Annotated in this window: 97 protein-coding genes and 1 riboswitch (1 of these 98 only partly in view); of the genes, 58 read left to right on the top strand and 39 right to left on the bottom strand. The window is 61.7% G+C overall.

Translation table 11 applies throughout. The features are described from left to right. Positions 1-151 precede the first annotated feature (151 nt). The 7 genes from hisD (at position 152) to D460_RS0101880 (ending at position 7580) form a co-directional block, all read left to right on the top strand. A complete protein-coding gene (gene hisD / locus D460_RS0101910) occupies positions 152-1480 on the top strand; it encodes a histidinol dehydrogenase (RefSeq protein WP_026282698.1) in 1329 nt (442 codons plus the stop codon). Between the two features lie 4 nt (positions 1481-1484). Further along, positions 1485-2498: an alcohol dehydrogenase catalytic domain-containing protein gene (locus D460_RS0101905; protein WP_026282697.1), complete on the top strand. Its 1014-nt coding sequence runs from the start codon at positions 1485-1487 to the stop codon at positions 2496-2498. Between the two features lie 49 nt (positions 2499-2547). Continuing rightward, complete coding sequence (hutC, locus tag D460_RS0101900; protein ID WP_018896801.1) at positions 2548-3285, top strand: histidine utilization repressor; 738 nt, start codon at positions 2548-2550, stop codon at positions 3283-3285. 41 nt (positions 3286-3326) lie between these two features. After that, positions 3327-4619, top strand: a complete 1293-nt coding sequence (locus tag D460_RS0101895) for a hypothetical protein (RefSeq protein ID WP_018896800.1) — start codon at positions 3327-3329, stop codon at positions 4617-4619. Positions 4620-4897: 278 nt separating this feature from the next. After that, positions 4898-5914, top strand: coding sequence for an ABC transporter substrate-binding protein (locus D460_RS0101890; protein WP_026282696.1), 1017 nt, complete (start codon positions 4898-4900; stop codon positions 5912-5914). Positions 5915-5938: 24 nt separating this feature from the next. Further along, on the top strand, positions 5939-6796 hold the full coding sequence (locus tag D460_RS0101885; protein WP_018896798.1) for an ABC transporter permease: 858 nt from the start codon (positions 5939-5941) through the stop codon (positions 6794-6796). Between the two features lies 1 nt (position 6797). Then, complete coding sequence (locus D460_RS0101880) at positions 6798-7580, top strand: ABC transporter ATP-binding protein (RefSeq protein WP_018896797.1); 783 nt, start codon at positions 6798-6800, stop codon at positions 7578-7580. On the opposite strand, the gene D460_RS0101875 is transcribed toward D460_RS0101880, so the two are convergent. Further along, positions 7577-9592, bottom strand: coding sequence for a N,N-dimethylformamidase beta subunit family domain-containing protein (locus D460_RS0101875; RefSeq protein ID WP_026282695.1), 2016 nt, complete (start codon positions 9590-9592; stop codon positions 7577-7579). The two genes, D460_RS0101880 and D460_RS0101875, sit on opposite strands and share 4 nt — an antisense overlap. Positions 9593-9951: 359 nt before the next feature. On the opposite strand from D460_RS0101875, the gene D460_RS0101870 reads away from it, so the two are divergent. Continuing rightward, a complete protein-coding gene (locus D460_RS0101870) occupies positions 9952-10167 on the top strand; it encodes a hypothetical protein (RefSeq protein ID WP_018896795.1) in 216 nt (71 codons plus the stop codon). A 47-nt stretch (positions 10168-10214) separates the two neighbouring features. Here D460_RS0101870 and D460_RS0101865 read toward each other — a convergent pair whose 3' ends face one another. Beyond that, entirely contained in the window at positions 10215-10829 is a 615-nt protein-coding gene (locus tag D460_RS0101865; protein WP_018896794.1) for a biliverdin-producing heme oxygenase, read from the bottom strand. Positions 10830-11108: 279 nt separating this feature from the next. Here D460_RS0101865 and D460_RS0101860 point away from each other — a divergent pair, with 279 nt between their 5' ends. Then, positions 11109-11822: a GntR family transcriptional regulator gene (locus D460_RS0101860; RefSeq protein ID WP_018896793.1), complete on the top strand. Its 714-nt coding sequence runs from the start codon at positions 11109-11111 to the stop codon at positions 11820-11822. A 128-nt stretch (positions 11823-11950) separates the two neighbouring features. Next, positions 11951-12892, top strand: coding sequence for a dihydrodipicolinate synthase family protein (locus D460_RS0101855; RefSeq protein WP_018896792.1), 942 nt, complete (start codon positions 11951-11953; stop codon positions 12890-12892). A 65-nt stretch (positions 12893-12957) separates the two neighbouring features. On the opposite strand, the gene D460_RS0101850 is transcribed toward D460_RS0101855, so the two are convergent. Continuing rightward, positions 12958-15900 (bottom strand): PAS domain-containing protein, encoded by a 2943-nt coding sequence (locus D460_RS0101850; RefSeq protein ID WP_018896791.1) that lies wholly within the window; start codon positions 15898-15900, stop codon positions 12958-12960. A 283-nt stretch (positions 15901-16183) separates the two neighbouring features. Here D460_RS0101850 and D460_RS36310 point away from each other — a divergent pair, with 283 nt between their 5' ends. Then, on the top strand, positions 16184-16330 hold the full coding sequence (locus D460_RS36310; RefSeq protein WP_018896790.1) for a hypothetical protein: 147 nt from the start codon (positions 16184-16186) through the stop codon (positions 16328-16330). Between the two features lie 105 nt (positions 16331-16435). Here the strand turns inward: D460_RS36310 and D460_RS0101840 are convergent, their stop codons facing one another. The 3 genes from D460_RS0101840 to D460_RS0101830 all read right to left on the bottom strand — a co-directional run bounded on the left by D460_RS0101840 (position 16436) and on the right by D460_RS0101830 (position 20816). After that, a complete protein-coding gene (locus tag D460_RS0101840) occupies positions 16436-18628 on the bottom strand; it encodes a TonB-dependent siderophore receptor (protein WP_051110750.1) in 2193 nt (730 codons plus the stop codon). Positions 18629-18799: 171 nt separating this feature from the next. Continuing rightward, positions 18800-19684 carry an AraC family transcriptional regulator gene (locus D460_RS0101835; protein ID WP_026282693.1) on the bottom strand — a complete coding sequence of 295 codons (885 nt, stop codon included), beginning with the start codon at positions 19682-19684 and terminating at the stop codon, positions 18800-18802. A gap of 118 nt (positions 19685-19802) precedes the next feature. Then, positions 19803-20816: a substrate-binding domain-containing protein gene (locus D460_RS0101830; RefSeq protein WP_026282692.1), complete on the bottom strand. Its 1014-nt coding sequence runs from the start codon at positions 20814-20816 to the stop codon at positions 19803-19805. Positions 20817-21031: 215 nt separating this feature from the next. Here D460_RS0101830 and D460_RS0101825 point away from each other — a divergent pair, with 215 nt between their 5' ends. From D460_RS0101825 to D460_RS0101800, 5 genes are all read left to right on the top strand, one after another. Continuing rightward, positions 21032-21832: an inositol monophosphatase family protein gene (locus tag D460_RS0101825; protein WP_026282691.1), complete on the top strand. Its 801-nt coding sequence runs from the start codon at positions 21032-21034 to the stop codon at positions 21830-21832. A 126-nt stretch (positions 21833-21958) separates the two neighbouring features. Next, positions 21959-22876 (top strand): J domain-containing protein, encoded by a 918-nt coding sequence (locus D460_RS0101820; RefSeq protein ID WP_018896785.1) that lies wholly within the window; start codon positions 21959-21961, stop codon positions 22874-22876. Between the two features lie 2 nt (positions 22877-22878). Continuing rightward, the gene (locus D460_RS0101815) at positions 22879-23208 is read left to right on the top strand and encodes a chaperone modulator CbpM (protein WP_018896784.1); all 330 of its coding nucleotides are present in this window, start codon (positions 22879-22881) and stop codon (positions 23206-23208) included. Between the two features lie 53 nt (positions 23209-23261). Then, positions 23262-23756: a cupin domain-containing protein gene (locus tag D460_RS0101810; protein ID WP_018896783.1), complete on the top strand. Its 495-nt coding sequence runs from the start codon at positions 23262-23264 to the stop codon at positions 23754-23756. Between the two features lie 599 nt (positions 23757-24355). Then, entirely contained in the window at positions 24356-24754 is a 399-nt protein-coding gene (locus D460_RS0101800; protein ID WP_018896782.1) for a helix-turn-helix transcriptional regulator, read from the top strand. Between the two features lie 27 nt (positions 24755-24781). On the opposite strand, the gene D460_RS0101795 is transcribed toward D460_RS0101800, so the two are convergent. The 6 genes from D460_RS0101795 to D460_RS0101770 all read right to left on the bottom strand — a co-directional run bounded on the left by D460_RS0101795 (position 24782) and on the right by D460_RS0101770 (position 30635). Continuing rightward, positions 24782-25051 (bottom strand): hypothetical protein, encoded by a 270-nt coding sequence (locus tag D460_RS0101795; protein WP_018896781.1) that lies wholly within the window; start codon positions 25049-25051, stop codon positions 24782-24784. A 79-nt stretch (positions 25052-25130) separates the two neighbouring features. Continuing rightward, complete coding sequence (locus D460_RS0101790) at positions 25131-25874, bottom strand: TfuA-like protein (protein ID WP_018896780.1); 744 nt, start codon at positions 25872-25874, stop codon at positions 25131-25133. After that, positions 25871-27127 (bottom strand): YcaO-like family protein, encoded by a 1257-nt coding sequence (locus tag D460_RS0101785; RefSeq protein WP_018896779.1) that lies wholly within the window; start codon positions 27125-27127, stop codon positions 25871-25873. Before D460_RS0101785 ends, D460_RS0101790 begins: the two co-directional genes overlap by 4 nt. Before the next feature lie 11 nt (positions 27128-27138). Next, a complete protein-coding gene (locus D460_RS37050) occupies positions 27139-27264 on the bottom strand; it encodes a hypothetical protein (RefSeq protein WP_018896778.1) in 126 nt (41 codons plus the stop codon). A gap of 120 nt (positions 27265-27384) precedes the next feature. Further along, complete coding sequence (locus D460_RS0101775) at positions 27385-29334, bottom strand: BTAD domain-containing putative transcriptional regulator (protein WP_245267705.1); 1950 nt, start codon at positions 29332-29334, stop codon at positions 27385-27387. 260 nt (positions 29335-29594) lie between these two features. Then, positions 29595-30635, bottom strand: coding sequence for a glutamine synthetase beta-grasp domain-containing protein (locus D460_RS0101770; protein ID WP_018896776.1), 1041 nt, complete (start codon positions 30633-30635; stop codon positions 29595-29597). Positions 30636-31116: 481 nt separating this feature from the next. Between D460_RS0101770 and D460_RS0101765 the strand changes: the two genes are divergently transcribed. Further along, on the top strand, positions 31117-31320 hold the full coding sequence (locus D460_RS0101765; protein WP_018896775.1) for a DUF2735 domain-containing protein: 204 nt from the start codon (positions 31117-31119) through the stop codon (positions 31318-31320). A gap of 136 nt (positions 31321-31456) precedes the next feature. Next, entirely contained in the window at positions 31457-32665 is a 1209-nt protein-coding gene (locus D460_RS0101760; protein WP_018896774.1) for a TIGR03862 family flavoprotein, read from the top strand. Here the strand turns inward: D460_RS0101760 and D460_RS0101755 are convergent, their stop codons facing one another. From D460_RS0101755 to panC, 5 genes are all read right to left on the bottom strand, one after another. Further along, on the bottom strand, positions 32666-35752 hold the full coding sequence (locus D460_RS0101755; RefSeq protein ID WP_018896773.1) for an efflux RND transporter permease subunit: 3087 nt from the start codon (positions 35750-35752) through the stop codon (positions 32666-32668). Beyond that, the gene (locus tag D460_RS0101750; protein ID WP_018896772.1) at positions 35749-36825 is read right to left on the bottom strand and encodes an efflux RND transporter periplasmic adaptor subunit; all 1077 of its coding nucleotides are present in this window, start codon (positions 36823-36825) and stop codon (positions 35749-35751) included. Before D460_RS0101750 ends, D460_RS0101755 begins: the two co-directional genes overlap by 4 nt. Further along, a complete protein-coding gene (locus D460_RS0101745; RefSeq protein WP_018896771.1) occupies positions 36825-37898 on the bottom strand; it encodes an efflux RND transporter periplasmic adaptor subunit in 1074 nt (357 codons plus the stop codon). Before D460_RS0101745 ends, D460_RS0101750 begins: the two co-directional genes overlap by 1 nt. A 318-nt stretch (positions 37899-38216) precedes the next feature. After that, the gene (gene panB, locus D460_RS0101740) at positions 38217-39038 is read right to left on the bottom strand and encodes a 3-methyl-2-oxobutanoate hydroxymethyltransferase (RefSeq protein ID WP_018896770.1); all 822 of its coding nucleotides are present in this window, start codon (positions 39036-39038) and stop codon (positions 38217-38219) included. Then, positions 39038-39907 (bottom strand): pantoate--beta-alanine ligase, encoded by an 870-nt coding sequence (gene panC / locus D460_RS0101735; RefSeq protein WP_026282690.1) that lies wholly within the window; start codon positions 39905-39907, stop codon positions 39038-39040. Before panC ends, panB begins: the two co-directional genes overlap by 1 nt. A 350-nt stretch (positions 39908-40257) precedes the next feature. Here panC and D460_RS0101730 point away from each other — a divergent pair, with 350 nt between their 5' ends. Continuing rightward, complete coding sequence (locus D460_RS0101730; RefSeq protein ID WP_026282689.1) at positions 40258-40929, top strand: J domain-containing protein; 672 nt, start codon at positions 40258-40260, stop codon at positions 40927-40929. Between the two features lie 24 nt (positions 40930-40953). Here the strand turns inward: D460_RS0101730 and D460_RS0101725 are convergent, their stop codons facing one another. From D460_RS0101725 to D460_RS0101715, 3 genes are all read right to left on the bottom strand, one after another. Next, positions 40954-41988, bottom strand: coding sequence for a Tim44 domain-containing protein (locus D460_RS0101725; RefSeq protein WP_018896767.1), 1035 nt, complete (start codon positions 41986-41988; stop codon positions 40954-40956). Positions 41989-42095: 107 nt separating this feature from the next. Continuing rightward, a complete protein-coding gene (locus D460_RS0101720) occupies positions 42096-42554 on the bottom strand; it encodes a YbaK/EbsC family protein (protein ID WP_018896766.1) in 459 nt (152 codons plus the stop codon). 39 nt (positions 42555-42593) lie between these two features. Next, positions 42594-43385 (bottom strand): DeoR/GlpR family DNA-binding transcription regulator, encoded by a 792-nt coding sequence (locus D460_RS0101715; RefSeq protein WP_018896765.1) that lies wholly within the window; start codon positions 43383-43385, stop codon positions 42594-42596. A 516-nt stretch (positions 43386-43901) separates the two neighbouring features. Here D460_RS0101715 and D460_RS0101710 point away from each other — a divergent pair. Further along, positions 43902-45395 carry a Do family serine endopeptidase gene (locus D460_RS0101710; protein WP_018896764.1) on the top strand — a complete coding sequence of 498 codons (1494 nt, stop codon included), beginning with the start codon at positions 43902-43904 and terminating at the stop codon, positions 45393-45395. 84 nt (positions 45396-45479) lie between these two features. Here D460_RS0101710 and D460_RS0101705 read toward each other — a convergent pair whose 3' ends face one another. After that, entirely contained in the window at positions 45480-46646 is a 1167-nt protein-coding gene (locus tag D460_RS0101705; protein ID WP_018896763.1) for a dihydrodipicolinate synthase family protein, read from the bottom strand. A 271-nt stretch (positions 46647-46917) separates the two neighbouring features. Between D460_RS0101705 and D460_RS0101700 the strand changes: the two genes are divergently transcribed. The 12 genes from D460_RS0101700 (at position 46918) to D460_RS0101645 (ending at position 61293) form a co-directional block, all read left to right on the top strand. Then, the gene (locus D460_RS0101700; protein WP_018896762.1) at positions 46918-47964 is read left to right on the top strand and encodes a LacI family DNA-binding transcriptional regulator; all 1047 of its coding nucleotides are present in this window, start codon (positions 46918-46920) and stop codon (positions 47962-47964) included. Beyond that, positions 47961-48965, top strand: coding sequence for a Gfo/Idh/MocA family oxidoreductase (locus tag D460_RS0101695; protein ID WP_018896761.1), 1005 nt, complete (start codon positions 47961-47963; stop codon positions 48963-48965). Before D460_RS0101700 ends, D460_RS0101695 begins: the two co-directional genes overlap by 4 nt. Positions 48966-48970: 5 nt before the next feature. After that, the gene (locus D460_RS0101690; RefSeq protein ID WP_018896760.1) at positions 48971-50584 is read left to right on the top strand and encodes an acyl CoA:acetate/3-ketoacid CoA transferase; all 1614 of its coding nucleotides are present in this window, start codon (positions 48971-48973) and stop codon (positions 50582-50584) included. Beyond that, positions 50577-51356 (top strand): enoyl-CoA hydratase/isomerase family protein, encoded by a 780-nt coding sequence (locus D460_RS0101685; protein ID WP_018896759.1) that lies wholly within the window; start codon positions 50577-50579, stop codon positions 51354-51356. Before D460_RS0101690 ends, D460_RS0101685 begins: the two co-directional genes overlap by 8 nt. Beyond that, positions 51356-52864, top strand: a complete 1509-nt coding sequence (locus D460_RS0101680) for an aldehyde dehydrogenase family protein (protein ID WP_018896758.1) — start codon at positions 51356-51358, stop codon at positions 52862-52864. The genes D460_RS0101685 and D460_RS0101680 overlap by 1 nt, the downstream gene beginning before the upstream one ends. A gap of 104 nt (positions 52865-52968) precedes the next feature. Further along, complete coding sequence (locus D460_RS0101675; protein ID WP_018896757.1) at positions 52969-54231, top strand: ABC transporter substrate-binding protein; 1263 nt, start codon at positions 52969-52971, stop codon at positions 54229-54231. A gap of 85 nt (positions 54232-54316) precedes the next feature. Beyond that, positions 54317-55270 (top strand): sugar ABC transporter permease, encoded by a 954-nt coding sequence (locus D460_RS0101670; protein WP_026282688.1) that lies wholly within the window; start codon positions 54317-54319, stop codon positions 55268-55270. Next, positions 55267-56202: a carbohydrate ABC transporter permease gene (locus tag D460_RS0101665; protein WP_018896755.1), complete on the top strand. Its 936-nt coding sequence runs from the start codon at positions 55267-55269 to the stop codon at positions 56200-56202. Before D460_RS0101670 ends, D460_RS0101665 begins: the two co-directional genes overlap by 4 nt. 4 nt (positions 56203-56206) lie before the next feature. After that, entirely contained in the window at positions 56207-57322 is a 1116-nt protein-coding gene (locus tag D460_RS0101660; protein WP_018896754.1) for an ABC transporter ATP-binding protein, read from the top strand. Positions 57323-57342: 20 nt separating this feature from the next. Beyond that, on the top strand, positions 57343-58848 hold the full coding sequence (locus D460_RS0101655; RefSeq protein ID WP_018896753.1) for a GMC family oxidoreductase: 1506 nt from the start codon (positions 57343-57345) through the stop codon (positions 58846-58848). Beyond that, positions 58845-59624, top strand: coding sequence for a 3-ketoacyl-ACP reductase (locus D460_RS0101650; RefSeq protein WP_018896752.1), 780 nt, complete (start codon positions 58845-58847; stop codon positions 59622-59624). Before D460_RS0101655 ends, D460_RS0101650 begins: the two co-directional genes overlap by 4 nt. Before the next feature lie 13 nt (positions 59625-59637). Beyond that, complete coding sequence (locus D460_RS0101645; RefSeq protein WP_018896751.1) at positions 59638-61293, top strand: GMC family oxidoreductase N-terminal domain-containing protein; 1656 nt, start codon at positions 59638-59640, stop codon at positions 61291-61293. Between the two features lie 6 nt (positions 61294-61299). Here the strand turns inward: D460_RS0101645 and eutC are convergent, their stop codons facing one another. The 11 genes from eutC to D460_RS0101590 form a co-directional block, all read right to left on the bottom strand. Further along, positions 61300-62085 (bottom strand): ethanolamine ammonia-lyase subunit EutC, encoded by a 786-nt coding sequence (gene eutC / locus D460_RS0101640; protein WP_018896750.1) that lies wholly within the window; start codon positions 62083-62085, stop codon positions 61300-61302. Further along, complete coding sequence (locus D460_RS0101635; protein ID WP_018896749.1) at positions 62078-63463, bottom strand: ethanolamine ammonia-lyase subunit EutB; 1386 nt, start codon at positions 63461-63463, stop codon at positions 62078-62080. Before D460_RS0101635 ends, eutC begins: the two co-directional genes overlap by 8 nt. 235 nt (positions 63464-63698) lie before the next feature. After that, on the bottom strand, positions 63699-64493 hold the full coding sequence (locus D460_RS0101630) for a class I SAM-dependent methyltransferase (protein WP_018896748.1): 795 nt from the start codon (positions 64491-64493) through the stop codon (positions 63699-63701). Between the two features lie 6 nt (positions 64494-64499). Then, entirely contained in the window at positions 64500-65270 is a 771-nt protein-coding gene (locus D460_RS0101625; RefSeq protein ID WP_018896747.1) for an ABC transporter ATP-binding protein, read from the bottom strand. Beyond that, positions 65267-66307 carry an iron ABC transporter permease gene (locus D460_RS0101620; protein ID WP_026282687.1) on the bottom strand — a complete coding sequence of 347 codons (1041 nt, stop codon included), beginning with the start codon at positions 66305-66307 and terminating at the stop codon, positions 65267-65269. Before D460_RS0101620 ends, D460_RS0101625 begins: the two co-directional genes overlap by 4 nt. Further along, entirely contained in the window at positions 66304-67335 is a 1032-nt protein-coding gene (locus tag D460_RS0101615; RefSeq protein WP_018896745.1) for an ABC transporter substrate-binding protein, read from the bottom strand. The genes D460_RS0101620 and D460_RS0101615 overlap by 4 nt, the downstream gene beginning before the upstream one ends. 243 nt (positions 67336-67578) lie before the next feature. Next, a riboswitch (cobalamin riboswitch) is annotated at positions 67579-67818 on the bottom strand. 48 nt (positions 67819-67866) lie between these two features. Beyond that, positions 67867-68250 (bottom strand): cytochrome c family protein, encoded by a 384-nt coding sequence (locus D460_RS0101610; RefSeq protein WP_018896743.1) that lies wholly within the window; start codon positions 68248-68250, stop codon positions 67867-67869. Positions 68251-68402: 152 nt separating this feature from the next. Then, entirely contained in the window at positions 68403-69635 is a 1233-nt protein-coding gene (locus tag D460_RS0101605) for an ABC transporter substrate-binding protein (RefSeq protein WP_051110757.1), read from the bottom strand. A 23-nt stretch (positions 69636-69658) separates the two neighbouring features. Next, positions 69659-70711: an aldo/keto reductase gene (locus tag D460_RS0101600; protein ID WP_018896741.1), complete on the bottom strand. Its 1053-nt coding sequence runs from the start codon at positions 70709-70711 to the stop codon at positions 69659-69661. 10 nt (positions 70712-70721) lie between these two features. Continuing rightward, complete coding sequence (locus tag D460_RS0101595) at positions 70722-71072, bottom strand: TIGR04076 family protein (protein ID WP_018896740.1); 351 nt, start codon at positions 71070-71072, stop codon at positions 70722-70724. Next, complete coding sequence (locus D460_RS0101590) at positions 71065-71838, bottom strand: GntR family transcriptional regulator (protein WP_018896739.1); 774 nt, start codon at positions 71836-71838, stop codon at positions 71065-71067. The genes D460_RS0101595 and D460_RS0101590 overlap by 8 nt, the downstream gene beginning before the upstream one ends. A gap of 100 nt (positions 71839-71938) precedes the next feature. Between D460_RS0101590 and D460_RS0101585 the strand changes: the two genes are divergently transcribed. The 5 genes from D460_RS0101585 to D460_RS0101565 are packed head-to-tail and all read left to right on the top strand — an operon-like array spanning position 71939 to position 76826. Beyond that, positions 71939-72748 carry an ABC transporter ATP-binding protein gene (locus D460_RS0101585; RefSeq protein ID WP_018896738.1) on the top strand — a complete coding sequence of 270 codons (810 nt, stop codon included), beginning with the start codon at positions 71939-71941 and terminating at the stop codon, positions 72746-72748. Then, complete coding sequence (locus D460_RS0101580) at positions 72745-73485, top strand: ABC transporter ATP-binding protein (RefSeq protein WP_018896737.1); 741 nt, start codon at positions 72745-72747, stop codon at positions 73483-73485. Before D460_RS0101585 ends, D460_RS0101580 begins: the two co-directional genes overlap by 4 nt. Next, positions 73482-74393 carry a branched-chain amino acid ABC transporter permease gene (locus D460_RS0101575; RefSeq protein ID WP_018896736.1) on the top strand — a complete coding sequence of 304 codons (912 nt, stop codon included), beginning with the start codon at positions 73482-73484 and terminating at the stop codon, positions 74391-74393. Before D460_RS0101580 ends, D460_RS0101575 begins: the two co-directional genes overlap by 4 nt. Next, positions 74390-75361: a branched-chain amino acid ABC transporter permease gene (locus tag D460_RS0101570; RefSeq protein ID WP_018896735.1), complete on the top strand. Its 972-nt coding sequence runs from the start codon at positions 74390-74392 to the stop codon at positions 75359-75361. The genes D460_RS0101575 and D460_RS0101570 overlap by 4 nt, the downstream gene beginning before the upstream one ends. A 4-nt stretch (positions 75362-75365) precedes the next feature. Further along, a complete protein-coding gene (locus tag D460_RS0101565) occupies positions 75366-76826 on the top strand; it encodes an aldo/keto reductase (protein WP_018896734.1) in 1461 nt (486 codons plus the stop codon). A 61-nt stretch (positions 76827-76887) separates the two neighbouring features. Here D460_RS0101565 and D460_RS0101560 read toward each other — a convergent pair whose 3' ends face one another. Together D460_RS0101560 and D460_RS0101555 are read right to left on the bottom strand one after the other, a co-directional pair. Next, complete coding sequence (locus D460_RS0101560) at positions 76888-77415, bottom strand: hypothetical protein (protein ID WP_026282685.1); 528 nt, start codon at positions 77413-77415, stop codon at positions 76888-76890. 161 nt (positions 77416-77576) lie between these two features. Continuing rightward, positions 77577-77834, bottom strand: a complete 258-nt coding sequence (locus D460_RS0101555; RefSeq protein ID WP_018896732.1) for a YMGG-like glycine zipper-containing protein — start codon at positions 77832-77834, stop codon at positions 77577-77579. Between the two features lie 189 nt (positions 77835-78023). Here D460_RS0101555 and D460_RS0101550 point away from each other — a divergent pair, with 189 nt between their 5' ends. Continuing rightward, positions 78024-79559 (top strand): phospholipase D-like domain-containing protein, encoded by a 1536-nt coding sequence (locus D460_RS0101550; protein ID WP_018896731.1) that lies wholly within the window; start codon positions 78024-78026, stop codon positions 79557-79559. Here D460_RS0101550 and D460_RS0101545 read toward each other — a convergent pair. Then, the gene (locus D460_RS0101545) at positions 79509-80480 is read right to left on the bottom strand and encodes a lysylphosphatidylglycerol synthase domain-containing protein (RefSeq protein WP_018896730.1); all 972 of its coding nucleotides are present in this window, start codon (positions 80478-80480) and stop codon (positions 79509-79511) included. The genes D460_RS0101550 and D460_RS0101545 overlap by 51 nt on opposite strands. Before the next feature lie 65 nt (positions 80481-80545). On the opposite strand from D460_RS0101545, the gene D460_RS0101540 reads away from it, so the two are divergent. From D460_RS0101540 to treZ, 3 genes are all read left to right on the top strand, one after another. Beyond that, the gene (locus D460_RS0101540) at positions 80546-81301 is read left to right on the top strand and encodes an endonuclease/exonuclease/phosphatase family protein (protein ID WP_051110749.1); all 756 of its coding nucleotides are present in this window, start codon (positions 80546-80548) and stop codon (positions 81299-81301) included. An 84-nt stretch (positions 81302-81385) separates the two neighbouring features. Beyond that, positions 81386-83851, top strand: a complete 2466-nt coding sequence (gene treY, locus D460_RS0101535; RefSeq protein ID WP_037110669.1) for a malto-oligosyltrehalose synthase — start codon at positions 81386-81388, stop codon at positions 83849-83851. 113 nt (positions 83852-83964) lie between these two features. Beyond that, on the top strand, positions 83965-85743 hold the full coding sequence (gene treZ, locus D460_RS0101530) for a malto-oligosyltrehalose trehalohydrolase (protein ID WP_026282682.1): 1779 nt from the start codon (positions 83965-83967) through the stop codon (positions 85741-85743). 45 nt (positions 85744-85788) lie between these two features. On the opposite strand, the gene D460_RS0101525 is transcribed toward treZ, so the two are convergent. Further along, positions 85789-86847 carry a DNA topoisomerase IB gene (locus tag D460_RS0101525; RefSeq protein ID WP_018896725.1) on the bottom strand — a complete coding sequence of 353 codons (1059 nt, stop codon included), beginning with the start codon at positions 86845-86847 and terminating at the stop codon, positions 85789-85791. 309 nt (positions 86848-87156) lie between these two features. Here D460_RS0101525 and D460_RS0101520 point away from each other — a divergent pair, with 309 nt between their 5' ends. From D460_RS0101520 to D460_RS0101500, 5 genes are read left to right on the top strand one after another with little or no spacing between them, the layout of a single operon-like run. Continuing rightward, entirely contained in the window at positions 87157-92394 is a 5238-nt protein-coding gene (locus D460_RS0101520) for a DUF4082 domain-containing protein (protein WP_026282681.1), read from the top strand. Between the two features lie 8 nt (positions 92395-92402). Next, positions 92403-93623 (top strand): GTP-binding protein, encoded by a 1221-nt coding sequence (locus tag D460_RS0101515; protein WP_018896723.1) that lies wholly within the window; start codon positions 92403-92405, stop codon positions 93621-93623. A gap of 34 nt (positions 93624-93657) precedes the next feature. Continuing rightward, positions 93658-93951 carry a hypothetical protein gene (locus D460_RS0101510; protein WP_018896722.1) on the top strand — a complete coding sequence of 98 codons (294 nt, stop codon included), beginning with the start codon at positions 93658-93660 and terminating at the stop codon, positions 93949-93951. Between the two features lie 31 nt (positions 93952-93982). Further along, positions 93983-96118 carry a peptidase domain-containing ABC transporter gene (locus D460_RS0101505; protein ID WP_018896721.1) on the top strand — a complete coding sequence of 712 codons (2136 nt, stop codon included), beginning with the start codon at positions 93983-93985 and terminating at the stop codon, positions 96116-96118. After that, positions 96115-97518, top strand: a complete 1404-nt coding sequence (locus D460_RS0101500; protein ID WP_018896720.1) for an HlyD family type I secretion periplasmic adaptor subunit — start codon at positions 96115-96117, stop codon at positions 97516-97518. Before D460_RS0101505 ends, D460_RS0101500 begins: the two co-directional genes overlap by 4 nt. An 81-nt stretch (positions 97519-97599) precedes the next feature. Here D460_RS0101500 and D460_RS0101495 read toward each other — a convergent pair whose 3' ends face one another. Further along, positions 97600-98505: a hypothetical protein gene (locus D460_RS0101495; RefSeq protein WP_155947655.1), complete on the bottom strand. Its 906-nt coding sequence runs from the start codon at positions 98503-98505 to the stop codon at positions 97600-97602. A 302-nt stretch (positions 98506-98807) separates the two neighbouring features. Between D460_RS0101495 and D460_RS32410 the strand changes: the two genes are divergently transcribed. After that, positions 98808-100304, top strand: a complete 1497-nt coding sequence (locus tag D460_RS32410; protein WP_018896718.1) for an O-antigen ligase family protein — start codon at positions 98808-98810, stop codon at positions 100302-100304. A gap of 165 nt (positions 100305-100469) precedes the next feature. Next, positions 100470-101630, top strand: coding sequence for a glycosyltransferase family 2 protein (locus D460_RS32405; protein ID WP_018896717.1), 1161 nt, complete (start codon positions 100470-100472; stop codon positions 101628-101630). 56 nt (positions 101631-101686) lie between these two features. On the opposite strand, the gene D460_RS0101480 is transcribed toward D460_RS32405, so the two are convergent. After that, on the bottom strand, positions 101687-102784 hold the full coding sequence (locus D460_RS0101480; protein ID WP_018896716.1) for a glycosyltransferase: 1098 nt from the start codon (positions 102782-102784) through the stop codon (positions 101687-101689). Positions 102785-103080: 296 nt separating this feature from the next. Between D460_RS0101480 and D460_RS0101475 the strand changes: the two genes are divergently transcribed. From D460_RS0101475 to D460_RS0101440, 8 genes are all read left to right on the top strand, one after another. Beyond that, positions 103081-103587: an acyltransferase gene (locus D460_RS0101475; protein WP_026282679.1), complete on the top strand. Its 507-nt coding sequence runs from the start codon at positions 103081-103083 to the stop codon at positions 103585-103587. Continuing rightward, positions 103584-104621, top strand: coding sequence for a Gfo/Idh/MocA family oxidoreductase (locus D460_RS0101470; RefSeq protein WP_018896714.1), 1038 nt, complete (start codon positions 103584-103586; stop codon positions 104619-104621). The genes D460_RS0101475 and D460_RS0101470 overlap by 4 nt, the downstream gene beginning before the upstream one ends. Continuing rightward, positions 104618-105724, top strand: coding sequence for a DegT/DnrJ/EryC1/StrS family aminotransferase (locus D460_RS0101465; protein WP_018896713.1), 1107 nt, complete (start codon positions 104618-104620; stop codon positions 105722-105724). The genes D460_RS0101470 and D460_RS0101465 overlap by 4 nt, the downstream gene beginning before the upstream one ends. Next, entirely contained in the window at positions 105714-106412 is a 699-nt protein-coding gene (locus tag D460_RS0101460) for an acyltransferase (protein ID WP_018896712.1), read from the top strand. The genes D460_RS0101465 and D460_RS0101460 overlap by 11 nt, the downstream gene beginning before the upstream one ends. A gap of 15 nt (positions 106413-106427) precedes the next feature. Next, the gene (locus D460_RS0101455) at positions 106428-107426 is read left to right on the top strand and encodes an SDR family NAD(P)-dependent oxidoreductase (protein ID WP_018896711.1); all 999 of its coding nucleotides are present in this window, start codon (positions 106428-106430) and stop codon (positions 107424-107426) included. Next, the gene (locus D460_RS0101450) at positions 107423-108613 is read left to right on the top strand and encodes a DegT/DnrJ/EryC1/StrS family aminotransferase (RefSeq protein WP_018896710.1); all 1191 of its coding nucleotides are present in this window, start codon (positions 107423-107425) and stop codon (positions 108611-108613) included. The genes D460_RS0101455 and D460_RS0101450 overlap by 4 nt, the downstream gene beginning before the upstream one ends. A gap of 343 nt (positions 108614-108956) precedes the next feature. Beyond that, positions 108957-109874: a Hint domain-containing protein gene (locus D460_RS0101445; protein WP_026282678.1), complete on the top strand. Its 918-nt coding sequence runs from the start codon at positions 108957-108959 to the stop codon at positions 109872-109874. Positions 109875-110160: 286 nt separating this feature from the next. Continuing rightward, the gene (locus D460_RS0101440; RefSeq protein ID WP_018896708.1) at positions 110161-112458 is read left to right on the top strand and encodes an FdhF/YdeP family oxidoreductase; all 2298 of its coding nucleotides are present in this window, start codon (positions 110161-110163) and stop codon (positions 112456-112458) included. A gap of 50 nt (positions 112459-112508) precedes the next feature. On the opposite strand, the gene D460_RS0101435 is transcribed toward D460_RS0101440, so the two are convergent. Further along, positions 112509-113843 (bottom strand): aspartate aminotransferase family protein, encoded by a 1335-nt coding sequence (locus D460_RS0101435; RefSeq protein ID WP_018896707.1) that lies wholly within the window; start codon positions 113841-113843, stop codon positions 112509-112511. Positions 113844-113992: 149 nt separating this feature from the next. Between D460_RS0101435 and D460_RS0101430 the strand changes: the two genes are divergently transcribed. Both D460_RS0101430 and D460_RS0101425 read left to right on the top strand, forming a co-directional pair. After that, complete coding sequence (locus tag D460_RS0101430; protein ID WP_018896706.1) at positions 113993-114541, top strand: cupin domain-containing protein; 549 nt, start codon at positions 113993-113995, stop codon at positions 114539-114541. 198 nt (positions 114542-114739) lie between these two features. Continuing rightward, positions 114740-115343, top strand: the 5' portion of a protein-coding gene (locus D460_RS0101425) for a response regulator transcription factor (RefSeq protein ID WP_037110745.1). It continues 35 nt past the right edge of the window; only the first 604 of its 639 coding nucleotides appear in the window; the start codon lies at positions 114740-114742; the stop codon falls past the right edge of the window.

Raw genomic sequence — 115343 nt, 5'->3', positions numbered from 1 at the left:
CGGCCAAAATAAATAAAGCGGAACATCAATCCTCGACCTGAGCCACTGGTTTGAGTAGACAGCCGATCGAACGGACATCGGCGGCGAAGCCATGCTTATTGCTGGGTTTTCGCCGGCGCTTGCCCAAGACGCCAACAAGGTTACGTGCACAATGACTGAAGTCTCCTTTTACGAATATTCGAAGCTTTCTTCAGACGAGAAATCGGCTCTGCTTCGCCGGTCGGAGACGGACATCTCCGGCTTTATCGAGAAGGTGTGCCCGATCCTTGAGGCAGTTCGCACGGAAGGCGACCGGGCCGTTGCACGCTTCGGCCGCGAACTCGACAAGGCCGACGTGTCGGAAAGCTCGATCCAGGTGACCGAGGCCGAGTTCGACGCTGCCTTCAAGCTTGTCGAGGACGATGTCATCGAGGCGATCAAGTTCGGCATATCCAACATCCGCACCTTCCACGAGGAGCAGAAGCCCGAGGCCATGTGGCTGAAGGAAATTCGCCCAGGCGCCTTCGCCGGCGACCGCTTCACGCCGATCCAGTCCGTCGCGCTTTATGTGCCGCGCGGAAAGGGCTCCTTCCCCTCGGTCACGATGATGACCTCGGTTCCGGCCGTGGTCGCCGGCGTGCCCAACCTTGCGATCGTCACCCCGCCGGCGCCGGATGGAAGCGTGGACGCCGCGACGCTGGTCGCGGCCCGTCTCGCTGGCGTTAACACTGTCTACAAGGTCGGCGGCGCGCAGGCAGTCGCCGCTGTCGCCTATGGCACGGAAACGATCAAGCCGGCGCTGAAGATCGTCGGACCGGGCAGCCCGTGGGTCGTCGCCGCGAAGCGTCTTCTGTCAGGCGTGATCGACACAGGCCTTCCGGCCGGCCCTTCCGAGGCGATGATCTTCGCCGACGACACCGTGCATGGCGGCCTTGCAGCACTCGACCTCTTGATTGAAGCTGAACACGGCCCGGATTCGTCCGCCTATCTCGTCACCCACAGCCGCCGTGTTGCGGAAGAAGCCATCGCGGCGCTTCCAGAGCATTGGGGTCGGATGACGGAACAGCGCGTCGGCTTCTCCAAGACCGTACTGACCGGAAAGTGCGGCGGCGTCGTGCTGACTTCCTCGATCGAGGAGAGCTATGCCTTCGTCAACGCCTACGCGCCCGAGCACCTCGAAATTCTCTCCACCGACGCCTTCGCGCATCTCGGCCATATCACCGAGGCCGCCGAGATCCTGCTTGGACCGCACACGCCCGTCAGCATCGGCAATTTCTGCCTGGGCCCGAACGCCGTTCTGCCGACCAGCCGGTGGGCGCGCACCTACGGCCCGCTTTCGGTAACCGACTTCGTCAAGCGCAGCTCGATCGGCTACGTCACGGCACCTGCTTATCCCGAGTTCGCCGCTCATGCGCACAAGCTTGCGCTCTACGAAGGCTTCTCCTCGCACGCCAATGCCGTATCCGACGTCCGCGACGCCTACCTGAAGACGAAAGGCTGAGCCCTTGAAAGCGGTGCGCCTCCACGATGCTGGGGATTTGCGGGTCGAAGCGGTCGACCCGCCGTCGGCCCCACCCAGCGGCTTCGTCAATGTGGAGGTCCGCGCCGCCGGCATCTGCGGCTCCGATCTGCACAACTACCGCACCGGCCAGTGGATCAGCAGACGCCCGTCGACGGCAGGCCACGAGTTCTGCGGTCGGGTGACCGATGTCGGCGAAGGTATCGAGCATCTCAAGGTCGGCGACTATGTGGCGGCCGACTCGCGCGTCTATTGCGGCACCTGCCCGGCCTGCATGTCCGGCCGCAGCAATATATGCGAGGCACTGGGCTTCGTCGGAGAAGCATGCGACGGCGGTTTTGCCGAGCACGTTCAGCTGCCGGCAAAGCTGCTTTTCAAACACGAGCCATCGCTGGCATCAAAGGTCGCGGCGATGGCGGAGCCGCTGGCGGTAGCGCTACATGTCGTGAGACGCCTCAACGCGGCGCAGGGTGAAGCAGTTCTCGTTATCGGCTGCGGCACCATCGGCGGCTTGAGCGGTCTGCTGCTATCGAGGCTTCATGAGGGCAAGCTTCTGCTCGCCGACACCAATGCCGAGCGCGCGGCGCTGGTTGCGCGTATCTGTGCCGGGACGGCTATCGCTCTTGACAAGGCCGCGATCGATGCCGCGCTGAATGGCGAACGCCTGCGCTATGCCATCGATGCGACGGGCAATATTCATGCGATTGCGGCCGGCCTCGATCTGCTCGCCGGTGGCGGCGCCTTGGCGCTTGTCGGCATCAGCCATGGTAAACTGGATCTCGATCCGAATGTCCTGGTCGAAAGGGAAATATCGTTGGTCGGCTGCCATGCTTTCGCATCCGAACTGCCGGAGGCGATCGCCTTGCTGCCTGAGCTGGAGCCGGCGCTCATCGAATTCAGCGAGGTCCTGGCCTCGCTAGACGAGGTCCCTGATGCCTATCAGCGGCTGCTCAAAGGCCAGAGCCAGAAACTGAAGACCATCGTCGAGATCGCGGATTGAGGTTCGCCACGCGATAACCGTTCACGAGAACGAACTGGAGAGTTTGTCATTGAGTGCACTTTCGGATTCGGCATCGCCGCTCTACGAGAAGGTCAAGGACTTCGTGCTCGCAAACATCGGCAGCGGCAAGTGGGCGCAGAATGCCCGGCTGCCCTCCGAAAACGACCTCGTGAATTCGTTGGGCGTCTCCCGGATGACGGTCCATCGTGCGCTGCGCGAACTCACCTCGGAAGGCCATCTTCGCAGGGTCCAGGGCGTCGGCACCTTCGTCGCGCCGCCCAAGGCGCAGTCGACGCTGATCGAGGTCAGCAACATCATCAACGAGATCCGTGATCGCGGCGGCAAACATCGCGCCGGCGTCATCCTCCTCGAGCGCGTCGAACATCCCACGGCCGCGATTGTCAGTGCATTCGAGTTCGATCGGGCCAAACCCGTCGATCACTCGCTTGTCGTGCATTTCGAAAACGACATTCCGGTCCAACTGGAGGAGCGGTACGTCAACCCCGCCCTCGTTCCGCACTATCTCGATCAGGACTTCACCTCCATCGCGACGCTGGAATATCTGCAGCGCTGCACGCCGCTGACCGAGGTCGAACATTTGATCAGCGCGGTGCCGGCCGGCCCGGAGCAGGCGCGGCTGCTGCAGATGCCCGAGCGCGACAGCTGCCTCGTTCTGCACCGCAAGACCTGGACCGGCGCCACGGTGGCGACCGTCAACACCTTCACCCATGTCGGCAGCCGCTACTCCCTCGGCAGCCGATATCGCCCAACACACAAGCCCGCCTGACAACACGCATCAACACCCAGTTTATTCGAGAAGCGCATTCCATGAGCCAGACCAACAGCCGAACCGCCATCATCCGCGATCACGCCAAGAAGCGCGATGGCGTGGCCGAGACACTTCTCGCCGAGTTGCTTTTCGATCTGTTCGAGCTCGATGCACAGAATCTCGCGATCAATTTCGACCAGTACAGCCTGAACTCGCTGAACGGCTTCTTCAAAAGCGGCGAGGAGAAATACTTCTTCAAATTCCACCAGGAGGAAGGCGAGGAGAAGATGGGCGGTGAATATTACCGCGCGGATATCCTGACGCGCGCGGGCCTTCCCGTCGATCAGCCGGTGATGATGTCGACCCTGCCCGGCGAACAGATCCTCGTCTATAAGCGCCGCTTCGATCCCAGGTTCTCCGACGTCCTGCGCGCGATCGATCTCGAGCCGGATGCGGCCGCAGCCGCGGAGGCGGTGGACGCCGAGCGCGAACTCAGCGAGGCGGTACTGAAGGTCTACCTGGAGACGCTGCACCCGGTGACGCCGGAACAGGTGGCTGAGGAGCCCGTGCACCGGCTGTTTTCCGCCCGCCTCGTCAGCGAACCCGGCGCGACATTCCCGGGTGGGCGCTACGAGAGCTTTTACATCGGCAAGCACTTCGCCTTCCCCGGCGTTTCGCTCGATTGGAGCGAATTTGCAGCGGCGCGTTTCGTCATCAACGGCATCGCCTATGAAAAGACGGTCGGCGAGCTGTTTGACGATGCGCACAATCGCCTTGCGCCGCTTCGCCTCGCCGATGCCGGCGGCGTCACCGCCCATGGCGACGCCCACAACGCGAACGTCTGGTATCGCAAGAGCGCGGACGGCGCATCGCTCGCCTTCTTCGACCCGGCTTTTGCCGGCGAGCACATTCCGACGCTGCTTGCGGAAGTGAAAACCACCTTCCACAACATCTTCGCCCACCCGCTCTGGCTCTACGAGCCGGCGTTGGCCGAGCGGAAATTCGAAGCCCGGGCGCGCTACGAAAATGGCGCGCTGCATGCCGATTTCGACTGGCAGCCGAGCCCGGTCCGTCAGGCCCTTCTCGACGTCAAGGCAACGGCGCTATGGAAGCCGTTGCTTACGGAACTGAAGAGCCGCGCGCTGCTTCCACAGGATTGGCGGACGGTGATCCGGCTCGGCCTCTTCCTCTGCCCGACGCTGGTCATGAACCTTCGCGCCGGCGCGGCCACGCATAATCCGACGTCCTCGCTGATCGGCTTTTCAACGGCTGTCATGGTGGGCAGCGAGCCGACCGAGGGCGCGGATATCGTGACCCGTTTCCTCGACGCCATCGATCCGGAGCAAGCTTGAGATGAGCGCTCTAAGCCATCACGAATTCGCCAAAACGCGACATCGGCGATTGCCGAAATCGACAGGCACATTCATAGAGGGGTAGAGGTTTTCTGGTTTTGCGAGGCGCCAATCGGCGGTATCGCGCAGATTCAGATTTACAAGTTCGGGCAAAGAAATGACTATACATAATGCTGTTCAGCCGACCGCCCAAAATATAGGCTGAACATACAAAACACACGAATGACGTCTCGGCTTCGAGCCTAGCGACCACATCATCGTAGAAAAGAGGGGTTACCATGACATACGCATCGATCAAATCTCACATGTCGCGCCTGGCTATCGTCGCCGGCGTTATCGGCGCTCTCACGCAGGCCGTCCCGGCTGCAGCAGCCGACATTCCCGCCAAGCCGGAAGCCGGCACCTTCAAGCTCGGCATCGAACCATGGCTCGGCTACGGCCAGTGGCACGTCGCCGCCAGCAAGGACCTGTTCAAGAAGTCCGGTCTGGAAGAGGTTGAACTGGTCAACTTCACCGAAGACAAGGACCTGAACGCAGCGCTCGCCAGCGGCCAGCTGGACGCAGCCAATATCGCCACCCACACCGCGATGGGCATGGTCGCCGCCGGCCTGCCGGTAAAGATCGTCTCGCTCCTCGATTTCAGCCTCACGGCCGACGCCATTCTCGCGGGCAGCGACATCAACAGCGTCGCCGACCTTAAGGGCAAGAGCGTCGCCTATGAAGAAGGCACGACCAGCGACATCCTGCTGAACTACGCGCTCGCCGCCAACGGCATGACCATCGACGACATCACCCGCGTTCCGATGCCGGCCGCCGATGCGGGCTCCGCTCTGATCGCCGGCCAGGTCCCGGTCGCCGTGACCTACGAGCCCTATATCTCGACCGCACGTGCGCAGGACAAGGCCGTCAAGCTTCTCTTCGAAGCCGGCAAGGATCCGGGCCTCGTCTCGGACGTTCTGGTTGTTCGCGAAGACGTTCTGAAGTCCAAGCCGGGCCAGGTTCTTGCCATGCTGAAGGCTTGGGACGCAGCACTTGCCGACTACAAGGCCAACACCGCCGAGGATCGCGCGATCATCGCCAAGGCCGTTGGCGCGTCGCCTGAAGACCTCGCAACCGCATTCGATGGCGTGCAGTATTACACGACCGCCGAGGCGTCCAAGGCGTTCGCCGGCGAGTTCAAGACAAAGACCTTCGTCGATGTGCTCAAGGCCGCCAAGCTCGCCAAGATCCTGACCCAGGACGTGACCGCTGAACAGATGATCGACTCGTCCTTCGTCGACGCGGCCAACAAGTAACGCGCTACTCAAGACGGATCATCCATGTCGGCATCACATTCCTCGTCTGCCAGCACCGACACCCGCGCGTCCACGCGCGCGGGTGTCGGGCGACCGCCCAGTGCATTCCGCATCGGTGATCCGCTCGGCGCAAAAACGTTCCTCCTGATCGCGGTGTGCGTTTTCGCGCTGCTGTTTGCCTTTTGGTGGGCGGCGACCGCGACCGGCTGGGTCAAGCCCATCTTCCTTCCGAGCCCGAGCGCTGTCTGGACCAAGATGGTGGAGCTGGCACTCGACGGGACTTTGCTGAACGATGCCGGCATCAGCATCTACAGAATGCTCGTCGGCTTCGCTCTGGCGTCCTTGATGGCAATCCCGATCGGCATCATGATCGGCTGCTACCGCACCTGGGAAGCGGCGATCGAACCTTTCATCGACTTCGTTCGCTACATGCCTGTGGTTGCCTTCGTGCCGCTGACGATCCTGTGGGCCGGCACAAGCGATATCCAGAAATTCGTCATCATCTGGATCGGCACTTTCTTCCAGCAGGTGCTGATGGTGATGGACAGCGTCAAGCGCGTGCCGCCCGACTTCGTCGGACTTGGGCGAACGCTTGGTCTGTCTGAACCGAAGATCCTCTGGCGCATCGTGCTGCCGTCATCGCTGCCGGGTATCTGGGATACGCTCAGGATCAGCATGGGCTGGGCCTGGACGTGGCTTGTTCTGGCCGAGCTTGTCGCCGCCACCTCGGGGCTTGGCTACCGCATCGTGGTGTCCCAGCGCTATTTCCAGACACAGACGATCATCGGCTACATCCTGCTTCTTGGCATACTTGGCCTGATCACCGATCAGAGCATGAAAGCTCTCGAGCGTGTTTTCTTCCGTTATACGTCGAGACATTGATATGACTGAACCGAAACTCAAGATCCAATCGCTCAACAAGTGGTATGGGTCGGGCAAGCGAAGCGTTCACGCCCTCAGCGACATCGATCTGGAACTGGCCGACAACGAGTTCGTGTCGCTGGTCGGCGCTTCCGGCTGTGGCAAGAGCACGCTTTTGTCGATCGTTGCCGGCCTGCAGAAATTCAACGACGGGGTGCTCCTGACCGATGGTGCGCCGATCGTCGGCCCCGGCCTCGATCGTGGCGTCGTCTTCCAGTCCTACACGCTGCTGCCGTGGCTGACCGCACAGCAGAACGTCGAATTCGCGCTCCAGGCGGCGGGCCTGTCGGCTGCCGAACGCAGGGAAGTCGCGCGGCACCATATCAATCTGGTCAAGCTCGACCGTTTCGCCGATGCCTTTCCCTCGCAGCTATCGGGCGGCATGAAGCAGCGCGTCGCCATCGCACGCGCGTTGTCTTATCGACCGAAGATGCTCCTGATGGACGAGCCCTTCGGAGCGCTGGATGCGCTGACGCGGCATCAGATGCAGGAATTGCTGACGCAGATCTGGGAAGAGCACCGCCTGACGGTACTGTTCGTCACCCATGACGTCGAAGAGGCCGTCTACCTCTCCGACCGCATCATCTCGATGAGCATCAATCCCGGCCGGATCAACGCCACCTTCCACGTCGGCCTGGCGCGCCCGCGACATCAGGACATGATCTCGACCTCGGACTTCATCTCCATCCAGAAGGAAGTGCTGGCGGCGATCCGCGCGGGTTCGCAGCAGGATGATGCGCTTTAAGCTCTGAACCGGCCGACGAGATTGAGCATGATGCGGCCGACATCATTGTCTTCTCCCGGCGCCGGCAGGGCGCCGATCCACGCAACGGAGCTGGCGGAAAACACCAATCCGCCGGCGTCGTGCCGGTAGATCGTCATATCCGATCGCCGCATCGCGGCCCGCTCCGCTTCACCATCGGCAAACCAGAGATCAGGACGCACCTGAAAGCTGTCGTCGAAACCATCCGCGACCGCCAGCCGAACGAGGTTGGCTGGCGTTTCCTCCGAGCGCAGCGCCGCATCGACTTCGTATCCCGCCGCACCACCGAGCACCGTGCCGCTATTGCCGAAAACCTCGCCGACACCATCGAACAGCCATGCATACTCAGCGCCGTAGCTCCCTTCCAGCCGGCGGTAGGGGCGCGATGGGCCGAAGCTCATCATCACATAGGTGACACCAACAAGCGCCTGGGGGTGGCGATTGCCGCGATCTTCCCAGTTTCCGCCCGGCTCGCCAGTCATCGAGAGGTGCATTTCGCCCGGCCGGCCGCTCCAGATATCGTTCTTGCCGCGCCGCAGTTCCATCTTGTCGCCGTCAAAGGCGACGACCCAGTAAAAGCCGTTGCCGCCGAGATAGCCGAGGCTGCCGCCGGAGGCGAGATAGCGATCCAGCCCGTTCATCATCGCCGACGACCAATATTCCGGATGACTGCCCGTCAACGCCAGCCGATAGGGCGAAAGGCTCTCGACGCCATCATCATGAAGATCGCGATCGGTCAGCACATCGACCGCGATGCCGTGCCGTGCGTAAAACTTCAGCAGTTGCAAATCGACCGGGAGAAGATGCGGCGAGTTCGACAGGGGGTAGTGATAGTCATCTCTCAATGTCGCGCGCGGGCGCCGGGTCGAGGTGAGGCTGACGCCGCTGAGATCGCTGTGCGTGTCGTAGAGGCTGAGGAAATTGTTGTCGATCGCGAACAGATGCGCACGGTCGCTTCCATGCCAGGGGTAGCGATGCGGCGGTAGTTGTTCGTCGGCGTAGGCGAGATAGGTCGCGGTCGGCAGCAACACCGCCACGTTCGATTGAGGCTCGAGTGGGCGAACGAAGAAGGGCAGCCTCTCCATCCCGCGATCGGTCCTTATCTCGAGCGCATAGACGCCGGATCGGGCATCCTCGGGGATGTGGACAGTCAGATCCGCCGCCCAGTCGAAACCGCTGAAGTCATCGTCGTGCAGGTGGATGGCATCGAAATGATCTGGGGCTAGCCGGGGGTCATGGATCTCGCCGGTAAAGCGCGGCGAGGCGACCGCAAATGTCGGCGTATTGTGGAGGATGATTGCAGGGTCGCCCTGCTGCACGGGCGGAATATCGCTTACCGGACCGCGCGTGGGAAAGCGCCACTGCGTGGTATGGTCGGCGCTGGTTAGCCGGATGCGGCCGAGCCTGGCATTCAAGGTCTGGCGCGATCGATCCGAGACGCCGCCGATGCAGATCGGCCCGGTGATATCCGCCGCGACGCGCGGGATCGTGCATTCCGCTACGACCTGCCGGTCAGCACGCCTGACCCTGTAACCCACCGCGCCCGGCGAAACGGAGACGTCGAGCTGATACCATCGCTCGTTACGGACATCGGCGACGGCATGGCATTCGCATTCGCCCTCGACCACGGCAACCAAGCGGCCATCCGGCTCCAGGTTCAAGAGCAGCGGACCGATCGCGACAACCGGCTTCGTGGTCTCGTTCCTGGTGAAGAGGATTTCGAGGGACAGTTCATAGACGTCGGAATGAAGGGCTGTAGCCGGGATCTCCGCCCAGGAGCCGAGTTCGTACTGGCGGATCGAAAGCGCATCCGAATGCCGTTCGATCTCCCATTCGACTGCCACTGCTTCGTCGCGATCAAGCGTGACGATCCTGACGCTTGCGTTCGGATCAACGCAGGACAGAAAGGCGCCCGTGGCCGAGCTGGCCTTCACGCTCCACGGCTCGATGAAACCAACCGCAGCCATTGCGTCGTGGTTCAATCGCTTTCGCATGCCGGCACCCCGTATTCTCAAGTCGGGGCGGCAATCCGATGGCGACCCAGTTATCAGGCGGAATTTTGTCTATACATCTTGGTGCCGTCAAGCACAGAGCCAGCCGAGATATTCTTGCCATGCGTACCAAGCCGACAGATTCTGGCCTGTTAACGACGTAGGCAATAGGCTAAGAGCGCTTTGGTCGCATTCGTTTTCCCCGATGTGGCCGAAACTTCAGCCTCGCCCTTCGCGAGGCTTTTTCTTTGTCCGCTACCCCTTGTCCAAAAGGTGGACAACCCTTTCCAAGCGTTGAACTTTTTATCTCCCTAATGCACGATATGCACAATGCGAGGGAGGCTCATATAATGCGTTCAGGATTGGGGACGATCACCATTGCCGATGACGGTCATAACGGCCATGTCGCCTACGAAATGACCGAGAAAGACGGACTGTTGTTTGCCGGCGAAGAATTGCTGCGACGCGCGAAGGCGGCCAAGCGAGTTATTTTCCGGCCGCTGTCCGCCGCGACCGAACACCGAATCCGCATCGGAAGCGTCGATGCGAGTTGCGCCAATTTCCTGATCCTGACCTGAGCCGGCTGGAGCGCCGGCACAGGCTGTGTCAATGTAGCTCGGCGATGTCAGCGCCCGGCGAAGGCGAGTTCCGCGAAGTCATAGACGCGCGCGAAGGCGGCGTCCGCCCCTGTTATGACCGCCCGCTCTTCGTCCTCACTCAACTCGACGCTATCGAGCGCTGCCGTGAACGTGCGCCAATGCAGGCCACGCCCTTCCGGCGCGCCGGCGAGGTGGCGCGCGCCCATGTTCTCGTCGAGGCCGAGCTTGGCCGCGTATTTCAAAAGGAAGGCGGCGCCGAGATTGGAGCCTTCGATCACGTAGAGCCATCCGAGGGCTTCCCCAAGCGCGACCTTCTCTCCCCTGGCGAATGTCGGTGCGCTCTCCGCTTTCGGCATCTCGACGTCGAGATCGGCAAAATCCTGCTCGATCAGCGCCAGTCTCCGGCGACCGGCGAGATCGGGAAGCAAGGCGTCGAGCTCTTCATTGAAGAACAGGGCATCGAGATCCCGGTGAAAAAGGTACTGCATGGTGACGAGGCGAGCGTAGCTCTCCCGGTCCGCGAAGGGATTAAGCTGCATGATGCGCTTGTCCAGGCGCTCATGCGCTGCATGCGTCGCGGCCTTCAGTCGCTTGGTGCGCGTGTCCTCGGTTACCGGCGAGATCTCAGTCGCAATCGACATACATTCAACCCTTCAATCAGTTTGGCCCTCGGGCCCTAGCGGATAAATCTATAACGGCATTATCGTCCATCCACCCCACAGGACCAAAGATCTCATGGAGACGGAGCGAGCCATATCACGACGCCAACATGGCCGCTTGATTCATGACAATAGTCCTCACCTTTTTATGAGTGATGCATGGGCCATTGTCGACATAGAATATATTATTTGATGCTTCATCGCGTTCCCTGCTATGTAGCAAGTGACAAGAATTTGCGGCGGCCTATGGAGGACTTACATTTGGCGGAGCGGGACGACACGGAGAAGCAGCCGGTACACAAGCGAGGCTACGGGGTCTCGACGGTCTATGAAACCCTGCGCAACGAGATCATCGAGCTCAAGCTGGCGCCGGGCAGCCCCGTCGACGAGCAGCAGCTTTCGGACCGCTTCGCGCTGTCGCGCACCCCTATCCGCGAGGCTCTGGTACGGCTGGCGGCCGAGGGGTTGATCACCACGCTCACCAACCGCACGACGATCGTCTCCAACATCGACTTTCTCGGGCTGGGCGAGTTCTTCGATGCGCTGACGCTGATGTACCGCGTGACGACGCGGCTCGCGGCAGCCAATCATCAGGCATCCGACATCGACGGCATCCGGGCGCTGCAGCTGCAATTCCAGACCGCCGTCGAGGCGCGCGACGTGCTGGGGATGATCGCCACCAACCGCGATTTCCACGTCGCCATCGCCGAGGCCGGCCGCAATCGCTATTACACGGATCTCTTCACCCGCTTGCTTGACCAGGGCCGCAGGATCCTCAGGCTCTACTATTCGTCCTTCAACGACGTGCTGCCGCGCCAATATGTTGGCGAGCACGAGGATATGATCCAGGCTATCATCAATCGAGACATCGACGGCGCCGATAAGCTGGCCGCCGCCCATGCCGACCAGATCGTCAGCCAGATCCGCTCCTACATCACCGCCGACAACCGGCAGACGGCAAGGCTGCCGCTCTAGTTCTCGAAGCGATTTGCTTTTGTATTTTTATTGTCGACACGAAGTCGGCATGGTGATAGATACGGTCTCGGCAAATGGGCGGAGCTTCGCGCTAGCCCTCGTTCGGCGATCAAAGAGGAAAAATACAGATGGCAGATTCAGTTTTCAAAGGTTGCATCCCGGCGCTGATGACGCCGTGCAATCCCGACCGCAGCCCGAACTTCGACGCGCTGGTGGAAAAGGGCAAGGAACTTGTCGCGGCCGGCATGTCGGGCGTCGTCTACTGCGGCTCGATGGGTGATTGGCCGCTTCTGACCGACGAGCAGCGCCAGGAAGGCGTCAAGCGGCTCGCGGAAGCGGGCGTCCCTGTCGTCGTCGGCACCGGCGCGATCAATACGCAGTCGGCCGTCAGCCATGCCGCGCACGCCGCCAAGGTCGGCGCCAAGGGCCTGATGGTTATCCCGCGCGTCCTGTCACGCGGCTCTTCCGTCGCCGCACAGCGCGACCACTTCTCGGCCGTTCTTGCCGCCGGCAAGGACCTGCCCGCCGTCATCTACAACAGCCCCTACTACGGCTTCGCCACCCGCGCCGACTTGTTCTTCGACCTCCGCTCGCGCTTCTCCAACCTTGTCGGCTTCAAGGAATTCGGCGGCAAGGCTGATATGACTTACGCAGCCGAAAACATCACCGCCGGCGATGACGCGCTGACCCTGATGGTCGGCGTCGACACCGGCGTCTACCACGGCTTCGTCAATTGCGGCGCCGGCGGCGCGATCACCGGCATCGGCAACGCGCTTCCCAAGGAAGTCCTGCACCTCGTCTCGCTCTGCGAAAAGGCCGCCAAGGGCGACGCGCAAGCACGCCGCGATGCGCGCGAACTGGAAGAAGCGCTGATGGTGCTCTCGACCTATGACGAGGGTCCTGATCTCGTGCTGCACTACAAGTATCTCTTGGTGCTGAACGGCGACGATCGCTATTCGTTGCACTTCAACGAGAGCGACAAGCTCAGCGCCTCGCAGCGCCGTCACCTCGAAAAGCAGTACGAGCTCTTCCGCAGCTGGTACGCCTCGCGCTACCCGAAGGCTGCCTGAGTTTTACGACAACAGCATATGCGCCGGCCAATCGCTTGGCCGGCGTCGTCCTTCGCGGGGTCGAGCTACCCCTGACGCTTGGTCGCCCAAGCTCGCTCGACCGCCGATTTCAGCTCCATCTCGGAATAGGGCTTCCTCAGCAGGAAGGCCTTGGCGGGAGCGCCCGCCGGCAGACTGTGTTCGCCCGTCGCGAAGACGACGGCGACGTCTGGATGCAGACGAAGCACGGCAATGGCAAGGTCGATGCCGTTGATATCAGGCAAGCCGATATCCGCGACCAGCACGTCGATCTCGTTAGCCTGCAGGAACTCCAGCGCCTCCGCGCCATCCGCCGCTTCCGTCACCTGATGCCCCAGATCGAGCAGCATTTCCGCCGTGTTCGAGCGGATCAGGAAATCGTCCTCGACAAGCAGAATGCGCGGACCTACCGCGGCAACGGGCTGATCGATCGGCGCCGTGTTTCGCGGCGACGACGCCTGGCTGACCTGCTTCTGGTTGGCGATCACATGGCGAAGCCGGCGCGCCAGCGCCTCTCTCGTATAGGGCTTCGACAGCAGCTCGACGCCGGGGTCGAGCCTTCCGCCGTGCACGATCGAGTTTTCCGTGTAGCCTGAGGTGAAGAGCACTGCCACGCCGGGTAGCCGCTCCTTCGCACGCCGCGCCATCTCGCTGCTCTTCAGCGGCCCGGGCATGACGACGTCAGTGAAGATCACGTCGATCTGCATGCCGCTTTCGATGACATTCAGTCCGGCCTGCGCGTCCTTGGCGGTCAATACGCTGTAGCCGAGATCGGACAGCGTCTCGACGACGATCGAGCGGACTTCCTCGTCATCCTCGACCACAAGCACCGTCTCCGTGCCGCCGACCACAGGCCCGCCGTGGACGGTCACCTCGCGGTCCTCGTCGGCCACAGAACGCGGCAGATAGATGCGCACGGTTGTTCCCTGATCCACCTCGCTGTAGATCTTCACATGTCCGCCCGATTGCTTGACGAAGCCATAAACCATGGACAGCCCGAGCCCGGTTCCCTTGCCCTCCGGCTTGGTAGAGAAGAACGGCTCGAACACCTTGTTCAAGATATCCGGCGACATGCCCGTTCCGGTATCGGTGACCGCGAGCATCACGTACTGGCCGGGCATCACCTCCTGATGGCTGCGCGCATATTCCTGGTCGAGCGCCGCGTTGCCCATCTCGATCGTCAGCTTGCCGGAACCGCTCATCGCGTCGCGCGCGTTGATCGCCAGGTTGAGCAGTGCGTTTTCCACTTGGTTGGGGTCGGCATAGGTGTTCCACAGCCCGCCGCTGGTTATGACCTCGATCTCGACGGCTTCGCCCAGCGAACGCCGCAACAAATCGTCCATGCCGCCGATAAAGCGGGCGATATTGATAACCCGGGGCTCCAGCGCCTGCCGGCGGCCGAAGGCGAGGAGCTGACTTGCGAGCTTCGCGCCGCGATTGACGCCGGCGAGCGCATTGGCCAGGCGCCGCTCCGCCCGCTCATTGCCCATCAAATCCTTGGACAGGAGCTGCAGGTTGCCGGAGACCACCTGCAAGAGATTGTTGAAGTCATGCGCCACACCGCCCGTCAGCTGGCCGATCGCTTCCATCTTCTGCGCCTGCTGCAGCGCGCGCTCGGTCTGATGGCGCTCGGCGATTTCGGCCTCGACCCGTGCCTCAAGGCTTTCGTTCAGCTGCCGCAGCTGCTCCTCGGCCCGCACGCGATGGCGCACCTGCCGTTCGAGGCTGGTTGCGTGTTCCTGAAGGCTGGCCTCGGCCTCGCGCTGCTCGGTGATATCGGTGTGAACGCCGACCCATTCCTCGATCTCGCCCGACGCGTCGAAGATCGGAACGCCGCGAATGGCGAACGTCCTGTAGACGCCATCGGCGCGCCGAACCCTGTGCTCGTGGACATAGGTCGATTTCGCCGCGACTGCCGCTTTCCAGCTCTCGACCGAGCCATCCTGATCATCCGGGTGAACAGCGTCCGCCCAGCCGTAACCCTGGTAGCTCTCGAAAGGCTGCCCCGTCAGCGCCGACCATGCCGGCTGTTCGCCGAGCATGCGTCCGTCGGCGGCGTTCGTCCAGATCACGCCATGAACGGCGTTTACCGCCGCGCGGAAACGACCGTTGCTGCGCTGCAGGGCCACTTCGGAGCGCTTGCGATCCTCGATGTCGATCATCACCACATAGATGCCTTCAACATCGCCGCTCGACGTCCGCCGGGGCACATAGCGTATCTCGACGTTGCGATCCGTCCCATCAGGCCGGGCAATAGATGTGTCGGTGATGATGCGGTCGCCGGCCATCGCCTGCTCGACCAAAGGAAGACGTGTCTGGTAGCTCGCCTGGCCGATCACATCGGACACATGCTTGCCGACGACATCGGCCGCATCGAGCCCGAACCATTCCATGTAGCCCTGGTTGGCAAAGCGGTAGATATGGCCGCGATCGATGAAACCGACGAGGATGGGAAGCGCATCTGTCAGCCGTTTCAGCTCCTCGCGGCTTTCCGCGAGCTCGGCCACCGCCTTCACCTTGTCGGTGTTTTCAAGCACGGTGCAGAGAACGCCGTTCACCTTGCCGTCGTCATCATAGATCGGCGTGTAGAACAGGTCGAAGACGACTTCCTCAGGGACGCCGTGGCGATGCAGAACCATCTTCTGGTCGCGGTAGGACTGGACCTCACCGCGAAAGCCGGCTTCGAGAATCTTGCTGTTCCAATCCCAAATCTCAGGCCAGATGCCGGGAACCGTCGCGCCGAGCGCACGCGGGTGGTAGTTGCCGGCAATTTCCACGTAGCCGTCGTTGTAGATCATCACATGATCATCGCCCCACATCAGCACCTGCGGGATGGGCGAATTGACGATCGAATTGACCTTGATTCTCAGGTTCTGCGGCCACTCGCTGATCGGGCCAAGCGAGGTCGCCGCCCAATCGAAACGGCGAACAAGTTCTCCGGTCTCGCCGCCGCCGATGGGCCAATGGCCGGACGTGAACTGATAAGTCATAAAGCCACCAAATGAACCAGAAATTCTCTTGTTTCATAGGGGACGGGAATGGCGCTGTCCATGGCGCTGGGGCGAGAACAAGCGCGCCGGCAGGGATAATATTTTGGCGCAGACACGCGCCGGGAAACCCCTAAATGTAGAAGCTGATATGACGGCCGTTGGAGTTGCACTTCGGTTGCCATCAGCAGAAAAAAGACGGGCGGCACGATCACCGGCTTTTTCATTTAAGTTGACGCTGCTATGGGAGCATGATGTCGTCCGTTAGAACGAGGAAACAGGCGAGATGAGCGATAACGTCATCCAGTTCCGCAAGCCCGCGCCGCAGAAGACGCCGAAGCCGCCACGCCCATGGCTGCGCAAGCTGATCTCGATCGTCGTGGTGATCGCCGCCTTTGTCGCGGCCTGGATCTATTTCACGTTGGCTGGCTGATCCGGCCGCCCCGCAAGACGCACTTGGGATTCGACCGCATTAAAACGACAACGGCTGGAGAGCGAAGCAAATCGCCCTCCAGCCGTATTCGCAAGTAGCGTCAGCTTACCATTTCTTGGCAAGCTTGAAGGTGAAGGTCCGGGCATCGCCGTAGCCGCAGGCACCGTTGGTGCGGCAAGCCTCGACATATTCCTTGTCGAACAGGTTGGCGACGTTAAGCGATGCCGTCCAGTTTTCCTTTTCGTAGCGGATTGCCGCGTCGAAAACGGTCGATTCCGGAACCCGAAGCGTGTTGGCTTCATCCGCCCAGGAGCGGCCCTTGTGACGGACGCCGGCGCCGAGGCTGAGACCTTCGAGCGGGCCGTTCGTCACTGTGTAGTCGACCCACATGGAAGCCGTGTAGTCAGGCACAACGTAAGGCGTCTTGCCGATCAGGCTGGGGTTCGGGTCGTTCTGGGTAACGGTGACATCGGTCGCTGCGAAGGCTCCAAGCAGCTTCCAGTTATCGTCGATGTTGACCTTGGCTTCGAGCTCGAAGCCCTTTGATTCCACTTCGCCGAGCTGGTCCGTCCACGGCGCGACCGGGATCGAAACCGAGTTGTTGCGCTTATTGATGTGGAAGACGGAGGCGGTGAAGGACGCATCCATGAAGGTCGGCTCGTACTTGATACCGGCTTCATATTGTTCGCCCTCTTCCGGCTTCAGCGGTCCGTGTCCGCCACGGCCGACCAGCGGGTTGAAGAAGGTTGCCGCGCTGACATAAGGCGTCAGGCCATTGTCGAACTCGTAAGCGAGACCGGCGCGGCCGCTCCAGGCGCCGTCGGATTTGTCGAAGCTCTTGGTAGCATCCAGGCGGTCGGTGAAGTCGGTGTTGACGTAATCGTAGCGGCCGTTGAGCGTTGCCAGCCAGCCATCGCCAAAATGGATTTGATCCTGAGCATAGACGCCCAGCTGGTTCATGGTGACGTCTTCGCTGTAAAGCGCTCCGGGCGTCGGCTGGGGCTGGCCATAGATCGGGTTCAGTACGTCAAGATTGCCGTTATAGGGCTGTGCCGGGAAGCCGGCGCCGAAGACGGAATTCTGCACGTTGTCGATGCGGTACAACCGGTAATCGACACCAACCATCACCTTGTGCTCAGTGGCGCCGAGGTCGAACGTGTTTTCGATGCGATTATCCCAGGCCAATGTATTGACCCCGGTGTCGCCCTCGAAGTTCAGGCGCTGGAGTTCCGTCTGGCTGGCATAGAGCGAGGGATAGACAAGGTACTCATATTTATCGAGATGGCCGTAGCGGGCATTCGATGAGTATTTCCAGCCGCCTTCGAACTCGTGCTCGAATTCGTAGCCGATCATCTGCTGATCGTAACGTCCGGTATCCAAATCCGGCTCGCCGGGGAAGAAGCGGCGCGAAATCTTGCCGATACCCGGCCGGTCAACGACCGTGCCTTCGTAAGGCAGGAAGCCGTTGCCTGTGTGAACCTGATCGAGACCACCGGCATAGGCCCAGACGGTTAGGCTCGTGGTGTCATCCGGCGAGATGGTGAGCTGCGGCATGACGAATCCGCGCAGGTCATGCGTGTAGTCGGTATAGCCGTCACCGCCGGCGATCTTGCCGGTCAGGCGATAGGTCATCGTGTCGCTCGACCCGACCTTGTCGGAGACGTCGAAGCCGGTGAACGCGTTGCCGTTCGAGTTGATGCCGATCTCGGTGTAGTAAAGCGGATCGTCGGTCGGGCGCTTTCTGATCATATCGATGATGCCGCCGGCATTGGCGCCACCGTAAAGAACCGAAGCAGGCCCCTTCAGGACATCGACGCGCTCCAGCATGAAGGGATCGATCTGGAAATTGCCGAAACCATAGGAAAACAGGTTGAGGCCATCGAGATAGATACCGCTCTGCCCGGCATCGAAGCCACGGATGTAGAACCAGTCGGTATCCGGATCGGTCCCGAAGGTCTGCGTGGCGACGCCCGCCGTGTAACGCAGGGCCTCGTCGACCTTGTTGACAACAGCGCGATCATCAAGCTCCTGGCGGCCGACGACGGAGACGGACTGCGGTATTTCGTTGATTGGCGTATCCGTCTTCGAGCCCGCCGTGCTTTTCTTGGCCACATAGCCCTTCACAGGGCCGGTTGCCTCGCTGGCGCCGTCCGCCGCCGAATTGCCGGCGCCCTGGATGACAACCGGCTTCAGCTCGGTCACATCCTGCGCCACCGCGAAAGTGGCGCTCACGCCGAAGATGGCGACACCCGCCAAAAGCTTTGCCTTGAAGATCACTCGGTCTGCTCTCGCACCCATATGTACTGTCACCCTACTCACGCCACCGTCGTCCCAACGGCCCGGCCAACATCACGAATAAGATGAGTGATTAACTCAATTTTAACGGCCCAGCTTGTCGCGATCCCGGACGAATTGAATGTTTTTGGGCAATTTTTCAACGCGCGGCCAAAGGCTCACATGGTGTGTCGTTCAGGCAACGCGCGCTTTCTTCCAGGTGGCGGGCGTCGTGCCGATATTCTTGCGGAAGACGCGGGTGAAATGCGCCTGATCCGAGAAGCCGGTCTCGGCGGCTATGACCATGAGCGGCTGGTCGCCGTGCAGCAGGAGCTCTTTGGCGCGCTCAAGCCGGGCATTCATCTGCCATTGATGCGGCGCCATGCCGGTGGAGGCCTTGAAGGCGTGGCTGAAGTGGGATTGCGAGAGCCCGGCCAGCGTCGCAAGCTCTTCCAGCCTGATATTGCGCATGCAGTTCTCGGTGATGAAATCCTTTGCCTTGCGCAACTGCCATGAGGCAAGCTTGCTGCGCTTGCGCACTTCGCTCTTCCCAAGCTTCATGACGTCGATGATAAGCGCCAGTGCCAGACCGTCGCCATAAAGATCGTGCAGCGGTGCCGGGTTCATGCATTCGGCCGCGATCATGCGCGACAGCGTCAGCACGCGTTCATCGGAAAACAGCAAGCGCGGGCTCGTCAGCCGATCCGGATCGAGCTCCTCCATCAACCGGCGCGCCACGATCTCGGCGTCGAAATGCAGATCCAGATGACGAAGAAATTGCACGTTCTTCAGATTGGCCCAGAGCTCCATTCCCGCAGGCACATAGGAAATCGGCTGGTTCTCGTCCTCTTCCGCGGCGCCCGCGCCCTTCGAGCTCAGCTTCATCGTCGAACGGCCGGCGCCGTTCATATCCAGCAGAATGAAAAGCCTGGGATCATTGGACACATAGTAACCGCCGGCATAGGGCGCGCATTCCACATCCCAAACATCCGCAACGATGCCATTCCAGGATCGCCTGTGAAGGCCGCCGACGACGGAAAAACCTTCGATCTTGTTTTGCATGCGGGGTTGAAATGTCATGGATGGGGCGCGCACTATACCTTCTTGATAAACTCAAGTTTAAGGCAAGCGCTGATCTAACGCAATCCCGCGCTAAAAAAGCCCCCATATTTTAGGGCGGCTGGCCGTACGACCTCGATCAGCCCTTGCGGATGGACCCGCGCCAGATGAGCTCGGCTTTCAAGCGAACAGAATGAGCCTCCTCCGGCTCGTCCTCATGACCGCCCGAGGCGAGCCATTTCACCGCCTGCGTGGCAATCGCCATCACCGGCTGCGCGAAGGTCGTGAGATTGAAGGACGACCACGATGCCTGCTCGATATCGTCGAAGCCGGCAACGCACAGCTGATCCGGGATCGACAGACCGAACTGGTGGCGCGCGGCATCCATGAAACCGCAGGCGAGCAAATCGGTCGCGCAGAATACGCCGTCCGGACGCTCGGCGCGCGTCAGCATACGCTGCGCAAGCACCCGGCCCGCCTCGTATCCCGTCGATCCATAGCGCTCGACGACGACCTCGAGACCAAGCTTCGTGGCGGCAGCGATAAATCCGCGCTCGCGACCCATCAGACTTGGCGTCCCTGCTTCGGAGTTCGCGAAGGCGAGCGTTTTGCATCCCGCCCGCACGAATGCCGTCGCGATCCTGCCGCCGGACTCATAGTCGTCGAGGTTGATCTTCAACGGCCCGGGCTGATCGTCGTCGCGGTTGATCAGCACCAGCCGCTGGCCGCTGCGAAGGCAGAGTTGGGTGATGGATTTATCCGGCAGTCCGGAAAGAATGATCGACGCATCGGCCCGGTAGCGGATCGCCTGCTGCAGCGCGCGGTCGACGCTGCCATCCGAGCGATCGGTATTGACGAACATCGCGACCTTGCCTGCGTTCTGCAGCTGGATGGTCAGTTCCCGCAAAAGCGCCGAGCGATAGGGTGTCGCGACATCGGAAACGATCAGGCAAACGATGCCGCTCTCGTTGCGCATCAGGCCACGCGCCAGATGATTGACGTGATAGCCAAGCGCCTCGGCCGCTTCCAGCACCCGTTTGCGCGTATCGGCGGAAACGCTGGCTCCCGGCGTGAAGGTTCGCGATACGGCGGAACGGGACACCCCTGCCCTCTCGGCGACTTCCTGCGCGCTGACGAATAATTTAGACGGCATGGCAATCCTTTTGTTGCACGCACCTTTGCATCGAGTTGCACTTGCGTGCAATCCGTAACGACCTCAGCCAATATGAAGTTTTCATGACGAATATTGACATAGCGCGCGGCGGAGTGTTCGTTTTGCACGCGCTTGCAATAATGCCCACAGCTGCTTGCAAGCGCGACTTTCAGCGGCTGTATCCAGCCATCGTTTCCGATAAAGGACATGTTGCGATGACATTGCGCGTTATTCCAGGGCTCGAAGCTCGTCTAGCCCTTGCCGAGGCCGTTGCCCGCGAGGCAGGCGCCGTGGCGCTCGATTATTTCAAGCGCCGCGACACGCTCGTGATTGAGACGAAGCGCGACCCCCAGGACGTCGTGTCGATCGCCGACCGGGAGGTCGAGAACCTGATCCGCGCACGGTTCGCGGAAGCCTATCCCGGAGACGGCGTTCTCGGCGAGGAGTATGGTCTCACATCAGGCACGTCGGGCTTCACCTGGGTGATCGATCCGATTGACGGCACCAGCCCCTTCGTCAACGGCATGCCGAACTGGTGCGTCTCGATCGGCCTGCTGCACGACGATGTGCCTGTCGTCGGCGTCATCGCCTCGCCTTGCCATGATGAACTCTACGCCGCAGCCCTCGGCATGGGCGCCACATTGAACGGCAAGAGGCTCGAGCTCAGCCCCGAACGCAATATCCGCAACGCGGTGACCGGCATCGGCGCGAACAGCCATGTTTCGCCCGCCACGGTCGCCAAAATGGTCGAGGAACTGCTGGAGGCAGGCGGCAATTTCATCCGCAACGGCTCCGGCGCGCTCATGCTCGCCTATGTCGCCGCCGGCCGCCTCGTCGGATATTACGAGCCCTACATGCACGCCTGGGACTGCCTGGCTGGATATTGCCTCGTCAAGGAAGCCGGCGGCTGGTTCCATCCCTTCCCGACCAACGGCGAGGGACTGACCAAAGGCGCCAAGGTGCTCGCGGCGGGACCCGGCGCCATCGACGATCTCCGCAAGATCGCCGGCGTCTAAATACGCTCGCCTCGGCGGCGGCTTGAGCACAGGAGCGACATCGCGCCTCTCGTCCGACGCGATTTTGCAACCTATATATACATGCGAAGAATGCCGGCGATCCGCGCCGGCTGAACGGAGACATGTATGAGCCGAGATCCGTACGAGCTTCTGGGCGTCAAGAAGGACGCTACGCAAAAAGAGATCCAGAGCGCGTTCCGCAAGCTCGCCAAGAAACTGCATCCCGACCTGAACCCCGGCGACAAGCAGGCGGAGGACCGCTTCAAGGAAATTTCCGCCGCATACGAGATCGTCGGCGACGAGGACAAGCGCAAGCGCTTCGACAGAGGCGAGATCGACATGACCGGCGCCGAGCAGGCGCAGCGCAACTATTATCGCGACTACGCCTCGCAAGCGGGCGCCGGCGGCCGCTATCAGAACAATGCCGGCTTCGCCGACTTCGGCGACAGCGACGACATATTCTCAAGCTTCTTCTCCGGACGTGGTCGCGGCGGCGGGCAGTTCCGCTCTCAGGGGCAGAACCGGCAATATTCGATGGAAGTCGATTTTCTAGACGCCATCAACGGCACCAAGACACAGATACGCCTGCCGGATGGCCCCGCACTCGACTTGCAGATCCCGGCCGGAACCCGCGACGGCCAGACACTGCGCCTGAAGGGCAAGGGCGAGCCGGGGATCGGCGGCGGTCCGCCGGGTGACGCGCTGGTGGAGATCCGCGTTCGTCCGCACAAGTTCTATGTTCGCGATGGCGATGACATCCGCATCGATCTGCCGATATCGCTGCCCGAGGCGGTGCTCGGCGGCAAGGTGCGCGTACCCACGCCATCGGGCGCGGTCAATCTGACGCTGCCCGCCAATTCCAGCAGCGGCAAGGTCTTGCGCTTGAAGGGCAAGGGCGCGCCGAAGCGCGGTGGCGGCGCCGGCGATATCTATGTGTCGCTGAAAGTCGTCTTGCCGGATGAGCCGGATCCGAAGCTTGCCGAATTCATGAGCGAGTGGACGCCGGCCAATCCACAGAATCCGAGAAAAGGCATGGAGGAGTAGCCATGAATGATCTTGAATTCCGCCGGACCCTGAAGATCGACGTGACCGTGGTGGACGTGTGGATCGAGCAGGGCTGGCTGATCCCCGAAGTCCATGATGGCGATCGCGAGTTCCGCGACGACGATGTCGCGCGCGCGCGACTGATCCTCGACCTCACCCGCGATATGGGCGTCAACGAAGCCGGCGTCGACCTGATCATGGATCTCGTCGACCAGATACACGGGCTGCGCGGCACCGTCCGTGACATGCTTGGCGCCATGGAGCAGCAGGACGACGACGTACGCCGCCGGCTGCGCCACAAGCTCGACGCGTTTTCCGCGCGAGCAGGCTGAACGGCTCCGGCTAAGCGCGATGCCCGCAGCCGGACAAGGGAAGGAGACCCGACTTGAGCAACGATCACGGCTCCCACGACGCCGATCATTCGCATCAACCCATCGACTGGCGCGAGCACGGCGTGAAGGTCATCCCGGGCAATGCGCTCGATCCGAACACTGCGCAGACCCCCGGTATGAACCGCGCGACGGCGATCAACAATGCCCGCGCCGGCGCTGAGAAAATCTGGGCCGGCACGGTGACGATCCACGCCAACGCGAAAACCGGCGCGCACCATCATGGCGACCTCGAAAGCATCATTTATGTCGTGAAGGGCAAGGCGCGGATGCGGTGGGGCGACAATCTCGAATTTACCGCCGAGGCCGGGCCCGGCGACTTCATTTTCGTGCCGCCTTACGTGCCGCATCAGGAGATCAATGCGAGCCAAAACGAGACGCTGGAGTGCGTCCTCGTCCGGTCCGGGCAGGAGCCCGTGGTTGTCAATCTCGATATTGAACCGGTTGAAAAGCCTGAGGACGTTCGGTGGATCGATCCGATACACAAATAATCCACTCTCGGTAGTGTGCTAATGAAGAATTGGTCGACAGCCGCTTCGGCAAATTTCTTCAGATAAATCTTTCGTCCAGGCGAAGCGATGCATCGATCTCCGCACTCGAAATTTGCGAGAAAACGGCAGCCGGATTCATGTTTTCATCCAGCACCTTACGTCAAAAGCACTGCTTAGCAGGGGTTTTCGCTGGTCAGCGCGAACAAATGCAGATTACAACAATAAGTTCAGCGACCACTAATCCAATCGTCAATTCGCCGCGTACACCGTTTTGTTACCGCGCGGAAAAGCCCTAAAAGGAACGTTCCCAGCGGATATAACGGCCTTCGATGCTAATCTCAAATTCCGGCGATTTATCTACCGGAGGATGTATATAAGCCCCGTTTGGTCAGATTGAACTGGAATACTTACTTATGATTGCATTCGACGTCACACAAATTTGCTGATCCAAGCGCTGTTTTCAGTTGAAAGTCAGGGTCTTCAGGCACATCAGTTGGCGGGAATAAAAATGGGCGGCACAATTGATCCGTTCAAATATCTTGGTAAGGTTGCCGCAGGGAATAATAAGCACGCCGCACTGGCGTTAGAAGGATAAGGCCATGAAAGAAGCTCCGCATACCGTCGACGTCCATGTAGGCAAGACGATCCGCATCAAGCGCCTGATGCGCAAGGTTTCGCAGACCGAACTCGGTGACCGCGTCGGCGTCACGTTCCAGCAGATTCAGAAATACGAGAAGGGTTCGAACCGCGTTTCGGCAAGCATGCTCGTCGAAATCGCCGGTGCGCTCGATGTCGACGTCCGCTCCTTCTTCGAAGATATTTCGGCCAACGCCAATGACAATCCGACCCCGAGCGACGAGTTCGTCGTATCGCGCGACGGTGTGCTCCTGAACGCTGCCTTCCTGTCGATCAAGAACGAGCAGGTTCGCAAGAAAATCGTCAAGCTGGTGCAGGCAATTGCCGGCATGGAGCAGATCGAAAGCGAAGCCGCCGAATAAAGCGGCTTCGGCGGATCTCATCAACGATTAGTGGCGCTCTAGGACGACGAGATTTTCTCGCGCGTCTTTCATTGCCACTTTCGTCTTGGTACCGATCAGCTTTTCCAGATTCACGTCCAGCTCACGCTCCGGGTCGATTCCATCCCAATCGATGACGACCTGCAGCAGAGCCATGTTCGTCAGATGCGTCAGGTTGTTCAACTTGAGCTTCTGCGCTTCGTCCTTCGCGGCCGACAGCAAGCGGAAAATCCTCGCGTATTCGCTTCCGCTTCCCTCGTCCATCGTCTGAATGTTCATCTCGTCCGCTCCGCCTCTCTGAGATGCCCCAAACACCACTTTGGGGCTCCAGTGCTTCCATCATTCAGGCGTGGCGTTATTAGAGCGTTACAGGCGTTACCGGGGTGCTGATTTCCGCATGTAGCATCTCCCAGTGTGACGTTGCCGCGAAGCCCCAGCTGCGCTTTCCAGCGGTGAATTTCACGCTTTCGAGGTAATCCAGAACCATATCGGCATCGGCGCGCTTGCGCTCGATCTTGTTTGCGCGAATCAATTTCACGATTTCCTTGGCGCGCGCGGCGTTATCGAAAGCGCAGCGTTCCACTGCCTTCGGATAGGTGCGCTCGGAGAAATGCAACGCCCGGCCCGCAAGCAGAAGCTTCTTGTACTCGCCCGACAAAAGCAGGCCCCGACTATTCAGCGCGTCGATTGTCGGCTGATAATCGACCCACGGAACCGAGAGCGGCAGCCAGCCCAGCTCGGCCGGCGCGTGAACCAGCGCAACCGCCTCATCGTCGATGAGCCGGCCGTCGGCGTAATCGCCATAGATCGAGCCGATGCCAACCATGCCGAACGCCGAGCATTCGGCGGCTCTGAGCGCGCCCATGCTGGCGCCGCCTGCGACGACGACGTTCTGCTCGAGCGCGAAGAGGATTTCCTTGTGCCAGACGGACGGCATCTCGCCGAAGTAACCATCAACGATGCCAATGGCGCGCGCGCCATCACGAACCGCCTGCAGGATATCGCCCCGAGCGGCCGGCCCGCGAAACTCGATCGACGGATGCTCGGCCTGAAGCCTGTCGAGATCCCGGCCGAAGCTTGGTCCTGCGAAAATTACTCTCATGCCTGGGCTCCCTGCATGGCGCCGATCGCGCGCAAGCCAAGTTGAATGAATTCGCCGCTGACATCGACCTCGAGGCCGGGCACGATGACGCGGACGACGGAGACCGGAAGGCGCGGATGCGGGATCGGCACGGCCACGACCTGCTCGATACCCCGCGCCCGCAGCCGATCCAGGATAAGACGGATGGTCTGCTGGATGCTGCGCTTGGCAGGCTCGGCAAAGCGTGGCGCAACCGGCGTCTCATCACACAGCTCGATCAGCTGCTGCATCGGTCCATCGCCATCGAGGCGTTGGTAGACGCGCGGCGAGAAGTCGTCACGGCTGCCGGCGATCGCCGTCAACCGGCTTTGCGCTGCCTCGGTGATGGCGCGCAGCGCGGCGCGGACAGGATCCGGATGGCAACCGCAGCCGCCACAGACATTCGTCCAGCGCGCATCGACGCGGTCGCCGAGGTCGCCGGGAATGATGACGGCGAGGAAGCTCGGCACGCCAATATCGGTCGTCATATCGAGCAGCAGGAGCCGCATGCCGGCGCGGACGATGCGGTCGGTGATGATGTCGATGACGGGATCGCCGAAACCGGCCGGATCGATGCGCGAGCCGCGCAGTTCATCGAAGGGGCGAAGCTGCGTCAGCGCCCATGCGTCGCGCTCAACCAGTTCGCACAGACCGTGCAGCACGGCCTCGGCAGGGCGATTGCCCGATGCCAGGCCGTCGCTGGACTGCTCGAAGCCGGAAGGTCTGGTGCCACGATGGTCGAGGCCGACAAGCGACCACGGCACGAAGACCGGCTGGTCGTTCATAATATCAAGACCTTCGCTCCAGGCGAGCGGGCCAGCATCGATGTCCGATGGCACGCAGCGCGCAACGGAATCGAGATCGATCAGCGGCGCACGCTCGGCCTTCATGCCGGCGAGCGTTGATATGACCAGATCATCCGGCTGCATCTCGGCAACGCGGGTTTCGACCGCTTCCATGGCAGCCGAGGTCATCGCGGCGTCCTCGTCGATGCCTTTGCCCTGGAAGACGGACAGCGTGTAGCTGTTCGGGCGGGTCGCGAAGGCGACTGGAATTTCAAGAAGATCGAGCGCCGTCAACAAACCGACGCGCGTTATTCCAAGCTCGGCAAAGTGCGGCTTGATCGCCGCGAATGTCTGTCCAGGCGTCAGGGAGCGGTCGTGGTAGGCGCTGACGCCCGCCGCGGAAAGACTTAGATCCCCAGCCAGATCCGTGAGTGCTGCCTGAACAGACATTCGCAAAAACCTCAACGGAACTTCAGAGCGTGAACGATGTTCGCGGTCGCGTTGGTGTCGAGCTGAACGGCATTCCGCTTGAGGACGGCCTGGGCAGCAGCGGAGAGGCGAACGGTGGACTTGATTGCGTTGGTCATGGTTTTCTCCTTTTGGTGGCAGCATTTGCTGCGGACAGGAGAGACTGTGACCGGCCGGCGTTATTCCGGTGTGACTGGAAATTTCGCTAATTAACGGCCAAGATCGCCATCTGTAGCACTTCAGGACAGGCCAGCCATCCTGAGTCCGTCTATCAGCTGGCGAGTATCGTCAGGGTTGCGATCCGGCACGAAACGCCAGACATCTTCCGTGCGAAAATCCGGAAAATTCTCGAGGACAACCGAGGCGTAATGCGCTGCGGTAGCCTTATCGCCGTTTTTGGCGTGGGCTGCAGCGAGCAGACGCGAAGTCGCCGGCCGGTCCTTGACGCGGTCGAGCACCTCGATCGCCTTGGCGTAATTCTCCTGGACGAAATGAATGCCGCCCAGGTTCCAGTAGTAGTAATCCGGCGGCAGCGGATTGAGCTTCAGCGCGGCGTGGCTGAGTTCCAGCGCCCGATCGCTCTGCCCGTCGTGCAGAAGCGCATCGGCGTGATCGGCCAGAATATCCGCATCATTCGGATTGAGCATCTGCGCTTCGGCGAAGAAATCGAGGCTATCGGCAAAGCGGCGGCGATAGAGCGCCACGAAGCCAAGCTCGCGCATGGCTCTTCCGCTGTTCGGATCGCTATCGCGCGCCTGCCATGCCGAGCGATCGGCCTCTTCCAGAAGTGCGGTGTCCTTCATGCCGCGAACGAGCCACTCCATGCCCAACACGCGAGCCATGCCGGCATGGGCGGAGGAGAAGCGGTCATGTCTCGACAACGCCGACTTGAACCACTTGCGCGCCTGCCGGAGGTGCTGCAGATCGGTCTTCGATACGAGCCGCTTGCCCTCGAGATAGAGCCGATAGGCCGAGGGCGAGACATCGTGCATCATATCCGTCAATTCGCGCCGCTCGATCGTATCGGCGAGCGTCATGACGATACGCCGCGCCAGTTGTCCGAAAGACTGGTTGACCTTCTGCATGGCAAGCGGCAGGTCGATCGCCCAAAGCACTTCTGCGGTCGAGGTCTTGGTCAGCCGGCAGGTCGCGTAGATCTCGTCCTCACGGCCGTGGATCGTCACATAGACGGTGTAATCGAAACGCAATTCCGGCGGCATGGGCTGCAGTTCGCCGCTGGCGAGGCTGCGGTTCAGGATTTCGACGCTGGTATGCGCCGCAATGACCTTGAACCCGCGCTGCTGGCTGAGGCCGATCGTGACGTCTTCGAGGAGCGCCCGGCCGACACGCTGCAACAGCGGCTCCGACAACATCGTTTCCGGTGGAAGGATGAGCACGCGCGGCTGGCCGAGCGGATCGGCGGTCGCGGGCCGGACGGGGGCTGCTTCGGCTACGGCCGGCGCTGCCGGCGCGATGATGCCGAATTCCAATGCGAGAGCCTGCGTTGTCGCATCCGGCTCGGCACCGTACTCGGCCTTCAATTCGTTGCGGCAGCGGAAATAGGCTTGCCGTGCGGAAGTGAGATCCCCCGCCGTCGCATGCGCCTTCATCAGCGCGCGGCAGGCCGCCTCGTTCGCCGGATCCGTGGCCACAAGCAGCCCGGCCAGCAGCACCGTATCGGCGAGCGTCAGCTTGTCTGGCGAATCAAGCAGCGTCATCAGATGCGCGTCGCGGCATTCGGCAATTCGGCGGCGCTCGATCGTCACCCACTCGTCGGCTTCCATCGTCGGCGCGCGGAAACCCTCAAGCAGCTCGCCCTGGAGCAAGGCCCAATCACTCCGCGCCAGCGGATGCGTCGCATCCCGCAGCAGCAAGACATCGGTGGCCCAGTGGTCGGCATTGAGTGTGATATGAGTGTTGGTGGCGGTGATCAGGCGGGGAAGGCCTTCCGGCACGCTGCGATCGATCCGCGCAAGCAGCTGCCGAAGGCTGCCGGCGCGCTGCTTCGACACGTCGGATTGCCAGAGCATGCCCCGCAACGTCTCGCGCTCCATCGAGAACTGCGACGACGCGGCAACGAAAGCCAAGAGCGGATAGGCTTTTTCCGGAAGCACGATTTCGCCGTCATTGGCGAAAAGCGCGGGCTTTCCGAGCAAGCGAAGCAGGAGGCTGTGCTTAGCCACTGACACCAAGGGTAACTCGCGTTTGGATGATCCAACACAAGTATAGTGAAAAGAGACTATAACGCAAAAGGAATGCGGCCGTTCGGTTGAGTTTTTCAACCGTTGGACGATGGCGATCGCAAACAGGGTTTAGAAAAATCGGGATTGGCGGGAAGAAATCGCGACCATCTTCGCTCGCCGTGCCAATGCGAGGCATATCGGCCGTGATCCAAAAGAAATAGCGCCGGCCTTTCGACCAGCGCCATCACAATCAATCAGGATTTGGCTTAAGCGGCAGCGGAAGCGAAACCAGCCGTCGGAACTTCCGAGATCGTCTTCAGAACCTGGGAAGCGATCTGGTAAGGGCAACCTTGCGAGTTCGGGCGGCGATCTTCCAGGTAACCCTTGTAGTCGTTCTTGACGAAGGAGTGCGGAACGCGGATCGAAGCACCGCGGTCGGCAACGCCGTAGGAGAACTTGTTCCACGGAGCGGTCTCGTGCTTGCCGGTCAGACGCTTGTCGTTGTCCGGGCCGTAAACGGCGATGTGCGCATCGAGGTTCTTTTCGAACTGGGCCATCAGAGCTTCGAAGTAGGCCTTGCCGCCAACTTCGCGCATGAACTTTGTCGAGAAGTTGCAGTGCATGCCCGAACCGTTCCAGTCGGTGTCGCCGAGCGGCTTGCAGTGATACTCGATATCGACGCCGTACTTTTCAGTCAGGCGCTGCAGCAGGTAGCGTGCCATCCAGATCTGGTCAGCGGCCTTCTTGGAGCCCTTGCCGAAAATCTGGAATTCCCACTGGCCCTTGGCCACTTCGGCGTTGATGCCTTCGTGGTTGATGCCGGCAGCGAGGCAGAGGTCGAGATGCTCTTCGACGATTTCGCGCGCAACCGGGCCAACATTGCTGGAGCCGACGCCGCAATAATAAGGACCCTGCGGAGCCGGGTAGCCCTGTTCCGGGAAGCCGAGCGGACGGCCGTTTTCGTAGAAGAAGTATTCCTGCTCGAAGCCGAACCATGCATCTTCGTCGTCGAGGATGGTTGCGCGGCTGTTGGAAGCATGCGGGGTAACGCCATCAGGCATCATGACTTCGCACATGACGAGTACGCCGTTGGTACGAGCCGGGTCCGGATAAACGGCGACGGGCTTCAGCACGCAATCGGAGCTGCGGCCTTCAGCCTGCATCGTGGAGGAGCCATCGAAGCCCCAGAGCGGCAGCTGCTCGAGCGTCGGGAATTCTGCAAATTCCTTGACCTGCGTCTTGCCACGAAGGTTCGGTACCGGGGTGTATCCATCGAGCCAGATGTACTCGAGCTTATACTTGGTCATTTGCGAGTCTCTCAAAACAAAGGTGTCAGCAGGTCCCAGGGACGCGGAAGCCGAAGCCGCCTTGCCCGTGGAGGGATGCCAAAGAGTATGCATGTAGCGTGCCAGTTCGCGACGAGGGGCGAAAAGACCACGCGGAAAGGGGCCGTTGCGGCGCCAACCAAGCAGGTGCCATTGGATCGAAGCGAGCCCTGAAGTGCCAGTGGACTCAAGCGTTTACGCCGCCTGTTGACAGAACGTCTCACTGGAAAAAGATGAACAGCGGCGCCGTCAGTTTTTTCCGCACAATACCTAGTTTGCTCATTTATTATGCAAATGCATATTTTATGTATTCTGTGAATTTCTGATATAAAGCTGTTCAAATTGCAACTGCACACGATTCAAACATTTGTTGCACTTTTTTCAATCAAATAGCGCATTCTCTGTGCAGATGTGTTATTGTCATCCTTAACGCTTTAGGGCGGACTCAATTTGGAGGCATGACATGGTTACTGGTGTGCATCACGAGTCGGCAACGATTTACGCTTTCCCGGCGAAGCGCTTCGCTTCATCGGCGCTTCGCCAGAAGGTTGATCTGGAAAAAGATCTGGAACCCTGCGTCTACGACAGCTGCTGGTACCACGAAGACGCCATGAAAGAAGAAGAAGCCTCTGCCCAGCCGCGCTTTACCCCGCGTTTTGTGGACTGACGTCTTTTTGTCAGGCTTGGTGCGCTCCGTTCGCATCGGCATCTAACGTGATTGCGAGCGGCTCCGCTTTGGCGGGGTTGCGTATATCCGGCGCACGCGTCATGACGGGTCTGCGAGTTCAATTGCGGGCGAATATATGTCGGATAAAGAGGTAGCCATCATCGGCGGCGGGCCGGCGGGGCTTATGGCGGCGGAGATCCTGTCTTCAGCCGGGCATAGGGTCACGGTCTACGAGGCTATGCCGACGGCCGCTCGCAAATTCCTGCTCGCCGGAAAATCCGGCCTCAACATCACCCATTCCGAAGACTATCAACGCTTTGCGACGCGCTTCGGCAGCGCGAACGGGTGCCTGCGCAACGCGCTCGACGCTTTTCGCCCTGACGACATCAGGCAATGGGCCGCCGATCTGGAGACCGAGACCTTCGTTGGAACCTCGGGGCGCGTCTTTCCAGTGGCGATGAAGGCATCTCCCCTCTTGCGCGCGTGGATCAGGAGACTCGACGCGCAGGGGGTGACAATCCGGACGCGGCACCGCTGGCAGGGCTTTTCCGACGGCGGCTATCTGTTCGAAACGCCCGAAGGCGACCTCGTTGTCCGACCCGATGCCGCCTTGCTTGCCCTTGGCGGACAGAGCTGGCCGCGGCTTGGCTCGGACGGTCGCTGGGTCGACTGGCTGCGAAATGAGGCCGTTACGGTTCACGATTTCCAACCGGCCAATTGCGGCTTCGACGTCGACTGGAGCGCGGTGTTTCGCGAGCGCTTCGCCGGCGCTGCGGTCAAGTCCGTGGTGGCGACCTCGCCGGCGGGATCGATGCAGGGAGAGTTCGTCGTTACCCAACACGGCATAGAGGGAAGCCTGGTTTACGCCCATGCCGCGGCTTTGCGAGATGCGCTGGCATCCGGACAGCGCGCAGCACTCATCGTCGACCTGATGCCCGGGCGGGCGCTGGAGCGGCTCGAACGCGATCTCGGGAAGCAGGACGCCAAGACGAGCCTCGCCAACCGGCTGCGCAAAGGCGCCGGCCTCGATGGCGTGAAGGCGAACCTCGTTCGCGAATGCGGTGACGATGCCGATCTGCGTGACCCCGCTCGGCTGGCGCGGCTGATCAAGGCGCTGCCTATCCAGGTTGTCGCTCCGCGCCCGATCACTGAAGCCATTTCGTCGGCGGGCGGCATCGCATGGGCCGAGATCGACGAGCACTACATGCTGAAGCAGCGGCCCGGCCTGTTCGTCGCCGGCGAAATGATCGATTGGGAAGCCCCAACGGGTGGCTATCTACTAACCGCGTGCTTCGCGACCGGTCGCGCCGCCGCACGCGGCATCGCAGACTGGCTGCGGGCCTGATCAGCCCGCGCCTCCAGTCACTTCCTTTTCCGCAACATGTTCATCGCCGTCCGGTCGCTTGATCCTGAACCAGGCAAGATAGAGCGCGGGCAGGAAGAGCAGCGTCAGCACTGTGCCGACGATGATGCCGCCCATCATGGCATAGGCCATCGGCCCCCAGAACACCTCGCGTGAAATCGGGATCAGCGCAAGGCTCGCCGCCGCCGCCGTCAGCAGGATCGGCCGCATTCGATGCTGCGTCGCCTCTCTCACCGCATCCCATGGATGATGCCCCTCGCGCCTGAGTTCCTCCACCTGCACAACAAGAATTACCGAGTTTCGGATCAGGATGCCGATCAGGGCAAGGATGCCGAGGATCGCCACGAAGCCCATCGGCGCGCCGCTCGATAGAAGCGCGATCACCACGCCGATCAGGGCAAGGGGCGCGACCGCGAAGACCAGAAACAGTCGCGAGAAGCTCTGTAGCTGGATCATCAGGATCGTCGCCATCGTAAACAGCATCATCGGCACCACGGCTGCGATCGGCGCCTGGCTCTTGGCGCTTTGCTCGACGCTGCCACCCACTTCAAGCGTGAAGCCGGTCGGCAGCTGGGCGGAGTAGGCGTCGATGTCCTTGGCCAGCTGATCGACCACCGTCGCCGGCTGCTTGTTGTCGATCACGGCAGCCTTCACCGTGACCGTCGGCAGGCGGTCTCGGCGCCAGATCCGTGGCGGCTCGGTCTCGTAGCGGAAGTTCGCAATCGCCGCCAACGGAACCGAGTTGCCATTGCTGGTGCGCAGCTGCAGGTCGCGCAGCGTCTCGATCGATCGCCGCTCGGATGCCTGGGCCCGCGCCAGAACCGTGATCAGATAGATATCGTCGCGCACCTGCGTCACCGACGCGCCGCCAACGATGCCGTTCAGCGCGGATGCGATATCCTCCGAGGTGACGCCGAGCTGACGCGCCTTGTCCTGAAGAACATCGACCTTCACGACACGCTGCGGCTCGTTCCAGTCGTAGACCACATCGCCCAACGATCGATTTTGGCTCATGACCGCGCCGAGTTCCAGCGCGCGCTGGCGGACCCCTTCGATATCAGGCCCGCTGAGGCGATAGGCAACCGGGCGGCCGACGGGCGGGCCGATGTCGAGAAGCTTCACATAGGCGTCGGTGCCGACGAAGGTCTTGGTAAGATACTCCTGAAGATCCACCCGCAGCTTGTCGCGCACCTCCAGGCTCTTGGTGATGATCACCACTTGGCCGAAAGACGGGCTCGGCGGCTGCACGTCGAAAGACAGAACGAAGCGCTGCGCGCCCTGCCCGACATAGGTTGACCAGCGCTCGATATCGGGATTGCCTTGCAGCTTCTCCTTCTCGAATTGCGCCATCTGCTGGTCGGTTTCGTTGATCGAGGCGTTGTTGGGCAACGAGAAGTCGACGATCAGCTCCAGCCGGTCGGACGACGGGAAGAACTGCTCCTGGACGAAGCGCATGCCGTAGACCGCGCAGGCAAAGGCGATGACCGTCGCCGCGATGGTGATCCAGCGGAAGCGCATGCAGACATCGAGGATCTTCGCGAAGCCGTTTGCAAACCAGCCGCTCTTCTCCTCATGCCGCTTCATTGTCTTGGGCAGGATGGTCACCCCGAGCAAGGGCGCGAACACCACCGCCACGATCCACGACACGACCAGCGACACCGCGATGACCACGAAGAGCGAGAAGGTGAACTCGCCGGCGGCGCTGTTGTTGAGGCCGACAGGCATGAAGCTCGAGACGGTCACCAAGGTTCCCGTCAACATCGGAAAGGCAGTATGCGAATAGACGTAGGTCGCCGCCTTGGTAATCGGATCCCCGGCCTCAAGCCGCGCGACCATCATTTCCACGGCGATCATCGCGTCATCGACGAGCAGGCCAAGCGCAATGATCAGCGCGCCAAGCGAGATGCGCTGCAGCGAGATGCCGTCATATTCCATGAACACAAAGGTGATCGCCAAGGTCAGCGGGATCGCGAAGGCAACGACCAACCCCGCGCGCCAGCCGAAACTGACGAAGCTCACCAAGAGCACGATGATGATCGCTTCCGCCAGCGCCCGCGTGAACCCCGACACCGCCTCCTCGACGATGACGGGCTGGTCGGCGACGAGATGTGGCTCGATGCCGATCGGCAACGTCGCATGCACCTTGCGCAGCTCGGCCTGCAGCGCCTTGCCGAACTCAAGCAGATTGGCGCCCTGCTTCATGCCGATGGCGAGCGCGATCGCCGGCATGCCGTTGACGCGAAAGAGCGCTGTCGGCGGATCGGTGTAACCGCGCGTGATCGTCGCGATATCACTCAGCCGGAAGAAACGGTTGTTGACCTGCAGATTGACGCTGCGCAGGCTGTCTTCCGAGGTGAACTGTCCGCTGACGCGCAGGCTGACGCGCTCGCCCTGAGCCTGCAGCACGCCCGATGGCGTGATCGCGTTCTGCGATTGCAGCGTGTTGAGCACATCGGCCTGGCTGATGCCGAGGGCAGCGAGCTGGCGCGTCGAGAATTCGAGGAAGATCACCTCGTCCTGCGCGCCGACCAGATCGACCTTCCCGACATTCGGGACAGTCAGGATGCTGCGGCGGACGCTTTCGACATAGTCGCGCAATTGGCGCTGCGTGAATCCGTCGGCGGTAAAGGCGTAGATGTTGCCGAAAACGTCGCCGAAGCGGTCGTTGAAGGTCGGCGTTTGCACGCCCGAGGGAAACTGCCCCTCGATATCGCTGACCATGTTTCGAACGTCGACCCAGATCCCCGGCACGTCGCGCGCCTTGGTGGAATCCTTGAGGTAGACGAACACCGTCGTCTGGCCCGCGATCGTGATCGAATTGGTGTAGTCGAGCGATTCAAGTTCCTCGAGCTTGCGCTCGATGCGCTCGGTGACCTGCCGCGTGGTCTCCTCGGCGGAAGCGCCGGGCCACTGCGTCGAGATCGTCATCGTCTTGATGGTGAAATTCGGATCTTCCTCGCGCCCGAGGTTCATGTAGGAGAAGATGCCCAGCAGCGCGAAGACGATCATGAAGTACCAGATCATCGACCGGTGTTCGAGCGCCCAGTCGGAGAGGTTGAACTTGTTCATGAGCGCGCACCACCCTCGACCTTGATCTTCTGCCCCTCTTTCAGGCTATGAACGCCGGCGATGACGACGCGCGTCCCCGGCTCCAGACCCGAGACGACCTCGGGATGCGCCGACGTCTTGTCGCGTAGCTTCACCTCCTGCGATCGAACGGTTTCGGCCTTCTCATCCACGATCCACACCAGCGTCTTGCCGTCCTGATTGAGGATCGCCGAGGCAGGCAGGAACAGCTTCTTGATGTCGCGAGCCTGGCGAATCGCCGTGATCGTTGTTCCTATCCTGAAGGCGTCGGGCGGGTTCTGAAGCGCGATCTTGACGCGGCGCGTACGGGTCGCGGCATCAGCTGCCGGCGCCACTTCGCGCACCACACCTGCCGACGTGATCGACGGATTGATCTGCAGCAGGATGGAGTAGGCATCCCCTATCGCCGGGATCAGTTCGCCCTCGGGAATATCGATGACGGCATCGCGCTCGCCGGGCATGGCGACCGTCAGCACGGATTCGCCGGCCGATACCACCTGCCCCACCTCGACCGACGTGGCGGTGACGATCCCGTCGAAGGTCGCGAGAAGCTGTGCGTAGGAGAGATCCTCGTTCGACTTGTCGAGCGCCGTCTGTGCCTGCACCACGGCCGACTGCGCGGTCTGGGTCGCCTGAACGCTGCTTTCGAGGCTGGACTTGGTCGCCGTCCCGCCCTGGAATGTGGCGCGGGCGCGCTCTTCGGTCGATCTCGCATTGGCGAGTTGCGCCTGCGCATTGGCAAGCTGCGCCTGTGCCGATCTGACCGCGAGCTCCAGCGAGGTCGGTTCAAGGGACGCCAGGAGCTCGCCCTTCGTCACGACATCGCCCGCATTCACATCGCGCGCCACCATCAGGCCGCCCACGCGAAAGCCGAGCGGTGTCTCCGTCTTCGGCGCAACCGTTCCGGCGAAGCTCGGCGTCGGCAAGTTCGAGAGCTCGATGATGCTCGACAAGACCGGCCGTATCGGGGGAGCCGTCTCCTTTTCTTCGCTGCATGCGCTGAGCGCGATGATCATCGGGATGACAAGAAGCTTGGGGATAGACGACCGCCGCATCAGCTCTGCCCTCCTTCGACCGTCACCTTCTGGCCTGGCCGCAGCATCTTGCCGCCATCGGTGACGACCATCTCGCCGACATCGAGACCGCCCGATATGATCACGCGACCGGTCTCGTAGGTCGCGACCTTGACAGGCTTCAGGCTGACGGTTTCATCTTTCGGATCGATCACCCAGACCGCCGGTTTGCCGTCGATGGCAAACAATGCCGTCCAGGGCAGGATGATCATCTTGGTCGGTGCCGATTGAGCAAAGCCCGTCACCGGCGCGCCCAGCGTCATCCTCGCAGGCGTCTCCTCAAGCGTAATCTTCACGCGCACTGTGCCGGTGGAGGTATCGATCGTCGGCGAGATCTCGGTGACCTTGCCGAAGGCCGTCACATTAGGATCGCTGACGAGCGCCACCTCGATCCTCGGCGTATCGGGCCTCGACTGCAGCAGGGTCTCGTAGATGTAGAACACCGCATCGCGCGGCCCGTCCTGCGCCAATGTGAATGCGGTCTGTGCCGCCTGCACCACCTGTCCGACTTCGACATTGCGGGCGGTGATGATGCCATCGGCATCCGTCCTCAGCTCTGTATAGCCGAGCGCATCCTTGGTCGTACCGAGCTGCGCCTTGGCGTTGTCGAGCGAGCCCTTGGATGTATCAAGCGCCGTGGCCGCCTGATCGTAGGATTCCTTGGAGATCGACCCGCTGGCGAGCAGCGTCTTGCGCCGCTCGAACTCCGAGGTCGCCTGCTCGACGTCCGCCTGCGCGGCGACGAGCGCTGCCTGCGCGGCCTCGACATCGGCCTTCTGTTGCTGCGGATCGACCCGCGCGATCACCTGCCCGGCGGTCACATGCGCGCCGACATCGGCGGTCCACTCGGTGACTTTGCCGCTGACGCGGAAAGAGAGATTGGATTCGATATGGGCGGCGATCGCGCCGGTGAGCTTGATGCTGTAGCGGAAATCCTGGAGCGCCACCGGTTCGGCACGCACTGGAATGGTCAGTTCGGCGGGCTCGCCGCCTTCTTTTTGGCAGGATACGAACGAGAGGCATAGAAGAAGCAGGCTGAACGTCTTGATGTGCATCTCAGGAGTTCCCCCGAATTCCAAAACTGACACAAGCTGAGTAGGCCTTATCGGCGCTGAGGACCTGTCGGCGGATGGCCGGAGGCTACAGCAATGAATTCACTCCTAAAAATCTTATAGCTGCCGCGAATACGCCGGGATCGACGTCACACCGTCACCGCTTCGCAAGAAGGCGGCCTGCGATCGATATCATCAGGACGCAATTCGCACATGAAGCGAGTTGAATGTAGCGCACTTCAGAAAAGATGCAATTAAGCGCAAGTTCCCGCTATCGAAGCGCGACCAAAGATCGCGCGAGCGCGCAAATAGCGCACGCGTCTACTTGCGCGGCTGGAAGGTGTGTTCCACGCTCGGAAAGCGGCCGGCGCGGACGTCTTCTGCATAGGCCTCCACCGCCTGCGACACCAGCGGACCCAACTCGGCGAAGCGCTTGACGAAGCGCGGCTTGAAATCGCTGAACAAGCCCAGCATGTCGTCCGACACAAGCACCTGGCCATCACAGGCGACAGACGCGCCGATGCCGATGGTGGGGATGGAAAGCGAGGCCGTGATCTCGCGCGCCAGCGGCTCGACCGTTCCCTCGATGACGACCGCAAAGGCGCCGGCATCAGCAACCGCCGCCGCATCGCGACGGATCTTCGTCGCCTCCTGCTCCGAATGCCCCAGCGAGCGGAAACCGCCGGCCGTGTTGACCAGCTGAGGCATCAGCCCGACATGCCCGAAGACGGGCACGCCGCGCGATGTCAGGAAGGCGATGGTCTCGGCCATCTCTTCACCACCCTCGAGCTTCACCCCGTCGCAGCCCGTTTCCTGCAGGATGCGGACGGCATTTCGGTAGGCCTGCTCCTTGGATTCCTGATAGCTGCCGAACGGCAGATCGACGATGACGCAGGCATGCGACACGCCGCGCATGACGGCGCGGCCATGGGCGATCATCATGTCGAGCGTGACGCTGACCGTCGTCTCCATGCCGTAAAGCACCATGCCCAGGGAATCGCCGACCAAAAGCAGATCGCAATGCGGGTCCAGCAGCCGCGCGATCGGCGTCGTGTAGGCGGTGAGACAGACGACGCGATCTCCTCCCTTCATCGAGCGGATCGAGGCCGTGGTCAGTCGCTTCTGCTTGCCCTGCGCGCTCATCAGGCAGCCCTCGACTGTGCGGTCAGGCCGATGACGCGGTTATCGAGCAGGCGCGTGCTGCCGATCCGCACGAAAAGCGCCACGAGCGCCGGCGCCGATTGCAGCGACGTCAGCGGTTCAAGCGTTTCAGGATGCCTGACGGCGACGACCTCGGCACTCGCGAGCGGTTCCGACGCCACAAAACGGGTCAAAGCGGTTTCCAATTGCGTGGGATCATCACAGCCCTCGGCATAGAGCCGGGCCGCTTCGTCGAGCGTCCGCGGCACGATGACGGCAGCGGCGCGCTCCGTCTCGCTCAGGTAGACATTTCTGGAAGAGCAGGCCAGGCCATCGGCTTCGCGCACAGTCGGCACCGCGACCACGTCGACCGGCTGCGCGAGGTCCTCGACCATCCGCTTGATCAGCACCACCTGCTGATAATCCTTCTCGCCGAAATAGGCGGCATGGGGCTGGACGACATTGAAGAGCTTGGTGACGACAGTGGCGACACCGGCAAAATGACCCGGGCGAACCTCGCCCTCCAGCTGTCGGCCAATCTCCGGCACATCGACAACCGTCAGCATCGGGCGCGGATACATGTCCGTCACCTCGGGCGCGAACAGAAAGTCGACGCCGGCATTTTTGAGAAGCGCAGAATCCCGCTCGAGATCGCGCGGATAACGCGCCAGATCCTCGTTGGCGCCAAACTGCAGCGGATTGACGAAAATCGACACCACGGTCACGTCGTTTGCAGCCTTGGCGCGCGAGACAAGCTCCATGTGACCGACATGCAGAAAGCCCATGGTCGGCACCAGGCCGATCTTCTTGCCCTCACGCCGATAGATATCCAGGCACGCCCTAAGATCCGCTATCGATTTGATAATACGCACGAAACCGTCCTCCAAAGCTCTCCGCCAGCGTGGCTGGCGCAAGAAGGTGGCGGATAGAACTCGATTTGACTGACAGCGTCAACGCAAGCGGCGCCATTATATCGATTAAGCATTCCTGCGGCATCCGATTTTCCTATTGCTTTGATTTTCGCGCGGAAAACGACGTGGCAAGCAGGTGCGTCCAATCAAACTGTGGACAGACGGTGGACGCCCTCAGCCAATCCGGGCGTTCACGCAAACTTATGCATTCTTTTGTCCAAACTCTGCCCCAGTGATGGTAGAAGAACGGCATTGATAGACGAATGCCCTTCACGGGTGTCACGACGATGTCCGACAGCAGCGGAGGGACAGTGACCAATCCATACGAGATTCTCGGTGTCCGCAGGGACGCGAGCGATGACCAGATCAAGTCGGCCTACCGCAGGCGCGCGAAGACGACGCATCCGGATTCCGGTGGCGATCCCAATGCCTTCGGGCGGGTGCAGAAGGCTTATGAGCTGCTGCTCGATCCCGTTCGCCGCAAGGTGTTCGACGATACCGGCTATGACGTCGAACTCGCAGATCCCGTCGATCTGCAGGCGCTGATCGTCATCGAGAAGCTCGTCAATGAATTGACGCTGGACGAGCGCGAGCCCGGCACCTTCGATCCGCTCGCGCGCATGCGCGACGATCTCTCCGAGGACATGCGCAAGGCGCGCTTCTCCAAACGTGAACTCGAGCGCCACGCCGCGCGTATCGAACATCACCTGGAACGCCTGGAAAAGCGGCCCTCGACCGATATTCTCGGGTCCATGCTGCGCGCACGCGTCAAGGCGATCGCCTCGGCGATCAGCGAGACCGAGGCCAAGATCAAGGCCAGCGAACGCGCCTGCGAGATGCTTTACGACTACGCGTATGAAGTGGACGTCAGCGAAAACGAAGACGGCCTCCTCACAGAAGAGGAAGCCGCTCCAACGATTGCCGCGCCACGGCGCGAAGATCGACCGCTTTGGGTCGTGCCTGCCGCAGCCCAGGAAGGCTGAAGCAGGGTTTCAACTCGATAGATATCAGGCTGCGCGCTGTTCGGTGCCCTGGATAGCTGCAAGCTTCCAGTCGGTGCCGGATTTGCGCACGAAGGTCCAGACCTCTGTGCTCTCGGTCGGCGAGCGCGTGTCGCCGCTCACCACCCGGCCGCCATCGCGCTCGATGACAGCATCGATGGACTGATAGCGCATCGCAAGCGTCGCGTAATCGGAACCATCTTCACGCCAGGCTTCGGCGACATCACCCTGCAGCAGCTTGACGTCGCTGACCTGGTTGCGAACGCCGTTGGTGGCGTTTTCGCCCAGTTCCTCGGCGAGATAGGACATGGCTTCCGGCGTCGTCAGCTTGCGCAGCGTGCCGTAATCCTCGGCGCCATAGGCCGTCTGAACCTCGGTGAGAAGCTGCTCGAACCGGTCAAGGTCATCAGGCTTGATGCCGATTTCATCGCTCGGCTGATCGTTGCGCGGCGGCTGCGGAGCGGCATTCGAGCCGCCGAGGCCAAAGCCGGCCGCGCCCGAACCGATGCTCGGGATGCGGAAAGACGAGTTGCCGTTCGATGCCATCGGGCTGACGCCGCTCGGACGCGCCGAGCCATAGGCGGGCTGCTGGCCGCGATTGGCGAAGAAGCGGACGGCGAGCATGATGGCGCCGGCGATCAAAGCGAACTGCAGGAGCATGCCGAGGAAGCCGAAGCCGCCGCCGAACCCGTGGCCGAGCAGCATGCCGAGCAATCCGCCGGCGACGAGACCGCCGATCATCGACCGGCCGAAACCGCCAAACAGACCACCGCGCTGCTGAGCACCACCGAAGGCCGGCTGCGTCGCGGCGCCAGGCGCGTTGGTTTCAGGGCGCTGGCTCATCGAACGATCCATCGGCGCGGCAGGGGCCGGCGCGGTGCGGGTGACAGGCGGCGCCTGGAAGGTACGCGTGCCGCGGCTGCCGAAACCGGAGCTTCCTGCCCGCCGTGCATCCGCATCCCCGATGGACGCAAATACGGTTACGCCTGTCAGGGCGGCGATCGCTGCAACCTTGGCAAAACGTGAAACGGCACGAGGCATCTAAAGTCTCCTATATGGCAACAATTGAGTTTCGCCTTCTTATATAGGTTTCTTTTCCCGCGTTTTAAGCTTTGCGTTGAATCTGGTTCAATTGTTTGTGTATCGGCCTATTGGCAGACGTCGACCCAAGTCGCCTTGGTCAGCTCCGCCAGGCGATCCGTCGCGATCCGGATAGCCGAATTCGTCGATCCCGCGGCGGGCACCACCACGTCGAACTGCTTGAGAGAGACGTCGCAATAGATGCGCAGCGGCGACGGAAGCCCGAACGGGCAGACGCCGCCCACAGGATGGCTGGTCGCCTCGACGACCTCTTCGGCATTCAGCAGCCGCGCCTTGGTGCCGAACGTGTCCTTGAACTTGCGATTGTCCAACCGCGCCAGACCGCCCGCTACCACCAGGATCGGCGCGTCATCTAGCCGCAGGCAGATCGTCTTGGCGATCTGCGCCGGATCGACCCCATGCGCTTCGGCCGCCTGCGCGACGGTCGCCGAACTCATCTCGGTTTCGATGATGTCGATATCGGGGGCGGATGCGCTGAGGAATGCGCGGACGGTCTCTAGGCTCATGGGCAACAGTCATCCTTGATCGGAATATTGGAAAGCGTTTCACGCCGGCTCGGTCTGCGCCTGCCTTTGCGTGCTTGTTTCGATCAGCCGCACGTCGTTCTCAAGACAGAACTGCCGCACCGATGGAACCGGGCAACGATCGGTAATGAAGGTGTGCACCTGGGAAAGCTGGGCAATCCTTACCGGCGCGGTGCGCTCGAACTTGGTGGAATCGGCGACCAGGATGACATGGCGCGCATTGGCGATGATCGCCTGCGCCACCTTCACCTCGCGGAAATCGTAATCGAGAAGTGCGCCGTCCTCATCGAGCGCGGAGGCGCCGATCACGGCATAATCCACCTTGAACTGCCGGATGAAATCGACGGCCGCCTCGCCGACGATGCCGCCATCGGCACTGCGCACGACGCCGCCTGCAATCACCACCTCAATGGCCGGCAGAAGCCTCAGCCGGTTGGCGACGTTGATGTTGTTGGTGATCACCATCAGCTCGTGGTGATTGATGAGGGCTTCACCGACCGCCTCGGTCGTCGTGCCGATATTGATGAACAGGGACGCATTGTTGGGGATGAGGCTGGCAGCGGCGAGGCCGATGGCCTGCTTTTCGCTCGACGCGATCTGGCGTCGCGCCTCGTATTTGACGTTCTCGGTACCGCTCGGGAACACCGCGCCGCCATGCACGCGGGTCAGGATCTGGGCATCGCAGATGTCGTTGAGATCCTTGCGAATGGTCTGCGGCGTCACGGAAAAATGCGCTGCCAGATCCTCGACGAATATCCGGCCTTTCGACTTGGCCATGTCGACGATTTCGGTTTGACGGTCGCTCAGGAACATTGTGCGAGTGCTTTCGCTTCAGTTTCGTTTTTGCCCGAATTACCCATAACAGAGCCGAAGCCGCCACGCAAAATGACGGTGATCACTTTCATTTATGACAGAAATTCGCGGGCTTGGTCACTTTACTGTGTATCGACGCGCCGGTGGTGCCGGGCTAGTGAAGCGCCGCGTCCCAGCCCTGCGGCGGACCACGCAATGCCTCCCAAGGCTCTTCCGCGATCGGCAAGCTTGTCCAAGGACAAAGCATGGCCGATCGCGGTCGAAATTCCCCATCAAAGCCACCCAGATACCGGCCCGGAAAACAGCATCCGGCCTACGATAGTAGGCGCGCTCGTGAGCGCGAACTATACTTCGCACGGCATCATTAAACTCTTGTAATAAATGACGAAAACGTAACAATTACCTAATTTATATTTAATTTGAAAATACAGTTCTGCCGACAGATATGTATCTCACGCGTCTACTACTGGTGAAAGCCATCACGCGATCGAGCAACACATCCAAAGGACAGACATCATGTCAAACATCCTCAATCGCCGCCGGTCAGCAGCCCTTCTCGGTGCGGCAATCATCGTTGGCGCGGCATCGCTTCCCTATGCGTTCGAAACGTCTTCGGCGGTAGCGTCGCCAGCGTCCGTCGCCACCTCCCCCAACGGTAGCGGTTCGTTCGCCGATGTCGTCGATGCCGACAAGCCGGCGGTCGTGACCATCGTCACGACGATGAAGGCATCGGGCGCCGACGACGGCACCGACAATTCCGAGATGCAGCAGCAGTTCAAGCAGTTCTTCGAACAGCAGGGCATTCCGGTCCCACATCAGGCGCCGCAATCGGGTGAGCATGCGCAGGCCCTCGGCTCCGGCTTCATCGTCAGCCCGGACGGCTATATCGTCACCAACAACCACGTCATTGCCAACGCCACCGATATCAAGGTGACGCTCGACGACGGCACGGAACTGCCAGGCAAGCTGATCGGCGCCGACGCCAAGGCCGATCTGGCCGTGGTCAAGATCGAGGCCCCGAAGGCGTTGCCGACCATCGCCTGGGGCGATTCCGGCAAGCTTAAGCTCGGCGACCAGATATTGGCCATCGGCAACCCCTTCGGCATCGGCACGACCGTGACGGCGGGCATCGTCTCGGCACGCGGCAGGGATCTGCACAGCGGTCCTTATGACGACTTCATCCAGATCGATGCGCCGATCAACCACGGCAATTCGGGCGGCCCACTCGTCGATCGCGACGGTCATGTCGTCGGCATCAACACCGCCATCTATTCGCCGAACGGCGGCAGCGTCGGTGTCGGCTTCGCGATCCCATCGGATGAAGCCAAGACGATCGTCGCCAAGCTGCAGAAGAACGGCTCCATCGAGCACGGCTATCTCGGCGTTCAGATCCAGGGCGTCACACAGGATGTCGCCGATGCGATCGGTCTTGCCAAGCCGCAAGGCGCGCTCGTCGCCGACGTCTCGGAAGGCTCACCCGCTGCCAAGGCTGGTCTCAAGGCTGGCGACGTCGTCACCAACGTCGGAAGCGACAGCGTGACATCGCCGAAGGATCTCTCGCGCCTGGTGGCAGATCTGTCGCCTGGCGACAAACAGACCGTCACGGTCTGGCGCGGCGGCAAGAGCGTAGAGCTGAAGGTTGCGATCGGCGGAGGCGATGACGGACAGCAGCTCGCAAGTGCCGGCGGCACCGAAAAGCATGCGCAGAGCGGACCGAGGATCGGCGTCGCACTTGCCGACCTCACCCCCGATATCCGCGCCCAGCTTGGCCTGTCGCAGAAGGTCGAAGGCGCTGTCATCGCCAATGTGGCGCCGGACAAGCCCGCAGCGAAGGCCGGCCTGCAGACCGGAGACATCATCCTGTCGGTGAACGACAGGACCGTTCACGACGCGAGTGAAGCTAAGAACGCGGTGGCGGATGCAGCAAAGACCGAGAAGAAGTCCGTGCTGCTCCTCGTACAGCGAGGCGGCAACAAAACCTTCGTGGCTGTTCCCTTCGCTGCGGCCTAGCGTTCGGAAGGACCGGCGTCACCACACGCCGGTCCTTTTATTCATTGATACGACCATCATAAGCCGGGCGGCCTTCCGCCTGGCTTATTGCACGCCGAAGACACCGACGAAGTTCTTCATGCGCTCAGTCGCCAGCTCCGGCTTATCGAGCACATTTGCCTTGTCAGCCAAGCGGAAGATATCCGCATAGTGATTGATGCCGCGCGCCGATTGCATGCCGGCGGGCAGGCTGAAATGGCTCTGATGGCCGTTCAGCCACGCCAAGAAGACCACGCCCGCCTTGTAATATTGCGTCGGCGCCTCGAAGATCTTGCGCGACAGCGGCACCGTCGGCTCGATTACCGAGCGGAAGGTCGTGGTATCGCCCGCAGCCAGCGACGCAAGCGCCTTCGAAGCAGACGGCGCCACGGCGTCGAAAATGCCGAGAAGCGCGTGGCTGTAGCGCTTGCCATCACCCTCAATCAGTTCGGCGTAATTGAAGTCGTCACCGGTGAAGCACATGACGCCCTCGGGAAGCCGATCGCGAAGCTGCACTTCCTTGGCGTTGTCGAGCAACGAGATCTTGATGCCCTCGACCTTGCTCCGGTTTTCCTTGATGATATCGAGCGCGCACGCGAGCGCCGGCTCGAATTCAGCGCTCCCCCAATAGCCGGCAAGGTTGGGATCGAACATGTCGCCCAGCCAGTGCAGGACGACCTTGTCCTTCGCCTGCGAGAGAATGCGGCTATAGACCTTGATGTAATCGTCGGGCGACTTGGCGACGCGGGCAAGCGCGCGGCTCGCCATCATGATGGCGCGGCCACCGTTCTTCTCCACAAATTCGATCTGCGTCTCGTAGGCCTTGATCACGTCGTCCAGCGAGCGCGCATCGGCGGCCGCGAGATGGTCCGTGCCGGCGCCGCAGGCAAGATCGGCACCTTCGACATGGCGCGCCTCTTCGAGCGAACGGCGAATGAGTTCCTGCGCGCCCGCCCAATCGAGCCCCATCCCGCGCTGGGAGGTGTCCATGGCTTCGGCGATCTTGAAACCCAGGCTCCAGAGATGGCGTCTGAAAGCGATCGTCGTATCCCAGTCGATCGCCGGCTTCCCCCAGGGGTCGAAATCCCGGCGCGGATCGGAAACGACGTGCGCCGCCGCATAGGCAATCCGATTGAATACCGGTGGCTTGGACGGCCGCTCGATCGGGGTTCCGACAAGGCGATATTCGCGAACGGCACCATCGGCGTCAGGCAGATTCAAGGTCAAGCTCATGGGGTCCTCCTCAAGACGTGGACAATGCAATAATTTGGATCGTTCCAAATTGCAAGCCTGTTTTCGACGTCAAAAGCAAGGCGTCTCTTGACGCTTTCGACGCGAAAGCCTGCGAAGAAATTGATTGTTTTGCGCCATTTTGCACCGCAACAGATGCTTTCCGGTGAATTCTCCCACAGACATCGGCATCGCTCGGTTAACTCCGCTTGACAAAGTTGGAACGTTCCAATTATTAACAGTGAAAATTGGCGCAGACCAAGGGAGGACATTCATGGGCAAGGGACGGGTCACCGTCATCGACATCGCGAAGGCTGCCGGCGTTTCCAAGTCGACAGTTTCGCTGGTGCTGCAAGCCTCGCCCCTGGTGAATGAAAGCACCCGCACGAAGGTCAACGCCGTGATGCGGGAACTTGGCTACGTCTACAATCGCGGCGCGGCGAACCTTCGCCAGGCGAATGCGCGATCGAAGATCATCGGCATCGTCGTCAACGATCTGACCAACAGCTTCTTCGCCGAACTGGCCGTGGGCGTCGACACGGTGGTGCAGTCGGCCGGCTTCGTGCAGTTCCTGTCCAACACCAGCGAAAGCATCGATCGCCAGCGCGAGGTTATCGCCTCGATGCGCGAGCATGGCGTCTCGGGCCTGATCATCTCGCCGGCGCGCGGGACCGAAGCTGTCGACCTGAAGCCGCTTGTCATGGCCGGCATTCCGGTCGTGCTCGTCGTGCGCAACATTCCCGGTGCCAAGGTCTCATCGCTCGTCTCCGACAATCATGCCGGCACCTTTGCCGCCGTCGAACATCTGGCCGCGCTCGGCCACAGCCGTATCGCATTCGTCGGAGGCTTCCCGGACACCGCCGTCTTCGACGAGCGCCTGGGCGGCTATCGCGACGCCATGTCGAAAACCGGCACCGGCTTCCAAGAAGAGCTGGTCGTCTCGTCCGCGCCATCGCGCGCCGGCGGCGTCGATGCGCTTGCCCGCGCCATGGCCATGCCCGAGCCGCCGACGGCCGCCGTCTGCTTCAACGATGCGGTTGCCTTCGGCGTCTGCGATGGGCTGAGAGCGCGCCGCATCGAGCCCGGCAAGGACTTCGCCGTCGTCGGTTTCGACGATGTGATCGAGGCGAAGACCACGGTGCCGGCACTCACCACCATCTCGGTCGATCCGCAGGGGATCGGCCAACGCGCAGCACAGATGCTGCTGAAGCAGATCAACGCCGGGAAACCGGAAGCGGAATCGGCCGTGAGCTCGGTGCGCCTGATCGTGCGCGAAAGCTGCGGCGCGGCGATGAACAAGCCTGGGAGGAGAATGGCATGACGGTTCGTTGGGGTCTCATCGGCGCGAGTACGATCGCGCGCGAATGGGTGATCGGAGCAATTCGCGCCACCGGCGGCGAGGTCGTCTCCGTGATGAGCACCAGCCCGGAGCGCGCCAGCTCCTATGCCGCCGAGAACAATATCGGCAAGCATGTCTCCGATCTCGACGCTCTGCTCTCCGACCCCGAGATCGATGCCGTCTATATCTCGACCACCAACGAGCTGCACTGCGCTCAGGCAATCGCCGCCGCGCGCGCAGGCAAGCACATTCTCTGCGAAAAGCCGCTGGCTCTGTCTCTCGATGATGCCCACGCGATGGCGAAGGCCGCCGATGAGGCAGGCGTCGTTCTCGCCACCAACCACCACCTGCGCAATGCCTCGACCCACACCGCGATGCGTGACGCAATCGCGGCCGGCAAGATCGGAAAGCCGCTCTCGGCGCGCGTGTTCCACGCCGTCTACCTGCCGCCGCATCTGCAGGGCTGGCGGCTCGACAAGCCGCAGGCCGGCGGCGGCGTCATTCTCGACATCACCGTCCATGACACGGACACGCTGCGCTACGTGCTAGGACGAAACCCGGTCGAGGTGATTGCGTTCTCGCAGGCGGGTGGCATGGGCAAGGAAGGTCTGGAAGACGCCGTGATGGGCGTCATGCGCTTCGAGGACGATATCATCGCCCAGTTCCACGACGGTTTCACCACGAAATACGCCGAGACCGGTTTCGAGGTGCACGGCACCGAGGGCTCGCTGATCGGCCGCAATGTCATGACCCAGCGGCCGGATGGCACGGTGACCTTGCGGACTGCCGAAGGCGAGCAGTCGCTGCCGGTTACCGGAGGCAATCTCTACGAGACCGCGCTTGCCGCGTTTCACGCCGCCGTCGCCGGCAATGGCAGGCCGTCGGCAACGGCCAGGGATGGCATCTGGTCGCTGGCGACGGGCCTCGCGGTCGCGCAAGCGGCGCGCACGGGTGCTGCGGTGCCGGTCAAGACAGGACTTTGAACGCGATGAACAAGCACATCACCCCTTCGCAAGCCGCTGACCTGATCCCCGATGGCGCCGTCGTTTCGGTTTCCTCGTCCAGCGGCCTTGGCTGCCCCGACCTGATGCTGAAAGCGATCGGCGAACGTTTCGAAGCAACAGGTCATCCGCGCGAGATCACCACGCTGCACCCGATCGCCGCTGGCGACATGAGCGGGATCAAGGGCATAGACCACATCGCGCGCAAGGGCTTGCTGAAGCGCATCATCGGCGGCTCCTACCCTTCCGGCCCATCGACCGCCGAACCGCCGCTGATCTGGCAGATGATATCAGGCAACGAGATTCCGGCCTACAACATTCCCTCCGGCGTGATGTTCGACATGCACCGCGAGGCAGCCGCCAAGCGACCCGGCGTTCTGACGAAAGTCGGCATGGACACCTTCGTGGACCCGAAGCGTCAGGGCTGCGCGATGAACGCCGCCGCTCAGGAAACGCCCGTGGTCAAGCGTGTCTCCTTCGAGGGCGACGACTGGCTGTTTTTCCCGGCGATCAGGCCCGATGTCACGATCGTCAGGGCGACGACGGCCGACGAGCACGGCAACCTGACCTATGAGCACGAGGGCGCCTATCTAGGCGGGCTCGACCAGGCGCTCGCGGCGCGCAACAATGGCGGCATCGTCATCGCGCAGGTCAAGCGCATCACCAAGCAGGGTTCGCTGAAGCCGCACGACGTGCGCGTGCCGGGCATGCTGGTGGACTACGTCATCGTCGATCCCGAACAGAAGCAGACGACGCAGACGCTCTACGATCCCGCGATTTCAGGCGAAATCTTCCGCCCGCTCGACACGTTCCGCGTGCCCGAATTCAACATCCAGAAGGTGATCGCGCGTCGCGTCGCGCAGGAACTGCAGGCCAATAGCTGCGTCAATCTCGGCTTCGGCATCTCGGCGAACGTGCCGCGCATCCTGATGGAAGAGGGTCAGCACGGGGCCGTTACGTGGGTGATCGAGCAAGGCGCGGTCGGTGGCGTTCCACTGCTCGACTTCGCCTTTGGCTGCGCTTCCAACGCCGACGCGTACATGCCGTCGCCCTATCAGTTCACCTATTTCCAGGGTGGCGGTTTCGACGCGTCGCTATTGTCCTTCCTGGAGATCGGCCGGGATGGCTCGGTCAACGTCTCGAAGCTCTCCTTCCGCCCTCATGTGACGGCCGGAGCCGGCGGCTTCGTCGATATCACCGCTCGCGCCCGCAAGATTGTCTTCTCCGGCATGTTCAATGCCGGCGCCAAACTCGGCATCGCCGATGGCAAGCTTGTGATCGAGAAGGAAGGCAAGCTGAAGAAGCTGGTCAACGAGGTCGAACACGTGACCTTCTCCGGCCGCCGCGCGATCGAACAGGGGCAGGACATCACCTACGTGACCGAGCGCTGCGTGATGAAGCTCACCGCCGACGGGATCGTCCTGACCGAAATCGCACCCGGAATCGACCTGCAGACGCATATTCTGGATCAGTCGGAATTCCCGCTCTTGGTCGCCACGGACCTCAAGGTGATGGACGCCAGACTGTTTTCCGAAGAGCCGATCGGATTGTCGCTGCCGGTGAAAAGCGCCCGCGTTCTGGAGGGCACCTTCCATGACTAGCGGAACCGTGCGCGTCGACATCGACGGCTCACTTGCCATCATGACGGTATCGCGGCCCGAGAAGCTGAACGCGCTCGACCTCGACATGCTGAAGGCTTTATCGGAAGCCGCTGATGCGGTGGAAGTCAATCCGGATGTGCATGTCGCCATCATCACCGGCGAAGGCAAGGCCTTCTCGGCGGGCGGCGATATCAAGGCCTGGGGGCACATGGCGCCGCAGGAGTTCGGGCACGCCTGGGTGCGCTACGGCCATCGTGTCTTCGAACGTCTCGCCACGCTTCGCGTTCCCCTGATCGCGGCGCTGAACGGCCACGCGCTCGGCGGCGGGCTGGAGCTTGCCGGCCTTGCCGATATCAGGATTGCCGAAGAGCAGATCAAGATCGGCCTTCCGGAAACCGGCCTCGGCATGATCCCCGGCTGGTCGGGCACGCAGCGCCTCGTCAAGCGGTTCGGCGCGCAGATCGTCCGCCGCATGGCACTGGGCGGCGAGATCTTCACCGCCGAGGAAGCCCGCCAGTTCGGCATGGTCGACATGGTCGTCGCCACCGGCACCGCAGTCGATGCGGCACGGGACTACGCGCGCCGCGTCGCGACACGCGGACCGGCGGCACTCGAGATCACCAAGCTGATGATCGCGTCGGCCAATGGCGAGGACAATGGTACGGCGGTTGAAGCGCTCGGCTCGATCCTGGTCGCCAAAACGGGCGACCTCAAAGAAGGCGTGACCGCATTCAGCGAGAAACGCCCTGCACAGTTCAAGGGAGAATGGTAATGACGGTTCTGGTCACCCCGAAGGCGCTTGCCAATCAGACGGTCCGCGACTTCAAGATGCTGATCGACGGCAAGTGGATCTCCGGCAATGCCGCGCCGATCGAACGTGTCGCGCCGAGCCACGGCGTCGTCATCAGCCGCTTTCAGGCCGGTTCCAAGGCCGACGCCGAGCGCGCGATTGCCGCTGCCCGCAAGTCGTTCGACACCGGCCCCTGGCCGCGCATGACGGCATCGGAGCGCTCCGCCATCCTGCTCAAGGCCGCCGACCTCATTGCCGCCAGGGCCGACGAACTCGCCTATCTCGATGCGATCGAGGCCGGCAAACCGATCTCTCAGGTCAAGGGCGAGATCGCGGGATCGGTCGATATCTGGCGCTATGCTGCCGCACTTGCCCGCGATCTGCATGGCGAAAGCTACAACACGCTCGGCGACGGCACTCTGGGTGTCGTGCTGCGCGAGGCGATCGGTGTCGTCTCGATCATCACGCCGTGGAATTTCCCGTTCCTGATCGTCGGCCAGAAGCTGCCCTTCGCGCTGGCCGCGGGCTGCACCTGCGTGGTCAAGCCATCGGAACTGACATCGGGCTCGACGATCGTGCTCGGCGAAATCCTGCAGGAAGCCGGCGTTCCCGATGGCGTCGTCAATATCGTCACCGGCACGGGCGCCGAAGTCGGCGCGATCATGACGTCGCATCCCGACGTCGACATGGTTTCGTTCACCGGCTCGACCGGCGTTGGTAAGCTGACGATGACCAATGCGGCGCAAACGCTGAAGAAGGTTTCGCTGGAGCTCGGCGGCAAAAACCCGCAGATCGTCTTCCCGGATGCCGATCTCGATGCCTTCATCGACGCGGCCGTGTTCGGCGCCTATTTCAACGCCGGCGAATGCTGCAATGCAGGCTCGCGGCTGATCCTGCACAAGTCCATCGCCGGCGATGTCGTGGCGCGCGTGGCGGCGCTCGCCAAGCATGTGAAGGTCGGTGATCCCCTCGACCCGACCACGCAGGTCGGCGCGATCATCACGCCGCAGCATTTCGACAAGATCGCCGGCTATGTCGCGGCGGCAAAGAGCGCCGGCGCCGAAATCGCCCATGGCGGCGGGGCGCTGGATCTCGGCATGGGCCAGTTCATGGCGCCGACCATTCTCTCTCAGGTCACGCCGGGGATGACGGTCGCGCGCGAGGAGGTGTTCGGCCCCGTTCTTTCCGTCCTCACCTTCGAGACCACCGACGAAGCGATCGAGATCGCCAACTCCATCGATTACGGCCTCTCGGCCGGCGTCTGGAGCAAGGATTTCGATACATGCCTGACGATCGGGCGTAGAGTACGCGCGGGAACCGTCTGGATGAACACATTCATGGACGGCGCATCGGAGCTGCCGTTCGGGGGATACAAGCAGTCCGGCCTCGGACGCGAACTCGGCCGCCATGCGGTCGAGGATTACACCGAGACGAAGACGCTCAACATGCATATCGGCAGCCGCACAAACTGGTGGATGCCCAGGAACTGACAGCCGGCGGGGAGCCGGTCTGCAGAAACCACGCTCGAGGAGGGCGGGGGATACGGAACGAGAATGGGTCTCGTTTCGCGAACTTGAAAACGGGAGGTTTTCAAATGCGCAGATTTCTAACGGCGACCGCCGTGGTCGCATTGGCAGTTGGTGCTGTGGGCGGTTTGGCCCGCGCTGCCGATGTCAAGGAAGTGCAGATGCTGCATTGGTGGACGTCGGGTGGCGAAGCTGCCGCGCTCAACGTACTGAAGGGCGACCTGGCGAAGGAAGGCTACGCGTGGAAAGACGTGCCCGTCGCCGGCGGCGGTGGCGACGCCGCGATGACCGCGCTGAAGGCGATGGTTGCGGCAGGCACCTACCCGACCGCTTCGCAGATGCTCGGCTACACCGTTCTCGACTACGCGCAAGCAGGTGTGATGGGCGATCTCACCGAAACCGCGAAGAAGGAAGGCTGGGACAAGTCGGTTCCGGCAGCGCTGCAGAAGTTCTCCGTCTATGACGGCAAGTGGGTCGCAGCTCCAGTCAACGTTCACTCCGTCAATTGGCTCTGGATCAACAAGGCCGTGATGGACAAGATCGGCGGCACGCAGCCGAAGACCTTCGAAGACCTCGTAGCCCTGCTCGACAAGGCAAAGGCTGCCGGCGTCACGCCGCTCGCTCTCGGCGGTCAGAACTGGCAGGAAGCCACCATGTTCGACAGCGTCGTGCTCTCGACCGGCGGACCGGAGTTCTACAAGAAGGCCTTCAACGAACTCGATGAGGAGTCGCTGAAGTCCGACACGATGAAGAAATCCTTCGACAACCTGGCCACGCTGATCAAGTATGTCGATCCGAACTTCTCCGGCCGTGACTGGAACCTTGCGACCGCGATGGTCATCAAGGGTGATGCGCTGGTGCAGGTCATGGGTGACTGGGCCAAGGGCGAATTCGTCGCAGCCAAAAAGACCCCCGACACCGACTTCCTTTGCTACCGCTTCCCCGGCACCGACGGCAGCGTGATCTACAACTCCGACATGTTCGGCATGTTCAATGTTCCCGACGATCGCAAGGCCGCTCAGGTGGCGCTTGCGACGGCAACGCTGTCGAAGAGCTTCCAGTCGGCCTTCAACGTCGTCAAGGGCTCGGTTCCCGCCCGTACCGACGTGCCGGATACCGACTTCGACGCCTGCGGCAAGAAGGGTATCGCCGACCTGAAGGCAGCCAACGAAGGCGGCACGCTGTTCGGCTCGCTGGCACAGGGCTATGGCGCGCCTCCGGCCGTTGCCAACGCCTACAAGGACGTCGTCTCGAAGTTCGTTCACGGCCAGATCAAGACCTCCGACCAGGCTGTCGAGGAACTCGTGAAGGCAATCGACGACGCCAAGTAATCGGCTCCGAGCATGGTCTTCCCCGGCTCAGATGGCGGGGAAGATGTCGACTGCCAACGTCACCCTTGGGAGGGGGATGAATGTTATGAGCACTATCGCTACCACCAAACCAGAAGTCACAGCGCAGCGCGGAACGTCGTTTTCCATGCGCGGCTGGCTGCAGGACGCGCTGCCGAAAATCGTGCTTGCGCCGAGCTTCGCAATCACGCTGGTCTTCGTCTACGGCTTCATCCTCTGGACGGTCTATCTGTCCTTCACCAATTCAAAGACCTTCCCGTCCTACGCGCTGACCGGGCCTCGCGCCTATCAACGGCTCTGGCGCTGGACCTTCGAGAGCGATCCGCCGTCGTCCTGGTACACGTCGATCACCAATATGGGGATCTTCGGCTTCCTCTATATCGCGATTTGCCTGGGCCTCGGGCTGCTGCTCGCCATCCTGCTCGACCAGAAGATCCGCGGCGAAGGCATTCTGCGGCCGATCTTCCTCTATCCGATGGCGCTCTCCTTCATCGTGACAGGGGTTGCCTGGAAATGGTTCCTCGATCCGGGCCTCGGGCTGGAGCAGACGTTGCACCATTTCGGCTGGACGAGCTTTCACTTCGACTGGATCAAGAACAAGGACTTCGTGATCTACACCGTTGTCATCGCCGGCGTCTGGCAGGCCTCGGGCTTCGTCATGGCGATGTTCCTGGCGGGCCTTCGCGGCATCGACAGCGAGATCATGAAGGCGGCTCAGATCGATGGCGCCTCGACGGTGCAGCTCTATCGCCGCATCATCATTCCGCTTCTGAGGCCCGTGTTCCTATCCGCCTTCATCGTGCTCGCGCACATGGCGATCAAGTCCTACGACCTTGTGGTCGCGCTGACCTCTGGCGGCCCCGGCGGCTCGGCCTGGCTGCCGTCCAACTTCATGTATGAATACACCTTCAAGCGTAACGAAATGGCCGTCGGCTCGGCCAGCGCCGTGATCATGCTGATGACCATCTCGGCCATCATCATTCCCTATCTTTATTCGGAACTGCGGGAGAAATCGCGATGAGCACGGTCACATCGGATGCCTCCCACATGGCACGCATGCGGATGTTCAACCGCATCTTCATCTACGGCGTACTCGCGATCTTCGCGATCATCTACCTGATGCCGCTCTTCGTCATGTTGGTCACCTCGTTCAAGACGATGGACGAGATCCAGGGCGGCAACATGTTGTCGCTGCCGGCGGCGCCGACCTTCGAGCCATGGATCAAGGCCTGGGGCGAAACCTGCGTCGGCCTCACTTGCGCCGGCATCAAGGGTTATTTCTGGAACTCGATCAAGATGGTCGTTCCCGCCGTCGCCATCTCCACCATTCTTGGCGCGCTGAATGGCTACGTGCTCACCAAGTGGCGCTTCCCCGGCCACACGCTGGTCTTCGGACTGATGCTTTTTGCCTGCTTCATTCCGTTCCAGTCGGTGCTTTTGCCGATGGCAACCATTCTCGGCAGCCTCGGTCGCTTCGGCAACATGCTCACCAATGATATCGGCATGTCGCTCGGCTTCGGCAATCCGACGGTCAATCTGGTCATCGTCCACGTCGTCTATGGTCTCGGCTTCACGACGCTGTTCTTCCGCAACTACTACGAGGCATTTCCGACCGAACTGGTGCGCGCGGCGCAGGTGGATGGCGCGAGCTTCTTCCAGATCTTCCGCCGCATCATGCTGCCGAACTCGCTGCCGATCATCGTCGTGACCGTGATCTACCAGTTCACCAACATCTGGAACGACTTCCTGTTCGCATCCGCCTATGCGGGAACCGGCGAGTCCATGCCGATGACCGTGGCGCTGAACAACGTCGTCAACACCTCGACCGGTGTGGTCGAATACAATGTCAACATGGCCGCCGCGATGATCGCCGCCATGCCCACGCTTCTCGTTTACATCCTCGCCGGCCGCTACTTCGTTCGCGGTCTGATGGCGGGCGCGGTCAAAGGATAATCCCATGGCTTTTCTCGAAATCTCAGGCCTCAGAAAGCGTTTCGGCGCACTGGAAATCCTCAAGGGCATCGATCTTGAGCTGGAAAAGGGCGGCTTCCTGGTGCTGGTCGGCCCGTCCGGCTGCGGCAAGTCCACGCTGCTCAACACCATTGCCGGGCTGGAGGCCATCACCGAGGGCGACATCAGCGTCGATGGCCGCAGCATCTCGGACCTGCATCCGTCCAAGCGCGACATCGCCATGGTGTTCCAGAGCTACGCGCTCTACCCGAACATGACGGTGGCGGGAAACATCTCCTTCGGCATGGAAATGCGCGGCGTGCCGGCCGACGAGCGCAAGGCCGCGATCGACAAGGTCGCCAAGGTGCTGCAGATCGGACATCTGCTGGACCGCAAGCCGAGTCAGCTTTCCGGCGGCCAGCGGCAGCGCGTCGCCATGGGACGCGCGCTGGTGCGCGATCCCAAGCTCTTCTTGTTCGACGAGCCGCTCTCCAACCTCGACGCCAAGCTGCGCGTCGACATGCGCATCGAGATCAAGCGCCTGCACCAAGCGACCGGCAAGACGATCGTCTACGTCACGCACGACCAGATCGAGGCGATGACGCTCGCCACCAAGATCGCCGTGATGAAGGATGGCGAGGTGCAGCAGTTCGGCACCCCGGCTGAGATCTACAACAACCCCGCCAACATGTTCGTTGCCGACTTCATGGGTTCTCCGGCCATGAACCTCTTGTCCGGCACTATCGAACAGGGCGCGACAGGCCTCTCCGTGTCGCTCGCCCGTCCGAGCGGCGATCCGATCCGCTTGCCGATCGCACCGGGCCGCGAAGCGCTGCAGGCGCATGCAGGCCGGCAGATCGTCTTCGGCATCCGGCCGGAAGCGCTGACCGACCCCGACGGCGCCGACCGCAACGCGCGGACACTTGCCGAAGGCGATTGCCTGATCGACGTCGTCGAGCCGGCCGGGTCAGACACATTCGCGGTGACGAAACTCGGCGGCAAGGAGGTCGTCGCCCGCCTGCGCGCCGATGCCCGCATTCAGCCCGGCCAGAACGCACGACTGGCATTCAACCTCGACAAGGTGGTCTTCTTCGACCCGCAGAGCCAGGCGCGGATCGCGTGATCTGACGGCGGGACAGCAATATGAACAGAACACCTGATATCGTCATCATCGGCTCGGGCATCGGTGGCGCGACCGTCGCTGCCGGGCTAGCTGCCACCGGCGCCGAGATCCTCATTCTCGAAGCCGGCGAACGGATCGCCGACCACCCCGTCAACCGCGACCAGCGGGCGATCTTCCAGCGCGGCCATTTCCGCCCGAAGGAGACCTGGTACGAGGCCGACGGCACCGGCTTCAATCCCGGCAACTACTACAATGTCGGCGGCAACTCGAAATTCTTCGGCGCCGTGCTCTCGCGCTACCGCCGCGAGGATTTCGAAGAAATCCATCACCGCGAAGGCGTGTCGCCGGCTTGGCCGTTTCCCTATGGGGAACTGGAGCCGTGGTATGGCCGAGCCGAAAAACTGTACCGTGTGCGCGGCGCGCTCGGCGACGATCCAACGGAACCTTCGCACTCGACACCTTATGACTACCCGCCAGTGCGCGAAGAACCCGCCATCGCCGATGTCAGGGCGCGACTGAAGGCGAAGGGTCTGCACCCTTTCTCGCTCCCCTTGGGTGTCGATATCGACAAGTGGCTGGCGAAGGCGCCGACCCCTTGGGACGCGCATCCGAACTCTGACGACGGCAAGATGGATGCGGAGACGGCGGCCCTGTCGCAGGCGCTGCAACACGACAATGTCCGCCTTCAGACCAACTCTCCCGTCATCAAGCTGGAAGCGGATGCGGACGGCCGCATCTCTGGCGTCACTTACCGCCAGGGCGGCGAAACCCGAACGCTTCATCCAAAGCTCGTGATCCTGAGCGCCGGCGCCGTGCAATCCGCCGTGCTCTTGCTGCGCTCGGCAAGTGACCGGTTTCCGGAAGGCCTCGCCAATTCATCGGGCCAGGTCGGGCGCAACTTCATGAACCACAACTCCTCGGCCGTGATCGGCGTCTCGCCCCGATATCGCAACACCTCGATCTACCAGAAGACCTTCGCCTTCAACGATTTCTATCTGTCCGACGGCAATGGCGGACCGCCGCTCGGCAATGTCCAGCTGCTCGGCCGCATCTCCGGCAAGGTATTGAAGGGATCGCTGCCGAATGTCCCGGAATGGCTGCTCAATCGGATCACCGGCCATGCGATCGACTTTTACGCCATGAGCGAGGACGTTCCCAATCCGGAAAGCCGGGTGATGGTCGATGGCGACCGTATCGTCTTGAAATGGCACCGCACCAACTGGGATGCCCATCTCTCGCTGGTCTCCAAGCTCAAGGACATCCTGAAGTCGATCGGCTTTCCGCTAGTGCTCAGCCGACCATTCGACAAGCGCACGCCCTCGCACCAGTGCGGGACCATCAGGATCGGCCGCGACCCGGCGTCGGCTCCCCTCGACATCTACTGCCGCGCCTTCGATCACCAGAACCTCTTCGTCGTCGATGCGAGCTTCCTGCCGACCTCGGCGGCCGTCAATCCGGCCTTGACGGTGGCAAGCCAGGCACTGCGCGTCGCCGACCACATCGCATCAAAGGATTTGAGAGCATGACTACGCATTCGGACAAGCCCGTAGCCGTGGTCACCGGCGGTCGTCGCGGCATCGGGCTCGGCATTGCCGGCGCGCTGGCGACATCAGGCTTCAATGTCGTGATAACAGGCGTCGGCGCCGCGGAGACCGCGGACGAGACCGTCGCGCAGCTGAAACAACACGGTGCCGACGCGATCTACCTGCAGGCCGATATTTCGGCCGTCGAAAAGCACGAGGAGACCGTTCACGCGATCCTGCAGGCCTTCGGTCGCATCGATTGCCTGGTCAACAATGCGGGCATGGCGGCCGTGGTCAGGGGCGATTTCCTCGGGCTGACGGCTGACAATTTCGACGCGATCATGGCCACGAACCTGCGCGGCACGGTGTTCTTCACCCAGGCGGTGGTGAAGGCGATGCTAGTCTCCGGCGACAAGCCACACCCGCGCTCGATCATCAACATCACCTCGGTATCGGCCGAGGCGAGTTCGCCGGAGCGGCTGGACTATTGCATCAGCAAGGCCGGTCTTGCCGCCTTCTCTCAAGGGCTCGCGCTGCGCCTGGCGGAATCGGGCATTTCCGTCTTCGAACTCCGGCCTGGCATCATCCGCACCGACATGACGGCAGGCGTAACCTCGAAATACGACGCGCTGATCGAAGGCGGGCTCGTGCCGATGAAGCGCTGGGGCGAGGCCGACGACATCGGTCGGATTTGCTCGGCCCTTGCCTCCGGCGCCTTCGCCTTTGCGACCGGCACCGTCATCGACGCCGATGGCGGCCTTTCCATTCCCCGCTTGTGACAGGATAGAACCAATGGGCTTTGACTACATCATAACGGGCGCGGGTCCCGCCGGCTGCGTGCTCGCCAGCAGGCTAAGCGAAGATCCAGATGTCAGCGTGCTGCTTCTGGAAGCCGGTGGCGGCGACTGGAATCCGCTGTTCCACATGCCGGCCGGCTTTGCCAAGATGACCAAGGGTGTGGCCAGCTGGGGATGGGAAACCGTTCCGCAGAAGCACATGAAAGGCCGCGTGCTGCGCTACACGCAGGCAAAGGTAATCGGCGGCGGCTCGTCCATCAATGCCCAGCTCTACACCCGGGGCAATGCCGCCGACTACGATCTCTGGGCCAGCGAGGATGGCTGTGAGGGCTGGGACTATCGCTCGATCCTACCCTACTTCAAGCGCGCCGAGGACAACCAGCGCTTCGCCGACGATTACCACGCCTATGGCGGACCGCTCGGCGTCTCGATGCCTGTCTCCGCGCTGCCGATCTGCGACGCCTATATCCGCGCCGGCCAGGAGCTCGGCATTCCCTACAATCACGACTTCAACGGCAAGCAGCAGGCGGGCGTCGGCTTCTACCAGCTGACCCAGCGCAACCGCCGCCGTTCATCCGCGTCGCTCGCCTATCTCTCGCCCATCAAGGACCGAAAGAACCTGACGATCCGCACCGGCGCCCGGGTGAGCAGGATCGTGATCGAGGGAACAAGAGCCGTCGGCGTCGAAGTCGTGACGGACAAGGGCTCCGAGGTGATCCGCGCCGAGCGCGAAGTGCTGGTGTCATCGGGCGCCATCGGCTCGCCGAAGCTCCTGCTGCAATCCGGCATCGGCCCGGCCGATCATCTGACATCTGTCGGCGTCAAGGTTCACCATGACCTCCCCGGCGTCGGCGGCAACCTGCAGGACCACCTCGACCTTTTCGTTATTTGCGAATGCACCGGCGACCATACCTATGACGGTGTCGCGAAATTGCACCGGACGGTCTGGGCGGGGCTGGAATACATCCTCTTCCGCACGGGCCCGGTTGCGTCCTCGCTCTTCGAGACGGGCGGTTTCTGGTACGCGGACCCGAATGCGCGTTCTCCCGATATCCAGTTCCACCTCGGCCTCGGCTCCGGCATCGAGGCGGGCGTCGAGCGGCTGAAGAACGCCGGCGTGACGCTGAACTCGGCCTATCTCCACCCGCGCTCACGCGGCACCGTCAGGCTCAAATCATCCGATCCTGCGGCGGCGCCGCTGATCGATCCGAATTACTGGTCCGATCCGCATGACCGGACGATGTCGCTGGAAGGCCTGAAGATCGCGCGAGAAATCATGCAGCAGGCAGCGCTGAAGCCCTTCGTGCTGGCCGAGCGGCTTCCGGGGCCTAAGGTGATGACCGACGATGAACTCTTCGACTATGGCTGCGCCAACGCCAAGACCGATCACCACCCCGTCGGCACCTGCAAGATGGGCACGGGCGCCGACGCGGTCGTCGGGCTCGATCTCAAGGTGCACGGGCTGGAAGGCCTGCGCGTCTGCGATTCCTCCGTGATGCCGCGCGTTCCCTCCTGCAACACCAACGCGCCGACCATCATGGTGGGCGAGAAGGGCTCAGACATCATTCGCGGCAAGCTGCCGCTTCCCGGCGCCATCTTCGAGCACGAGCGCAATGACACGCGCCCGCGCGCACGGGCGGGGATTCGGTAAGGCCGATTACGAAGCGCTGGGCAGCCTCACCAGCGCTTCCTTCAAGCCAACGCCGCTGACACCTGTCTTCGTCATGTCGGCGATGAGACCGGCAATGGTCTTCGCCGCTTGCTCCATCGACAGGCCGCCCTCACGCATGTTGGAGACGCAGTTGCGCCGGGAATCCGGCGTGCCGACCGACGGCTCGTAGGTGATATAGGCGCCAAGACTGTCGGCAGCGGAGAGACCCGGCCTCTCCCCGATCAGCGCGATCGTCATCCGCGCACCGAGAATTTCGCCGACCTCGTCCGCAAGCGCCACACGCGCCTGGCGGGCGAAGGCGACCGGGCCAATCGACAAGCCGGCTAAGCGCAACAGGCCCGAAAGCTCGCGCACGAGCGCGACCGCATTGATATCGACCGCGCTCGACGAGAGGCCGTCGGCAATGGTGATGACGACATCACACCCTTTGGCCTCTGACGGCAGAGCATCCAGCCGCTCGACCGAGGCGCGCGACAACTTGCGGCCAAGATCTGGCCGGCGCAGATAGCTGCCGCGATCTTCGGCCATGCTCTCCACCGACACGACATCCAGCCCGAGCGCGTTGAGATCGCGCTTCAAACGATCCTCGTCGACCGTCGACCACACCGCTTCGCGGGCCCGTGCGTGATCGAGCAGGAAGGCCAACTGCGCCTTGGTCGGCGCGCCGGATCCAAAGCGGCCGAGCGCAACGCGCGCATCGGTCATCTCGGCCAGATCGACGGTGGCCGGCTGATAATCGGTTCTGAGTTCGGTGGCGGTGGATTTAGACAAGAGCGGCCCTCGACAGGTAATCAGTCAGCATGGCGGGCGCACCGGACAGCGCGCCGGCATCATTGGTCAGTCCGACATCGCGAAGCCACGTCTCGAACTCCGGCGCTGGCGGGCGGCCAAGCGTCTCGCGGCAGAACACGGCGTCGTGGTGGGACAGCGACTGGTAGTTCAGCATGATGTCGTCGGCGCCGGGTACCGTGATCACGAAATTGACGTTGGCCGCGCAAAGCAGCGTCAACAGCGTGTCCATGTCTTCCTGATCGGCATCGGCATGGTTCGTGTAGCAAACGTCGACGCCCATCGGCAGACCGAGCAGCTTGCCGCAGAAATGGTCCTCGATACCGGCGCGGATGATCTGCTTTCCGTTGAAGAGATATTCCGGACCGATGAAGCCGACCACAGTGTTGACGAGCAGCGGATCGAACTCGCGCGCGACCGCGTAGGCCCGCGTCTCCATCGTTTGCTGGTCGACCCCAAAATGGGCGTCGGCCGAGAGCGCTGCCCCTTGCCCAGTTTCGAAATACATCAGATTGGCGCCCGGCATGCCGCGCTTCAGCGATCGCCCGGCATCCTGCGCCTCCTTCAGCAGCGCGAGATCGATGCCGAAACCTTCGTTGGCCTTCTGCGATCCCGCAACCGACTGGAACATCAAATCAACCGGCGCCCGAGCCTCGACGGCGCGGATGGCGGTGGTGACGTGGCCGAGACAGCAGGTCTGGGTGGGGATGGCGAGCCGCTCGCGGATTTCGTCGAGCAGCGAAACGATCCGCACATAGTCCGCGACACTATCAGTCGCCGGATTGACGCCGATGACGGCGTCGCCGGAGCCCATCAATAGACCGTCGATCGCCGAAGCGGCAATACCGCGGCTGTCGTCGGTCGGATGGTTCGGCTGGTTGCGGGTCGACAGGCGGCCGGTTAGGCCAAGCGTGTTGCGAAAGCGCGTGACGACCTGCCGCTTGGCGGCGACGGCGATCAGATCCTGCAGCCGCATGATCTTCGAGACGGCCGCCAGCATCTCCGGCGTGATGCCATAGGTGATCGCTTCGAGCGTCCGCTGGTCTGTTTCCGGCTTCAGCAACCACTCGCGAAACTCGCCCACAGTGAACGAACTGATCGGCGCGAAAGCTTGCGCGTCGAACTGTCTCGCGATCAGCGCGGAGACCTCGTCACTCTCCGACGGAATGACCTCCTCAGCCAAAAACGCCTTCAGCGGCAGATCGGCAAGCGCCATCTGCGCGGCCAAGCGCTCGACCGGTCCGCTGGCCGCGATACCGGCGAGCTGATCGCCGGAGCGTTCCGGCGTCGCTTTTGCGAGGAGGTCCTTGAGATCGCGAAAGCCGAAGCGCGTCCGTTCGATCGTCGTGCTGTATGCCATTCCGGGAGTCCTAGCGTTCAAGGGTTCCAGCCCACCCCGATCCAATCGGGCTGACTGACGGGCGTATTCCTCCCTTGAGACTGCCGGCGCTCGGCCTTTGAGGCGATGATCGGCCTCCCGTGCCGATCATCGCAAGCATGAGCGCCATGCCGTTATGCGCAGATGACCTCGTCTAACCGATCACGTCAACATGCTGCGATGACAACAGGCTGCAAAATTCGCAATTCCGCTATTCCTAGTCTTGCGAGACGCCGGCGGATTTGGCCACGAGAATGAAGCGCCGATAGACCAGCGTTCTGAGCTTGTTGCGCAGATTGGCGCCACGCCGCTGCGCCTTGGCGATCGGACCGTGGGACGAGATTTCGAAACCCACGAAGCCGGCCTGCTTCAATTGCGGCACGAGATCATCCGGCCGCAGTCCGGCGCCGAAGGGGAGCGCCGACATGATCGCCGAATGGCGCTCACTCATCGCACCATCATAATGCCGATCCGCGCCGCAGAAACGATCGATCCGGCGGATGAGCCATGCCGCGGCGCGGCCGAGCCTTGTCGGCTTCGCCCAGTCGCCGTCGAAGACCAATAGCGTTCCACCCGGCTTCAACACCCGATGCCACTCGCCGAATGCCTTTGCGGGATCGGTCAGCGTCCACACCAGATGCCGGCAGATGATGGCGTCGTAGCAGCCATCCGGCTCCATCGGGTTTTCAGCATCGGCCAGCACGAAGCGCAGGCGTTCCTTGCCGGCATGCTTGGCCTTCGCGATCGACAGCATGGCCTCGGAGAAATCTAGCGCGGTCACATCGTGGCCGAGATCGTGGATCACCGCCGTGACCTCGCCGGTGCCGCAGGCAAGTTCGAGAACACGCAACGGCGTTGGCCCCAGATGGTCGCGCATCGGCTGCTGCCAGGCGTCGAACTCCGGTCCACGCGGTATCCTGTGGCCGAAGGCAAGATCGAAAGTCTGCGAGCGCTTGGACCAATAGTCCCGGATCTCTTCCTTCAAATCGAAATTGGTTTGTCTGATGGACATCGGACCTCAAGAAATACAGCCAAGAAAATGGATATGCTGCCGACCATGATGCGGCGAGCGCTCGATATGGGCGCGCACCCCGAACACGTCGGCGATCAAGCCTTCGGTCAATACCTCGTCCGCCGGTCCGACCGCAACAAGTCGACCCTGGCTAAGCACAGCAATCCTGTCGCAAAACATGGCGGCGAGGTTCAGATCATGCAGCGCGACGATGCTGGTGATCGGCAGCTTGGCAACCAGCGACAGGATTTCGAGCTGATGCTGAATGTCGAGATGATTGGTCGGCTCGTCGAGCAGAAGCTCGGTCGGCGTCTGCGCCAATGCGCGGGCGATATGCACTCGCTGGCGCTCGCCGCCCGAAAGCGTATGCCAGAGCTGCCGCGCCTTCTCGACCATGCCCACCTGCCGCAGCGCGTTCTCGACCGCCTCTTCGTCGTTGGCGCTCCACGGCGCCAACGGACCGCGATGCGGCGTGCGACCGAGACGGACGACTTCGGTCACCGTCACCTGCGTCTCGGTCGTGGCCTGCTGCTCGACAAAGGCGACGCGCCGGGCAATATCGCGGCGTCCAAGCGTGTCGATGCCGGTATCGCCGAGCGCGATGACGCCGCTCTTCACCTTGCGCAACCCGCCGATCAATCGCAGCAGGCTGGATTTTCCCGAACCGTTCGGCCCGATCAGGCCCAGCGTCTGGCCGGTGGGGACCTCGAGGCTGACGCCCTTGACGACAAGCACGCCTGACGTTGCCCAATGCACATCGCTGATGGAAATGCTCATGCTGGCCACCTCGCCTTGTAGAGAATGAGCGCGAATGCCGGCGCGCCGAAGAGCGCGGTGACGACGCCGATCGGCAGCACCTGCTGCGGGATGATGACGCGCGAGACGATATCGGCGACCACCATGAAGATCGCTCCGGATATCGCCGTTGCCGGCAGCAGACGCCCATGCCCCGGCCCCACCACGAAACGCGCCGCATGCGGAATGACCAGCCCGACGAAGCCGATCGAGCCCACGATGCTGACCATTGTCGCCGTAAGCAACGCGGTCAGCGCGAGCAGCACGATCCTGATACCGGCGACGGGAATGCCGAGCGCCGCCGCAGCATCGGTACCGAAAGTGAATGCGTCGAGCGCGCGGGCGTAGAGCATGCACACGAGAAAGCCGGCGATCGCGACGGGAGCAGCGAGATAGACATCCGGCCAGCGCACGCCGGAAAGGCTGCCGAGCAGCCAGAACATGACGCCGCGCGCCTGCTCGGCATTGGCCGATGTCGTGACGATATAGGACGTCAGCGCGTTGAAGAGCTGCGAACCGGCGACACCTGCGAGGATGATACGGTCCGTCCCGCCGCCGGAGCCCGCCGCCAGCAAAGACACCAGCAGGAACGCCGCGACCGCGCCGACGAAAGCGCCGGCGGAAAGCGTCAACACGCCATAGCCGAAACCGAGGATCATGACTGCGACGGCCCCGGTGGACGCGCCGGCGGAGATGCCGAGCACATAGGGCTCGGCCAGCGGATTCCGCAACAGCGCCTGCAGCACCGCGCCGCATAGGGCCAAAGCCGCTCCGGCGCTGGCGGCCACAAGCGCGCGGCTCAGGCGATAATCCCAGATGATGCCTTCATGGATGCGGCTGAGTTCAAAGCCGGTGCCAAGCACGCGGTTCGCCACGGCCTTGGCCGTCGTGCCGACAGGAATGGAGATCTCGCCGATGGATACGGCGAGACTGATGACAAAGCCCAGCGCCACGACGGCAAGGACGAAGAGCACGAACAGCGCTCTCCATCCTCGGTGGGCAATCGAGGCGTGCCTCACTTGGAAAGGCCGAAGGACTTGATGCCGGCGGCGAGGCGTTCCAGGCCGTCGATGGTGCGGATCGTCGGGTTCATCGACTGCGCATCCATCTCGACGAAATGCCTGTTCTTGACGGCATCGAGCTGACTGGTGACCGGGTCCTTTTCAAGAAAATCGATCTTCACCTTCGGATCGTCGGCTGCATAGCGGCGGCGGTCCATGGTGGCGATGACGATGACCGCCGGATTGGCCTGCGCGATGGTTTCCCATCCGACCAGCGGCCACTCTTCCTCGGTGCTGACGACGTTGCGGGCGCCGAGCGTCTTCAGAATATAGGCCGGAGCGCTGTTCTTGCCGGCGATAAAGGCATCGCCCTGCACTTCCTTGCTGGAAAACCAGAAGGCGACAGGCAGATCCTTCGCCGACCCGCCGAGCGATGCCACGGCATCCGCTTCGCGCTTCTTCAAGTCGGCGATCAGGGCCGCGCCGCGATCCTGGATGTCGTAGATCTCCGCCAGCTCGGCGATCTCCTGGTAGATCAGATCCATGGTGAAGAGCTCGCTACGCACGCCGTCGCCGCCATCGGTGTTGACCTTCGCGACGCAATCAGCCGGCGAGACATAGGTCTTGATGCCAAGACCGGCGAACTGCTCGCGCTTGCCGACCGAGCCTTGCGTGCCGACATGCCATTCAAACTCGGCCGCAACCAAGTCCGGCTCCTGGCCGACGACGGATTCGAAACTCGGATCATTGTCGGCCAGCCGCTTGATCCTCTTGTTGACTTCGGCATAGGCCGGCAGCACCGGCCCGACCCAGACCGCCGTGCCTACGATCTTGTCGGCAAGGCCGAGCGAATAGAGAATTTCGGTCATGCCCTGGCCGATCGACACCGTCTTCTTCGGTGCGCTGTCGAATGTCACCTGCTGGCCGCAATTGGTGATCGTCAGCGGATAGGTCGTTGCCGCTGCATGGGCGGCGGGGAGAAAGGTGGTGAAGGCGCAAGCCGTCGCGATCGAAAACAGCGCGGTTCGCAGGATGATGCGGTTCATATTGGTCCTCATGTATGGCTGAAGCCCGCAGCCGACTGGCTGTGGCTGTGAAACTCGAAGCGTGGACCGCCGCGGATGATGCAGGACGCACAGCAAGGCGCTCGCCTGAAATCACGCGGCGGCGAGAGCTATCGCGGAATCACGGACATGAGATTTGCGGAGGGGAAGAAAGCGGGACCGCGCCAGCGGCTGACGTCAAAAACCATCATATGATGCTCCTCTCCGGACAACCCCGTCCGGGATGGTGGACACTGTTTTGACGGCAGGTCTCCTGGCTTGCGAATATGCGCCCGACATCTGCCTTCCCACGAAGAGCTTCGCAGTGGCATGGCGTTCGAGACGAACACCACAAGGACATCAGGCAATCCGTTTACAGTTGCGGGGGCAGCCACGGTCTTGGCCCCATTCGGGTCATCCGCACCGTGTTCCCTATTAATCCCGTCGGAAGTCATCCCTTCGGAAACCATCGAGGCTGACTTAGGCGATCAGGCGCCAAGACGTCAAGCCGTGACGAACCGACATTCGGCGCGCCTAGGGATTGGCTCGAAGATAGCCGATCAGGTCGCTGATCTCCGACGTCGTCCAGAGGCCGCCGAAGCTCATCTTCGTTCCCGGCACTTTCTTCTTGGGGCTGGATAGAAATTCCGAGAGCGTAGCCTCATCCCAGACAAGCCCGCCAGCGCCGGCCGTCTTCATCGCCTCTGAATATCGGTAGTCGGGCAAGCTTCCAGCCGCACGACCGAATACACCCTTCAGATGCGGGCCGAAGCCGTTGCGATCGGAATCGACCGTGTGACAGGCAACGCACAGCCTGAACACCCGCCGTCCATTCTCGATATCCTCGGCGGATGCCGCGGATGCCATGACGAACAGGCTGGCGATCGAACAGATCGAAAGAATTGAGCGTTTTTTCATGTGTCGATGGCCTGTCGTGTTGGTTGCCAATGCATCGCGCCGTTTTTACACGGCGCGATCCGCGAACGACACTGCTTACCCAACAAACCGCATATGCGCCCAGGCCAGACTGGTGCGACATGGAAGCACAGCTCCCATGTCGCTTGGCACTTTTACTGCGCGGTCTTGATCTTGGTGACCTCTTCGGCGCTCAATTCGCCGACCGTCGTCACCTCGCCATTGCTGATCTTCCACAGGCGGAAGGGACCTGTGATGTCGCCATATGTGTCGAAGCTGACAGGGCCGATGACACCTTCATACTTCACCGGCTTGCCCTCCTTGATGAGCTGCAGCGCCTTGGCGAACTCTTCCTTGCCGGCATGGATGGGCGTGCCGCCCTCGGCGACAACTTCCGGCATGGCTGCCTTGATGGCGGCCGCATCGGCCTTGCCGGCCTTGGCGATCGCCAGCGCTACGATCGCACCCGCGTCATAAGAGCGGTCGGCGGCCGGGGCCGAAGGCGAGATGCCACCGGAGAAGGCCTCATAGTTGCCGTTGAAATACTCGGTCGACGCTGTCGGGCTGGTGCCCGAGGAGGTGCCGTAGGCGTTCTCCAGATACTGCGCGCCGACGCTCTCGATGAAGTCCTTGGAGTTCATGCCGTCGTTCAACAGGAAGGTCTGCTTGCCACCGCCGGAAACCCAGGCGCGGGCGATGGTCGCGCCATCGACCGGCGTGCTGACGAGATAGAGCGCATCGGGATCGCCGGCCATGGCGGCGCTGGCTTCGGATGCGTAGCTCGACTGCTTCTCGTTATAGGGCGTCGTCGAGGTGATCGTGCCGCCGAGCTTCTGATAGGCGGTCGCGAACTCCTTGACCATGTTGACGCCGAAGTCGTTGTTGACGTTGATGATCGCGATCTTCTTCAGGCCCTGATCCATCGCGAATTTCGCGGCCGCCGTGCCCTGCAGCGCATCGGACGTGATGGTGCGGAAGAACACGCCGTTGGTCTTGCCGCTGCGGCCAAGCTCGGTCAGCGTCGGAGACGAGGATGCGGGCGAGACCTGCACGACGCCGGCCGGCGCCGTTACCGATGTCAGGATCGGGATCGAGACCGACGAGATGATGCCGCCGATGATGACGGGCACCTTCTTGATGTTGACGAGCTGGGTCGCCTGATCGACAGCGACGTTGCCCTGGCTCTGGCTGTCGCGCGTGTCGGCAACGATCTTGCAGCCATTGACGCCGCCGGCGTCGTTGATATCGCGGAAGGCCATCTCGACGGACTTGGCGCCCGCCTGGCCATATTCACCGGCCGGGCCGGTCAGTTCCATGACGAGGCCGACGGTGATGTCGCAATCGGCAGCAAACGTCGGCGCCGTCGATGCAGCAAGCGCAGCAACCATGGCGGAAAGCAGGAATGTCGTTCTCATTTTTGTTCCCCTTTGTTGAGATTGTACTTCATGATGCTGCCGTGGCGGCCTTCCCTGTCCCGCTCCAGCGTATAAACGTCGCCGTCGAGCGGCTTTGATTGCGCAAGGATCGCATCGATCTCGGCTCTATCCGTTTCGCTGAGCGCGATATCGGCGATGGCGAGATTGGACTTCAGATGCTCCCTGTTGCGGGCGCCGACGATGACGGCCGCGACGCCTGGCTTGGTCAGCATGGCAGCGCTTGCGATGGTGGCAATATCGGTGTCGTGCCGTTCTGCGATCACGCGCAGCGTCGACAGCAGCGCCTGGAACAGATCCCAGCCGCCGAAATCGTCGATGATCAGCTTGTATTTCGTCAGCGAGCGATTTTCGAGCGGATGCTCCGGCTCCGTTTGCCCGAGCCAGCGATCGCCGAGGAAACCGCCGGCAACAGTGCCGTAGCAGAACAGCGCGAAATTCTTCTCCTGAGCAAGCGCCACCATGCGCTTTTCCGGGCGCCGGTCGAGAAGTGAATATTGCAGCTGCAACGAGGTGAAGGGCACGCCGGAGCCGATGATCTTCTCGATATGATCGGTGTCGAAATTGGTACCGCTGATCTTGCCGATCTTGCCGGCCTCATGCAGCTCCTTCAGCCAGCCCGCCGTCTCCAGCCAGCCCTCGATATCATAGGCCCACCAGTGGAATTGCACGAGATCGAGGCAATCGAGGTTGAGCCGCTTGCGCGAGGTATCGATGACGCCTTCGACGTAAGCCTTGCTGATGTTTGGCAGGACCGTGAGATCGGGCACGAACTTGGTGTGGACGCGGATGCGCGACAGCGCCTCGGCGCCGCGCAGATTCTTGTAGGCGACGCGGAAACGGCCGATCAGCTCTTCGACACCGGTATAGATATCGGCGCAGTCGAAGGTGGTGATACCCGCATCCGCGAATGCGATCATGTCTTCGACGGCGCTGTCGCCATCGATCGCGCCGTGCCCACCGGCCAGCTGCCAGCCGCCGCGAATGACGCGGGAGATTTCGTAACCGGGGGCGATGGTGATGCGCTGCATATCTTTCGGCCTATTCGTCATTCAAGGGAACCGCCGTGGTGGCGGCATGGCTGAAACGGCGGATACCCGTGCGGGTGATCCTCAGCCGTGTTGAGCAATTCGGGTCCGGGCAAGCGATGTCGGCGTCCGTCGTCATCCAGTCGTTGCGATCGGTCGGGCGCTGCTTGGCCGCGAGCAGCGGCAGCACGGAGGAGAGCGAGTAGATCGAGATCCCCTGCCCCTCCGGCAAGTGCAGCATCTCGCCCTTGAGTTCGAAATGATCGCCCGGCCTGGCGCCGCAGTAGACCGCGCCGCCCTCTGGAATGATCACGTCGACCCTCAGATCGAACAGGTCGAAGCCGTCGTCGATGGGCTCAGCCATGGTGGCCTCCCGAGGTATTGCCTTCAGGTTCGGCGTCCAGCCGCCCGCGGATCAGATCGAAGGAGCGGCTGATGTCATTGGAGAGCGATTGCATCGCGGCCTCGACATCGCGCTTTTCCAGCGCATCGATCAGCGCCCAATGATGATTGGTGGCGGCAAGTCCGCCCTGTTCGTCGTGAATATGCGCGGCCTTGCGGATGATCGCGCCCGATTGGAGCCACAGGCTCTCGACAATCGGGATCAGCACCTGCGAGCGCGCCGCATGATAGATGTGGAAATGGAACTGCTGGTTCAGCGCCGAGGTGACATGGCCGATATCCTTGCCATGCTGCTCGAAGGCGAGATCGCAATCGATATTGATCTGCTTCAGCACCGCGAAATCGTCATCCGTCAGACTGGGCAGCGCCAGAGCCACCATCTGGCCCTCAATCAGGATGCGGGCACGGGCCAGATCGTCGAGACGTTCGCGGGTGATCAGCGGTACGCGCACGGAGCGATTGGGCAGCGATTCCAGCGCCTGTTCGGACACGAGACGGCCAAGCGCCTCGCGCACCGGCATGGTGCTGGTCTGCAGCCGCTCGGCGAGATCGACGATGCGCAGCACGTCGCCGGCGTCGAACATGCCGTTGATCAGCGAATTGCGCAGCTGCGCGTAGACGCGGTCCTGCAACGTTTCGCGCCCGACCGGCGACAGCGCGTCGTCGCGATCGGCCGGCTTGCTCGCATGGGCTCCTGCAGAGGGGACTACCCCCGCCTGAACTACCATCGAGCCTGCTCCGTGGAACGCTGCTTTTTTCGGTTGCTTTTCACCATGGGGTGAAGTTTGATCAAACATCATCAATCAAATCAAGAGACTTCTTTTCTCCATGCCTTTGCCAGTGCCAGACGCCCCACCGAAAGCGGCAAAACCCGCCAGAGCCGTCATCGACGCGCGTGATCTGGTGAAGTCGTTTCAGGGCAATGTGGCCGTCGGCGGCATGTCGCTACGACTTGGCGAAGGCGAGATGGTCGGCCTCATCGGCCCGAACGGCGCCGGCAAGACGACGCTGTTCAATCTGATCGCCGGCAGCCTCAAGCCGACATCGGGCGAGATCTGGATCGGCGGCCGCGAGGTGTCGCAAGAAAGCCCGGAGCAGAGAATTGGCCGTGGCGTCGGCCGCACCTTCCAGATCCCGAAGCCGTTTCTCGAAATGACCGCGCTCGAAAACGTGCTCGTCGGCGCGCAGGCACAGGACGGCGAACGGCTGTTTGCCAACTTCCTTCGCTTCGGCCGTGTCAGGCAGCAGGAACGGCTGGCCATCGAGAAGGCGCGCGCGCTGCTGGAGTTCGTCACCTTGTCGGGCCTAGAGGGACAGCCGGCCAAGGTGCTGTCCGGCGGACAGCGCAAGCTGCTCGAACTCGCGCGCATCCTGATGGCTGATCCGCAGGCGATCCTGCTCGACGAACCGGCTGCCGGCGTCAACCCAGCGCTCCTGGAAACGATCATGGAGCGCGTGCTGGATCTCAATGCGCAGGGCAAGTCGATTCTGCTGATCGAGCACAATATGGATATGGTGTCGCGGCTCTGCTCGCGCGTCGTCGCCATGGCGCTCGGCAAGCCGCTGGCCGAGGGCACGCCTGCCGACGTCGCCTCCAATCCCGATGTCATCGAAGCCTATCTCGGAGCGGCGGCATGACCGCGCCTGCGCTTGAAACCCGCGCGCTGGTCGCCGGCTACGAACCTGACCTGCCGATCGTGCGCGGCGTCGATCTCTCGGTGGAGCCCGGAGAGCTGCTGGTTCTGCTCGGGCCGAATGGGGCCGGGAAATCGACCTTCGTCAAGGCGATCGCAGGCGTCGTGCCTATCCACTCGGGAAGCGTCATGCTCGGCGAGCGGGAGATCACCCGCGTCGCGTCCCACCGCAAGATCGGCGAAGGCCTCGCCTTCGTGCCGCAGACGGAAAACATCTTCGCGACGCTGACTATTCACGAAAACCTGCAGCTTGCCGCAGCCGTCCTGCCGAAGGCGCAGCGAGCCGAACGGATCGCGGCGCTCTACCGTCGTTTCCCAGATCTCGCCAGCAAGCCCTCGCGCCTCGCGGGCGCACTGTCGGGCGGGCAGCGGCAGATGTTGGCGGTCGCCCGCGCGCTGATCGTCGATCCCTCCGTCCTTATCCTCGACGAACCCTCCGCCGGTCTGTCGCCGAAGATCGTCGGCGAGGTGTTTTCGATGCTGAAGGAAATCAATGCCGGCGGCGTCACCGTCATTCTCGTCGAGCAGAACGTCAAGGCGGCGCTCGCGATCGCCAGCCGCGCCGTCATTCTTGTCGAAGGCCGGATCAGGCACGAGGGCGAGGCCTCTTCTCTGCTCGGGGACCCGCTGATCGCCAAGCTCTATCTCGGCACCACCAAGCAGGCGTCGGAGGCACGATGAACCCGCAATTTCTCATGGACGGGCTGGTTGCCGGCGCGATGATTGGCCTTGGCGCCATCGGCGTGACGCTCACCTATTCGATCCTGCGCTTCGCCAATTTTGCGCATGGCGAGATGCTTTCCTGGGGCGCCTATCTGGCGCTCGCCGTCAGCGGCGGCCTCGGGTTCTTGTCCACGTCGCTGACCAAACCGATCGGCCCATTCTCCTTCGGCTGGTCGCTGCCGCTCGCAGCCGCCATCGCGATCCTGCTCACCGGCTTGCTTGCGCTCGCCGTGGATGCGGTGCTGTTCGGGCGCCTGCGGGCGCGCGGCGGCGCGATCATCATCCTCGTCATGGCGAGCTTCGGCGCCTCGCTTGCGCTTCGCAGCCTGCTCGAATTCATCTTCACCTCCAAGCCCGCCTATTACACCAAGGCGCTGCAGATCGCCGTGAAGATCGGCGGCGGCCTGCGCGCCACGCCCGATCAGCTCCTGTCGCTCGGCCTGTCATTGGTCGCGGTCGTCGCCATCCACCTGCTGATGACCCGCACCGATATCGGCCGCTCAATGCGTGCCGTCAGCGAAAATCCGGCTCTGGCGGGCATTGCCGGCGTGGACGTGCGCCGCGTCATTCGCGTCGTCTGGTTCGTCGGCGCCGCCCTTGCCTGCATCGCCGGCATCATGACCGGGCTCCTGGTACAGATCCGCCCCTATCTCGGCCATGACCTGCTGCTGCCGTTGTTTGCCGCCGCGATCCTCGGCGGGATCGGCAGCGTCTCCGGCGCGATGATCGCGGGCCTGATCGTCGGCCTGTCGGAGGCGGCGGCCGTGCAGATCGTCGGCGCCGAGTGGCGCGCGGCTGTTTCCTTCGTCATCCTGGTGGCGGTTCTGCTTCTCCGCCCGCGCGGCCTGTTCGGGAGAGCGGCATGAGCCTTGATCTGATCGCCTACGCCGCCTTCTTCCTCACGATGGCGCTGACCTATGCCATCATGTGCCTCGGGCTCAATGTGCAGTGGGGCCAGACCGGCCTCTTCAATGTCGGCATCGCCGCCTTCGTCGCGATCGGCGCCTATGTGTCGGCGCTTTTGACGACGCCGGATGCGCCCGGTCGCTTCGGCGGGTTCGACATGCCGATCGCCATCGGCTGGCTTGGCGGCGCGCTGTTCGCGGGTTTTGCCGCCTGGCTGGTCGGCGCGCTCACCATCAGGCTGCGCTCCGATTACCTCGCCATCGCTACCTTCGGCGTGGCGGTCACGGTGCAGCTCTGCGTGCTCAACCTGCAGCCGCTGACCGGCGGCGCCTTCGGCATCGGCTTCATTCCGCGCCCGTTCGGGAACCTTGCCGCCGATCCGCTGGCATTTTCCCTTTCCAATCTCGCGCTGATGGCGGCCGTCGTGCTGGCGCTTTATCTGGCGCTCCAGCATCTCGCCAAGAGCCCCTGGGGCCGCGTGCTGCGCGCCATTCGCGAGGATGAAAGCGCCGCACAGGCGCTCGGCAAGCGGCCGATCCGCTTTCGCCTGCAGGCCTTCACCATTGGCGGCGCCATCATGGGGCTTGCCGGTGCCGCGCAAGGACATTTCATCGGCTTCATCGCGCCCGACAACTATCTGCCGATCCTGACCTTCCAGGTTTGGGCGATGCTGATCGTCGGCGGCTCCGGCAACAATCGCGGCGCCATTCTCGGCGCGGTGCTGGTCTGGGGTCTGTGGGCTCTGTCGGCCGCCGCCGTCTCCGCCTTCGTGCCGCCCGAACAGCAGGCGCGCGCGGCATCGCTGCAGATCGTCATGATCGGCGTCGGGCTCTGCCTCATCCTGCTCCTGCGCCCCCGCGGCATTCTCGGCGCTTCCAACGCGCTGGCCTCGCTGACCGGCAAGCGCAAACAGACATCCAGGGAATAAAACCATGTCCACCACGCCCCCACGCATAGCGCTCACCAAGGATCTCTCCATCAGCCGCATCGTCTGCGGTCTCTGGCAGGTGGCCGACATCGAGAAGAACGGCACGATTATCGATCCCGACAAGGGCGCCGATGTGCTTCAGGCCTATGCGCGTGATGGTTTCGACACGTTCGACATGGCCGATCACTATGGTTCGGCGGAGCTGATCACGGGGCGACTGCTGTCGCGCTATCAGAATGGCCAGCGGCCCGTCGCCTTCACCAAATGGTGCCCGGAGCCGGGACCGATGACGGCTGACGTCGTGCGTCGCGGCGTCGAGGAGCGGCTGACGCGGCTTGATGTCGACAAGGTCGATCTCCTGCAGTTCCACTGGTGGAGTTTCGAGCATCCGGCATGGCTCGACGCCCTGCACGAGATGCAGCGCCTGCGCGAGGAAGGTCTCATCGGCGCGCTCGGCCTCACCAATTTCGACGCCGGACATCTGGCGCTGGCGCTCGCCGACGGCATCGAGATTGCCAGCAATCAGGTCTCGTTCTCGCTGGTCGACCGCCGCGCTGCGGGGGCGCTCTCGAAGCTCTGCGCCGAAAGCGGCGTCAAGCTTCTCGCCTATGGGACGCTCTGCGGCGGCTTCCTCTCCGAGAAATGGCTGGGCCAGCCGGAACCGACATCGATCGCCGATTGGAGCCGCTTGAAATACAAGCGCTTCATCGACACCGCCGGCGGCTGGGAAGCCTTTCAGGGCATTCTCAGCGCCGCCCAAACCATCGCGGTCAAGCATGGCGTCTCGATCTCAAACGTCGCGAGCCGCTGGGTTCTGGAACACGACGCGGTCGCTGCCACCATCGTCGGCGCGCGCATCGGCGAAAACGAGCATCGCGGCGACAATCTGAACGTCTTCTCCTTTGCCCTCGACGAAGAGGATCACGCCGCACTGAACGCCGCCTTCGCCAACACGCAACCCATTCCCGGCGACTGCGGCGACGAATATCGCAAGCCACCATTCCTCACCGCTTCAGGCGACCTCAGCCACCATCTGGATGCCATTCCGTCCATCTATACGGCTCAGCCAGTCCCCGGTCGTCCCGGCCGCTCGCGGGTCTCGTCCGGCAGCATATGGGAGCCGATCGCCGGCTATAGCCGCGCCGTCCGGGTGGGTGATCGCATTCTCGTTTCCGGCACGACGGCGACGCATGGTACGAACCGCTGCGTCGCATCAGGCGATGCCGGCGCGCAGGCGACCTACATCCTCGACAAGATCGCGGCTTCGATATCGGCGCTCGGCGGCAAGATGGAAGACGTGGTCAGGACGCGCATCTATCTCTGCGATGCCAATCAGTGGGAGCCCGTCTCGCGCGCGCACGGACGCGCCTTCGCTGAGGTTCTCCCCGCCAACACGCTGATCGAAGCCGGCAATCTGATCGGCGATTACGAGGTCGAGATCGAGGCGGAAGCGATCTGCGATTGATCGGCTAGAAAGCATAGAGGCCCGTCGCAGATGTCAGCGATGGGCTGTTCGCTTTGGGAACTTATGCCGCCGAACCGAGCGCGGGGCGGACGAGACGGTCGCCCTCATCTGGCGCCGGCGGTTCGGCCGCGTTCAGATAGAACCGTGCAGGCGCGGTCAGCGAGAACCAGAGGCACGCGCCGAGCATGAAGTAGGCGCTCGTGACATCGTCGACCGGCTTGGCGAGGGGCAAGACCAGCGCACCGACGAGGACAGCAAGCCTGAGAGCCCATTCGTTTTCGCGCTTCTGAAGAGCCGTCGCGCGCAGCGTCTTGTAGTCTTTCAAGTCGTAGTCGACTGACGCCGCGCTCGCCTTGTAGAGCTTTAGCACGGATGGCAGCGCGAGCATGACGAGCGCCGCTTCGCTCAGCCACAGCGCTTCGCCCGCCAGGCACTGCATAGCCGCGATCAGCAGAAACGCGATGGAGAGCAGGTTCCAGACCGGTTCGAGAAGATCAGGTCGCTGGCCAGTATGGCCGTGCCAGAGTTTCATCACCGTTGCGGCGCCCTGCAGCAGCGGTTCATCGATATAACGATTTATCCAGTTCATGCGCTCGCCCAAGACGCGTTGCCGATGATTTCTCATCAGCAAAAGAATGGGTCTGCATCATGGCGCTGGCATCATGTTTGCGACGATTGCACAAGATTCGACGCACGCGATGCCGACAGGCATCACGCACGTCGAAAATTCAATCCGTCCGGTTCAACCGGTTAGCGGCAACGCGCCTCGTAGGTGCGGCCATAGCGGTCGCGATAGATGCAATAGCCGCGGCGTTCCTGCGATTGGCCGATCAAGGCACCAACAGCACCACCGGCAACAGCACCGACGGCCGCGCCGCCCCAGCTATTGGTGGCCACGCCACCGATGACAGCGCCGGTCCCCGCACCGATCGCCGTGCCTTGTTCCGTCGCGGTGCACGACGCAAGACTGCCCGCCACCGCGGTTACCAACAGAATAGCTCTGATCATGATTTTACTCCTCGGCTCATCCTCTACCGGGAAGTAAACAATTGAGATCGCTTTTCGTTCCGTGATTGTTTTCAGGTGATGCGACCATGCCGATACCGAACCACGGAATACGGTGCGCCATGACGGAACAAGTCACGCCTTCGAGCGTTACGGCCACGTCAAATACCAAGCGGGGCGCCGGACAATAGAATGACAGAATTTCAACCCATCGCCGATCGACTGAAGGCGTCAAAGGCAACCGAGTTCCTGAAACGCGCAACCCGCAAAACAGAAGCTTCTCTTCCCGCTTTGCCCGGCGGCATCATTCGCCAGAGACGCAACGCCTGGCAGGTCGGTAAGGTCGAGAAGGCCGCGTTCCTGATCGATGGCGCCGCCTATTTCCTGGCGCTCGACCAGGCGCTTCGCAAGGCGGTTCATACGATCTGGATCGTCGGCTGGGACTTCAATCCCGATATCCGGCTTAGACCCCATCAAAGCTCGGAGACGCTGGGTGAGCTTCTCCTTTCTCTCGCTGATGAGAAGCCGGATCTGCGTATCCGCATCCTGGTATGGGGGATGGGGCCGATCTATTCCGGCAAGTCGTTGCGTCTCTTTCGCGAGAGCGAATTCTCCGCCCACCCGCAGATCAGCATGCGCTTTGATCTCCGCCACCCGATCCGCGGATGCCATCACCAGAAGCTCGTCTCGATCGACGACAGTCTGGCTTTCCTCGGCGGCATCGACCTGACCGCCAGACGGTGGGACGAGCCGGACCACAAGATGACCAACACGCTGCGGAAATCGCCGGATGGCACGCCTTATGATCCCGTACACGACATGCAGTCGATGGTATCGGGTAACGCGGCTCGGCTGATCGGCGATGTTGCCCGCAGACGATGGAAGCGCGCCACGGGCGAACGCCTGGCGTCGGCTCCCGAAGGCGGGGCGCCATGGCCGGCAGGCGTCAGCGCCGACCTTGCGGACGCGACCGCCGCGATCGCGCTGACGGAACCCGGACTGATCGGCAAGCGCGGTCACTACGAGGCCTTTCGTCTGACGCGCGATGCGATAAAGGCCGCGCGACGGTTGATTTACATCGAGACGCAGTATCTCGCCTCCTTCGGCGTCGCCCGCACCATCGCCAAGCGGCTGAAGGAAAGCGACGGCCCGGAGATTACCGTGCTCGTCACCAAGAGCTCCCACGGTTTTCTCGAAAAGCTGACGATGGGCAACAACCGGGACAGGTTGATCCGCCGCTTGAAGCGCATCGACCAATATGACCGGCTGCGGGTCATGTACGCCGTCGTCCCCGACAGGCAGGGCGGTGAGAAGGAGCTGGTCATCCACTCCAAGCTGCTGATCGTCGACGACCATTTCATCCGCATCGGCTCGTCTAACCTGAACAACCGCTCCGAGGGGCTGGATACGGAATGCGATCTAGCGATTGAAGCGTCCACCGATGCGCATCGCTTGGCCATCTCGACGCTGCGTTACCGGCTGCTGGCGGAGCATCTGGAGACAACGCCGGAGACCGTGCGCGACACCGAACGCAGCATGCGGTCGCTCAATGCCGCGGTGGACGCGCTGAATGTCGGCAAGCGCGGGCTGCGACACTTCGCGATCGATGTCTCCAAAGGAGAGACATCGCCGCTGACGGGCACCACGCTCGTCGACCCGCGACGCCCCTACTGGCCGCTACAGAAGCTGCGCCTGCGCGTGGGACGGCTGGCCGCCGCGATCTTCTGATACCGCCTTGCCGCGCTTGCGCAGCACCACCTCGCTGATCGCGAAGACGGGAATGCCGATCAACAGCGGCACGATGAAATAGATCACTCTGAACGCCACCAGCGCGCCGATCGACGCCGCACCCGGCAGGACATGGCTGACAGTTGCCTCAAGCACGCCGAGGCCACCCGGCACATGGGTGAGGAGGATGGCGATGTTGGCAAGCACGAAGGCCGTCGCCGTCTGCACGAAACCGACATCGCCCTGCGCCGCCAGCATCTGGTGAAGGCAAGCGGCGACAAAGACGAAATTCAGCGTGCCGATGACGACCTGACCGATCGCAAGCCCGAGACGCGGCATCTCGAAGCTCCACTTCCACAGGCGTAGCGGCGCGCGCACGGTGGCAGCAAGAAGGACATAACCGGCCGGGATGGCGAGGCACGCGAGACCCAGCATGAACAGGCCATCGGCGCTCATCGCGAGCAGGTTGGCCGCATCGCTTGGATTGATCAGGAGCGCCAACCCGGCAAGGACCGACAGGCCGATGCCAACAGTGACGCCGCAAAACAGGATGACTTTCGCGACCTCTTCGGCGCTCAGGCCCCATCGCGCATAATAGCGATAGCGAACAGCACCACTGCTCAAGGCGGCGACGCCGAGATTATGGCCGATGGAAAGACCGGTGAAGGAGGCAATCGCCGCTTTCGGATAGCTCAACGGCTTACCGGCATAGCGCAGCCCCATCCAGTCAAAGCCCGTCAGGCAAAGGTAAGAGAGTGCGGCGAACCCTAGCCCGGAGAGCAAACGTGAGACGGGGATGGCGGCGATCGAGCGTGCGATCTCATCGATCGAGTAGCGACTGAAGACCTTGTAGAGGAGATAGGCCGCGAGCAGCAGTCCGAGAACAAGGGTTGCATTGATGAGGACTCGCTTCGCCGACATGAAGATTCCGTTCCGATTGATCTTTCAGCAATGGAACGAAACAGGGGAAATCGGGTTCCCCGTCGATGAGCGTATCTACAAACACTTCGCATGAACCTGCACACAGGGAACTGAAAATCCTTACATACAATGTGCACAGCTGCATCGGCACCGACCGGCAACTCGACCCCAACAGGATCGCCGATGTGATCGCGCAATCGGGTGCCGACATCATCGCGCTTCAAGAGCTCGATGTCGGCCGCAAGCGAACCGGCGGTATCGATCAGGCCCATATGATCGCAACGCTTTTGAAGATGGAGGCCCATTTTCACCCGGCACTGCATGTGCAGGAAGAGAAATACGGCGACGCGATTCTGACCGCCCTTCCGACACGGCTGATGAAGGCCGGCCCCCTGCCCTCGGTCGGCGAGACACGGGGGGCGATCTGGACGCAGGTGGATGCCGGCAGACGGAAGCTAAACGTGCTCAACACCCATCTTGGCCTGCGCAACATCGACCGCATCAAGCAAGTGCGGACGCTGCTCTCGGATGAGTGGATCGGGAGTCCTGATTTTCACGCGACACCATCCGTCATCTGCGGCGACCTCAATGCGCGACCGTCCTCGCCGGCCTACAGGATGCTGGCCGGCCAGTTTCGCGACGCTCAGCTGAGCGCGGCGGAACGGCCGAGGCCGACCTTTCCGTCGCGATTTCCGCTGTTGCGGATCGACCATGTGTTTCTGTCGCAGGAGTTGAAGGTCAGTACCGCCAGCGTCATTTCCAACCCCTTGGCAAAGCGCGCCTCCGATCACCTGCCACTATTGATCACGCTGAAATTCTGACGGCCTAGAAGCCTCAGAAAATTGCGGGGGAACAAAAGACGCGTTGGCGCTGTTGCTGTGTCGCGATCCCACCAGAGGCGACAGATGCACATACCGACATCGACCTACAGGCTGCAATTTCGAGATGGCATGACCTTCGGCACCGCCATCGAGTTTATCCCCTATCTGAAATCGCTCGGAATCAGCCATCTCTACGCCTCGCCGATCTTCACAGCCACCTCAGGATCGACGCATGGCTATGACGTCACCGATTGCAACGAGATCGAGCCGGCGATCGGTGGCCGCGATGGCTTCGAGCGCCTGAGCGCCGCATTGAAAGCCGACGGCCTCGGCCTGATCCTCGATATCGTGCCGAACCACATGGCGGCCTCGACCGAGAATGCCTGGTGGGCGGATGTTCTCAAATTCGGCGCGGACAGCAAATATGCCGGCCACTTTGACATCGACTGGAGCCAGCGGCTGACGCTTCCCATTCTCGGAAAGAGCTTCGATGAGGCGCTCGCCGACGGCGAGTTCGAGTTGCAGCACGATCCGCAAACCGGAGAATGGTCCCTCGCCTATTTCGAGACCCGATTGCCTCTCAATCCTCAAAGCAACGAGCAGATCTCCGGTGACCTCAAGGATCGGTCGCTCATATCTAGCGTTCACGATCAGCAACCCTGGCGGCTGACCTTCTGGCAGGATGCGGCGAAGACACTCAGTTATCGGCGCTTCTTCGAGGTCACCGGCCTCGTCGGGCTGCGGGTCGAGGACGAGCAGGTCTTTGCCGACAGCCATGCGCTGGTGCTCGACTTGGTGCGCGCCGGCCATGTGCATGGGCTGCGGCTCGATCATATTGACGGGCTCGCCGATCCGTCGGCCTATCTCGATCGCCTGCGTGCGGCCGTTGGCCCCGAGATCTATATCGTCGCCGAGAAGATCGTCGGGCATGGAGAGACACTGCCGGCCGACTGGCCGATCGAGGGCACGACCGGATACGAGTTCATCTCGGCGCTCAGCAATCTCTTCATCGATCCCGATGGCATGCGCGAACTTGGCCATGCCTATGCAAATCTCTCGCCGGATGCGGCCGATTTCGCCGCCGGCCTGCGCCAGGCCAAGCTGCTGATGATCGAGCGCAACTTCGAAGGCGAGACAAGCCGACTGGTGGCGATCGCGCATTCGCTTCTGGCCGATATGGACGAACAACGGCTGGCATCCGCGATCAAGGAACTGCTCGTCGCGTTCCCCTTCTATCGCACTTATGGCCGTGACGGAAAATTGTCGGACAGCGATCGAAGGCTCATCGAGCAGGCCCTTGGCGAAGCCGCCAAACAAACCGGAGACCGCGATGCGTTGGACGCCGTAGCGGGGCTTCTCGATGGCGGCCCTCGCGCGGAAGAGTTCCAGCGACGCTTTCAGCAGTTGAGTGGCCCGATCATGGCCAAGGCCATGGAAGACACGCTGTTTTATCGCCACAATCTGCTGCTCGGCGCCAATGAGGTCGGCGGCGAGCCAGACAGGCCGGCGGGCGGTGTCGATGCATTTCACGCTCTGATGCAGCAAAGAGCAAAGCTGCAGCCGCACGGTCTCACGGCCACTTCCACCCACGACACCAAGCGCGGCGAAGACGCGCGTGCGCGGCTCTACGCGCTGAGCGAGGAACCTGACGGATGGCGGCTCGGGGTGCAGCGCTGGCGGGACATGAACCGCAGCCGCCTGACCGAGCTGCCGGCGGGCCTGACGCCCGACGCCAATGTCGAATGGATGCTCTACCAGGCATTGGCCGGCATATGGCCGGAGGAGTTTCGCGATGGCGCTGCCGGAGCACTGACAGATCGTTTCGTCGCCTATGCCGAGAAGGCAGTGCGCGAGGCAAAGCTTGTGACGGACTGGAATGCGCCGCACGAACAATACGAGGCAGCGGTCAAAAGCTACGCGTCGGCGCTCACCGCCTCCGCCAGCCTGACCTTCCACGAGGACTTCGCCGAAACGCTCCGGCCGGTGATGGCCGCAGGGTACCTGAACAGCCTTTCGCAAACGCTGATCAAGCTCACGGCCCCCGGCGTACCCGATATCTATCAGGGGTCGGAAGCTTGCGACTTCAGCCTCGTCGACCCCGACAACCGGCGCCCGATCGACATCAAGGAACTCGCCCGCCTGCTGGCAACGCGGGACCCGATTTCGGAGCTCACCGTTCCAGCCCTCAAACAGCGCATCATCCGGATCGGCCTCAATCTGCGCAAACGCCTGCCTGCCCTGTTTGCCGAAGGAGATTATATGCCGCTGTCGGTGACAGGAATCCGGCGCGACCATGTCGTCGCATTCGGTCGGCGGCTGGGCGATGTGTTCACGATCACGGTGACACCACGCATGATGCTGGGGCAACTGGAGCCCGGAAAGCTCTTTTCCGGACCCGAATTCTGGGGCGACACCACCGTCATCTTGCCGGTCGAATTACAGGGCCCGAAACGTGATCTTCTGACGGAACGGTCGATCGACGCTGCGACATCTGTTCGCGTCGCGCAGCTGCTGGGAGTGCAACCGGTCGCGCTTTTGCAGGGCAGATAATCAGCCAAAGGCCACGGATGAGGGACCCGCGACAAACTGCCTTCCAGCCGCCGCGAACTTTTCGGCCCCGGCTGCGTTGAGTGCAGCCAATCATATTTGTCGAAAGGCTTCACGTGACTGACTTGAAATTCGGACCCGTCATTTCCGACAGGGGTGTCACCTTCCGCCTTTGGGCGCCTCTTCTCGACAACATCCGCCTGAAGCTGGAAGACCATGAGCCCCAACTCATGCGTCAGCTCGCGGACGGGTGGCACGAACTGGAGGTCGCAGGTATCGGTGCCGGCGCGCTTTACGGGTTTGTTCTGCCTGATGGATTACAGGTGCCCGATCCGGCCTCGCGCTTTCAGCCGCACGACGTGCATGGGTTCAGCGAGGTCGAGGACCTCGCGACCTATGATTGGAAGGAAGAAGCCTGGCGCGGGCGTCCATGGGAAGAGACCGTACTCTACGAATTGCATATCGGCACCTTCACTGAGGAGGGCACCTTTCTCGCGGCGATCGGGCGGCTCGATCACCTCGCGCGGCTGGGCGTGACGGCGATCCAGATCATGCCGGTTGCCGATTTTCCGGGACGTTACGGCTGGGGCTATGACGGCGTGCTGCCCTATGCGCCCGACAGCAGCTACGGCAGGCCCGAGCACCTGATGGCGCTGGTTGACGCGGCACATGAGCGCGGGATCTCGGTCTTCCTTGACGTCGTCTACAATCACTTCGGCCCCGACGGAAATTACCTGCCCCTCTATGCGCCTGTCTTCACCGACCGGCATAAGACACCCTGGGGAAAGGGCATCGATTACGATGGCGCGATGTCGCGGCCGATGCGCGAATTCGTCATCCGGAATGCCATCTACTGGATCACAACCTTCAAAATAGACGGCCTGCGGCTGGATGCCGTTCATGCCATCAATGACGGCAGCGAGGAACATCTGCTGCTGGAACTGGCGCGACGCGTGCGCGCAGCCGCCGGCGATCGCCATGTCCACCTGATAGTCGAGAACGAGGAAAACGACAGCGATCTCCTGAAGCGCACGAGTAATGGCGAAACAGGCCTGTTCACCGCCCAATGGAACGACGACATCCACCACACGCTACATGTCGCCGCCACCGGCGAGCGCTTCGGCTACTACGCCGACTACGCTGAGGATAGCGAAGCGCTCGCCCGGTCGCTCGCGGAAGGCTTTGTATTTCAGGGCCAGCACATGCCCTATCGCGGCGAAGGCAGAGGCAAGAGCACGAGCGAACTGCCACCAACGGCCTTCGTCTCCTTCATCCAGAACCATGACCAGATCGGCAACCGGGCGATGGGTGACCGGATCATCGCCGAACAACCCATTCACGTCATGAAAGCGATGGCCGCCGTCTATTTGCTCGCGCCGCAGATACCGATGTTGTTCATGGGCGAGGAATGGGGTGCGCGGGATGCGTTCCCCTATTTCTGTGATCTCAATGAAGAGCTGAACGAGATGGTGCGGAACGGGCGCCGCGAGGAGCTCTCGCGTCTGCCGGGCTTTGACACGGATGACCTGCTGGACCCGACCGCGCCATCGACATTCGAGATGGCCAAGCTCGATTGGTCCAATCTCACCGAGCCCGACTGCGCCGACATGCACGACTTCTACGCCTCGCTCCTCGCAATCCGCCACCAGAAGATCGTTCCGCTTCTGGGTGGGATGCGGCGCGGTGAAATCGCCGCCGGATCGGGTTCCACGGCGGTCGCCGTCGATTGGCCGTTGGCGAGCGACGGGCGGTTGCGCTTGCGCGCGAACCTTGGAAACGAGACGATTGCGATGAACCGGGCCACGGATGAGGCCGATGCGCTCCTCCACTTGGGTTCGTCATCTGGCGGAAGCCTGTCGCCGTGGTCGGTCTTCTGGAGCGTCAGTCGCGAGTGACGAGCAGCATTGTCGCACTGCCCATCGACCCGAAGACGCAACCTTTCACGACACCGACTTCAGCCAACCCAGCACACGGGCCTCTTCCGCATCCATCCACTTCAGCAAGCGCTTGCTTCGCGTTGGCCTTGTGCGCAGCAACTGGCCCAATCTGCCAGCCTTGAATTCATCGAACACAGCGGGATGGATATAGGACGATCGACAGACAGCGCGCGTATTGACGAGCATGGCCGCAACCGCGTCGATCACCTCATTCATCTGTCGCGCGATCGCGGCCTCGGTGGCGGCAACGCTCAAAGGCGTAAGGGCAGTGACCGCCGCACAGGTCGCACCCCATGTGCGAAACTGGCGGGAGCTGAACTCGGCGCCGGATACCTCCCGGATATATTCGTTGACATCCTGCGACGATATCTGCCGGCGGGTCCCGTCCTCGCAGACATACTGGAACAACTGCTGCCCCGGTAATTCCTGCAGGCCGCGAACCACGCGCGCGATGCGTCGATCCGTGTGCACTAAGTTCCATTCCTTGCCGGATTTTCCCTTGAAGCGGAATTTCACCTTGGAGCCGTCGATCTTGACGTGCCGGCGGCGCAAGGTCGTCAGGCCGAACGAGCCGTTATCCTCCGCGTATGCGGCATTTCCGATGCGGATATAGAGATTGTCGAGCATCCAGACGATAGTGGCCAGTGCCTTGTCCATCGTCGGCGCACGAGCCCGCAGATCGGCGTCAACACGTTCTCGAATATCAGGCAGGCGTTCGCCGAACTCGAGTAGCTGGTCGAACTTGGCGCGTGCGCGCTCCGAATGCCATTCCGGATGATAACGATACTGCCGGCGTCCGCGCGCGTCGATACCGATCGCCTGCAGATGCGAGAGCGGATTGGGCGATATGCGAACGTCGATATATGCGGGCGGGATCGCCAGCGCGTTCAGCCGCGAAATTTCCGCACTATCCGTGATCCTGCGCCCATCGGGAGCGTAATAGAGGAAACCATTTTTCTCCGCCTTGCGCGTGATGCCGTGTTCGATATCCGTGGTGTAAACCAGTCGAGACGACGCCAAGGCTGCGACGGTGATTTCCGGTTGTTTGATCGCTTGGTCCATGTCGCAGAAACACCGCAACCGAGGATTCAGTTCCCGCCGCAACTTCAAAGGGTTGGGCGAATTGTCCGATGCCGTTTCCCGAGGAAGCCGCTAGCCGCACTTTGCAGGATCCACTCAAAGCAACTCGAACACATCTGCGCATATATTCAAATAGAATACAGATAAACCCCGGACCGCTAAGTAATCAAAACGAAGTACACGCCGCTTTTGTGCGTACCACTGATTGCCGTCGTTCCCTCCCGCGCGAAAGATGGCACGATGGCCACTCATTTGGGGATACATGGCCACTCGCACGGGGATAGGTGACACATGATCAAGATACGCGGTCGCAATAACAGTTATCTCAGTGCGTTCGGTGGGGTCACGACAGTTTATGCAGCAGGCAAGAACTGGAGCACTGGCGTTGCGCCCGCCGCTTCCGATACCAACAGCGGACAGCCGAACACTGCGGCAGCGGCGTTCCAAGCGTCCGCAGGCACTGCCGCTGTATTCGGGTCCGCCGGAAGCGATACCTCGACCACGGTCTCGGAAACCGCGGCTCTTACCGATACCTCCACTACGACAGCGTCGACGCCGGAGCCCCGGACGGTATTGCCGGTTGACGCCGCGCCTGTCCCGGCTCGTCTCGTTACGGAAAGCGCGAGCGTCGTTCTTCCAGACAGCAGCGCCAACGCATCGTCCGTAGATACAACCACGCCCGTCGACGCTGTTACACCAGCCGTTTCAACGGTCCTGCGTGTCACCTCGACGGCAGTGGCACCGACGGTATTGGCCTCGATACAGAGCATCAGCGAGCCGACCGCGCTGGTGGCGCCAGCAGCCACGGCTGCGGCTCCGGCTGCGGCTGCGGCTGCGAGGAACAAAATCGCTGACGAAAACAAACTGCAGGGCACGCCACGCAGCGAATGGGAGCTCCAGGGAGACGGCGACGGCACAATCCAGGGCTTCGCAACGGATATCAGCCGCAACATCGGGCAGACCGTGGACTTCAAGATCGCGACGGATTCGACGCACTATCGCATCGATATCTATCGAATGGGCTATTATGGCGGCGATGGCGCCCGCAAGGTTGCCTCGATCGACAAGTCGCTAACGACGGCACAGATCCAACCGCACCCGATCGTCGATATGTCGCTCGGGCTGATCGACTGCGGCAACTGGTCGGTATCGGCAAGCTGGGCAATTCCCGCGGATGCGGTATCGGGCGTCTACTTCGCCAAGCTCGTTCGCGAAGATGGCGTCGATGACGCGGGTATCATTCCGTTTATCGTGCGCGACGACGCCGCGGCCAGCAACATCGTCTTCCAGACGTCGGATACGACCTGGCAGGCCTACAATGCCTGGGGCGGCGCCAGCTTGTATTATGGCGAAGTGCCGGTCGATCCGGCCAACATGATCGGCTATCTGCCACCAAACTGCAGCTGCGGCTTGACCGCCATCGGCCGCGCATCCGCGGTGAGCTACAACCGCCCGATCATCACCAATGTCAGCCCGGCGGGCGGCACGCATGATTACATCTTCGGGGTAGAAGCCTCGGCCATCTCGTGGCTGGAGCAGAACGGCTACGATGTCTCCTACATCTCCGGCGTGGATTCATCGCGAAGCGGCAGCCTGCTTTTGAACCATCAGGCTTTCCTGTCCGTCGGCCATGATGAATACTGGTCGGCCGAGCAGCGCACCAACGTGGAAGCGGCGCGCGACAATGGCGTCAACCTGGCATTCTGGAGCGGCAACGAGGTCTATTGGAAGATCCGCTGGGAAACCAGCATCGACGGCAACGGCACGCCTTATCGCACGATGGTCTGTTACAAGGAGACCTGGGGGACCAGCAGCGATCCGAGCAACATCGGCACGGGAACCTGGCGCGATCCGCGGTATGCCGATCCGGGCCAGGAACCGGAAAACTCGCTGACGGGCACGATGTTCACCGTGGACAGCTATCGTCAGGACACGATCAAAATCCCCTACGATTATTCGAAACTGCGCTTCTGGCGTAACACGGATGTGGCCAGCCTGCAGCCAGGTGAAAGCTTCAGCCTGGTACAGAACCTGCTCGGCTATGAGTGGGACTCTGATGTGGAGAACGGCTTCCGGCCAGCCGGCTTGATCAACCTGTCGCTTTCCAGCGTGTCCGTGGACACCTATCTTCGAGACTACGGCACGACGATCGGCAGCGCGATCGCAACACACAGCCTAACCATGTATCGCGCGGAAAGCGGTGCGCTGGTTTTCGGCGCCGGCACCGTATTCTGGTCGTGGGGCCTAAACGCCGACCACGAGGGACCGGCCACACCGACTGATCCGAATGTCCAGCAGGCCATGGTCAACATGTTCGCCGACATGGGCATTCAACCGACGACACTGGACGCCAGCCTGGTGCTCGCCACGCAATCGACCGATCACACCAAGCCGACGTCCACGATCACCTCGCCGACACTGGGCGCCAGCTTCCTCGAAGGTCAGCATGTCACCGTTACCGGAACAGCGCAGGACTTCGGTGGCGGCGTCGTTGCGGGCGTCGAAGTTTCCACCGATGGCGGGCAGCATTGGTTCAAGGCAACAGGGCGTGAAAGCTGGAGCTATAGCTGGGTTGTTCAGGCAAGCGGCACCTACACCATCATGTCTCGTGCCGTCGACGACAGCGTCAATCTGGAGACGCCATCGGCTGGTAAGCAGGTAACGGTAACGTTGCCTCAAACGCAGGGCCTGTGGACACTCGGAGCGAAACCCGCGCTGGAAACCGCGATTGACCGCGACGGTGTTGAACTCGGCGTTCGCTTCCAGTCGACCACCAACGGCGCCGTCCAGGGTATTCGCTTCTACAAGGGCTTTTATAACATCGGCCAGCACGTCGTCAGCCTCTGGAGCGCCAACGGCACGCTGCTCGCAACCGGCATCTCGACCGGTGAATCGCTTTCGGGCTGGCAGACGGTCATGTTCTCAAGCCCCGTGCAGATCACCGCCGGGACGACCTACACCGCTTCCTACCACAGCAACGGATACTACTCGGTCAGCGAAGATTATTTCGGCTCGGGCTATAGCAACGGTGCGCTGAAGACCGTCGATGGCGGTGGCGTGTATGCCTATGGGTCCAACTCGCTGTTCCCGAACCTAAGCCCCGGCGGCACAAACTATTGGGTCGATGTCGTGTTCGACGCCGGCGCCAACACAGCGCCGGTCGCCCACGACGACAGCGGCTTCACGGTCGGCCGTAACGGCTCCTTGGCGATATCAACCGCGGCGCTGATCGCCAACGATACTGATGCAAATGGCGACGCTTTGACGATAACCGGTGTTGGCAATGCCGTAAATGGCACGGTGTCCTTGAACACCCAGACCGGAACAATCGTCTTTACGCCGACCGCGAACTACAGCGGCCCGGCGACCTTTACCTACACGCTCTCGGACGGGCGAAACGGCACCAGCCAAGGCAATGTCAGCCTCACCGTCCAAGCCGCGCCGGCTGGCGTCGGATTGTTCAACGCCGGCGAAGGCCCTACGGGCTCCGGCTTCAATGACGGCACGCCCCTGGAACTCGGGATGAAATTCGTTTCATCCGCCAACGGCACGATCAGCGGCATCAGCTTCTACAAGGCCGCCGGCGATACCGGCGCTCATACCGGCTCCATCTGGACAGCAAGCGGGCAGCTCGTCGGGACCGTGACCTTCGCCAACGAATCGGCGAGCGGCTGGCAGACCGCGAAGTTCAACAGCCCGATCCAGATCACGGCCGGCGTCACCTACATCGCGTCTTATCATACGACCGGCTCCTACGTTGCAACGGCGAATTATTTCACAACCAACCATACCAACGGCGTGCTGACCGGGCTTTCGAGCGCCGCAAGCGGCGGCAATGGCCTCTATGGCTACGGAGCTAACTCGCTTTTCCCGACCGGCACCTATCAGGCATCGAACTACTGGGTCGATGTCGTCTTCAACCAGTCGACGGTCAGCAATACGGCACCGGTAGCGGCGAACGACAATGGGCTCCAGGCCTATTCGAACACCGCCCTGTCAATCGCGGCGGCCACGCTTCTTGCAAACGACACGGACGCGGATGGGGATGCGCTTTCGATAACAGGCGTGAGCGGGGCGACGAATGGCACCGTCACGTTCAACAGCCAGACGAACTCCGTCATCTTTACGGCTGCCAGCGGCTATGTCGGCGCCGCGAGTTTCACTTACACGATTTCGGATGGACGCGGCGGAACTGCGTCGGCGCAGGTCAATCTGACGGTCAGTCAACCAACCACTCCGCCGACAACCACGAGCCTGTTTTCCTCGTCGCAGACGCCGAGCATAGCCGCCGACAGTGATACCAGCCCTGTCGAGCTCGGGGTCAGGTTCGTCGCGTCCGCCGGCGGACAGATCACCGCTCTTCGCTATTACAAGAGCGCCCAGGATATCGGCACCCATGTTGGCTCGCTTTGGAGCAGCACGGGCACCTTGCTCGCCTCCGCGGTCTTCAGCAACGAGACGGCAAGCGGCTGGCAGACGGTCACGCTCAATGCACCGGTCACCATCACTGCAGGCACGACCTACGTCGCCAGCTACCACTCCAACGGCCACTATGCAGCCACGCCGAACTATTTCACCGCCGACTACTCGAATGGCGGCCTGACGGCACCGGGCAGCACCAACGGCGTTTATGCCTATGGATCGACAAGCCTTTTCCCGACGGCGAGCTACAACGCGACCAACTACTGGGTCGACGTGGTCTACCAGAGCGGCAGCGCGCAAACCGTAGCGAACCGGCCGCCGGTCGCGGTCAATGACACAGGCTTCCAGACGACAGCGGGTGCCGCGCTGACAATCCAGGCGTCGACGCTGCTTGCCAATGATACGGATGCCGATGGCAACACGCTGTCGGTCACGGGCGTAAGCAGTGCCGTGAACGGAACCGTCGTGTTTAACAGTCAGACAAAGGCCATCACGTTTACGCCGACGACGGGATACTCCGGCACCGCCAGCTTCTCTTATGCGATCTCCGACGGCGCAGGTGGAACCGCCTCGGCGCAGGTGTCGCTGACTGTCAATCCGCAGTCAACGACGCCCACGCAAAGCGTCTTCGCCGCGAGCGCGACGCCAACGGTTGTTTCGGTCAACGACAATTCGCGCGTCAATCTGGGGATGAAGTTCCAGGCCGACGCCGCCGGCTGGATCACCGGCATCAGCTTCTACAAGGGCGCAACGAACACCGGCACGCACACGGGCTATCTTTGGACAGCAACCGGCGATCTGCTCGCCAGCGCAACTTTCACGAACGAAACCGCGAGCGGCTGGCAGTCCGTCACGCTGAACAATCAGGTAGCCATCTCCGCGAACACAACCTACGTCGTCTCCTACAGCACCAATGGGAACTATTCGGCAACGGGCAGCTATTTCAACAACAGCGTATCCAATGGCAATCTGCAGGCGATGTCATCCGCGCTCAGCGGCGGCAACGGCGTCTATGCCTACGGCGCGGCCGGGCTGTTCCCGACCAGCACCTACAACAGCACCAACTACTATGTCGACGTGGCCTTCCGGCCGCAGCTCGCGGCTTAGGGATGAGCATGGAACGGGGCGCGAGCGACAACAGGCTTCCGGTGACGGTTTTGGCGGGCTTCCTGGGCGCCGGCAAGACCACCTTGCTCAACCATGTCCTGCGCAATCGCGAGGGGCGTCGTGTCGCCGTCATCGTCAACGACATGAGCGAGGTCAACATCGACGCCGATCTCGTTCGCGGCGGCGACGCCAACCTCTCGCGCACAAACGAGACGCTGGTGGAGCTCAGCAACGGCTGCATCTGTTGCACGCTGCGCGACGACCTGTTGACGGAAGTCCGGCGGCTCGCCGCCGAGGGACGCTTCGATTACCTGCTGATCGAAGGCACCGGCATCGCCGAGCCGTTGCCGATCGCCGCCACTTTCTCGTTTCGCGACGAAAACGGCGCGGCACTCTGCGATATCGCCCGGCTGGACACGATGGTGTCGGTCGTCGATGCGGCCAATCTCCTGGCGGATTTCTCGAGCACCGATTTTCTCAGCGATCGCGGCGAAGTGCGCGACGACGAAGACAACCGCTCGCTGATCGACCTTCTGGTCGACCAGATCGAATTCGCAGACGTGATCGTGATCAACAAAATCTCGGAGGTCGATGCGGCGACGCGCGTCATGATCCGGCAGATCGTGGCATCGCTGAACCCGGACGCCCGCGTTGTCGAGACGGATTTCGGCGACCTGCAGCTTGGCTCGATCCTCGATACGCGCCTCTTCAGCGAAGCGAAATCTGCGCGCCATCCTCTGTGGCACAAGGAGCTCTATGGCTGGGGCGACCATGTTCCGGAGACGGAGGAATATGGCATATCGAGCTTTGTATACCGCGCGCGCCGGCCATTCGATCCGGTGAAGCTGGAGCGTTTCCTTGCAATGGAATGGCCGGGCCTGATCCGCGCGAAGGGCCATTTCTGGCTCGCGACGCGCCCCTCGGAAATCGGCCAGCTGTCGATCGCCGGCGTTCAGCGCCAGATCACCGCGAAGGGCTATTGGTGGGCGACGGTGCCGAAGGCGCAATGGCCGCGCTACCCGCAATTCCGGCAACTGCTGGACAAGCACTGGAACGAGACCTGGGGCGACCGCCGCCAGGAGCTCGTCTTCATCGGCGCGGGGCTTGACCGGAATGCCGTTTGCGCGGCGCTCGACGATTGCCTTGTCGGCAAAGAGACGAGCTTTGAACCGCATCTGGCACAGGGCATGCACGATCCCTTTCCAGCATGGCAGCACGGCCATGCGTGACACTTTTTGAAACAACCAAACCAGAGGGCATACAATGAGCAGCGAACTTTATTCCGACGGCATCGGCGAAATCACGGTAACCGGATCGATCGTCAGGATCGATCTGATGTCGCTTTCGGCGACCGAACGCGATGCCAGCAACAATCCGAAGCCTGAATTCCGTCAGCGCATCATCATGCCGGTCGAGGCATTCGCAAATGCGGTGGATCTGATGCAGAAGGCGCTCGGCGGTCTCGTCGAGGCAGGCGCCGTTCGCCGCATCAGCGACATGCAGGCTCCAGCGGCGGATGCGGCTCAGTCGCAGAACGCTTCGCCGAATTTCAACTAAACGCTATCGCTATTCCGGGTGGGCCACGCGTATGTTTTTGCACACCAATCTCCACTGTCTCGCTCTCGTCGCGCGTCACCACGGCGTCGATCTCTCGCCTGAGCGCCTTCAGCACGATTATGCCGTGGGCGAGGAACCTGTGGCCGTGCGCCAGCTTCTGCGCATGGCAAAAGACTCCGGGCTTAAGGCAAAGCACCTGACGCTCACCTGGCCATCGCTGTTTGAGCTCGGCAACGCCTACCCCATTCTTGCCGCACTTGAGAACGGAAACTGGGTGGTGGTCGCCGGCGCGGTCGATGGCGAGGAGAAGCAGGTTCGCGTGCTCGATCCTCTGGCGACCCGGCCGGAATTCATACTGCTCAACGAAGAGCAGTTTACCAAGTCTTGGCGCGGCTCCGTCGTGCTGATGAAACGCAGTCATCGGATGAGCGATGACGACCAGCCGTTTGGCTTCCGCTGGTTCATTCCAGAGGTGATCAAGCAGCGCAGTTTCTTCCGCGATGTCGCGCTGGCCGCCTTCGTGCTTTACGGCCTCGGACTGACGACGCCGATGTTCTTTCAGCTGGTCATCGACAAGGTGCTGGTCCACCAAAGCTACGCCACGCTGACCGTGCTGACGATCGGCATCGCCGTCGCCCTGATCTTCGACGCGACCTTCAGCTTCCTTAGACGCTATCTGCTGCTTTACGCGACGAACCGGATCGACATCCGCATCGCCACCCGCACGTTCGGGCATTTGCTCAATCTTCCGATCGCGCTCTTCGAACAAGCCTCCGCTGGCGTCATCGTCAAGCACATGCAGCAGACGGGGCGGATACGCGAGTTTTTGACCGGTCGTCTGTTCCTGGCGCTTCTCGACGGGCTGTCGTTGTTGGTCTTCATCCCGATCCTGCTTCTCTATAGCGTCAAGCTCACCTTCGTCGTGCTCGGCTTCGCCGCTCTCGTCGGTCTCGTGGTGATGCTGCTGGTCGGCCCGTTTCAGCGGCGGCTGCAGGCGCTCTACAAGGCCGAGGGGGACCGGCAGGCGCTCCTGGTCGAAACCGTGCACGGCATGCGTACCGTCAAATCGCTCGCGCTCGAACCGCGCCAGCGCAAGGTTTGGGATGACCATTCCGCCCAGGCGATCTCGGTGCGCTTCCGCGTCGACAAGATCTCGACCGTTGCCCAGTCGCTGACCGGTCTTCTGGAGAAGCTGATGGGCGTGGCAATCATCGGGCTCGGTGCGCTCGACGTCTTCAACGGCTCGATGACGGTCGGTGCGCTCGTCGCCTTCAACATGCTGGCGGGCCGCGTCTCCGGGCCGCTGGTGCAGATCGTCACCATGGTGCACGAGTACCAGGAAGTCGCGCTCTCCGTTCGCATGCTCGGCGAGATCATGAACCAGCGTCCGGAACAGTTCGGCCGCGGCCGTGGCATTCGCCCACAGCTGCGCGGTCGCATCGACTTCGACAAGGTCACCTTCCGCTATGCGCCCGACGGCGCGCCGGCGCTCGACGACGTCACTTTCAGCATTCCAGAGGGGTCCGTCTTCGGCGTCGTCGGCAAGAGCGGTTCCGGCAAGACGACAATCACCCGGCTGATCCAGGGGCTGTATCAAAGCCAGCAAGGCCTGGTGCGCGTCGATGGCTATGACAGCCGCGAGATCGACCTCGTGCATCTGAGAACCAGCATCGGCGTCGTGCTGCAGGACAACTTCCTGTTCAAGGGCACCGTTCGCGAAAACATCGCGGCCGCAAAGCCGGATGCCAGCATCGAGGAGATCGTCGAAGTCGCGCGCATTGCCGGCGCCGAGGAATTCATCGAGCGCCTGCCGCGCGGCTTCGAGACCATACTCGAGGAGAACGCATCCAACCTTTCCGGCGGTCAAAAGCAAAGGCTGGCCATCGCCCGTGCGCTGATCACCGATCCCAAGCTGCTGATTTTCGATGAGGCGACCAGCGCCCTCGACCCTGATAGCGAGGCGATCATCCGGCAGAACTTGAGCCAGATCGCAGCTGGCCGGACCGTGATCATCGTCTCGCACCGGCTTTCCACGCTTGTCGACGCCGACGCCATTCTCGTGGTGGAACGCGGCAAGATCGCCGATATCGGCCGCCACGATCAGCTGGTCACGCGCTGCATGACCTATCGCCACCTTTGGTCGCAGCAGATGAGGCAGGTAGCATGAACGCGCACGCTGGAAAGCCAAACCTTCCCGTTCCCGTCGGACCGCACGACAATCAGCTGGCCTCGCGCGGCGCCTTCTCTCCGGTCATCTCCGAGTTCCAGTCGGATGCCGTCGAACTCGAGGAGCGAGCCCCGCCGCGTGTCGCACGCATGACGCTCTACTGCGTCACGGCGCTGATCGTCTCGGCGATCGTATGGGCTTCGGTGTCGTCGATCGACGAAGTGGTGATCGCGCCGGGAAAGCTCGTGACAACACAGCCGACGATCGTCGTCCAACCGCTTGAAACCTCGATCGTCAGAACGATCAACGTGAAGGCCGGAGATCTCGTGCATACCGGCCAGACGCTCGCAACGCTCGACGCGACCTTCAGCCAGGCGGACGTGGATCAATTGACCGCGAAGTTCGCCGCACTCGACGCACAGGTGAAGCGCATCGAAGCCGAACTGTCAGGCGTCGATTACTCGTCGATCGCCGGCGCCACGCAAAATGAAATCTTGCAAGCACAGCTCTTCGGGCAGCGCCGCGCATTCTATATGGCGCAGCTCCAGAACTTCCAACAGCAACTCGCAGGCCAGGCCTCGACGATTGCCGCCAGCAAGGCGCAACAGGCCGTTCTGGTCGACCGCCGCGAGAACCTGTCGCGGATCGAGGCCACCCGCGAGCGTCTCTATGACCGCGAAAGCGGATCGCTGATCACGCTGCTCGCCTCCCGCGACGCCCGGCTCGATGTCGAGGCAAGCCTTTCGATGGTAAAGGGTCGCGCCGATGAAGCCGAGCATGCCTATGCAAAGCTTGAGGCCGATCGCCAAGCCTTTATCGAGGACTTCCGCCGCGCGTCGATGGAGCAACTCGTCGATTTGAGAAGCCAGCGCGACACAGCCGGCGAAGAGCTGAAGAAGATGGAACTGCGCCGCAACATGGTGGTCCTGACCGCGCCCGCCGACGCCGTGGTTCTCGATCTTGCGCAGCGCTCCGTCGGCTCCGTAGTCAAGGAAGCCGAGCCGATCGTGACGCTGGTTCCCCTGAACGTGCCGCTCGAAGCCGAGGTCTCCGTCAATTCGCGCGACATCGGCCGCATCGAGACTGACACGAAGGCACGCATCAAGTTCGACGCCTATCCGTTCCAGAAGTACGGCACGGCATCAGGCACCGTCCGAACGATCAGCCGCGACACCTTCACTCCGACACAACAGGACGCCGCCGCCACCCAATCCAACCAGCCCTTCTTCAAGGCCCGCGTTCTGCTTGCCGACAAGAGCCTGGGCACCGACAAGGATCCCGTGCGGCTTCTTCCCGGCATGGCGGTCTCGGCCGAGATCATGGTCGGACAGCGGACGGTGATCTCGTATTTCCTCTATCCGCTGCTGAAGGGATTGGACACGGCGATCCGGGAGCCTTGAGGGCGGCGGATCGGCGCGGGCGGGAGGCCGCCGTCTTGGTCACCGAAAACTATCTCTCGGCTGACCCGCAGTAGAGAGATACTAGCCCGGCCCCAGCGCCGCGCCGTCATCCCAGACATTGTCACGCCAGAGATTGCCTTCTCCGGCTTTGTCGAACGATGTCGTGGGGCCGAAGGCTCCGCATGTTCCATTGTCTCCACGCTGCCAGACATTGCCGGTCACGACGATGGAGGTGGGTTTCGAACCGAACGGCTTTTGCGGATTGAGACCGAAGGACGTGCAGAAGCCGCCAGGCGTTGCCGGAAAATAGTTCCGTTCGAACGTGAAGCGCGCGAGTGGCCCAAAATCTCCATATATCTGCGCATTGCCGGAGCAGCCACCTTCGCCAATATCCTGGACGTCGCATACGATAGTATTGCGCCGGACGATAACGTCGTGCCCGCCATTGGACATGTAGCCGCCGAGATGCTGTGGTTTGCCGGGGTGGAGATATTGCCCGTGCAGCCAGGAATCTTCCACCAGGCAGTTGGGCGAACAAAGAACGCTGGTTTGTCCGCCTCTCACTTCGGATCGCCGGACCGTGATATTGGAAAAGCCGATTGTCGGTCCCAACCACCGACCACTGTCAAAGAGGCTGTCCTCGATCGTGAGAGAGGCGTCGGGGTTATCAACGTCAACGCTTATACCCTGGCTTCTGGTTATACGCACACCGGCTGCCGTCACGACCAAGGGGCAATTGATGATACGCGCGTCGATGACTGTGTTCGGCTCTGTAATGGTGCAAGGCCCATCATAGGTGGTCAGGGTCGTTCCCTTCGGTACGCCTGTATTGTGAGGCCCTGGAAATCCACTGAGATCAATCGGCGTTGGAACGGCCTCGGCAGCCGACAGGATACTCGGCAGGATAGAGGCTGCCACTATCGCTTTTGCCATCGCCCATCTGGGTAGCATCGTCGACGCCCGCTGTCCGCCCTTTGTGTGTTTCATGTCGTCTTCCTCTAACAAGATCAGGATGGCGAAAGCGCTGGAGAAGCACAGCCATGAAACTTTATGATGAGATCGGATCCAATGGTATGCGCAGCATGCGACCCTAAGACTATCCGATATACTTCGGGCAGATAAGCGCGCAACTCTTCGTCTTTTCGGACGATGTAGCAGTATATCGTAAGGCTTAATCGCAGCGTGCTCCGGTTTTGGCTATTGTAGGTCACCTCGATAGTCGATGCTTGGACAACCTGTCGATTGATGTCGGGCAACGATGGTTATGCAGGCGCTATCCGGACCGAACGATGAGTGAGTATAAGTTAGCCCAAAGCCGGTACACGCATGTTGCTCAGGCGAGCACGCACAGCGTCCTGGATTTGAATGATGTCCCGGTGGAACGGCGGCGCGGCAGAGCGCGTGAACAACGCAACCTTTCCGCAACGCGCCCGCTTCCGCTACCAGTCAAACTGTTCATGATCGGACTGCTTATCCCTTGGATCATACCCCTGGGACCACTCAACCTTTTTGCGTACCGCATCGTGTTGCTGGGCGCGCTTTTGCCTTGCATCGCGATATTCGCGCAAGGAAAAGCCGGTTCCGTCAGGGCGGCTGATGTCGGCCTCTTTCTTTACAGCCTATGGATCGCCTTATCCTTCGCCGTCATTCACGGCGTCGGCGTCGCCATGCAATCCGGCGGGATGATGTTTATCGACGGAATGGGCGCGTATCTGCTGGCGCGTTGCTACATTCGCAACGCCAACGATTTCCGCAACATGATCATATTTGCAATCAAGTTGCTCGCATGCCTCATGCCGTTTGCGCTGTACGAGTGGACGACGGGCCAGAAACCCCTGCTTGCCACCTTCAGGATGATCTTTCCGACCGTCGATGTAACGATGATGACGCCACGTTTGGGTCTCTGGCGGGTGCAGGGACCTTTCGGCCACTCCATTCTTTTCGGCGTATTTTGTGGCAGTTTGCTAGCGCTAGCCGGTCTCGTCGCCAGCAAGAAACCATCGACCCGCTACCTTGCAGTCTGCCTCGTCGGTGGAACGACCGTCATGTCGATGTCTTCTGCGCCAATCGCAGGAATCTTCTTCCAGCTCGCGCTGCTTGCTTGGAACGCAGCGCTTGGCGATTTCAAGTGGCGCTGGAAGCTGCTCTGGGTAATCGCACTGATCGGTTATCTCATCATCGAATTCGGATCCAACCAAACGCCGATCCAATTCTACATATCGCACTTCACCTTCGACCAGCAGACGGGATGGTACCGAATCTGGATCTGGAACTACGGGTCCGCGTCCGTCGGAGATCATCCGATTTTTGGAATTGGGCTTGGCGATTGGGCACGGCCAAAATGGATGGTCAGCGATAGCGTCGACAATTTCTGGCTTCTTACGGCCATGCGCTATGGTCTGCCAGCATTCGGACTTCTGATCGTGTCCTGGCTATTCCTGTGGATCCAGATCGCACGACGGAAGGACATGGATCGGGATCTCCAGGCCTACCGAACCGCTTACCTTATCTGCATGGCCACTTTCGTATTTGTCGGCTCCACCGTCCACTTTTGGGTAGCCGTCTATGCTTGGCTTTTCTTCCTAAGTGGCGCTGGCGTCTGGCTTCTCGATGCGAAATCGGACGAAGGTGATGAGGATACGAGATTGGCTCTACCCCGCACCAACCGGGTCAACCCGAGCGCGCGCGAGCGCGACAATGCAAAACCTCAACGCCTCGGTAGCCGACCGCCGGCTGTCCGGCCAAGTGTCGCGGTGGTTGAGGCGCCAAAGAATGATGGCTCGTAGAGAGCTCGGGAAGAGACGGCTTCAGTCGTCGCCAATTTATATTATTTGGGCCAATCCCGTGCCCATTGGACGTACGGCACAAGCTTCAAGCTTAACAGAAAGATAGTCTATATCTTCGCGGCATTGCGCTTTAGATTTCGGAAATAGTACGACTGGGGTTGTCGCATGCAGTTTGGCATCAGGAAGTCCAGCGCGGTGGATTTGCAGCGCGCAAGCTTGCCGGCGTCTGAGGTACAGGTAGGAGCGTCCATCCAGCGCAAACTACGAGCCGACATTCATCCGGCAACCGGGCTTGCGACAGTTACCGTTGTTATCCCTTGCTATAATTACGCTCGGTATCTGCGCGAGGCCGTTAACAGCGCTCTGTCACAAGAAGGCGTGGTCGTCGATGTCATTATTGTCGACGACCGGTCAACCGACAACAGCTTGGCGGTTGCAAGGAACCTCGCTGCCGCTGATGTGCGTGTTGTCGTCATTGCACACGACATAAACTCCGGCGCCGTAAAGACCTTCAACGACGGTCTTGCCGCCGCACGCGGCGAGTATCTCGTTCGTCTTGACGCCGATGATCTGCTTACACCAAGATCGTTGCTCCGTTCGGTAGCGGTTATGCAGCGATTTCCAAGTGTCGGCCTAGTCTACGGGCATCCGATCCATTTTACAGGTTCCCAGCTCCCCGCTCATCGCGACCACCCGACATCATGGACTGTCTGGCCCGGGCGCGATTGGCTCGAAACCCGCTGCAGGACCGGCACGAACGTTATTACCTCTCCGGAAGTCCTGATGCGCCGCGCGGTCGTCGATATCGTTGGCGGGCAGATGCCGTTGGCGCACACGCACGATATGGAGATGTGGTTGCGGATGGCGGCATTCTGTGATGTCGCCTACATCAAAGGCGCGGATCAGGCTTGGCATCGTGAACATCCGAAAAGCCTCTCAGCGGTGGAGGTGGATCCTCTTCGTGATGTCATGGAGCGAAGGGACGCATTCGAGACATTATTTTCCGGAATGGCAGGCCAGATCCCGCAGGCTGACGCGTTCCGCGACAAGGCCAGGCTTGCCATTGCCGCGAGTGCGGTAAAGCTTGCTATCAATCGTTACGACCGTGGAAAACTTGATGCTTCGGAGACAGAAAAGTTGCGTGAGATAGCAACGGCAATGGTTGCCGATGTTAGAGCCGTGCCCGGTTGGCGCAGTCTCGAGCGGCGGATGCTGCTGGGCGCGCGGGGCACACGCAGAGACCTTCGATGCATCATCGAGCGCGTCGCTCGGGGAGTCTCAGGGCGTTACGCGCAATGGAAATGGCATCGGACGGGCGAGTGGTAACGCGAGCTTCTGCTGCTTGGTTAGAAACGGCGTTACACAATATGAAACCGGACCCTTCAGGCGAGAGCGCGTTCCCGTTGAATACCGAGGAACGACGTGTACGCCGAGACGACCTCGTCACGCTCGCGCTTCAGACTATATTCCGAATGTATGAAACGTGACGCACGGCTACCGCGTAGCTCGCACCAGCCCGGTTCGGTCGTTTCGTGTTCAACAATGCGCTCCACGGTCTCCGCAAAACCCAGAACATCACCGGTCGCGACGGATGAGGCAAACTCGTCCTTAAAAAATTCGCTGCCAGCAAAGCCGTCGTTGCCGATCACATAGCATCCACATGCCATAGCTTCGGCTGCGGGCAGACCAAATCCCTCCTGACGAGTAAACGCGAGGAAAACACGGGTGCGGCTCAGTTCCTCGGCGACCTGCTGATGTGACAGACCGCTCAGTGCGACTATCTCCCAGCCGTCGAGCGCGCTACGCCTCTCAAGCAATCGCAGGACCTGCTTGGCATCATCCAGCCCGCGCCGCGGCATATAGGCGATGCGCTTAGACCGTTGTGAGCTCGCGGGATAAAAGGTCTCGGGATCGATCCCCAAATGAATGCGCGACACCTCGATTTCGGGAAACGCGTATTGCAGCATGTCGCAGTTGTGCTTCGACACAGTCAGCGCCCCGACAAAATCCCCGGAGGCCCGGTAGGCTCTCCGCACTGCCTCATTGTCGTTCTTCCATGTCAGATGAGTGTTCTGGTTGAAGACCACATAGCGGATACCCAATGGCAGGCTACTGGCCAAACTGACGCATATCTCGGGCAGAACCAGGATGTCTCCGCGCAGCACGCGCGTGTCGTCGATGTAACAGACGGGAGTCTCGTTCTCGAACCAGGTGCACCGAAATCCGCGCCGCTGATGCAGGACGCATGCATTGATGCCCGCGCTATTGAGTATATCGACGTGGCGGTAAATGACCTGGATTCCGCCTGCCGGCGCTTGATGGTCCGGCGTTAGAAAGAAGACGGTCGGCTTGGCGGTATACTCCGCCCCGGCATTGACCCGCAACCGATCTCTCTTTTCCCGGTAGGCGGTGACGACAGACTTCAAGGCAACGGAGAGGCGCGTGGAAAAATCGATCCCGTTCTGGTTCCGCACACTCATGGACATACTCCCGAACCAACATATTAATGCACTTAGGTAATGCAATTCCGGCCCGCTCAAATGCTGCAAGACACCGCACCACCATATAATTTCAACGGATGCCAATATTCAATTCTATAAAGTAATTACTTTCTGACAGAGATAATATTGCGAGTATGTACGCCTTTAGGCGACACCAATACAACATTTGTTATTCTTTACTGACTGGCGAAAAATCTATTCCTTAGATCTCACGAGTACACAAAGGTGATCGGCGACAATTATCGATCAGCTATGTCGGGCGTGGGGTCTCAAGTATGATTGCGTCGAGTGTGACACTGGGTGACAACGTTGTTATTCACCACCCGGATCTTGTAAATCTCTATGGCTGCTCGATCGGCTCGGGCACACGTGTGGGCACCTTCGTCGAGATCCAGAAGGGCGCCTTGATCGGCGAAAACTGCAAGATCTCCAGCCATTCCTTCGTCTGCGAGGGCGTCACGATTGAAGACGGCGTCTTTGTCGGCCACGGCGTGATGTTCACCAACGATCTCCAGCCGCGGGCCGTCAATCTCGATGGCTCGCTTCAGTCGGATGCCGATTGGGCGGTCGTTCCGACACTTGTCAAACGTTACGCATCGATCGGCAGCAACGCGACGATCGTCGCCGGCATCACGATTGGCGAAGGCGCGCAGATCGGAGCCGGCGCGGTCGTGACCAAGGATGTTCCGGCATACGCAATTGCAGCAGGCGTGCCTGCGCGGGTCATTGGCCGCGCCAAGGACGCTCCAGTCGAAATTCTGTCATCTGGGAGGGCACGATGATCGGTATCGCCGTCGTCGGTTATGGCTATTGGGGACCCAATCTGGTCCGAAATTTCGCGGAAACGCCAGGCGCACAGCTCCTGTGGGTCTGCGATCTGAAGAAGGATCGGCTGGGCGCCGTGCAGATGCGCTATCCGACGGTCCAGATCACCGATGATTTCGACGAGGTTCTGCGCGACCCCCGCGTCGACGCGATCGCGATCGCAACACCCGTGTTCGCCCATTACAAGCTTGCCATGCAGGCGATGATGGCCGGCAAGCACGTGTTCGTTGAAAAGCCGATGGCTTCGACCTCGGAAGAAGCGCGGCGCATGGTGGAAGAAGCTACCCGCCGAGGTCTGATCCTCGCCGTCGACCACACGTTCATCCACACCGGCGCCGTCCGCAAGATGCGCGAGATCATCGAGACCGGTCTCGGCGACGTGTATTATTACGACTCCGTGCGCGTCAATCTCGGCCTCTTCCAGCACGACGTCAGCGTCGTCTGGGATCTGGCGGTCCACGATCTCTCGATCATGGACTATGTGCTGCCGGAAAAGCCGGTCGCGGTATCAGCCACCGGCATGGGCCATGTGGCCGGCGAGCCCGAGAATATCGCCTATCTCACGCTGTTTTTCGAAAGCAAGCTGATCGCGCATATTCATGTGAACTGGCTGGCGCCTGTGAAGGTTCGCCGCACGCTCATCGGCGGCAGCAACAAGATGATCGTCTATGACGACCTCGAGCCCAGCGAAAAGATCAAGGTCTACGATAAGGGCATCACGCTGAACGGCAATGCCGAGCAGAACGGCGACAAGATCTACGAGATGCGCGTCGGTTACCGCACCGGCGACATGTTTGCGCCGCAGCTCGACATGACGGAAGCCCTCGGCCGCGAACTGAAGCAATTCGTCGATTGCGTCGCCAACAACAAGCAGCCGCTCGCCGATGGCCACGCCGGCCTGCGCGTGGTGCGCATCCTCGAAGCCGCGACGCAATCGCTCGCCCAGCGCGGCCGTGTCATCGAACTCGAACAGGCAAGGCTGATAGCATGATCCCGTTGCTCGACCTGAAGGCTCAATACGCGTCGATCAAGGACGATGTCGATGCCGCGGTGCTCCGCGTGCTGGACTCCGGCCACTATGTGCTCGGCGAGGAAGTCGCGCGCTTCGAAGAGGAATTCGCCCGCTATTGCGGCACGAAACACGCCATCGCCGTCAACACCGGCACAAGCGCGCTACACCTGTCGCTGCTTGCAGCCGGCGTCGGGCCTGAGGATGAGGTCGTCACGGTATCGCTGACCTTCGTCGCGACGACGGCCGCCATTTGCTACACCGGCGCCCGGCCGGTTTTCGTCGATGTAGAGCCGGTAACGCTCACCATGGACCCGGCGAAGCTGGAAGCGGCGATCACCCGCAAGACGAAGGCGATCGTACCGGTTCATCTATATGGCCAGATGGCCGACATGGACGCCATCCAGGCGATCGCCGACAAATACGGCCTGCCCATCATCGAAGACGCCTGCCAGGCGCATGGCGCCGAATATAAGGGCAAGCGGGCCGGCAGCATCGGGCTCTCTGGCAGCTTCAGCTTCTATCCGGGCAAGAACCTCGGCGCCTGCGGCGAAGGCGGCATCATCGTCACCAATGACGACGAGCAGGCCAAGGCGATGCGCATGCTGCGCGATTGGGGCCAGGAGAAGCGCTATCACCACGTGATGAAGGGCTACAACTACCGGATGGACGAGATCCAGGGCGCGATCCTCAGGATCAAGCTGCGGCATCTCGAAGACTGGACCGAAGCCCGCCGCACGCGCGCCGCGCGCTATTCGGCGCTGCTTGCCGGATCGAGAAGCGTTCAGGCGCCGGTTGCCGCAAGCGACCGCCGCCATGTCTATCACGTCTATGCGGTGCGCACCCCTGATCGCGATCATCTGCAGCAGGCGTTGCGCGACGAGGGCATCCATACTGGCTTGCACTATCCCGTGCCGGTTCACCTGCAGGAAGCGCATGCCGATCTTGGCTATCAGGTCGGCGACTTCCCGGTTTCGGAAGCGGCGGCGCGCGAAGTACTCTCGCTGCCCATCTATCCGGAACTGACGATGCGCCAGGTCGAAGAGGTCGTGGCCGCAGTGGAGCAGGACGCCTATGTCAGCTGATCCAGCCCCACTCGTCCGGCTTGTCCAATCGGTACACGGCCTGAAGGAAAACGCGTCCGATCCGCTCTATCAGAACGAACTCGCCAAAGAGCTGCGCCAGACCTATGGGCTGGCGGGGCTGGTGGAACTCTACGCGCGCTTCGCCAATGGCGACGGCTTCGTCGATGCCTTCATGCGCAAGGTGATCTGGAACAGCTTCACGCGCTCCTGCGGTTCCGGTCTGCAAGTCGGCAGCGGCGTCGGGTTCAAGCACCCCGAAACCTTCGAAATCGGCAAAGGCGTGTTCATCGGCGCTCAGGCCTATATCCAGGGCCGCTTCGACGGCACCTGCAAGATCGGCGACAACACGTGGATCGGCCCGCAGGCCTATTTCGACGCGCGCAATCTCATTCTTGAGGAATGCGTTGGCTGGGGGCCGGGCGCCAAGGTTCTCGGCTCCAGCCACACCGCGCTTCCGGTCGACGTACCGATCATCCGCACAGATCTCGAAATCAAGCCCGTGCACATCGGCGCCTGGGCCGATATCGGCACCAACGCCACCATCCTGCCCGGCGTTACCGTCGGCAAGGGCGCGATCGTCGGCGCCGGCGCGGTCGTCGTGGCGGATGTCGAACCGTTCTCGGTCGTTGCCGGCGTGCCGGCCAAATTCATCCGGTGGCGCGAACCGTCGACGCAGAAGACAACTTGAAAGGTTGCAGTCATTATGAGCAGCAAGCGTATCTTGGTGACCGGCGGCGCCGGCTTTATTGGCTCCGAGCTCGTCGCTCAGCTGGCACGGCAGGGGCATGAGATCATTGTGATCGACAATCTGTCGAACGGCAAACGTGAGAATCTTGATTGCCTGGGAAATGGCAATGTTCATCTGGTGACCGACGACATCCGCGACACCGACGCCATGCAACGGCACATGAAAGGCGCTTCGACCGTCTATCACCTGGCATGCCTCGGGGTTCGCCACAGCTTGTATGAACCCTTCGAAAACCACGATGTGAACGCAACCGGGACGCTTCGCCTGCTTCAGGTGGCTCGGAGTTTCGAGGTAGCACGGTTTGTGCATGTATCGAGCTCCGAGGTCTATGGAACGGCATCGACCGTGCCAATGACAGAGATGCATCCGACCTATCCGATGACGGTCTATGGCGCCGGCAAGCTCGCTGGCGAATGCTACGCGCGAGCATTCTATCGTAGCTATGGGTTTCCGACGGTCGTCGTACGACCATTCAACAGCTTCGGCCCGCGCAGCCATCATGAGGGCGATAGCGGCGAGGTGATACCAAAGTTCATGTTGCGGGCTATGGCGGGTAAGCCATTGATCATCCATGGGGATGGAACACAGACACGCGATTTCAGCTTCGTCACGGATACCGCAAGGGCCATTATGCAGGCGGCAGAGGCTGACGAAGCGGTCGGCATGACGATAAACGTCGGTGCCGGAAAAGAGATATCGATCAATGACCTGGCTCTGGCGGTAAAGAGTGTCGTTGGCTCCAACAGCGTGCAAATCGTACATGAGGAGCCACGCCCCGGCGACGTGCTGCGTCTCTGTGCGGACAGCAGCCAGGCAGCGGACATCTTGGGCTTCCAGCCGACGGTGTCTTTGAAAGATGGTCTACGTCATCTCCATCAATGGTACCTGGCTAAAGCAGATTCCGTCGAAGAGCTTCTCGCCCAGGAGCAGAAGCAGAACTGGAAAGCTGCATGAGCGACGTCCCGTTTCATATTCCCGTCGCAAAGCCTGTTCTCGACGAGCAGGAAGTCGAAGCGGTCCGCCGCGTGATCCTGTCGGGCTGGGTCACGCAGGGCCCGGAAGTCGCCGCCTTCGAACGCGAGTTCGCCGATTTCGTCGGCGCCTCGCATGCCTGCGCGGTGTCCAACTGCACGACGGCGCTGCACCTTGCACTGCTCGCGGTCGGTGTCGAAGCCGGCGACGAGGTCATCACCGTCAGCCATTCCTTCATCGCCACCGCCAACGCGATCCGCTATTGCAACGCCACGCCTGTCTTCGTCGATATCGAGGCCGATGGGTTCAATATCGATCCTGTTCTCATCGAGGCGGCGATTACGCCGCGCACCAAGGCGATCATCTGCGTACATCAGCTCGGCATGCCGTGCGATTTGAGCCGCATCGTCGCGATCGCCGAGCGCCACGCCATCCCGGTTATCGAGGATGCCGCCTGCGCAACGGGAAGCGAGATCCTGTGGAAGGGCCGCTGGGAGAAGATCGGCAAGCCGCATGGCGATATCGCCTGCTTCTCCTTCCACCCTCGCAAGGTGGTGACGACGGGCGACGGCGGCATGCTGACGACGGCGAACCCGGAGTACGACCGCAAGTTTCGCCTCTGGCGCCAGCACAGCATGAGCGTCACCGACAGCGTGCGCCACGGCTCGAAACAGGTGATCTACGAAAGCTACCCGGAGGTCGGTTTCAATTACCGGATGACGGACATGCAAGCGGCGGTCGGTCGCGAGCAGCTGAAACGACTGCCTGACATCGTCGCCAGACGGCGCGCGCTCGCCGCCGGCTACACGCAGGCGCTCCACAAGCTGGACGGCATGCGCGCGCCTGTCGAACCGAGCTGGGCACGCAGCAACTGGCAGAGCTATTGCATGACGCTGCCCGATCACCTTGACCAGCAGGAATTCATGCAAGCGTTGCTCGATCAGGGCATCTCGACGCGACGCGGCGTCATGAACAGCCACCTCGAGCCGGCCTACGCGGCGGAGCCGTCGCGCCGGATTTCGGGCGATCTGCAAAACAGCGTAAGCGCCCAGAACCGGACGGTTATCCTGCCGCTCTTCGTGCAGATGACCGACACGGAACTCGACAAGGTCGTGGACGCCATCGCCGCCAGGCTTTCGCCCGCGCCAGCGATCGCAAAGGCGGGCTGACGAGTATTTCAGACCCCACCTTTCGGACACGGAAAGCGGCAAGGCAAGCGGTGCCAGCCGCAGCCTAGCCCGCGCAGCCAAACCGCGCTCGTGGTGGCGGACTATCCCGGAAACAAAGGCTATCGGCCATAGGTGGGCGTCCGACATGGGCACACCCATCGTCAAGTATCAGCCTAAGGTTGCCAAATTGTTGACATTCGCGCGGTTTCCATGGCGCATATTGCCTACCGCTATTTGAGTACCTTCGAACCTATTCGGCTGAGTTTATCGCGGATGAAGTTGGTGTACGATGGTTAACAGCAATCAGGAATAGATAGGTGTAACCCAAAAGACGGAGAGCATGATGTCATCGATGGACCCGGAAGAAACACCCTCTAACCGTGCACGCCGGCATTTTCTCGGTGTTGCTGCGGCGACCAGCGCAAGAGTTGCGGGGATCGCGGTGGCGACCATGGCAGTCGCCTCTTCGCCCGCGAAGGCATTGGGCCGTAATTGGGGTGGCCGCGGCGGCGGACACGGCGGCGGTGGCGACCATGGTCATGGCGGTGGAGGTTATTCCGGCGGTGGCGGTGGTGGTGGCAATTCCGGTGGCGGAAGCTCGGGCGGCGGTGGCGGAGCGAAATGCCTGCTGCGCGGTACGCTGATCGCAACACCCACAGGCGAAGTGGCGATCGAGGATTTGCGCCTCGGCGATCTCGTCGAAACGATCTCGGGCGAAGCCAAGCCAATCCGCTGGATCGGCCGCCAGACATTCCGCAAGAGCGTCGCATCCTGGCATCCGACCGTCATGCCGATCCGCATCTCGAAGGGCGCGCTGGATGACGGCATGCCAAGCAAGGATCTCTATATCTCTGCTGGCCACGCCCTTTACGTCGATGGTGCTCTCGTCCGCGTGAAGGATCTGGTCAACGGCAGCTCGATCGTATCGGCTCTGCCCGATGACAGCGAAGCGATCGAATACTACAACGTGCTGCTCGACAGCCATGACGTGGTGATCGCCGAAGGTACGCCGGTTGAGACATTCCAGCTTCGCGGCAGCGACTATGAAAGCTTCGACAACTTCGTCGAACTTGAGAAGCTCTATCCAGTCGAGCGCCGGCCCCGCATGGCGCCCTATGCGCCCGTCGTCGGCGAAGAAAGCGGACGGCAGCATCTGAAGGCTCTGCTGTTGCTTGGCGTTTCGCCCATCGTTCCGATGCGTGATCCGTTTAAGACGGTTTCGCGACGCATTTCTAGCCGTGTCGGCGAACTGGTCGGCTGATCACAGCCGACCGACAGCGTAAGCTCTCCATTGCGGATTGGTGCGGTCCTGCGCCAATCCGTTTTCGTTCGACCGCACATCATCGAACACGACGTCTTCGCTCGGCCGGGACCGATAGGCTCCGGCCGCTTGCCTATGCCATCGCATGTCTCGCGGGATCCACTCGACGCATCTGGCGGCGTCAGGCAGCGCTTATAGAGCTATGGCAACATCCTATGCTTGGGTATAGTGCAGCGCGGCATCGACAGGTGTTACGCTGGCTGGACAGAGTGTGGAGAAGCAGACCATGGCGAAGAAGCGGCCCGAAGGAATTGAGAAGTATGACGCACCGGCCGGCGGATGGGGCGCGCTGCGCGCCGTCGCCAAGACGCTTGCCCACCAACAGGTAGTCGCGCAGGGGTCCGCGACGCTTTTGAAGGCCAACAAGCCCGAGGGCTTCGATTGTCCCGGTTGCGCGTGGCCGGACCCCAAGCACACCTCGTCCTTCGAGTTCTGTGAAAACGGTGCCAAGGCGATCACCTGGGAATCGACCGCCAAGCGCGTCGACCCGAGCTTTTTCGCGAAGCATACGGTGTCTGAATTGTGGGAATGGACCGACCACAGTCTCGAAGACGAGGGCCGCCTGACGCATCCGATGATCTACAACGCCGAGACCGATCGCTATGAGGTGATCGAATGGGACGATGCCTTCGCGCGCATCGGCGCCGGGCTCAACCGGCTGGACGACCCGCATCACGCGGAGTTCTATACATCCGGGCGCGCGTCCAACGAGGCCGCCTTTCTCTATCAGCTTCTGGTGCGCGCCTATGGCACCAACAATTTTCCCGATTGCTCGAACATGTGCCACGAGGCAACCAGCGTCGGCCTGCCGAAGTCGATCGGCGTCGGAAAGGGTACGGTTCTCCTCGAGGATTTCGACCACACGGATGCGATCTTCAGCTTCGGCCACAATCCGGGCACCAACCATCCGCGCATGATGGCGACACTGCACGAGGCCTCGCGGCGCGGCGTGCCGATCATCGTCTTCAATCCGCTTAAGGAGCGCGCGCTCGAAAAATTCGCCTCGCCGCAGGACCCGGTCGAAATGGCGACGCTGTCGTCGACACGCATTGCCTCGGCCTATCATCAGGTCCGCACCGGCGGCGATCTCGCAGCACTCAAGGGCCTGATGAAGTGGGTGTTCGAGATCGATGACGCCGATCTCGCCGCCGGCGGACCTGGCGTCCTCGACCGCGCCTTCATCGCCGAGCACACGACCGGCCTGGAGGCGCTGCGCGAGGATATCGACAACACCAGCTGGGATAGCATCGTCACCGTATCCGGCTTGACGCGGGAGGCGCTGAAAAGTGCTGCCGATGTCTATGTTAAGGCCAAGAGCGTCATCCTTTGCTACGGCATGGGCATCACCCAGCACAGCAACGGCACGGGCAATGTCCAGCAGCTCGCCAATCTCTTGATGCTGCGCGGCAATATCGGCCGCCCCGGCGCCGGCATCTGCCCGCTGCGTGGCCATTCCAACGTCCAAGGCGACCGGACGGTCGGTATCACCGAGATCCCCAACAAGGCGCTCATCGACGGGATGGAGCGGGCCTTCGGCTTTCGCCCGACGGACATGAAGGGACACAACGCGATCGAATCCGTCGAAGCGATCATGGAGGGCACGTCCAAGGCGCTGATCTGCCTCGGTGGCAATCTGGCGGTCGCCATGTCCGACACTGAGGTCACCTTCGAAGCGATGCGCAAGCTGGATCTCGCGGTACACATCACCACCAAGCTCAATCGCTCGCATCTGCTGATCGCCAAGACCTCGATTGTCCTGCCGTGCCTCGGCCGCACCGATCTCGACACGCAGGCGACAGGCCCGCAATCGGTGACCGTAGAGGATTCCATGTCGATGGTGCATGCGTCGCGCGGCTTCCTGAACCCACCGAGCGAAATGCTGAAATCCGAGCCGGCCATCGTTGCCGGTATCGCAAAAGCGACACTGGGCGATCGTTATGGCATCGATTGGGATGGCATGGTCGCTGATTACGACAGGATCCGCGACAAGATCGAAATCGTCTTTCCCGATTTCTTCGACTTCAACAAGCGCGTGCGCGTTCGCGGCGGCTTCCGGCTGGACGTGCCGGCCTCGGATCGGCGCTGGAAGACGGAGAGTGGCAAGGCGAATTTCCTCATCGGCCGTGGCCTGCATGAGGACCCGTTGGTGAAGAACCCCGACGCACTCGTGCTGACGACGCTGCGCAGCCACGACCAGTACAACACGACGATCTACGGCTTGGATGATCGCTATCGCGGTGTTTTCGGCCGCCGCGACGTCATCTTCATGAACAAGGATGACCTGGCGAAACGCGGATTGGCGGATGGCGACATCATCAATGTCGTCTCCCTGCCGTCACCCGATGGAAAGTCGCGCAGCGCGCGCGGCCTGACCGCGATCGAGTACAATATTCCGAGAGGATCGATCGCCGGCTATTACCCCGAGATGAACGCGCTGATCGCGCTTTCGGCCTACGACCGTACTTCAGGTACGCCAGCTTACAAGGGCGTCCCGGTGACGGTCACGGGCGCGACCGCGCAGTAGGCTCGATGCGTGTTTCGGGCCTCGTCAAAACGAGGCCCGAAACGAGTTGATCAGGCTGCGCGCTTCAGCGCGTCGCCGATAATCGAAACGATGGTCTCGATCTGATCCTTTTCGATGATCAGCGGCGGCGAGAGCGCGATGGTGTCGCCGGTGACGCGGATCAGCAGACCCTTCTTGAAGCAATCGACGAAGACGTCATAGGCGCGGGCGCCGATCGCACCTTCGCGCGACGAGAGCTCGATGGCGCCGACCAGGCCGAGGTTGCGGATGTCGACGACATTCGGCAGGCCCTTCAGCGAGTGAAGCGCCTCCTGCCAGGTTTCCGTGAGACCGGCGCCGCGCGTCAGCAGGCCTTCTTCGGCGTAGATCTCGAGCGTGGCGATGCCGGCGGCGCTGGCAACCGGGTGACCGGAATAGGTGTAGCCGTGGAAGAGCTCGATGGCGTTCTCAGGGCCGGTCATCATCGCGTCATAGACCTTGCGGCTTGCAAACACCGCGCCCATCGGGATCGCGCCGTTGGTCAGGCCCTTGGCCGTGGTGACGAGATCGGGCACGACGCCGAAGTAATCGGTCGCGAACGGCGTGCCGAGGCGGCCGAAGCCGGTGATGACTTCGTCGAAGATGAGCAGGATGCCGTACTTGTCGGCAATCGCGCGCAGGCGCTCCAGATAGCCCTTCGGCGGCAGGATAACGCCGGCGGAACCGGACATCGGCTCGACGATGACAGCCGCGATGGTTTCGGCGCCATGCAGGCCGACCAGACGTTCCAGGTCTTCGGCAAGCTCTATGCCATGAGCCGGCAGTCCCTTGCTGAACGCATTGCGTTCGACGTCGAGCGTATGGCGCATGTGATCGGCCGGGATCTGCGGGAAGACGCGACGGTTGTTGACGAGGCCGCCGACGGAGATGCCGCCGAAGCCGACGCCGTGATAGCCCTTTTCGCGGCCGATGATGCGGGTGCGGGTGCCCTGGCCGGTAGCGCGCTGATAGGCGATGGCGATCTTCAGCGCGGTATCGACGGATTCAGAACCGGAACCGGTGAAGAACACGCGATCAAGCTGTGCGCTCGGACCACCGGGGGCGATCTTGGCCAGGCGCTCGGCGAAATCGAAAGCAATCTGATGGCCCATCTGGAAGGTAGGAGCAAAGTCCATGGTCATCAGCTGACGCTCGACCGCCTCGGCGATCCGCTTGCGGCCGTGGCCGGCGTTCACGCACCACAGACCGGCGGTACCATCCAGAACCTTGTTGCCGTCGACATCGGTGTAATACATGCCTTCGGCGGAAGCGAGCAGACGCGGGGCCGCCTTGAACTGGCGGTTAGCCGTGAACGGCATCCAGAAGTTATCGAGCGACGGGCTGTTTGCTTTGCTGATCTGGTCCATGAGGTCTCTCCGGAATGGTGATGATGAAGTGATCGGCCAATTCAGATTCTCGAACAAGCCCTTTTCTGGCTGTTTTCAACCCATTGAAAATCATGGCCTTCAAAATCGAATGTTGTTATATTTCGAACACTCGAAACCTTGGAAACACCATGTCCGTCGATATCGGCCAACGCCTGCGCCATTTGCGCATGCTTCACAACCTGTCGCAACGCGAACTGGCGAAGCGGGCGGGCGTCACCAACTCCACCATTTCGCTGATCGAATCCAATTCATCCAACCCATCGGTGGGCGCCTTGAAGCGCATTCTTGATGGAATCCCGATCGGATTGGCCGAGTTCTTTGCCTTCGAACCGCAGAAATCGCGCAAGGCGTTTTACGCCGCCGAGGAGCTGGTCGAGATCGGCAAGGGGCCGATTTCCTATCGCCAAGTCGGTGAGAGCCTGTTCGGTAGACAGCTGCAGATCCTCAAGGAATGCTACCAACCGGGCGCCGACACCGGCAAGGTCATGCTCGTCCATGAGGGCGAAGAAGGCGGCATCGTGCTTTCGGGCCGTATGGAAGTGACGGTCGAAGACGAGCGCCGCATCCTGGGCCCCGGCGATGCCTATTATTTCGAGAGCCGGCGCCCGCACCGCTTTCGCTGCGTCGGACCGGTCCCCTGCGAAGTGATCAGCGCCTGCACGCCGCCGACGTTCTGAGGGGACGTCAATCGCGGGCCTGACGGCCATCGAGACCCCAAACCTAAGTATAGTGTGGCCAACCTTCATGTCTGGCTATGGTTGCTTCGGTTTGAGGATGCGGGCACAACGTGCAGGGATGAGCACGCCCGCATTCGAAGCGACAGGATGAGGGAGCTCCGCGAAATGACCCAGCTCTGGAGAAATGCCGTGAATGACATGCGACGAGCGACCGTGGTGCAGCCAGTATCTCCCATGGTGCTGATCGTCGATGACGACATTTCCGTGCGCGAGGCGCTTGTCGATCTCTTTCAATCGGTCCGGATCGAGGTATCCGCTTTCGATAGCCCCGCGGCGCTGCTTGCCGGCGCGGACTTGAAGCGGCCGGGGTGCATCCTGCTTGACGTTCGCCTCCCTGGGCTAAGCGGCCTCGATTTCCAGGGACAGCTGGAGCGCATGGGAAGCAAGCTCCCCATCGTCTTCATGAGCGGTTTCGGCGACATTCCGATGAGCGTGCGGGCGATGAAGGCCGGCGCGGTGGACTTTCTCGTCAAGCCGTTTCGCGACCAGGACCTGCTTGATGCCGTCTCGACCGCGATCGAGCGCGACGCCGTGCAACGCCGCGACAACGCCGAGGGCGATGCCGTCGTCACCTTGGCCGAGACGCTGACGCCACGTGAGCGCGAGGTGATGATGGCGGTCAGCAAAGGGCTGATGAACAAGCAGATCGCCTATGATCTCGGGATCAGCGAGATCACCGTCAAGCTTCACCGCGGCAACGTCATGCGCAAGATGGAGGTTCGCTCGGTCGCCGACCTCGTGC

It is taken from the genome of Rhizobium sp. 2MFCol3.1, assembly GCF_000377565.1.
Classification (GTDB): domain Bacteria; phylum Pseudomonadota; class Alphaproteobacteria; order Rhizobiales; family Rhizobiaceae; genus Rhizobium.
This window is presented reverse-complemented; position numbering and strand designations above follow the sequence as displayed.

Coding starts and splice junctions, on each gene's coding strand:
- hisD (WP_026282698.1), top strand. CDS start 152: ATGACTGAAGTCTCCTTTTACGAATATTCGAAGCTTTCTTCAGACGAG.
- D460_RS0101895 (WP_018896800.1), top strand. CDS start 3,327: ATGAGCCAGACCAACAGCCGAACCGCCATCATCCGCGATCACGCCAAG.
- D460_RS0101890 (WP_026282696.1), top strand. CDS start 4,898: ATGACATACGCATCGATCAAATCTCACATGTCGCGCCTGGCTATCGTC.
- D460_RS0101885 (WP_018896798.1), top strand. CDS start 5,939: ATGTCGGCATCACATTCCTCGTCTGCCAGCACCGACACCCGCGCGTCC.
- D460_RS0101880 (WP_018896797.1), top strand. CDS start 6,798: ATGACTGAACCGAAACTCAAGATCCAATCGCTCAACAAGTGGTATGGG.
- D460_RS0101875 (WP_026282695.1), bottom strand. CDS start 9,592: ATGCGAAAGCGATTGAACCACGACGCAATGGCTGCGGTTGGTTTCATC.
- D460_RS0101865 (WP_018896794.1), bottom strand. CDS start 10,829: ATGTCGATTGCGACTGAGATCTCGCCGGTAACCGAGGACACGCGCACC.
- D460_RS0101855 (WP_018896792.1), top strand. CDS start 11,951: ATGGCAGATTCAGTTTTCAAAGGTTGCATCCCGGCGCTGATGACGCCG.
- D460_RS0101850 (WP_018896791.1), bottom strand. CDS start 15,900: ATGACTTATCAGTTCACGTCCGGCCATTGGCCCATCGGCGGCGGCGAG.
- D460_RS36310 (WP_018896790.1), top strand. CDS start 16,184: ATGAGCGATAACGTCATCCAGTTCCGCAAGCCCGCGCCGCAGAAGACG.
- D460_RS0101840 (WP_051110750.1), bottom strand. CDS start 18,628: ATGGGTGCGAGAGCAGACCGAGTGATCTTCAAGGCAAAGCTTTTGGCG.
- D460_RS0101835 (WP_026282693.1), bottom strand. CDS start 19,684: ATGACATTTCAACCCCGCATGCAAAACAAGATCGAAGGTTTTTCCGTC.
- D460_RS0101830 (WP_026282692.1), bottom strand. CDS start 20,816: ATGCCGTCTAAATTATTCGTCAGCGCGCAGGAAGTCGCCGAGAGGGCA.
- D460_RS0101825 (WP_026282691.1), top strand. CDS start 21,032: ATGACATTGCGCGTTATTCCAGGGCTCGAAGCTCGTCTAGCCCTTGCC.
- D460_RS0101820 (WP_018896785.1), top strand. CDS start 21,959: ATGAGCCGAGATCCGTACGAGCTTCTGGGCGTCAAGAAGGACGCTACG.
- D460_RS0101815 (WP_018896784.1), top strand. CDS start 22,879: ATGAATGATCTTGAATTCCGCCGGACCCTGAAGATCGACGTGACCGTG.
- D460_RS0101800 (WP_018896782.1), top strand. CDS start 24,356: ATGAAAGAAGCTCCGCATACCGTCGACGTCCATGTAGGCAAGACGATC.
- D460_RS0101795 (WP_018896781.1), bottom strand. CDS start 25,051: ATGAACATTCAGACGATGGACGAGGGAAGCGGAAGCGAATACGCGAGG.
- D460_RS0101790 (WP_018896780.1), bottom strand. CDS start 25,874: ATGAGAGTAATTTTCGCAGGACCAAGCTTCGGCCGGGATCTCGACAGG.
- D460_RS0101785 (WP_018896779.1), bottom strand. CDS start 27,127: ATGTCTGTTCAGGCAGCACTCACGGATCTGGCTGGGGATCTAAGTCTT.
- D460_RS37050 (WP_018896778.1), bottom strand. CDS start 27,264: ATGACCAACGCAATCAAGTCCACCGTTCGCCTCTCCGCTGCTGCCCAG.
- D460_RS0101770 (WP_018896776.1), bottom strand. CDS start 30,635: ATGACCAAGTATAAGCTCGAGTACATCTGGCTCGATGGATACACCCCG.
- D460_RS0101765 (WP_018896775.1), top strand. CDS start 31,117: ATGGTTACTGGTGTGCATCACGAGTCGGCAACGATTTACGCTTTCCCG.
- D460_RS0101760 (WP_018896774.1), top strand. CDS start 31,457: ATGTCGGATAAAGAGGTAGCCATCATCGGCGGCGGGCCGGCGGGGCTT.
- D460_RS0101755 (WP_018896773.1), bottom strand. CDS start 35,752: ATGAACAAGTTCAACCTCTCCGACTGGGCGCTCGAACACCGGTCGATG.
- D460_RS0101750 (WP_018896772.1), bottom strand. CDS start 36,825: ATGCGGCGGTCGTCTATCCCCAAGCTTCTTGTCATCCCGATGATCATC.
- D460_RS0101745 (WP_018896771.1), bottom strand. CDS start 37,898: ATGCACATCAAGACGTTCAGCCTGCTTCTTCTATGCCTCTCGTTCGTA.
- panB (WP_018896770.1), bottom strand. CDS start 39,038: ATGAGCGCGCAGGGCAAGCAGAAGCGACTGACCACGGCCTCGATCCGC.
- D460_RS0101725 (WP_018896767.1), bottom strand. CDS start 41,988: ATGCCTCGTGCCGTTTCACGTTTTGCCAAGGTTGCAGCGATCGCCGCC.
- D460_RS0101720 (WP_018896766.1), bottom strand. CDS start 42,554: ATGAGCCTAGAGACCGTCCGCGCATTCCTCAGCGCATCCGCCCCCGAT.
- D460_RS0101715 (WP_018896765.1), bottom strand. CDS start 43,385: ATGTTCCTGAGCGACCGTCAAACCGAAATCGTCGACATGGCCAAGTCG.
- D460_RS0101710 (WP_018896764.1), top strand. CDS start 43,902: ATGTCAAACATCCTCAATCGCCGCCGGTCAGCAGCCCTTCTCGGTGCG.
- D460_RS0101705 (WP_018896763.1), bottom strand. CDS start 46,646: ATGAGCTTGACCTTGAATCTGCCTGACGCCGATGGTGCCGTTCGCGAA.
- D460_RS0101700 (WP_018896762.1), top strand. CDS start 46,918: ATGGGCAAGGGACGGGTCACCGTCATCGACATCGCGAAGGCTGCCGGC.
- D460_RS0101695 (WP_018896761.1), top strand. CDS start 47,961: ATGACGGTTCGTTGGGGTCTCATCGGCGCGAGTACGATCGCGCGCGAA.
- D460_RS0101690 (WP_018896760.1), top strand. CDS start 48,971: ATGAACAAGCACATCACCCCTTCGCAAGCCGCTGACCTGATCCCCGAT.
- D460_RS0101685 (WP_018896759.1), top strand. CDS start 50,577: ATGACTAGCGGAACCGTGCGCGTCGACATCGACGGCTCACTTGCCATC.
- D460_RS0101680 (WP_018896758.1), top strand. CDS start 51,356: ATGACGGTTCTGGTCACCCCGAAGGCGCTTGCCAATCAGACGGTCCGC.
- D460_RS0101675 (WP_018896757.1), top strand. CDS start 52,969: ATGCGCAGATTTCTAACGGCGACCGCCGTGGTCGCATTGGCAGTTGGT.
- D460_RS0101670 (WP_026282688.1), top strand. CDS start 54,317: ATGAGCACTATCGCTACCACCAAACCAGAAGTCACAGCGCAGCGCGGA.
- D460_RS0101665 (WP_018896755.1), top strand. CDS start 55,267: ATGAGCACGGTCACATCGGATGCCTCCCACATGGCACGCATGCGGATG.
- D460_RS0101660 (WP_018896754.1), top strand. CDS start 56,207: ATGGCTTTTCTCGAAATCTCAGGCCTCAGAAAGCGTTTCGGCGCACTG.
- D460_RS0101655 (WP_018896753.1), top strand. CDS start 57,343: ATGAACAGAACACCTGATATCGTCATCATCGGCTCGGGCATCGGTGGC.
- D460_RS0101650 (WP_018896752.1), top strand. CDS start 58,845: ATGACTACGCATTCGGACAAGCCCGTAGCCGTGGTCACCGGCGGTCGT.
- D460_RS0101645 (WP_018896751.1), top strand. CDS start 59,638: ATGGGCTTTGACTACATCATAACGGGCGCGGGTCCCGCCGGCTGCGTG.
- D460_RS0101635 (WP_018896749.1), bottom strand. CDS start 63,463: ATGGCATACAGCACGACGATCGAACGGACGCGCTTCGGCTTTCGCGAT.
- D460_RS0101630 (WP_018896748.1), bottom strand. CDS start 64,493: ATGTCCATCAGACAAACCAATTTCGATTTGAAGGAAGAGATCCGGGAC.
- D460_RS0101625 (WP_018896747.1), bottom strand. CDS start 65,270: ATGAGCATTTCCATCAGCGATGTGCATTGGGCAACGTCAGGCGTGCTT.
- D460_RS0101615 (WP_018896745.1), bottom strand. CDS start 67,335: ATGAACCGCATCATCCTGCGAACCGCGCTGTTTTCGATCGCGACGGCT.
- D460_RS0101610 (WP_018896743.1), bottom strand. CDS start 68,250: ATGAAAAAACGCTCAATTCTTTCGATCTGTTCGATCGCCAGCCTGTTC.
- D460_RS0101605 (WP_051110757.1), bottom strand. CDS start 69,635: ATGGTTGCTGCGCTTGCTGCATCGACGGCGCCGACGTTTGCTGCCGAT.
- D460_RS0101600 (WP_018896741.1), bottom strand. CDS start 70,711: ATGCAGCGCATCACCATCGCCCCCGGTTACGAAATCTCCCGCGTCATT.
- D460_RS0101595 (WP_018896740.1), bottom strand. CDS start 71,072: ATGGCTGAGCCCATCGACGACGGCTTCGACCTGTTCGATCTGAGGGTC.
- D460_RS0101590 (WP_018896739.1), bottom strand. CDS start 71,838: ATGGTAGTTCAGGCGGGGGTAGTCCCCTCTGCAGGAGCCCATGCGAGC.
- D460_RS0101585 (WP_018896738.1), top strand. CDS start 71,939: ATGCCTTTGCCAGTGCCAGACGCCCCACCGAAAGCGGCAAAACCCGCC.
- D460_RS0101580 (WP_018896737.1), top strand. CDS start 72,745: ATGACCGCGCCTGCGCTTGAAACCCGCGCGCTGGTCGCCGGCTACGAA.
- D460_RS0101575 (WP_018896736.1), top strand. CDS start 73,482: ATGAACCCGCAATTTCTCATGGACGGGCTGGTTGCCGGCGCGATGATT.
- D460_RS0101570 (WP_018896735.1), top strand. CDS start 74,390: ATGAGCCTTGATCTGATCGCCTACGCCGCCTTCTTCCTCACGATGGCG.
- D460_RS0101565 (WP_018896734.1), top strand. CDS start 75,366: ATGTCCACCACGCCCCCACGCATAGCGCTCACCAAGGATCTCTCCATC.
- D460_RS0101560 (WP_026282685.1), bottom strand. CDS start 77,415: ATGAACTGGATAAATCGTTATATCGATGAACCGCTGCTGCAGGGCGCC.
- D460_RS0101555 (WP_018896732.1), bottom strand. CDS start 77,834: ATGATCAGAGCTATTCTGTTGGTAACCGCGGTGGCGGGCAGTCTTGCG.
- D460_RS0101550 (WP_018896731.1), top strand. CDS start 78,024: ATGACAGAATTTCAACCCATCGCCGATCGACTGAAGGCGTCAAAGGCA.
- D460_RS0101545 (WP_018896730.1), bottom strand. CDS start 80,480: ATGTCGGCGAAGCGAGTCCTCATCAATGCAACCCTTGTTCTCGGACTG.
- D460_RS0101540 (WP_051110749.1), top strand. CDS start 80,546: ATGAGCGTATCTACAAACACTTCGCATGAACCTGCACACAGGGAACTG.
- treY (WP_037110669.1), top strand. CDS start 81,386: ATGCACATACCGACATCGACCTACAGGCTGCAATTTCGAGATGGCATG.
- D460_RS0101525 (WP_018896725.1), bottom strand. CDS start 86,847: ATGGACCAAGCGATCAAACAACCGGAAATCACCGTCGCAGCCTTGGCG.
- D460_RS0101520 (WP_026282681.1), top strand. CDS start 87,157: ATGATCAAGATACGCGGTCGCAATAACAGTTATCTCAGTGCGTTCGGT.
- D460_RS0101515 (WP_018896723.1), top strand. CDS start 92,403: ATGGAACGGGGCGCGAGCGACAACAGGCTTCCGGTGACGGTTTTGGCG.
- D460_RS0101510 (WP_018896722.1), top strand. CDS start 93,658: ATGAGCAGCGAACTTTATTCCGACGGCATCGGCGAAATCACGGTAACC.
- D460_RS0101505 (WP_018896721.1), top strand. CDS start 93,983: ATGTTTTTGCACACCAATCTCCACTGTCTCGCTCTCGTCGCGCGTCAC.
- D460_RS0101500 (WP_018896720.1), top strand. CDS start 96,115: ATGAACGCGCACGCTGGAAAGCCAAACCTTCCCGTTCCCGTCGGACCG.
- D460_RS0101495 (WP_155947655.1), bottom strand. CDS start 98,505: ATGAAACACACAAAGGGCGGACAGCGGGCGTCGACGATGCTACCCAGA.
- D460_RS32410 (WP_018896718.1), top strand. CDS start 98,808: ATGAGTGAGTATAAGTTAGCCCAAAGCCGGTACACGCATGTTGCTCAG.
- D460_RS32405 (WP_018896717.1), top strand. CDS start 100,470: ATGCAGTTTGGCATCAGGAAGTCCAGCGCGGTGGATTTGCAGCGCGCA.
- D460_RS0101480 (WP_018896716.1), bottom strand. CDS start 102,784: ATGAGTGTGCGGAACCAGAACGGGATCGATTTTTCCACGCGCCTCTCC.
- D460_RS0101475 (WP_026282679.1), top strand. CDS start 103,081: ATGATTGCGTCGAGTGTGACACTGGGTGACAACGTTGTTATTCACCAC.
- D460_RS0101470 (WP_018896714.1), top strand. CDS start 103,584: ATGATCGGTATCGCCGTCGTCGGTTATGGCTATTGGGGACCCAATCTG.
- D460_RS0101465 (WP_018896713.1), top strand. CDS start 104,618: ATGATCCCGTTGCTCGACCTGAAGGCTCAATACGCGTCGATCAAGGAC.
- D460_RS0101460 (WP_018896712.1), top strand. CDS start 105,714: ATGTCAGCTGATCCAGCCCCACTCGTCCGGCTTGTCCAATCGGTACAC.
- D460_RS0101455 (WP_018896711.1), top strand. CDS start 106,428: ATGAGCAGCAAGCGTATCTTGGTGACCGGCGGCGCCGGCTTTATTGGC.
- D460_RS0101450 (WP_018896710.1), top strand. CDS start 107,423: ATGAGCGACGTCCCGTTTCATATTCCCGTCGCAAAGCCTGTTCTCGAC.
- D460_RS0101445 (WP_026282678.1), top strand. CDS start 108,957: ATGTCATCGATGGACCCGGAAGAAACACCCTCTAACCGTGCACGCCGG.
- D460_RS0101440 (WP_018896708.1), top strand. CDS start 110,161: ATGGCGAAGAAGCGGCCCGAAGGAATTGAGAAGTATGACGCACCGGCC.
- D460_RS0101435 (WP_018896707.1), bottom strand. CDS start 113,843: ATGGACCAGATCAGCAAAGCAAACAGCCCGTCGCTCGATAACTTCTGG.
- D460_RS0101430 (WP_018896706.1), top strand. CDS start 113,993: ATGTCCGTCGATATCGGCCAACGCCTGCGCCATTTGCGCATGCTTCAC.